The 115343-nt window shown below is 57.6% G+C and carries 101 protein-coding genes (1 of these 101 only partly in view); 55 read left to right on the top strand and 46 right to left on the bottom strand.

The window, feature by feature from the left end; genetic code table 11:
- The first annotated feature begins 635 nt into the window (after positions 1 to 635).
- The 4 genes from RBB47_RS03490 to RBB47_RS03475 are packed head-to-tail and all read left to right on the top strand — an operon-like array spanning position 636 to position 6917.
- Positions 636 to 1910 (top strand): NHLP bacteriocin system secretion protein, encoded by a 1275-nt coding sequence (locus tag RBB47_RS03490; RefSeq protein WP_305984353.1) that lies wholly within the window; start codon positions 636 to 638, stop codon positions 1908 to 1910.
- A gap of 4 nt (positions 1911 to 1914) precedes the next feature.
- A complete protein-coding gene (locus tag RBB47_RS03485; protein WP_371932731.1) occupies positions 1915 to 4071 on the top strand; it encodes an NHLP family bacteriocin export ABC transporter peptidase/permease/ATPase subunit in 2157 nt (718 codons plus the stop codon).
- A 6-nt stretch (positions 4072 to 4077) separates the two neighbouring features.
- A complete protein-coding gene (locus RBB47_RS03480) occupies positions 4078 to 6327 on the top strand; it encodes an ATP-binding cassette domain-containing protein (protein ID WP_305984351.1) in 2250 nt (749 codons plus the stop codon).
- 26 nt (positions 6328 to 6353) lie between these two features.
- A complete protein-coding gene (locus tag RBB47_RS03475; RefSeq protein WP_305984350.1) occupies positions 6354 to 6917 on the top strand; it encodes a cyclic nucleotide-binding domain-containing protein in 564 nt (187 codons plus the stop codon).
- Positions 6918 to 6977: 60 nt separating this feature from the next.
- Here the strand turns inward: RBB47_RS03475 and RBB47_RS03470 are convergent, their stop codons facing one another.
- From RBB47_RS03470 to RBB47_RS03430, 9 genes are all read right to left on the bottom strand, one after another.
- Positions 6978 to 8270 (bottom strand): ArgE/DapE family deacylase, encoded by a 1293-nt coding sequence (locus RBB47_RS03470; RefSeq protein WP_305984349.1) that lies wholly within the window; start codon positions 8268 to 8270, stop codon positions 6978 to 6980.
- Between the two features lie 52 nt (positions 8271 to 8322).
- On the bottom strand, positions 8323 to 9675 hold the full coding sequence (locus RBB47_RS03465) for an aspartate aminotransferase family protein (RefSeq protein WP_305984348.1): 1353 nt from the start codon (positions 9673 to 9675) through the stop codon (positions 8323 to 8325).
- Positions 9676 to 9780: 105 nt separating this feature from the next.
- A complete protein-coding gene (locus RBB47_RS03460; RefSeq protein WP_305984347.1) occupies positions 9781 to 10191 on the bottom strand; it encodes a universal stress protein in 411 nt (136 codons plus the stop codon).
- Positions 10192 to 10219: 28 nt separating this feature from the next.
- Entirely contained in the window at positions 10220 to 11512 is a 1293-nt protein-coding gene (locus RBB47_RS03455; protein WP_305984346.1) for a TRAP transporter large permease, read from the bottom strand.
- Complete coding sequence (locus RBB47_RS03450) at positions 11509 to 12057, bottom strand: TRAP transporter small permease (protein ID WP_305984345.1); 549 nt, start codon at positions 12055 to 12057, stop codon at positions 11509 to 11511. The genes RBB47_RS03455 and RBB47_RS03450 overlap by 4 nt, the downstream gene beginning before the upstream one ends.
- 86 nt (positions 12058 to 12143) lie before the next feature.
- Positions 12144 to 13148: a TRAP transporter substrate-binding protein DctP gene (dctP, locus tag RBB47_RS03445; RefSeq protein WP_305984344.1), complete on the bottom strand. Its 1005-nt coding sequence runs from the start codon at positions 13146 to 13148 to the stop codon at positions 12144 to 12146.
- A 116-nt stretch (positions 13149 to 13264) separates the two neighbouring features.
- Positions 13265 to 13753: a thioesterase family protein gene (locus RBB47_RS03440; protein WP_305984343.1), complete on the bottom strand. Its 489-nt coding sequence runs from the start codon at positions 13751 to 13753 to the stop codon at positions 13265 to 13267.
- A 4-nt stretch (positions 13754 to 13757) separates the two neighbouring features.
- On the bottom strand, positions 13758 to 14930 hold the full coding sequence (locus RBB47_RS03435; protein WP_305984342.1) for an iron-containing alcohol dehydrogenase: 1173 nt from the start codon (positions 14928 to 14930) through the stop codon (positions 13758 to 13760).
- Between the two features lie 6 nt (positions 14931 to 14936).
- A complete protein-coding gene (locus RBB47_RS03430; RefSeq protein ID WP_305984341.1) occupies positions 14937 to 15866 on the bottom strand; it encodes a 3-keto-5-aminohexanoate cleavage protein in 930 nt (309 codons plus the stop codon).
- A 67-nt stretch (positions 15867 to 15933) separates the two neighbouring features.
- Here RBB47_RS03430 and RBB47_RS03425 point away from each other — a divergent pair, with 67 nt between their 5' ends.
- Positions 15934 to 16968, top strand: coding sequence for a LysR family transcriptional regulator (locus tag RBB47_RS03425; protein WP_305984340.1), 1035 nt, complete (start codon positions 15934 to 15936; stop codon positions 16966 to 16968).
- Positions 16969 to 16989: 21 nt separating this feature from the next.
- Here the strand turns inward: RBB47_RS03425 and RBB47_RS03420 are convergent, their stop codons facing one another.
- Complete coding sequence (locus tag RBB47_RS03420) at positions 16990 to 17592, bottom strand: TetR/AcrR family transcriptional regulator (protein WP_305984339.1); 603 nt, start codon at positions 17590 to 17592, stop codon at positions 16990 to 16992.
- A 267-nt stretch (positions 17593 to 17859) separates the two neighbouring features.
- Here RBB47_RS03420 and RBB47_RS03415 point away from each other — a divergent pair, with 267 nt between their 5' ends.
- Positions 17860 to 18705 carry a DUF6544 family protein gene (locus tag RBB47_RS03415; RefSeq protein ID WP_305984338.1) on the top strand — a complete coding sequence of 282 codons (846 nt, stop codon included), beginning with the start codon at positions 17860 to 17862 and terminating at the stop codon, positions 18703 to 18705.
- A 150-nt stretch (positions 18706 to 18855) separates the two neighbouring features.
- Here RBB47_RS03415 and RBB47_RS03410 read toward each other — a convergent pair whose 3' ends face one another.
- The 5 genes from RBB47_RS03410 to RBB47_RS03390 all read right to left on the bottom strand — a co-directional run bounded on the left by RBB47_RS03410 (position 18856) and on the right by RBB47_RS03390 (position 23691).
- Positions 18856 to 19482 carry a LysE family translocator gene (locus RBB47_RS03410; RefSeq protein ID WP_305984337.1) on the bottom strand — a complete coding sequence of 209 codons (627 nt, stop codon included), beginning with the start codon at positions 19480 to 19482 and terminating at the stop codon, positions 18856 to 18858.
- Positions 19482 to 20246, bottom strand: a complete 765-nt coding sequence (locus RBB47_RS03405; RefSeq protein WP_305984336.1) for an alpha/beta fold hydrolase — start codon at positions 20244 to 20246, stop codon at positions 19482 to 19484. The genes RBB47_RS03410 and RBB47_RS03405 overlap by 1 nt, the downstream gene beginning before the upstream one ends.
- A gap of 176 nt (positions 20247 to 20422) precedes the next feature.
- Positions 20423 to 21388 (bottom strand): GlxA family transcriptional regulator, encoded by a 966-nt coding sequence (locus RBB47_RS03400; protein ID WP_305984335.1) that lies wholly within the window; start codon positions 21386 to 21388, stop codon positions 20423 to 20425.
- Positions 21389 to 21683: 295 nt separating this feature from the next.
- Positions 21684 to 22583, bottom strand: coding sequence for a hypothetical protein (locus RBB47_RS03395; protein ID WP_305984334.1), 900 nt, complete (start codon positions 22581 to 22583; stop codon positions 21684 to 21686).
- Between the two features lie 904 nt (positions 22584 to 23487).
- On the bottom strand, positions 23488 to 23691 hold the full coding sequence (locus RBB47_RS03390) for a hypothetical protein (RefSeq protein ID WP_305984333.1): 204 nt from the start codon (positions 23689 to 23691) through the stop codon (positions 23488 to 23490).
- 299 nt (positions 23692 to 23990) lie between these two features.
- Here RBB47_RS03390 and RBB47_RS03385 point away from each other — a divergent pair, with 299 nt between their 5' ends.
- From RBB47_RS03385 to RBB47_RS03370, 4 genes are all read left to right on the top strand, one after another.
- On the top strand, positions 23991 to 25538 hold the full coding sequence (locus RBB47_RS03385; protein ID WP_305984332.1) for a hypothetical protein: 1548 nt from the start codon (positions 23991 to 23993) through the stop codon (positions 25536 to 25538).
- A 21-nt stretch (positions 25539 to 25559) separates the two neighbouring features.
- Positions 25560 to 26741, top strand: a complete 1182-nt coding sequence (locus RBB47_RS03380; RefSeq protein ID WP_305984331.1) for a phosphatase PAP2 family protein — start codon at positions 25560 to 25562, stop codon at positions 26739 to 26741.
- Between the two features lie 20 nt (positions 26742 to 26761).
- Positions 26762 to 28912, top strand: coding sequence for a hypothetical protein (locus tag RBB47_RS03375; RefSeq protein ID WP_305984330.1), 2151 nt, complete (start codon positions 26762 to 26764; stop codon positions 28910 to 28912).
- A 362-nt stretch (positions 28913 to 29274) separates the two neighbouring features.
- Positions 29275 to 30030 (top strand): transporter substrate-binding domain-containing protein, encoded by a 756-nt coding sequence (locus tag RBB47_RS03370; RefSeq protein WP_305984329.1) that lies wholly within the window; start codon positions 29275 to 29277, stop codon positions 30028 to 30030.
- Here RBB47_RS03370 and RBB47_RS03365 read toward each other — a convergent pair.
- Complete coding sequence (locus RBB47_RS03365; RefSeq protein ID WP_371932730.1) at positions 30002 to 30886, bottom strand: sterol desaturase family protein; 885 nt, start codon at positions 30884 to 30886, stop codon at positions 30002 to 30004. The two genes, RBB47_RS03370 and RBB47_RS03365, sit on opposite strands and share 29 nt — an antisense overlap.
- Positions 30887 to 31022: 136 nt before the next feature.
- Here RBB47_RS03365 and RBB47_RS03360 point away from each other — a divergent pair, with 136 nt between their 5' ends.
- Positions 31023 to 31670, top strand: coding sequence for an alpha/beta family hydrolase (locus RBB47_RS03360; RefSeq protein WP_305984328.1), 648 nt, complete (start codon positions 31023 to 31025; stop codon positions 31668 to 31670).
- A 9-nt stretch (positions 31671 to 31679) separates the two neighbouring features.
- Here RBB47_RS03360 and RBB47_RS03355 read toward each other — a convergent pair whose 3' ends face one another.
- The 5 genes from RBB47_RS03355 to RBB47_RS03335 all read right to left on the bottom strand — a co-directional run bounded on the left by RBB47_RS03355 (position 31680) and on the right by RBB47_RS03335 (position 39795).
- Positions 31680 to 35078 (bottom strand): efflux RND transporter permease subunit, encoded by a 3399-nt coding sequence (locus RBB47_RS03355; protein WP_305984327.1) that lies wholly within the window; start codon positions 35076 to 35078, stop codon positions 31680 to 31682.
- A 14-nt stretch (positions 35079 to 35092) separates the two neighbouring features.
- A complete protein-coding gene (locus RBB47_RS03350; protein WP_305984326.1) occupies positions 35093 to 36508 on the bottom strand; it encodes an efflux RND transporter periplasmic adaptor subunit in 1416 nt (471 codons plus the stop codon).
- Positions 36509 to 36682: 174 nt separating this feature from the next.
- On the bottom strand, positions 36683 to 37657 hold the full coding sequence (locus RBB47_RS03345) for an Hsp33 family molecular chaperone (RefSeq protein WP_305984325.1): 975 nt from the start codon (positions 37655 to 37657) through the stop codon (positions 36683 to 36685).
- 12 nt (positions 37658 to 37669) lie between these two features.
- A complete protein-coding gene (gene argF / locus RBB47_RS03340; protein ID WP_305984324.1) occupies positions 37670 to 38599 on the bottom strand; it encodes an ornithine carbamoyltransferase in 930 nt (309 codons plus the stop codon).
- Positions 38596 to 39795, bottom strand: coding sequence for an aspartate aminotransferase family protein (locus RBB47_RS03335; RefSeq protein ID WP_305984323.1), 1200 nt, complete (start codon positions 39793 to 39795; stop codon positions 38596 to 38598). Before RBB47_RS03335 ends, argF begins: the two co-directional genes overlap by 4 nt.
- A 524-nt stretch (positions 39796 to 40319) precedes the next feature.
- Here RBB47_RS03335 and RBB47_RS03330 point away from each other — a divergent pair.
- A complete protein-coding gene (locus tag RBB47_RS03330) occupies positions 40320 to 40856 on the top strand; it encodes a GcrA family cell cycle regulator (protein ID WP_305984322.1) in 537 nt (178 codons plus the stop codon).
- Positions 40857 to 40946: 90 nt separating this feature from the next.
- On the opposite strand, the gene phoB is transcribed toward RBB47_RS03330, so the two are convergent.
- From phoB to RBB47_RS03290, 8 genes are all read right to left on the bottom strand, one after another.
- Positions 40947 to 41645, bottom strand: coding sequence for a phosphate regulon transcriptional regulator PhoB (phoB, locus tag RBB47_RS03325; RefSeq protein ID WP_305984321.1), 699 nt, complete (start codon positions 41643 to 41645; stop codon positions 40947 to 40949).
- A gap of 69 nt (positions 41646 to 41714) precedes the next feature.
- On the bottom strand, positions 41715 to 42413 hold the full coding sequence (gene phoU / locus RBB47_RS03320) for a phosphate signaling complex protein PhoU (protein ID WP_305984320.1): 699 nt from the start codon (positions 42411 to 42413) through the stop codon (positions 41715 to 41717).
- Between the two features lie 31 nt (positions 42414 to 42444).
- Positions 42445 to 43206, bottom strand: a complete 762-nt coding sequence (gene pstB, locus RBB47_RS03315; RefSeq protein WP_305984319.1) for a phosphate ABC transporter ATP-binding protein PstB — start codon at positions 43204 to 43206, stop codon at positions 42445 to 42447.
- Positions 43207 to 43253: 47 nt separating this feature from the next.
- Positions 43254 to 44603: a phosphate ABC transporter permease PstA gene (gene pstA / locus RBB47_RS03310; protein WP_305984318.1), complete on the bottom strand. Its 1350-nt coding sequence runs from the start codon at positions 44601 to 44603 to the stop codon at positions 43254 to 43256.
- A complete protein-coding gene (gene pstC, locus RBB47_RS03305; protein ID WP_305984317.1) occupies positions 44603 to 46075 on the bottom strand; it encodes a phosphate ABC transporter permease subunit PstC in 1473 nt (490 codons plus the stop codon). Before pstC ends, pstA begins: the two co-directional genes overlap by 1 nt.
- Before the next feature lie 84 nt (positions 46076 to 46159).
- Positions 46160 to 47197, bottom strand: a complete 1038-nt coding sequence (locus RBB47_RS03300; protein WP_305984316.1) for a substrate-binding domain-containing protein — start codon at positions 47195 to 47197, stop codon at positions 46160 to 46162.
- 417 nt (positions 47198 to 47614) lie between these two features.
- Entirely contained in the window at positions 47615 to 48967 is a 1353-nt protein-coding gene (locus RBB47_RS03295; RefSeq protein WP_305984315.1) for an ATP-binding protein, read from the bottom strand.
- Between the two features lie 194 nt (positions 48968 to 49161).
- Positions 49162 to 49632, bottom strand: coding sequence for an SRPBCC family protein (locus RBB47_RS03290; protein ID WP_305984314.1), 471 nt, complete (start codon positions 49630 to 49632; stop codon positions 49162 to 49164).
- 300 nt (positions 49633 to 49932) lie between these two features.
- Here RBB47_RS03290 and RBB47_RS03285 point away from each other — a divergent pair, with 300 nt between their 5' ends.
- Complete coding sequence (locus tag RBB47_RS03285) at positions 49933 to 50835, top strand: MBL fold metallo-hydrolase (RefSeq protein ID WP_305984313.1); 903 nt, start codon at positions 49933 to 49935, stop codon at positions 50833 to 50835.
- Between the two features lie 45 nt (positions 50836 to 50880).
- On the opposite strand, the gene RBB47_RS03280 is transcribed toward RBB47_RS03285, so the two are convergent.
- Entirely contained in the window at positions 50881 to 51894 is a 1014-nt protein-coding gene (locus RBB47_RS03280; RefSeq protein ID WP_305984312.1) for a DUF1499 domain-containing protein, read from the bottom strand.
- A gap of 1418 nt (positions 51895 to 53312) precedes the next feature.
- Here RBB47_RS03280 and RBB47_RS03275 point away from each other — a divergent pair.
- Positions 53313 to 54287: a magnesium transporter CorA family protein gene (locus tag RBB47_RS03275; RefSeq protein WP_305984311.1), complete on the top strand. Its 975-nt coding sequence runs from the start codon at positions 53313 to 53315 to the stop codon at positions 54285 to 54287.
- Between the two features lie 29 nt (positions 54288 to 54316).
- On the opposite strand, the gene pdxH is transcribed toward RBB47_RS03275, so the two are convergent.
- A complete protein-coding gene (pdxH, locus tag RBB47_RS03270) occupies positions 54317 to 54952 on the bottom strand; it encodes a pyridoxamine 5'-phosphate oxidase (RefSeq protein ID WP_305984310.1) in 636 nt (211 codons plus the stop codon).
- Positions 54953 to 55032: 80 nt separating this feature from the next.
- On the opposite strand from pdxH, the gene RBB47_RS03265 reads away from it, so the two are divergent.
- Together RBB47_RS03265 and RBB47_RS03260 are read left to right on the top strand one after the other, a co-directional pair.
- Positions 55033 to 55500 (top strand): RT0821/Lpp0805 family surface protein, encoded by a 468-nt coding sequence (locus tag RBB47_RS03265; protein ID WP_305984309.1) that lies wholly within the window; start codon positions 55033 to 55035, stop codon positions 55498 to 55500.
- 201 nt (positions 55501 to 55701) lie between these two features.
- Positions 55702 to 56709 (top strand): J domain-containing protein, encoded by a 1008-nt coding sequence (locus RBB47_RS03260; protein WP_305984308.1) that lies wholly within the window; start codon positions 55702 to 55704, stop codon positions 56707 to 56709.
- A gap of 176 nt (positions 56710 to 56885) precedes the next feature.
- Here RBB47_RS03260 and RBB47_RS03255 read toward each other — a convergent pair whose 3' ends face one another.
- Positions 56886 to 57377, bottom strand: coding sequence for an SRPBCC domain-containing protein (locus RBB47_RS03255; protein ID WP_305984307.1), 492 nt, complete (start codon positions 57375 to 57377; stop codon positions 56886 to 56888).
- 4 nt (positions 57378 to 57381) lie between these two features.
- Positions 57382 to 57741: a helix-turn-helix transcriptional regulator gene (locus RBB47_RS03250; protein WP_305984306.1), complete on the bottom strand. Its 360-nt coding sequence runs from the start codon at positions 57739 to 57741 to the stop codon at positions 57382 to 57384.
- 100 nt (positions 57742 to 57841) lie between these two features.
- Here RBB47_RS03250 and RBB47_RS03245 point away from each other — a divergent pair, with 100 nt between their 5' ends.
- The 4 genes from RBB47_RS03245 (at position 57842) to RBB47_RS03230 (ending at position 59968) form a co-directional block, all read left to right on the top strand.
- Positions 57842 to 58372: a MarR family winged helix-turn-helix transcriptional regulator gene (locus tag RBB47_RS03245; protein WP_305984305.1), complete on the top strand. Its 531-nt coding sequence runs from the start codon at positions 57842 to 57844 to the stop codon at positions 58370 to 58372.
- Positions 58369 to 58701 carry an antibiotic biosynthesis monooxygenase gene (locus tag RBB47_RS03240; protein WP_305984304.1) on the top strand — a complete coding sequence of 111 codons (333 nt, stop codon included), beginning with the start codon at positions 58369 to 58371 and terminating at the stop codon, positions 58699 to 58701. Before RBB47_RS03245 ends, RBB47_RS03240 begins: the two co-directional genes overlap by 4 nt.
- On the top strand, positions 58698 to 59384 hold the full coding sequence (locus RBB47_RS03235) for a GNAT family N-acetyltransferase (protein ID WP_305984303.1): 687 nt from the start codon (positions 58698 to 58700) through the stop codon (positions 59382 to 59384). The genes RBB47_RS03240 and RBB47_RS03235 overlap by 4 nt, the downstream gene beginning before the upstream one ends.
- Positions 59385 to 59572: 188 nt before the next feature.
- Positions 59573 to 59968: a hypothetical protein gene (locus RBB47_RS03230; protein ID WP_305984302.1), complete on the top strand. Its 396-nt coding sequence runs from the start codon at positions 59573 to 59575 to the stop codon at positions 59966 to 59968.
- A gap of 40 nt (positions 59969 to 60008) precedes the next feature.
- Here the strand turns inward: RBB47_RS03230 and RBB47_RS03225 are convergent, their stop codons facing one another.
- Positions 60009 to 61313: an FAD-binding oxidoreductase gene (locus RBB47_RS03225; protein WP_305984301.1), complete on the bottom strand. Its 1305-nt coding sequence runs from the start codon at positions 61311 to 61313 to the stop codon at positions 60009 to 60011.
- Positions 61314 to 61332: 19 nt separating this feature from the next.
- Complete coding sequence (locus RBB47_RS03220; RefSeq protein WP_305984596.1) at positions 61333 to 62664, bottom strand: FAD-binding oxidoreductase; 1332 nt, start codon at positions 62662 to 62664, stop codon at positions 61333 to 61335.
- A gap of 263 nt (positions 62665 to 62927) precedes the next feature.
- On the opposite strand from RBB47_RS03220, the gene RBB47_RS03215 reads away from it, so the two are divergent.
- Positions 62928 to 63158 carry a hypothetical protein gene (locus tag RBB47_RS03215; protein WP_305984300.1) on the top strand — a complete coding sequence of 77 codons (231 nt, stop codon included), beginning with the start codon at positions 62928 to 62930 and terminating at the stop codon, positions 63156 to 63158.
- Between the two features lie 7 nt (positions 63159 to 63165).
- Positions 63166 to 65556, top strand: coding sequence for a fatty acid cis/trans isomerase (locus RBB47_RS03210; RefSeq protein WP_305984595.1), 2391 nt, complete (start codon positions 63166 to 63168; stop codon positions 65554 to 65556).
- Here the strand turns inward: RBB47_RS03210 and RBB47_RS03205 are convergent.
- Positions 65553 to 66437: a LysR substrate-binding domain-containing protein gene (locus RBB47_RS03205; protein ID WP_305984299.1), complete on the bottom strand. Its 885-nt coding sequence runs from the start codon at positions 66435 to 66437 to the stop codon at positions 65553 to 65555. The two genes, RBB47_RS03210 and RBB47_RS03205, sit on opposite strands and share 4 nt — an antisense overlap.
- 183 nt (positions 66438 to 66620) lie before the next feature.
- On the opposite strand from RBB47_RS03205, the gene RBB47_RS03200 reads away from it, so the two are divergent.
- Genes RBB47_RS03200 through RBB47_RS03190 form a run of 3 tightly spaced genes read left to right on the top strand, consistent with a single transcriptional unit; the run spans position 66621 to position 70941 of the window.
- Entirely contained in the window at positions 66621 to 68237 is a 1617-nt protein-coding gene (locus RBB47_RS03200) for a GMC family oxidoreductase (protein ID WP_305984298.1), read from the top strand.
- Entirely contained in the window at positions 68234 to 69721 is a 1488-nt protein-coding gene (locus RBB47_RS03195) for an aldehyde dehydrogenase family protein (RefSeq protein ID WP_305984297.1), read from the top strand. The genes RBB47_RS03200 and RBB47_RS03195 overlap by 4 nt, the downstream gene beginning before the upstream one ends.
- A gap of 8 nt (positions 69722 to 69729) precedes the next feature.
- On the top strand, positions 69730 to 70941 hold the full coding sequence (locus RBB47_RS03190) for a mandelate racemase/muconate lactonizing enzyme family protein (RefSeq protein ID WP_305984296.1): 1212 nt from the start codon (positions 69730 to 69732) through the stop codon (positions 70939 to 70941).
- A 14-nt stretch (positions 70942 to 70955) separates the two neighbouring features.
- Here the strand turns inward: RBB47_RS03190 and RBB47_RS03185 are convergent, their stop codons facing one another.
- Positions 70956 to 72437, bottom strand: a complete 1482-nt coding sequence (locus RBB47_RS03185; RefSeq protein ID WP_305984295.1) for an aldo/keto reductase — start codon at positions 72435 to 72437, stop codon at positions 70956 to 70958.
- A gap of 11 nt (positions 72438 to 72448) precedes the next feature.
- Entirely contained in the window at positions 72449 to 73099 is a 651-nt protein-coding gene (locus tag RBB47_RS03180) for a GntR family transcriptional regulator (protein WP_305984294.1), read from the bottom strand.
- A 111-nt stretch (positions 73100 to 73210) separates the two neighbouring features.
- On the opposite strand from RBB47_RS03180, the gene RBB47_RS03175 reads away from it, so the two are divergent.
- From RBB47_RS03175 to RBB47_RS03145, 7 genes are read left to right on the top strand one after another with little or no spacing between them, the layout of a single operon-like run.
- Positions 73211 to 73621: a TIGR04076 family protein gene (locus RBB47_RS03175; RefSeq protein ID WP_305984293.1), complete on the top strand. Its 411-nt coding sequence runs from the start codon at positions 73211 to 73213 to the stop codon at positions 73619 to 73621.
- Positions 73618 to 74700 (top strand): aldo/keto reductase, encoded by a 1083-nt coding sequence (locus tag RBB47_RS03170; RefSeq protein ID WP_305984292.1) that lies wholly within the window; start codon positions 73618 to 73620, stop codon positions 74698 to 74700. Before RBB47_RS03175 ends, RBB47_RS03170 begins: the two co-directional genes overlap by 4 nt.
- Positions 74693 to 75466: an ABC transporter ATP-binding protein gene (locus tag RBB47_RS03165; protein WP_305984291.1), complete on the top strand. Its 774-nt coding sequence runs from the start codon at positions 74693 to 74695 to the stop codon at positions 75464 to 75466. Before RBB47_RS03170 ends, RBB47_RS03165 begins: the two co-directional genes overlap by 8 nt.
- On the top strand, positions 75459 to 76187 hold the full coding sequence (locus tag RBB47_RS03160; RefSeq protein ID WP_305984290.1) for an ABC transporter ATP-binding protein: 729 nt from the start codon (positions 75459 to 75461) through the stop codon (positions 76185 to 76187). Before RBB47_RS03165 ends, RBB47_RS03160 begins: the two co-directional genes overlap by 8 nt.
- The gene (locus RBB47_RS03155; RefSeq protein ID WP_305984289.1) at positions 76184 to 77098 is read left to right on the top strand and encodes a branched-chain amino acid ABC transporter permease; all 915 of its coding nucleotides are present in this window, start codon (positions 76184 to 76186) and stop codon (positions 77096 to 77098) included. Before RBB47_RS03160 ends, RBB47_RS03155 begins: the two co-directional genes overlap by 4 nt.
- A complete protein-coding gene (locus RBB47_RS03150; protein WP_305984288.1) occupies positions 77095 to 78075 on the top strand; it encodes a branched-chain amino acid ABC transporter permease in 981 nt (326 codons plus the stop codon). The genes RBB47_RS03155 and RBB47_RS03150 overlap by 4 nt, the downstream gene beginning before the upstream one ends.
- Complete coding sequence (locus RBB47_RS03145) at positions 78072 to 79328, top strand: ABC transporter substrate-binding protein (RefSeq protein ID WP_305984287.1); 1257 nt, start codon at positions 78072 to 78074, stop codon at positions 79326 to 79328. The genes RBB47_RS03150 and RBB47_RS03145 overlap by 4 nt, the downstream gene beginning before the upstream one ends.
- A 316-nt stretch (positions 79329 to 79644) precedes the next feature.
- On the opposite strand, the gene RBB47_RS03140 is transcribed toward RBB47_RS03145, so the two are convergent.
- Complete coding sequence (locus RBB47_RS03140) at positions 79645 to 81414, bottom strand: caspase family protein (RefSeq protein WP_305984286.1); 1770 nt, start codon at positions 81412 to 81414, stop codon at positions 79645 to 79647.
- 275 nt (positions 81415 to 81689) lie between these two features.
- On the opposite strand from RBB47_RS03140, the gene RBB47_RS03135 reads away from it, so the two are divergent.
- From RBB47_RS03135 to RBB47_RS03105, 7 genes are all read left to right on the top strand, one after another.
- Complete coding sequence (locus RBB47_RS03135) at positions 81690 to 82997, top strand: ABC transporter substrate-binding protein (protein ID WP_305984285.1); 1308 nt, start codon at positions 81690 to 81692, stop codon at positions 82995 to 82997.
- Positions 82998 to 83122: 125 nt separating this feature from the next.
- On the top strand, positions 83123 to 84010 hold the full coding sequence (locus RBB47_RS03130; RefSeq protein ID WP_305984284.1) for a carbohydrate ABC transporter permease: 888 nt from the start codon (positions 83123 to 83125) through the stop codon (positions 84008 to 84010).
- Positions 84011 to 84823 (top strand): carbohydrate ABC transporter permease, encoded by an 813-nt coding sequence (locus RBB47_RS03125; RefSeq protein ID WP_305984283.1) that lies wholly within the window; start codon positions 84011 to 84013, stop codon positions 84821 to 84823. It abuts the gene before it with no gap.
- Positions 84823 to 85866 (top strand): NAD(P)-dependent oxidoreductase, encoded by a 1044-nt coding sequence (locus RBB47_RS03120; RefSeq protein WP_305984282.1) that lies wholly within the window; start codon positions 84823 to 84825, stop codon positions 85864 to 85866. Before RBB47_RS03125 ends, RBB47_RS03120 begins: the two co-directional genes overlap by 1 nt.
- 13 nt (positions 85867 to 85879) lie before the next feature.
- A complete protein-coding gene (locus RBB47_RS03115; protein WP_305984280.1) occupies positions 85880 to 86884 on the top strand; it encodes an ABC transporter ATP-binding protein in 1005 nt (334 codons plus the stop codon).
- A gap of 457 nt (positions 86885 to 87341) precedes the next feature.
- Complete coding sequence (locus tag RBB47_RS03110; RefSeq protein WP_305984279.1) at positions 87342 to 88364, top strand: LacI family DNA-binding transcriptional regulator; 1023 nt, start codon at positions 87342 to 87344, stop codon at positions 88362 to 88364.
- Positions 88365 to 88405: 41 nt separating this feature from the next.
- Complete coding sequence (locus RBB47_RS03105; RefSeq protein WP_305984278.1) at positions 88406 to 89131, top strand: spermidine synthase; 726 nt, start codon at positions 88406 to 88408, stop codon at positions 89129 to 89131.
- 198 nt (positions 89132 to 89329) lie between these two features.
- On the opposite strand, the gene RBB47_RS03100 is transcribed toward RBB47_RS03105, so the two are convergent.
- On the bottom strand, positions 89330 to 91489 hold the full coding sequence (locus RBB47_RS03100; RefSeq protein ID WP_305984277.1) for a malate synthase G: 2160 nt from the start codon (positions 91487 to 91489) through the stop codon (positions 89330 to 89332).
- A 226-nt stretch (positions 91490 to 91715) separates the two neighbouring features.
- Here RBB47_RS03100 and RBB47_RS03095 point away from each other — a divergent pair, with 226 nt between their 5' ends.
- Together RBB47_RS03095 and RBB47_RS03090 are read left to right on the top strand one after the other, a co-directional pair.
- On the top strand, positions 91716 to 92636 hold the full coding sequence (locus RBB47_RS03095) for a DMT family transporter (protein ID WP_305984276.1): 921 nt from the start codon (positions 91716 to 91718) through the stop codon (positions 92634 to 92636).
- A gap of 65 nt (positions 92637 to 92701) precedes the next feature.
- Positions 92702 to 95491, top strand: coding sequence for a cation:proton antiporter (locus RBB47_RS03090; protein ID WP_305984275.1), 2790 nt, complete (start codon positions 92702 to 92704; stop codon positions 95489 to 95491).
- Between the two features lie 78 nt (positions 95492 to 95569).
- On the opposite strand, the gene RBB47_RS03085 is transcribed toward RBB47_RS03090, so the two are convergent.
- Positions 95570 to 95752 (bottom strand): hypothetical protein, encoded by a 183-nt coding sequence (locus RBB47_RS03085; protein WP_305984274.1) that lies wholly within the window; start codon positions 95750 to 95752, stop codon positions 95570 to 95572.
- Positions 95753 to 95808: 56 nt separating this feature from the next.
- Here RBB47_RS03085 and RBB47_RS03080 point away from each other — a divergent pair, with 56 nt between their 5' ends.
- Positions 95809 to 95949 (top strand): hypothetical protein, encoded by a 141-nt coding sequence (locus RBB47_RS03080; RefSeq protein WP_305984273.1) that lies wholly within the window; start codon positions 95809 to 95811, stop codon positions 95947 to 95949.
- On the opposite strand, the gene RBB47_RS03075 is transcribed toward RBB47_RS03080, so the two are convergent.
- The 5 genes from RBB47_RS03075 to RBB47_RS03055 all read right to left on the bottom strand — a co-directional run bounded on the left by RBB47_RS03075 (position 95950) and on the right by RBB47_RS03055 (position 102044).
- Positions 95950 to 96756: a mechanosensitive ion channel family protein gene (locus RBB47_RS03075; protein WP_305984272.1), complete on the bottom strand. Its 807-nt coding sequence runs from the start codon at positions 96754 to 96756 to the stop codon at positions 95950 to 95952.
- Between the two features lie 122 nt (positions 96757 to 96878).
- On the bottom strand, positions 96879 to 98396 hold the full coding sequence (locus tag RBB47_RS03070) for an ankyrin repeat domain-containing protein (protein ID WP_305984271.1): 1518 nt from the start codon (positions 98394 to 98396) through the stop codon (positions 96879 to 96881).
- A gap of 187 nt (positions 98397 to 98583) precedes the next feature.
- Positions 98584 to 99447, bottom strand: coding sequence for an NAD(P)-dependent oxidoreductase (locus tag RBB47_RS03065; RefSeq protein WP_305984270.1), 864 nt, complete (start codon positions 99445 to 99447; stop codon positions 98584 to 98586).
- Positions 99448 to 99493: 46 nt separating this feature from the next.
- Positions 99494 to 100237 (bottom strand): crotonase/enoyl-CoA hydratase family protein, encoded by a 744-nt coding sequence (locus tag RBB47_RS03060; protein WP_305984269.1) that lies wholly within the window; start codon positions 100235 to 100237, stop codon positions 99494 to 99496.
- Positions 100238 to 100262: 25 nt separating this feature from the next.
- Positions 100263 to 102044: an acyl-CoA dehydrogenase gene (locus tag RBB47_RS03055; protein WP_305984268.1), complete on the bottom strand. Its 1782-nt coding sequence runs from the start codon at positions 102042 to 102044 to the stop codon at positions 100263 to 100265.
- 215 nt (positions 102045 to 102259) lie between these two features.
- Here RBB47_RS03055 and RBB47_RS03050 point away from each other — a divergent pair, with 215 nt between their 5' ends.
- The 13 genes from RBB47_RS03050 to RBB47_RS02990 form a co-directional block, all read left to right on the top strand.
- Positions 102260 to 103255 (top strand): L-threonylcarbamoyladenylate synthase, encoded by a 996-nt coding sequence (locus RBB47_RS03050; RefSeq protein ID WP_305984267.1) that lies wholly within the window; start codon positions 102260 to 102262, stop codon positions 103253 to 103255.
- A gap of 558 nt (positions 103256 to 103813) precedes the next feature.
- Positions 103814 to 104743 (top strand): histone deacetylase family protein, encoded by a 930-nt coding sequence (locus RBB47_RS03045; protein WP_305984266.1) that lies wholly within the window; start codon positions 103814 to 103816, stop codon positions 104741 to 104743.
- A gap of 118 nt (positions 104744 to 104861) precedes the next feature.
- Complete coding sequence (locus RBB47_RS03040) at positions 104862 to 105110, top strand: exodeoxyribonuclease VII small subunit (RefSeq protein ID WP_305984265.1); 249 nt, start codon at positions 104862 to 104864, stop codon at positions 105108 to 105110.
- A gap of 265 nt (positions 105111 to 105375) precedes the next feature.
- Entirely contained in the window at positions 105376 to 106563 is a 1188-nt protein-coding gene (locus RBB47_RS03035) for a hypothetical protein (protein WP_305984264.1), read from the top strand.
- 397 nt (positions 106564 to 106960) lie between these two features.
- Positions 106961 to 108880: a 1-deoxy-D-xylulose-5-phosphate synthase gene (gene dxs / locus RBB47_RS03030; RefSeq protein ID WP_305984263.1), complete on the top strand. Its 1920-nt coding sequence runs from the start codon at positions 106961 to 106963 to the stop codon at positions 108878 to 108880.
- Between the two features lie 169 nt (positions 108881 to 109049).
- Positions 109050 to 110510, top strand: coding sequence for an MFS transporter (locus RBB47_RS03025; RefSeq protein ID WP_305984262.1), 1461 nt, complete (start codon positions 109050 to 109052; stop codon positions 110508 to 110510).
- An 87-nt stretch (positions 110511 to 110597) separates the two neighbouring features.
- Complete coding sequence (locus RBB47_RS03020; protein WP_305984261.1) at positions 110598 to 110975, top strand: hypothetical protein; 378 nt, start codon at positions 110598 to 110600, stop codon at positions 110973 to 110975.
- A 38-nt stretch (positions 110976 to 111013) separates the two neighbouring features.
- Complete coding sequence (locus tag RBB47_RS03015; protein WP_305984260.1) at positions 111014 to 111535, top strand: copper chaperone PCu(A)C; 522 nt, start codon at positions 111014 to 111016, stop codon at positions 111533 to 111535.
- A gap of 22 nt (positions 111536 to 111557) precedes the next feature.
- Complete coding sequence (locus RBB47_RS03010) at positions 111558 to 112184, top strand: SCO family protein (protein ID WP_305984259.1); 627 nt, start codon at positions 111558 to 111560, stop codon at positions 112182 to 112184.
- A gap of 25 nt (positions 112185 to 112209) precedes the next feature.
- Positions 112210 to 112347, top strand: coding sequence for a hypothetical protein (locus tag RBB47_RS03005; protein WP_305984258.1), 138 nt, complete (start codon positions 112210 to 112212; stop codon positions 112345 to 112347).
- A gap of 49 nt (positions 112348 to 112396) precedes the next feature.
- Positions 112397 to 113140 (top strand): TlyA family RNA methyltransferase, encoded by a 744-nt coding sequence (locus tag RBB47_RS03000; protein WP_305984257.1) that lies wholly within the window; start codon positions 112397 to 112399, stop codon positions 113138 to 113140.
- A gap of 51 nt (positions 113141 to 113191) precedes the next feature.
- Complete coding sequence (locus tag RBB47_RS02995) at positions 113192 to 114424, top strand: class I SAM-dependent RNA methyltransferase (RefSeq protein ID WP_305984256.1); 1233 nt, start codon at positions 113192 to 113194, stop codon at positions 114422 to 114424.
- 3 nt (positions 114425 to 114427) lie between these two features.
- Positions 114428 to 115343, top strand: partial view of a class I SAM-dependent methyltransferase gene (locus RBB47_RS02990; protein ID WP_305984255.1) — the 5' portion only. 197 nt of this gene lie beyond the right edge of the window; 916 of the gene's 1113 nt are visible here — the first part of the coding sequence; the start codon lies at positions 114428 to 114430; the stop codon falls past the right edge of the window.

Below are 115343 nucleotides of genomic sequence, written 5' to 3'. Positions count from 1 at the left end.
GACAGGCCTGGACGCCCTTACGGCTTAACGGTTTGTTCCGAGTCTGCCGCAAAATCCTCGGCTCCGGGAACGCAATCGAAGATTTCAGGATTATCGGCACGAACCCTATTCGGGTCGCCGGGGCACCATTTTCCAAATCCTGTCCACCTCCCGAAATGCCTTGCTGTCAAAAAACCTGCAACAGCCTGAATTTGAAACACAGATCCGCAAAACCGTTGACGTGAACCGAAGCGCACAATTTGCTGCCGAACCTTCAGGCCAAACCGTGAGCAGATATCATTTCTGTCTTTCGCTGAATGTGCAACCGCGACCGACAGCTTAACGAAACAGCAGAGGCGGAAAGACGCGTCGTCTTTGATCAAGAGTTCGGGTCAGTTCTTGAAGACACTAAATTGCAGGCGCACGCCCCTGCAACCTAGAAGCCGGGACCACCTGGCAGTACTTCTACAGTATCGACTTTGAACGGGAGGCGCTGCGGGGCGGCAAACTTTAAGGCTGGTCTTAACAAAGCAGCGCAGGCAGGGTTACCATGCGTAGCGTCCAAGTACATCGGATCTTTGATCGCCGGTGAATTTTTCCAGCCGGATTGTGCTTGGAAGCGGCATTGCCGGAACGTTTGAGCAATTGATACGGTCATGACCAAACAAATTTACAGACAGGCTGCCCTCGACAGACTTTCGTCGCCCGAACAGCTGGACCGCCCCTATTCACTCGTTTCCGCGGGTGCGTGGATATCGCTTCTGATCCTGATTGCGTGCATCCTGCTCGCCTTTGTCTGGGCCCTGTTTGCAGATGCCCCTGTCAAGGTCAGCGGTGGCGGTATTCTCCTTCAGCAACAGGGCTTGAATGAAGTCTCCTCGGAGGCAGCCGGACGCATAGACCGGCTGAACCTTGCCGTTGGAGACTATGTCGAAAAAGACCAGGTCATCGCCAGGTTCAATCGAACCAGGCTCAAGCTGGAGCTGGCGAACGCCGAAGCCGCCCTGGAGGATTCCCAACAACGGCTCGCCTCCCTCGTTGCCTTTTCCCAGGAACAGGAAGAGCTGAAATCCAACGTGAGGAACTCCAGAATCGCAGGGCTGGATCAAGTTGAAAAAATGATGATCCGCAGGAAGGAGTTGCTTGAAAGCCGCGTTGACAGCATCGCTGCGCTTGTTGAGAAACAGCTGACGACACCGGCGAGCCTTATCGCGGTCGAGCTTGAGCTGGCCAACGCCCGGGAACGGTTGCTGGGACTGGAAAACGAACGCCGTTCCATGCGGTCAAGTTTTCTGGAAGAAAAGGTTGAGCGGGATCTCGCCCTGCTTGATGAGAACCTCAAGATCGAGCAGCAAATCCGGTCCATTGAACGCATGAAGCGCCGTCTCAATCTTGAGCAGGCGATTACAAGCCCTCATAGCGGCCAGGTCCTCGAGGTTCGGGTCAATGAAGGCGACGTGATCGACGCCGGTGAAGCGATTGCAACTTTGGCAGTCGAGATGCCCGGCGATGAACTGGAAACCGAGGCTCTCATCTATGTGTCTTCCGTGGACGGCAAGAAGATCAAACCAGGCATGCTTGCCGAGGTTGTTCCCAGCCTGTTCAAGAAATCCAGATACGGGTTCATTCGCGGTCACGTCGTTTATGTTTCCGCGTTGCCGGCCAGCTTCGAAAGCATTCGCACCAATTTGCGCAACGAACGTCTGGCCCAGGAACTTTCTGGCGGGTCGAGTTCGTTTGAGGTCCGGGTTCGGCTTGAAAGAGATCCATCGACGGTCAGCGGGTTAAGCTGGTCGTCAAGCCAAGGACCTGATGACGAAATCCGCCCCGGCACGCTTTTGACCGCAGCTTTCGTTGTTGCCCGCGAACCGGTTGCCGATATCGCCATGCCCGGCCTCGCTGACCGGCTCCAAGCCCTGTGGAAGGACTGAGCGGGTGGGGTTTCCGGGCTGGGTGCGTAATCGGCGAAAGGTACCAACCGTACTGCAAATGGAAGCGGCAGAATGTGGCGCAGCTTCCCTTTCCATGGTCCTGGCACATCACGGCCGGTTTCTGCCGCTGGAGACCTTGCGCGAAGCATGCGGCGTCTCGCGAGACGGGTCCAAGGCCACCAATATCCTGAAAGCAGCACGACAAAACGGCATGACGGCGAAAGGCTTCAAGGCGGAGCCGGACATGCTTGCAAAGATCTCGCTGCCGGCAATCATCTTTGTCGACTTTTGCCATTTCCTGGTTCTGGAAGGCTTCAACAAAACGCACTTTTTTCTCAATGATCCAGCCAATGGCAGACGCAAGGTGGATCAGGAACGCTTCGACGCGATGTTCACCGGGGTCGTGCTTGTGTTCGAGCCCGGTCCCGACTTCGTCAAGACGGACGACCGTCCAAGTCTCGCAAAGGCACTGTTCGCACGCACGAAGGGGCTGCGAAGCAGTATCTTTTTCGTTTTTCTCGCGAGCCTTGCGCTCATCCTGCCCGGGCTCGCCATTCCCATTTTCTCAAGCGTTTTCGTCGACCAGATCCTTGTCCAGGGCCATGACAACTGGCTTTTGCCGCTGCTTGGGGGAATGGCGCTGACATTTCTGTTGCGCTTCGCTTTGTCGGAGCTGCAACGACTTCAGCTCATCAAAGCGCATGCGCAATTGGCAGTTCGGGAAACACGCAGGATGTTCATTCATCTGCTGAAGCTTCCGATTGCGTTTTTCGGAACGCGCTTTGCCGGCGACATTGCCACACGGCTTGACCTGAGCACGGGGCTTGCCGGGCTCCTTACCGGTGATATTGCTGCCAGTTTCCTCAGTCTGATCACAGGCGTGTTTTTTCTGGGGCTGATGTTGAGTTACAGCCCGCTCATCACCGCCTGCGTGGTTTTGCTCTCCCTGTTCAGCATTGTTGCTGTCGTCCTGGCGGGAAAACAAGCGGCCGAAGGCCACCGCAAACTGTCGGTTGAGGGCGGGAAACTCCATGGCGTGGCCTTGTCCGGACTGGCGGACATGGAGAGCTACAAGGCAGCAGGATCGGAAGATGCCTTCTTCCAAAGGTGGGCAGGCTCTCAGACAAAAATTCTCGATATCGAGCAGGACCTGGGAAAACGCCTTCTGCTGACCCAAAACCTTCCGGTGCTGCTCAATGCGCTGACAACGGCCGCCATTCTTGTGCTGGGTGGGCGAGCGGTCATGAACGGATCGATGACCATCGGCTCGCTGGTTGCATTTCAAAGCCTGGCAGTCAGCTTTTCCGCTCCCCTGCTCACGCTCACTGGCATGGTGACATCGTTTCAGGAAATTCGCTCCTACACGGACAGGATCGAAGACGTTGTGCGCCATCCGGTCGACCGACGTTTTGAGCCGGCGCTTGAGCGAGGCATTGCCCCCGAAGATACAGGAACTCTTGAGGTCGAAAACATAAGCTTCGGCTACCTGCCCCTGGCCGATCCGCTCATAGAGGGTTTCTCCCTTAGTGTAGCGCCTGGTGGCAGTGTCGCGCTCGTGGGCGCATCCGGATCGGGCAAGTCGACAATCGGCCGCCTGGTGGCTGGACTTCTGACGCCGACAGCCGGAGAGGTCCGGATCGGGGGAATGCCAATCCGGTCCTGGCCTCGAAACAAGTTGGCGAATTGCGTCTCCTATCTGGACCAGGAGATTGTCTTGTTTGAAGGCTCCGTCCGGGAAAACGTGTCCATGTGGGACGAAACGCTCTCAGAGGAGCAGATCATAGTAGCTGCCAAGGACGCTCAGATTCACGACGTCATTTCGTCGCGCGCCGGCGGGTATGACAGCCTCGTCGCACAGGATGGTGTGAACTTCTCGGGAGGACAAAGACAGCGGCTGGAAATTGCGCGCGCCCTGGCGACAAACCCGGACATTCTCGTTCTGGACGAGGCAACCAGCGCACTGGATGCAATCTGCGAGGTGGATATCATGCGTGCCATCAAGGCGCGCGGCATCACTCTCGTTGTGATTGCCCACAGACTGAGCACCATTCGCGACTGCGATGAGATACTGGTTCTCGATAACGGCAACGTGGCGGAACGTGGCACCCATGACGAGCTGATTGCATTGAACAATCGCTACGCAGAACTGATCGAGGCCTAGCAGACCATGTTGCAACAGCCCGATCAGGACAAACGAAGCGGTTCCGAAGCGGCGAGCCTGGAGGCGGCCCGGCCTGCGAAGCTCAGTCAATCGGACCGTCTTGAAAGAAGTTTTTCCCGCCTTGATCGAGTTGTCGAGCGTCTTGGAAAGGTCACTTTCAGACAGGATTTGCCTGAACAGGCGCAAGTCGTCGACCTGATATTCAGAGCCAATGGGCTCGAGGCGGTTCCGCGCACCCGATCCGCGTTCAGCGGCCTTAGCACGGTTACAATTCAAGATGCTGCGCATGTTTTCGGCGCTAGAACGCGGCAAATCGTTCTTCCCGCCAATTGGTGGGAGAAGGACCATGGAAACCTTGCGGGCCTGATGATTGAAGCTGCCGAAAGCGATGGAGCAGCTTCAGAAGAACAATCGGCTGTTGCCCTCATTCGGCGCCGGTCAGGCGGCTACGACCTTGTTGCTCCCGGTAATCCCGAACCGATCAAGGTAACCGAAAAGATCGCCCGGCAACTAAAGCCCATCGCCTTTGAAATTCATCCCAGCTTGCCGCAAAACATCAGCTCCCCCTTGTCGCTGGCCTGGTTCATTCTGCCTTCGATCCGTTCAGAACTGATCGGCGCGGCAATCTTCGGGGGTTTGATTGCAGCTCTGGGGACCCTGGTTCCGATTGCCACCGCAGTCGTTGTCGACACGCTAATCCCGGGTCTTGAGCGGAACATGCTCTCTCAACTCGGGGTGGCTTTGGCGGTCATTGCGGTGCTCAACTATCTGCTTTCGGTTACCAGACAGCGATTGGTCCTTCGGGCCAATGGCAAATCGAAGCAACTGTTTGCCTCTGCAATCTGGAACACGCTGCTTGCCCTTCCTGTCAGCTTCTTCAACACCCACTCCTCCGGAGACCTGCAAGCCCGGTATCATGGGCTTCTTTCTTTGCGCGAGATGTGCGTTTCGATCGTACTGAACAGTCTGGTTACGATTATTTTTTCGGGGTTTTACTTCGCGCTGATGTACTTCTATAGCCCGCAGCTCGCCTTCATCGCCCTCGGCTATGTCATAATTCTCGTTGCTGCAAGTATCTCTCTCGGCCTTTATCTGAGACGAGATCATCTGAAAATCGCAGAGCTCAGCGGCTGGCTTTCCGGCTACGTCTTTCAGGTGTTTACCGGCATCGCGAAGTTGCGGGCCTCCGCCAGCGAAGTCCGGTTCCTCGCCCGTTGGGCGGACAAGTTTGCCAGTTCCCAGGCAGCCATCTTGCGCACGCAACATCGCTCCGGACAGTTTGCCGGCTTCCTTGAGCTTTATGCCGGCTTCGGCCTGATTGCCCTGTTCTCCGCGAGCATTCTCGGGTCTTCTTCACAGAGCTCGGCGGGGACTTTCATAGCCTTTCTGGCAGCCTTCGGGAGCTTTCAATTCGCGTTCCAGGGACTGGCGACACTGGCGCTGGACCTCGTTGCCTTGCAGCCGGAATGGAAACGCGGTCAGGTTATCTTGCAAACGGAGCCGGAAGTGGGGCACCAGGCTGCAAAACCCAAAAAGCTGAAGGGTTCCATCGAACTCTCATCGGTCAGATTTGGTTATCTGGAAGGCCTGGAAGTCATCAAGGGTGTCTCCTTCAAGATTGAGGCAGGCGAGCACGTCGCCATCGTCGGCTCTTCCGGCTCCGGCAAGTCGACGGTCATGCGCTTGATGCTTGGGTTGGAAAAGCCCTTTTCCGGAACGATCACGTTCGACAATCAGGACATCTCAAAACTTGATCTGCCCCTGCTTCGACGGCAGATCGGCGTTGTGACGCAGAACGGAAAAGTCCACGCCGGAACAATTCTGGACAACATTCGCGGTGCAACGAATATCGATCACGAACGCTGTCTGGAAGCATGTTTGGCGGCCGGCTTGGAAAGTGATCTCAAGGCGTTTCCAATGGGCTTGCACACACCCCTTACCGAAGGTGGGTCAAGCCTTTCGGGAGGCCAAAGGCAAAGAGTTCTGATCGCAAGGGCCCTGGTTCTCAATCCGGCCATTTTGTTTCTCGACGAGGCGACCAGTGCGCTCGACAACAGAACGCAAGCGGTCGTGACCGAGAGTTTGGAGAAACTCAATATCACCCGAATAGTGATCGCCCATCGATTGAGCACCATCAGGAACGCCGACAGGATCTTTCTCATGGACGACGGGCGCATCAAGGCAAACGGTTCTTTTGAAGAACTCCTCGAAACCAGCCCCTTGTTCCATAAGATGGCGAAGCGGCAAACGGTTTGAACCGGATTTGGCAGAGGAGCCAGATAATGAAAAAAGTCCTCTATATCTTGGGCAGCCTGAATGAAGAAGACGTGGTCTGGTTTGCGTCCGAGGGGAAAGTTCACGCAATTGAGGTCGGCGACAAGTTGGTCGACGCGGGCGTGCCTCTGACACACTTCCATATTTTGCTGGAAGGCAAGTTCGGGGTTTTTCTGGGAGAAGGTCCCGCCGTTGCCAGTCTTGGTGCAGGTGATGTTGTCGGGGAGATGTCGCTGGTCGAAAAGAAGCCGCCGTCGACATCCGTGATTGCTGAACAGCCAGGACGATATCTGTCAATTTCTCTGCCTCTGATCCATGACCGCCTTCAAACGGACATTGCCTTTGCCGCCCGCCTATACCGGGCTTTGGCCCTCTTTCTCTCAGACCGGTTACGCGAAACGACCCATCGACTGGACGTCAGCTCAAGGAACGAGGCGTTGGAAAACAGCCTTGGTGGTCCAGCGGAATTGTCGGAAAGCGACGAGATCGACGAAGCGGTGCTTGATAACGTCCACCTCGCCGGCTCCAGAATGCGGCGCCTGGTTCAACTCATCGAAACTGGCGCCAGTTAAGGTCCGTGTGAACGACACGGGGCTCAGATCCCCTTTTCTTCGAAAAGAAAGTCTCCGGCGTCAAGATTGTTCAAGACCGCACCACTCGGCAACAAAGAGTGCCGTGGTTTGCGTAACACGGCGCAACGATTCCAGATCGACGCGTTCATTGAAGCCGTGGATTGCTTCGGCTGTGGGGCCATAGACAAGCGCGGGGATTTCGGCATAAAGCCCAAAGAAACGTGCATCGGTTGTCGCGGTAGACGGACGGCTTTCAAGTGAAGTGCCAAGCACGGTGCGATGGGCTGATGCAAGCGCGCCGATTGCCGCCTTCGCCTTGGGCGATCTGTCATCGGAGAGTGCATACCCCTCGGCCTGGAACCCGTGATAGACGACTTCCGGCGGGTTGGACCTTAAAAATGCCTGGGATCGGGCAACCTCACGAATGGTGGCTTCGATCTCGGCCTTGGCTGTCGCCAAATCCTGGCCCGGAAACAACCCCATGCGAATGTCCAACGTACACCAGGCAGGAACAGAACTCGTCCAGTCACCGCCAGCGATCTTGCCCACATTCAGGTTCAGGGCATGGGTGTGTGCAGCATATTCCGGATGCCTGCGATCAGCTTCGTTCCAGCGCTCTTCCATCGCGTGGAGCGCAGCAATAATCGGCATTGCAGCGTCGATCGCATTACCGCCCTTTTCCGCATAGGCAACGTGCATTGGGGCACCTCTCAGATGAACCTGAAACCACAACACACCCACCTGTGCACTGGTCAGCACCTCATCAAAAGGCTCCGGAATTAGTGCAGCATCGGCCTTGTAACCACGCTGAAGACACGCAAGCGCGCCGTTGCCGGTGCATTCTTCTTCGACAACCGATTGCACATAGACATTCGCAGCGGGCTGAAACTTCAATTCACGAAGCGCATCAAGCGCAAAGAGGTTCGCAGTCAGCCCCGCTTTCATGTCGCCAGCCCCGCGCCCGTGCATCCACTTACCGTCGATGACTGGCTTAAAGGGTGCGGTGTGCCACATATCCAGAGGGCCAACGGGGACAACATCGATGTGCCCGTTCAGGATCAGACTGTTTCCTTTCTGCGTGCGGCTGAGATGGCTTCCAACAACATTGACGGCATCCTCATAGTTTCCGTGAACTGGCGAAAACCCAGGCAGATGGGCAATGTCATTCACATCGATTAGCCAGCGATCGACATCATACCCTCGTGCTCGAAGCGCATCTTCCATTAACGCTTGCGCAGACTGTTCGTTGCCGCGTGTCGACGGCTCAGCAGTCAACGCCTTCAGAAACTCGAGCTGCCGCTCGAAGCCGGCATCGACGGCGTGTATGATTTTCGTTTTCAGTTCGCTATCCATGGCACCTCAAACAAACCGCGCGCACTGCTCTATGAACCGGTGCGGTTCATGTTCACTTCTCAAATGAGATTTCGCTGAAGACTTGATCCACAGTCAGGCCGACCAGATCCACGATCTTGTCTATTTCGTCCGCCGTGACATTGAAGGGCGGGGCGATCAAAAGGTGGTCGCCATTCACACCATCCGCGCATCCACCACTCGGATAGATCATGAGCCCCAGATCCATCGCCGTATCTTTCAGGCGTTCGTTTATTTTCAGCGAAGCATCGAAGGGGGCTTTTGTGTCGCGATCGGCAACCAATTCAAAGGCCTGCAAAAGCCCTCTGCCTCTGAAATGGCCAACATAAGGGTGAGCCTCAAGCCGGGTTTTGAGCCCGCTCGCAAGCCTATTTCCCATCTCGCCAACGTTTGAGAGTAGGTTCTGTTCCGCGATTTCTTGCTGGACCGCAAGCGCGGCGGCGGCAGCAACCGGGTGGCCCGAATAGGTCAGGCCATGCTGAAACGCGCGGCTGCCCCGGGCGAGCGCGCCATAGACACGATCTTCAATCATCACCGCGCCGATCGGTTGATAACCTCCAGCGAGACCCTTCGCCAAAGTGACCATATCCGGGACGATCCCTTCCTGCTCGAAGGCGTGCATCGTGCCCGTGCGCCCGAGACCCGACATCACCTCGTCCAGAATGAGCAGAACGTTGTGCTTGTCGCAGATTTCTCGAATGCGGCGAAAATAGCCTGCTTCCGCTGTTGCAGCTCCAAGGGTTGCTCCGACGACGGTCTCTGCAATGAAAGCAGCCACATTCTCGGTGCCAAGTTCGGCAATCTTTACCTCAAGGCTGTCCGCGGCACGACGGCCGTAGTCCTCGGGTGTTTCTCCGGATTCGGCGTGTCGATAGAAGTAGCAGGGATCGACATGATGAAATGGTACGAGCATCGGCTCATAAATCTTGCGGCGCGCGCGATGGCCGCTTGCCGACAAGGCACCGAAGGTATTGCCATGGTAGCTTTGGCGCCGCGCGATGATATGGCGGCGGTCCGGTGAACCGGTTTCTACATGATATTGCCGTGCCAGCTTGATGGCCGACTCAACCGCCTCCGACCCGCCACTCACAAGATAGGTGTGATTGATCGTGTCCGGTGCATTTTCGGCCATGACCCGTCCCAGTTCCTCGACAATCGGAGTGGTGAAGCTGCCGCTGTGCACGTAGCAGACAGATGCCATCTGGGCTTCCATCGCAGCAATGATCTTCGGGTGGGAATGGCCCAGACAAGCCACAGCCGCTCCACCTGATGCATCGACAATGTCCCGCCCGCTCGCATCACGAAGATGGATCCCGGAACTTGATACGATCTGCGGTACCTTCGCACCTATGATCCGATGCAGAATTTTTGAGTTAGGGCCCGACATAATTCTCCTCTATCTCAGACGTCCCGATGCCGGCTCGGTTACCTGTTGTGGGTTAGATCGAATGAACGGCTCTGTTTCATAACACTGGCAGAAGCTGGAAGTCGCTCAGACACGCAGGACATGGACAGAGCAGTGTGCATGACGCACGACCCGCGCGGCGGTCGAACCGAGGAAAAAATCTTTCACGCCAGGACGATGCGAGCCGATCACGATACAGTCCGCATCGTGGGTGTTCGCGTATTCGGTGATTGTGTAACCGGCAGATTGTCCCTCAAGCAGGACCGACGTGATGTCAGGCTCATCCTTGACCCGGTCTCCAAGCTTGTCTTTCGCCCTTTGCTGCGACTTTTCGACAACCTCTTCATCTAGGTAGACAAGGATCGAGCTGTTGGGCGGCTCATAAACATGAGCTGCCGTGATCGCCCCATCCTCAGAAACCAGGCTTCGGGCGACCGTGAGTGCAAGATCGCTAATCCCGTGCTCCAGCGAAAGCGCCACAATTACCTTCTTATACACTTTTCTTCTCCGTTTTCGGCACTTGCGCTTATCGTCCAAGCAGCAGGTCAGGCAGCCAAAGCGCGAGTTCGGGTACGAACGTGGTCAGTATCAGCGTCGGCAACCACGCAAAAACGATGAACACCAGTGTCGGCCAAAGCATCTTGGAGACCGGCGTGTCACAAATCTGGGCACCGAGATAGAGCAAGGGTGCCGTCGGTGGAGTGATGTTTGCCATGCCGAGATTGACGCCAATGATGGCAGCGAAATGGATCGGATCAACACCAACGCTTTGAGCAATCGGAAGCAGGATGGGTGTTGCCAGCAACAGTCCGGAAATGTCGTCCATGAGCATTCCGATCAAAATCATCACGACGTTGATCATCAAAAGAATGACGATTGGATTGTCCGAAACCGAATAAACCAGTTCCTTTGCAAGCTGCGGAGCGCCCTGAGCGATCAGGTTGTCGGAAACGATCAGCACCATGAAGATCATCACCATCACAACGCCGATGGTCACGCCGGAATTGCCGACGGTCTGGGCCAATGATTTCCACGTAAGTCCGCGATAAAAGTAGATTGCAATCGGGATTGCATAGACAACGGCGATCCCGGCCGCTTCGGTCGGGGTCATGATGCCGCCGTAGATGCCACCCAGGATGATCACCGGCATCATCAGGGCCGGCCCCGCCAGGCGCCCCTCGCCTATGAACGTGGGGATGAACGGTTTGGGGCGGTCCTTGAGTTGGATATTGTCGTATTTCCGCAGCATGAACTGATTGGTGATGATCAGCAGCGTGATCAAAATGATCGCCGGGATCACCGTGGACAGGAAGCACTTCAGAACGTGTTGCTGGGCAACCCAGCCATAAAGAATGTGCGACGCACTTGGCGGGATCAGCAGTCCTAAAGGGCTGGCGCAAACAATGAGCGCGGCGGACTGCCCGGCCGGGTATTTGTTCCGCACCAGGTGCGGCATCATGATCCCGCCGATACAGGTGAGTGTCGCGTTCGCGCTTCCGGAGATCGAACCGAACACACCACAGGCCAGAACACCCGCTGCACTCAACCCACCTTTGATATGGCCGATGAACATCTCGGCCAACGACACAAGTGGCGCGGCTATCCTGCCCTTCTCCATGATGCCGCCGGCGATCATGAACAGCGGAATGGCAAGCAACACGAGTGACCTGACCCCGGTCGCCCCTGTCGGCAGGTAACCCGAAATGGACTGGTCCCCGACCAAAGCGATGAAAATCAGAACAGATCCGAACGCAACAAAGACGCTCACGCCCAGAAGAAGCATCAAGCAGACAATAAGCAGACTTCCGGTGATAATCATTTTGCAGCCTCCGATCTAAGAGGAAGCCCCATACCCTTGCGGATATGGACGTAAAGATGGGCAGCGGAGAACATCGCCATGAAGCCAAAACCAATGGCGATGGCGATCCGCCAGGAAACGAATGGAATGCGCAGGACGGGTGTCGAGCGCAGGCGCGGAAAGGAGAAATCGTCGGCCAGAGACACGTAACACGCATAGACGATGAACAGCGTTACGACGAGTTCGATCAGGAGCACCGCAAAGCCGCGCCACCAGATCAGCTTGGGATCGCTGATGACGATGCCCAGGATATCCGCGTTGATGTGAAGCCTTCGCTCCGAGGCCAGCACGGCACCGGCAAAGAAGCCGACGATGCTGATGGCTAGAAGCCATTCTTCGTACGCAAACAGATCGCCGCCGAAGCCGTAACGGATTACCACCACCAAACCAAAGGTGAACGCCATCAGGAAGCCGGAGAAGATCACAATCGCCTTCATCGCAACGAGCATCCATCGCATCGGCTTTCCGATTATTGCCGGCAGCTCATCGGTTACATGTGTTGCCATTGCCCTTCCCTTCTTCGGTCCCGGTGCTGAGGCGAAAGCGAAAAATGGGGCCGACATGAAAGCCGGCCCAGTTCGCTCGGGGAGGTTCAGTTCTTCGCAGCAAGCAGGCGATCGATGACGTCCTGACCAACGTTGTCGGCCATCATCGGCCAGATGTTTTCCTGAACATGGGCAGCCATGGCCGCCTGTTCTTCGTCGCTGAGACTCAGGATCGTGTAACCGCTGTCGATCAGCTTTTGACCGAACGCAGCATCGTTTTCGCGGTTGTAGTTAAAGAAATCGTCTGACGCTTTGGACATCGCCGCCTGAAGCGCCTCGCGTTGCGCGTCGTTCAGTTTGTCGAGCGTGCGTTGAGACGCATAAAACGATGTGAGTTCGGAGATCGAGTTGTACTCGACAAAATGCGTGCCGACATCAGACTGGGCAAAGATCGAGTAGGTGGCTGTCTTGGTGCAGCAGATCGCGCCATCGACGATTCCCGACTGGATCGCCGGAAAGATGTCGCCCCAGGCCATTGTCGTTGCCTGAAATCCTAGAGTCTCAACCATGGCCTTGACCGAGGGTGACGACCAGACGCGAATGTTCATTCCCTTGTCGTCAAAATTGTTCCAGTTCGTGGGCTCCTGCGTTGCAACGATGCCGACGAACCCTTCCGGGTTTTGCGCCATCACGCTTACACCGTACTCATCGGTGATTTCCTGGAGGATCTTGTTGTACTCAGAATCCATGTTGCGCAGGATGTTGTTCATGTCGTCCCATCCACTGACGAGAAACGGCATGGACAGAAATTCGAGCCGCGGGTCCGTGTCGGCGTAGATGAACGCGGCGGCAAGATCGATATTGCCACGCGCAACATCCTCAAAAAGCGCTTCACCGGAACCAAGCTGGTTTGCGGGGAACACGTCGATTTTCAGGCCGACATCGGCAGCTGCCACGTCGGCGGCAACCTGCTCCATCATCTTGGTACCCTGGTGATCAATCGGAAAGACGCCTGCAAAGCGCAGCGTAACGTCGTCAGCCAGTGCTGCTGACGCCACAAGGATGCCCAGCAAGCCCGCCGTCAGGCCTGAACTCAGTTTCGTGATACTCATTGGAAGGTCTCCTTTGTTTAACGTTCTTAAGTCTGTTGTCTCTGGTCTGCCTTTGGTTGGTGTTCCCGCTTCCGATCGATCCGGGAAGCGAAAGCATCAGCGGGACGAAGACACCGCTAGGTGTCGTGGATGCGATCCCCCGCCCAGGTCCCGTCGGAACCCGATTTGGTCTCAAGTCTCTGAATTGTCTGGAGTGCCGCCGCCCATGGCTCTGGAATCGCGCGCGGCTTCCGGGAGGCGCGGTCAACCAAAACATGTGTGAGATACCCTTGTGCGGCCGCCTGGTCAGCCTTGCCAAAAAGAGCAAATCTGTAGGTGATCGAGGTACGGCCGATGCGCTCGGTGCGCATGCCTGCAACAATCTGTTGAGGATAGGCCAGTTCGGCAAAGAACGTGCAGCCGGTTTCAACAACGAGCGCAATGACATCGCTGTGTGCCGGATCGAGTAAACGGTTCTCGATCAGCCAAAGATTCAAAACTGTGTCGAACAGCTTGTAGTGAACGGTGTTGTTCAGGTGGCCGTAGACATCATTGTCACTCCATCTGGTCTGCACATTCATGAGAACCGGGAAATCGTTTCGATGAAGAGGGGTCTGGTGGGCCATGTGTTCACCAGGCCGCTTTGTAGATGGCCAGTGCGTCCGCTTCGGCGACAACGCGCGGATTGTTGACCAAAAGACGTGTCTGCTTCATCGCTTCCCTGGCGAGCAGCGCAAGATCGGTTTTGGCAATGCCAACATCCCGAAGCCGGCTTTGCAGACCAAGCCTCTGGCAAAGGTCTGCCAGCGATTCAATGAACGCGGCGCACCTGGCAGAGGTATCCTGAAGCTTGTCCAAATGAGGAAACGCCATCGGTGCGAGCCTTGAATACAGCTGCATCGATCCGTTGGCGGTCTCATCGGCGTTGAACCGCAAGACCTCTCCCAAAATCAGCGCATTCGACAGCCCGTGAGGCACATGGAAATGGCCGCCGATCGGGTAAGCGAGCGCATGAACAGCAGCGACGGGAGAATTCGCGAAGGCCACGCCGGCAACATAGGAGCCAAGAAGCATATTGCTCCGAGCCTCCATATTTCCCGGATCGAAAACGGCCGTCTCGATGTTTCCGCCGAGCAATTGAAGTGCCTTTTCGGCCAGCAAGGCTGAGAACGGGTTGTTGTTGGCGTTCCTTGAAGAGTAAGCCTCGATCGCGTGTACCATCGCATCGACGCCAGTGGCAGCTGTTGCCGCTGCAGGCAGGCTGAGCGTGAGTTCCGCATCAAGAATTGCGATATCCGGTAAAAGGAGCGGCGATGACACGCCGCGTTTTTCTGCACCCGACACCGTAATGATAGATACGGGGGTCGCCTCCGAACCGGTTCCTGCAGTCGTCGGGATCAGAACGAGCGGCAGCCGTGGCCCCTTGGCATTGTTCACGCCCCAGACGTCGTCTATGTCTTCATTCGAACCTGCAAGCAGCGCCACCATCTTCGCAACATCGAGCGACGACCCGCCACCAAGAGCGACGACCCCGGAACAACCGGCGGCAAGCGCCATCTCGGTCGCGCTCTGTACTGTGCCGATGCTCGGGTTGGATTCGACCTTGTCGAACATGCAGACCTTGATGGCGTGTGCTTCGAGCGAAGCGATCGCGCGAGATTCAAGTCCTGCTTTCCGGATGCCTGCGTCGGTGACGAACAAAGCACGGGGCCCAAGCAAATTTTCAGCCAGGGCACCAAGGTTCCCTGCAGCTCCGGGAGCTGAAACGACACGCTGCGTTGTGTTGAAGGTGAACGCGTTCATTCTCTGTCAGAACCCCGTTTTGTCCCCGCCCTTGAGCTCAAGGATTTCGCGCACTTCAAAGGGCCTCGCGACTGTCAGTCCGAGCTCTTCAACGATCCGGCGGATTTTCTGGACTTGCTGCGCATTGCTGTCGGCGAGCTTGCCGCGTTCGATCATCAAGCTGTCTTCAAGACCGACGCGCACGTTGCCGCCCAGGACGGCCCCCATCGTGCCGAGCGGCATCTGCTGGCGGCCCGCGGCCAACACGGAAAACCTGTACTGGTTCCCCAACAGCCGATCGGCAGTGGATTTCATATGCATCAGGGTGTCGGCGGATGCGTCTGACCCGCCCAGAATGCCCATGACGAATTGCAGGAAAACCGGCGGCTTTATCCGTCCCTGGCGAAGATAGAAAGCGACTGCGTTTATGTGCCCGGTGTCATAGCACTCGAATTCAAAACGCGTTCCCTGTTCATCACCCAGCTTTGCCAATATCGTGTCGATGTCGCTGAAAGTATTACGAAAAAACGTGCTCCGCGTATTCTCAAGGAACTGTTTTTCCCAATCATGCTTCCACTCCGAATACCGCTCAGCCATGGGGAACAGACCGAAATTCATCGACCCCATGTTCAAAGAGCACATCTCCGGGGAAAGCTCGAAAGGGGCAGCGACCCGCTCTTCGACGCTCATCTGTGAACTGCCGCCTGTTGTCACGTTCAAAACAGCGTCGCTTGATTGCTTGATCCGGGGCAGAAACTGACGAAAGAGCTCAATGTCTCCATTGGGGGCGCCCGTTTCCGGATCCCTGGCATGCAGATGCAGAATTGCCGCTCCTGCCTCAGATGCCGCAATGGCAGCCTCGGCAATTTCCGAGGGCGTGACAGGCAGATTAGGGCTCATGGTCGGCGTGTGTACCGACCCCGTTACCGCGCAGGTGATGATAACTTTCTGCTGCACTCGTTCCCCCCGATGTGCGTGAGACACCGAAAGGGTAGGAAATCAATCATCATAGACAAAATAGATAATGGTGATTACCATCATAGGCATGGATGATCATGACTTGGCTGCAAAGATTGACCGGATCACCCGCGAGCTCGACTGGAACTTGTTGCGCACCTTTATGATCGTGGTCCAGGAAGGCGGTGTAACCAAGGGCGCGGCCAGGCTTGGTCTTCGTCAACCTTCCGTCAGCCAGGCTCTCAAACGTTTGGAAGATCGCGTTGAAATTCGCCTGATAGACCGAAGCCCCTCAACCTTCCGCGTGACACCGGCTGGACAGCATCTCTACCAGGAATGTGTTGACATATACGGGACCATTTCGCGTGCAGTGGGTGTGGGTCAGACCGTCGAAGACGAGTTGACGGGCAACGTTACTATTGCTGCGTTCAGCACCATTCAGAGCGCATTTTTCAACGACGTCCTTCACACCTTCCACAAACGCCATCCAAAGGTCTGTTTTCAGATCGACGTCATGGCGAGTGGCGAAGCGCACCAAAGCGTTCTGGAGAAACGCGCAGGCTTGGGGATTTGCCAGATCTACGAAAAAGATCCGCGCCTGAACTACGAACTGTTCTACCGCCATTACTTCGGCTTCTTCTGCGGCTCGACACACCCCCTGTTCGGCAAATCCAATCTTTCTTTGAAGGACCTGCGCGGACATTCTTCCGTGACCTTCAAAACGGACCAGCTTTGGGATGCTTTGCGTCCGGTCGCGCTTATGCGGGCGCACCATAAACTCGACGAGAGCGTGACAGGCTACACCTCTCATCTGGATGAAGCGCTTCGAATGATTCTTGCCGGTTTGGGATTTGGTCCGCTGCCCGTCCACTTTGCCCGAAGATACGAAGAAAAAGGGATCCTCTGGCGTCTGCCCCCTTACGAGGACACGCTGGAAATTGACGTGCAGTTTGTTACGAACCCGAAAGCGCGCCTTAAGCGCGCCGAACAGTCTTTCATTGACTTCGTCAACCAGAAGCTCGTCGAAGTTCCGCAAAGTGAACGTACTTACACATCCTCAAGCCAACCTGCAGAACAGGTGGAGAGACAGGTTTTCGATTGACGGTTTGAACGGGCAGCACGGTCAATCGTCTTGAAGGAGTTTCTGCAGACGCGTGAGCGCGGCGTCTGAACGCTTTTTGCAGAATTGATTGGTGGGGACATCCACACTGCCGATCGCACGGCGGATCTGCAAGTCTCCGACCAGCAGGTCCAGGTAGAGGCCGACGGCTTCCTCGCTGCGCCGGAACACGATCAATCCTTCGCGTTTTGCGCGCTCCATGACGCGCTTCAGCAACGGGAGCACAGCCTCGCGGCCAGATTGCGCCAGTGTCGCCCCCAGCTCGCCCGAGCTATCGGCTGCGGCTGCCCTGTTCAGGGCGATCGCCCGCTCGCTGGTCAGAAGGCCAAGGAGTTTCGGCCCAAGGGTCGACAAGATTGATCTGGCATCGTGATCGGTCTGAAGTTCCGTTTCCAGATAGGTTTTTACCTCTTCCGCATTCCTCACCACGAGTGCGCGAAACAAACCCCGTTTGTCGCCATACCAGTTGTAGAGTGTTTCGTTCGAGGCACGGGCCTTCTTGGCGACGGCCAGCATCGAGGTTCCGCTGTAGCCCTTTTCCTGCAAAACCTCATAGGCCGCGTCTTCAATCTGTCTTTGTCGAATTGTCCGGTTTTCTTCTCGCATTCCCACCTCGATTTCTAAAACCGTAACAAGCATTACGGAAACGGGGCAAGCTGAAATTTCAACAAACGCGGAGAACTGGCCCTCGGTGCACTCATCGTGACGTGCCGCGCTTCAGGAACCTCCTCCGCACAAAACGCTGAGTGCCTTTGTTAGCACGCTTGAAGCTTCCCGCGTCGAAGCCGCGTGTTGACAAAAACCGTACACATCATTACGTAAATCAAATCCGTACAAAAATGTACGCCTTTAGAATTCGAGAAAGGGAAGTCAATGCACATCCTGAAGTGGACTGCTCTGGGCGTCGGATTGATTGGTGCAGGGATCGCCGGCCTTGTCGCAACCGGCTCGTTTTTGACGGAGCGCGATATCTCGCAGTTTCGCGAACACGTGTCAGAAATCGGGCTCACCGAAGTGCGTCAGCCTGTCAGCCGGGAAGACATTGAGTCTCTGCCCGCCCCGGTTCAGCGCTATTTCGACTTTGTGTTTCCGAACGGCGTGACGACGGCAAACATCGTGCGCGTTTCAGCCGAAGGCCAGTTCCGCCGTCCGCAAACGGAAGACTTCAATCTCACAACAGCCGAGCAAGTCATCGCAATCGGAGAACCGGCGCTCATGTTTTCAGCAACCACGCCGATTGTTCCCGGCATCTGGGCACGGGCCTATGATTTCTTTGCGGAAGGTGAGATGGAAATGAAAGCAAAAGTGATGTCGGTCCTCACCGTCGTCGACGAGGCAGAAACGCCTGAACTGAACGTTATTTCCCTTCGTCGCTGGTTGCTGGAAAGTGCTCTGTTCCCACAAGCCCTGCTGCCGGGGGGACCCGTGCGCTGGGAACCGATCAACGAGAACAGCGCAAGGGCAATCGTTGAAGCTGATGGACTGCGCGCAGCCATGATTGCCCATTTCGATGAAGACGGGCGAATGGTTTTCATGGCTGCCGAAGAGGACGGAGACCTGTCGACCTCGTATCACGGTTCGGGCGAACATGTGACGAGGTCTGATTACCGCGAGGTCGACGGCGTCATGGTTCCGCATCGCTTTGTAATCTCGCGCGCAAGCGGCGGCGAGATCTATCCTTTTTTCGACGCCGCCCTCACACAGATCGAATTCGAATAAGGCGTGTCCCGGCGGGCACAGACTGCTTGTCGTAAAAGTGCTTCCGCATCGCAAACGAGCTCACGGAGTTCGACCGGCAATTTCATCAAGCCTTGCCGAAATTTAACTGGCTAACTAAATAAATGTCTCCCCGGCGCGAAGCTTTGGTTTTTAGCCGACGCGGGACCCACGAAGCGTCAAGACACTGGCAGCAAACAGACAACTCGCGCCCGCGCGGCTGAAGAGCTTCAATACTCTTGGACTATGAAAATGCCGGCGCATGGCACAGGCTGTCACGAGCCAGAGGACACAGTTGACGAATGCAACGCCCATAAACGTCCCGATGAGGATTGTAAATTGCGGCAATACCGGACCTCCCGGATCCACGAATTGAGGAACGAAGGCGACGTAGAAGGGTGGCCCCTTCGGATTCAACAGGCTGATGAGTGTGCCTTGCCAAAAGAGCCTGCCGAGCGGTTTGTGCTTGTTGGCACCATCGGACTGAAAGGCTTCGACAGGGGATGTCCAAAGAGAATAGGCCAACCACATCAGGTAAAAGGCACCAACAACTTTAAGGACACCGAACCAGAAGGCCGAAGCTGCGAGAATGGCACCTGCCCCTGCCAGGGAAAGTGACATGGCAATCAACGCACCGAACAACACGCCGGGAATGGTTGCGAAACCAGAGCGGGCTCCGTCACGAATGGCATAGCTGACGGTAAAAATGATGTTCGGCCCCGGGATCAACACCACAATCACGCAGGCAACAACATATCCCAACCAGAGCTCAATGCTCATCATGACCTCCGATCGTGAGCGACGCTTTCCGATAAGACAACGCACTGCGCCACACAGGCAGCAAATCTCTGCGGGTTTTCGATCATCATCAGGTGCCCCGTGTCCGGTATGTTGATCCGGGAGGTGCAGAGCTGATTGGCCCAATCGGGCGTGTCCCATCCCGCAGCGGACCGCGCACCGGCGATCAAGTGAACCGGAAGATCGCTTTCCATGAGCGCGCGGATGCCTTCAAGGTATTCCGGGCCACGCGTTGCGGCAACAACGGCCGTTGCCTGGGCCTTGATCGTGGACGCGGGTTGGTTGGACAGCAGCTCGGGCGCAAGCCGGATGGCGAGTTCATCTGGCGCATCAATCGCGCCCTTGATCCATGTGACGGAGTCGGTCCGAAAGTCCTCAAGGACCTGTTCGACATCTTCTGCCTTCTGGCCTGCGATCCTGGACGACCAGAATGCGTCCTTCAATGTGAAGTTTCCCTCAACGCTGATCAGGCTTTTCACCAGATCCGGGCGTAACCCGGCCACGAAAACGGCCACAGCGCCACCGACCGAATGACCGACCAGATGCACCGGACCGTCTGCCTCCAGATGCGCAATCACATGCTGCGCCTGATCCTCAATTGTGAGCGACACAGTGGAATGGTCGGCGAACTGCCCGTAGCCCAGCAGATCCGGTGCGCTCACACTGAGACGTCCCGCAAAGGGCTGCAGGATCTCCGGTGCATTCAGGGCGCCGATAAGACCATGGACCAGACAAATTCTTTCCAACGATAAACACCTGTGTTGACGGAGTTCACATGCTGGGTGTGAACGAGACCTGCATTGGGCTCGACCCTACTCCCGAGTTGCCGAACCCTAGCCGATAATGAACCGGCCAATCTGACAGTTCACCGTCGTTTTCTGCCAATCTGCGGCCACGCGTTGATGCCTCTGGCAGTTTCACATCAGGCGGATTGAAACCGGTCTCGATACTCAGTGGGTGTAACACCTACTTGGCGCGTAAACGCTCGTCTCAACCGCTCCTCGTTTTTGAAACCACAGCGAACTGCTATCGCTTTGACACCGGCTTTCGTCGTCTCCAGCAACTCCCTGGCGGTGTCGACCCTGATGGTTTCAACGGTTTTTGCAGGCGTAAGCCCAACCGTCGAGACATAGGCTCTGTAAAAACTTCGAACGCTCATGTTCTGATATTGCGCGAGCTGCTCGACACGCAGATCGTCAGCGAGATTTTGCGCGATCCAGGCATGAAGTTCATCAAAGGTCCCCGACCGATCTGCGCACTGTCTTTCCAGAACAGCACTGAACTGCGATTGCCCACCGGGCCGCACCATATAGGTCACGAGATATTGCGCGCGTCTCAGGGCAACGTCGCGGCCCAGGTCTTCGGCCAACAAAGCCAACGCCATGTCGATCCCGGCTGTCACCCCTGCAGATGTCCAGACTCCGCCGTCGTTGATGTAGACGGGATCGACCTCGACACGCACTTTCGGGAAATCATTCTGCAAACGCTTGACGGCGTCCCAATGTGTCGCCGCTCTTCGATGATCCAGACATCCCGCGGCGGCCAGCAAGTAAGCGCCATTGCAGACCGAACCGACACGAGCCGCGTTTTGCGCCATTTTCCTGATATTGGCGACAAACGCGCTATCCGCAGCGGCGGCGTAAACGCCGGTCCCGCCGATTGTGATGAGCGTATGGATAGGAACGTCAGTCCAATCGGCCGAGGCATCCGTCTCCACGGAAATCATCACGTCCGTTGGAACCGTGCCACCCTCTGCGGACACAAGCGCAATGTCATAACGGGCCTCCCCCGACGCCGTTTGATGCAGGCCCGAAAAGACGTTTAAAGGCCCGGCAAGGTCCAGAAGCGTGATCCCTGGATAAACGACAAATACAATCTGGTCAGCCAAGGCCCCTCCTCTTTCCGGCACCTTGGCAAAAAATGCATGGTTACAGCAAATCGTGTCAATCCATGATGATGATCACACTCTCAAAGTAGTATTGAGGAAACGAAGTTGCGACTGGTCAGGCGAGTTTTTTCGATAGAGATAAACGCGCTGCAACTGGCAAAAAAATAAGTGGCGGAGCCAGGCTCCGCCACTGAATATTCCTAAAAAACAGTCTTTATTCAAAGGTATGGCGCTTCAGATCCAAACGGACCTTTCGGCAAAAATGTCTGGTGCGGTTTCCCGCGAAATCAGTTGGTCAAACGATGGGATACCCATCGATGACGTTCCGGTAAAACCCGGCGATATCTTTCGAGGCTTCGATGTCCGGGTGGAACTCGTCCGTCCAGCGACCTCGCACCACGTTGCGGATGTCGACCAGCGTGACATTCGGGAACTCGTCGTCAACTTCCTGTAGGACATCATAAAACCGGTCAATCAGATACGTCAGAATGCTCGTGATCAGGTCCTTGTCCGCCTCGAAGCGGAAATTGCGCTTCACAAAGGGCCGCCCGAACCACGGACCATCGCTGCGGGCAACAGGATAATCGTAGCCGTGGACCAGGAGCTGCGTGCGCGGTGCCCGTTTGGCAATGTGCTTGGCAAGGTCGACATAACCGCCCTTCAGCTTTTCAAGAACGGCCTCAAACCGATCCATGTGAAGGCAGTCTTCCGGCCTCTCGGCGCCCAGTGTGGCGTCCCTTTCCTTCAGGAGCCTTGTCAACGCAGCACCGCCCAGAAACTCGTTTCCACCGCCCGAGAAGACGAAATAGTCGTAGACACCGGTGTCGACATGAACCCTGAAGGGTTTTTTGTTGATCAGCTTGTCGAAGCAATGTCCCGGCCAGGCTGAACACGCTGTCTGGTAATACCCTTCCAGGATATCGAAAAACGTCCGGTTGTAGCCATGGAACCTTGAGACCTCGACGACAATGTTGATCCACGAATCGCCGCTTGCGCAGACCTGGATCGGTGAGCGGTGCACCCGAAGCGGATCGCACTCCTCACCCTTACCGGAGGCCGCCCATTCCACCGCGACTTGTTCCTCTGTGAGCGGCACGCGATTGTCGTCCAAGAGCTGGTAGGCCAGGCACCTGTTCGGGTCTTTTTCGTACCGCGTGTTGTTCAGGACCGTCGCTTCCAGGATATCGGCGTACATGACTACCTCCAAAGCTCTCGTCGTTACGTGGCTCGAGGAAGAGACCGGCCTTTTGGGGCCGCAACCGTTCACGATGGGACGGTCGATGGGGCTGTCTTCCTCATTTCGGCTTTTCCGGCAGCCACGCACCGGTTATCCGGTGTCTGATGAGCCGCCTGGCTTAAAGCCGAACTGACTTTCTTTCTTTTTTCGAGGCCGTCTTTTCCGGCTCTTTCTGTTGCAGTCTTATTGTTCGTGATGGGCACTCACATGCGCCTTGCTGTTGAGGAATAGTCTTACAATATTCGTCGTGACTGTGCGCGTGAGAAAAGCGTGAATTCAAATTCACACGAAGGAAAAAACCCGATTCAATCAAAGGTTGTTAGTAAAATTTCGACTTTTATTGATTCAAAGCATTAGAAATTTAGCAAGTAAAGACAGCACTTCTGGGTCCTGATTTTGCAAAGTGACTTTTCATACGTTTGCCAGTTGGATTTCTGCCTCGACATGCTTGGCCTTAACATCGGAGAAATACGTATGTGCTGCAGAAAGACACCTCACCTCATGGGGAGCTGCGGCACCCGCATCCCGGACATATTCCGAGGTCGAAAGGATGCGTGCTGTGACGAGGTTCGGTTGGACACAAACCATAGTCGCCAGGTTGGTGTTCTTGGACACCAAACATCTCTCGCGCCCGGTCGACCACACAGGTGCAGCCTTGGCAACATCCTGGCCAACGCTTCCGGTATGATCAAATTGGGTGAGATCTTTGCGATACAATCGTACCGGGATTTCCTATGAGGATCTAACCCGGTGTCCGAAAAAGCTTGAGTAAAAAAAGTTCAAACACGCATAGCAAACCCGGCTGTGCATGCAACAGGTGTTACATACGCTAAGAACTGTTTAGAAGCGCGATGCAAAATGGCTAGTTCGACCGAAACAGCGTTTTGTCGCCAAGAATGATCAGCCATTCTACGATTTTGCAGAGATCTTCGTCTTCAATCTCCCCGCCTTCTATCGCCTGACGAAGACGGTTGCTGATTTCGGGCCAATGATTATGCAGATCCACCAAACTTTTTATTTCCAAAGAAATCTCGCCGATTTTGATCACATTGGCCTCGTTTTGCATTCTTTTAGCTCCCACGTTTGCCATCTTGTTTTACAGTTGTTTTCCCTCTCTACTGCGTTAAAAAAGTGTGAATCGGCACTTCGCATCTGGATTCACCTCAGTAACTTGATCTATCAATTGAGAGCTTGTCGGGGGTAGCTGTGGCCAATACGTTAATATTTATCAGGATGTATGGGACATTTACTTGCTCAACTTCTGAGAACGGTGACGTATTACCGCTCACGGGCAAAACGGCTGCCATGTTTGCTCTGTTGGCGTCAGCGCCAAATGGGCGCCGGACCAGATCATGGTTGCAGGACATGCTGTGGCCGAGATCCGGCGCGCAGCATGGCCGGGCAAGTTTGCGACAGTCCCTTGCTAACATTAAACGCGCTTTGGGCGACAATTATGATCTCTTGATCGGAACAACCAATCAGGATGTCTGGATCAACCTCCCGGCAGTCCGGTTTGTCGGTTCACCGCAAGAAGGAATGTTGCTTGAGGGTCTCAATCCCTCTGGCGCAGACGGTTTCGAAGCGTGGCTCACGGAGCAGCGACAACAGATCGTTGCAGGTCTGGAGAGCGACATCAGTACGGGCTTGCACGCGAAAGCCCCTGTCTCAATCAAGCAGGAATCCTCTATATCGTCCGGCTTCAATGATCTGACGAAATTGCGGCCTGCGATCGCGATACTACCGTTCTCCCATTCGGCGAGTGACGGCATCGATCCATTCTTTGGTGACATGATTGCGGGCGATTTGTCTCGAATAATCGCCAGGGCACACGGTATTGACGTGATTTCCCATTTGTCGTGCCGGGCAACAGGATTCATCAATGCCGACCTCGACCGCCTACAAAAGAGCTACGGTGTCGACTATGTAGCGACAGGCTTTTTGAGAACCTCTCACGGTGACATTACATTGGACATCGAGTTCACCGACAGTGCCTCCGGTGTGATTGTCAATTCAAAACGGTTCACACGTTCCAGCAAAGACTGGCTCAAGGGCAGTGCTGAGGTCCTTCATGAAATTGCGAATTACATCGTCGACTCACTCTTCAAGGGAGCGATGCGCGACATTCGCACCAGGAATATTGAAGACGTCAACGCGCACACTCTGTTGATGTCGGCAATCGCCCTGATGCATCGGCAGGACCTGGCCAGCGTGCTGCGGTCGCATAAGCATCTCAAGAACATTATCGAGCGGCTAGGCCCTTCGTCCCTTCCTTACGCCTGGCTTGCGCAATGGTACATTCTGTTTCTTGCGCAGGGCTGGGGCACGAATATTGAGGACGAAAGACGCGCCGCTCGTGAGATGGTTTCCAGGGCACTTGACGCCGATCCGGATTGCAGCTTCTCGCAAGTGATGGACGGTGTCGTTTCCTATCAGCTTGAGAGGGATTACGGACGCGCTTCGGTCACTTTCAATGATGTTCTTGCCCAGAACGAAAACAATGCTGTCGCCTGGTTTTGGAAAGGTATCATGTATGCTTTTGAAGGCGAAGGCCGCGAAGCGATAGCCTATACGGATCGAGGCCGCCTTCTGACCCCGCTGGATCCCGGAGGGTATCTCTACAAAAACCTTTCGGGCACGGCACATTTGTCCGGAAAAAATTTTCAAGCCGCCTTGAAGCTGGCCGAAGAGTCTCTTGATCTCAACAGGCACCACGCATCGGCGATCAGAACAAAAATCGTTGCACTAGACGGCCTGCACCGTTTTGACGAGGCGAGAGCCGCTGCTTCGATCCTGCTCAAGATGTACCCAAAATTCACTATTGAAAGCTACCTATCCGCACACCCAGCCGCTGAACTAGAGATAGGTCGAGAATGGGCAGATGCCCTCGAAAATAGCGGCATTCCAAGACGCTGACATTAATTTCAGGAGAGTAAAATGGCATTTGAAGGCGGGGCTAGCGGCACATCAGGCACCAGTGGAACGTCCGGTACATCTGGTACAAGCGGAACATCCGGCACTTCTGGTACAAGCGGGACTTCTGGGACGTCCGGGGCTGGCGGACGTCAGTTTTCCGGATACATGGCACAGAGTATCGTCAACGCGCGCGACGGCATTGTCGGACCGCGCTCCAGCTGGGAAACGCAGTCCGTTACCCACTTAGGATTTGAAGACCCAAAGGATACGATGGCCTGGCCAGGTTGGGCGCGTTCGATGGTGATCCATGGTGAATTGATGAGCGGCTTGCGCATCTCAACGGATGGGGCGGTGGCCGTTCAGATCGCGCACCGCGATGAAGAGCGAACCAACCCATGTGCAGGCCCGGTGAAAAACCTGGCAACCATCAAGCGGCCAAGCGAGAACTTTTTCAAAGGACAGATGAATCTTGTTCTCTCCTACGCCGACCTGCGTGTCGACCGCCTCGCAGAGATAGTCAATCAGACCGGCTATCCAGATCACTATTTCGGTATCATCGTCTCACTCCATCCAGACCGCACAAAGCGTACACTGGAGTTGTTGGGCATTGTGCAACGCTTTGCCACAGCCGTTGTCCAAAACGTCAAAATGGCGCTGGCTTGTAAGCGACCGGACCTCTATTCGGCGTCTGTTCAGCCTGCAATCCCCATGCCCGGCCATGGCGCATTGCCGTCCGGCCACGCAACCGAAGCAGCCGCGATGGCGCTGATGCTGACCAAAATTTCCGGTAATCAGTCAAAGTCCGATACGGATGAAAACCACTACGAACGGATGATGATGCTTCAGGCCGAGCGTATTGCCGTCAATCGCACGGTTGCGGGCCTGCACTTTCCAGCAGACAGCATATCCGGAGCGGCGCTCGGACTTTGCCTTGCAGAATATTTCGAAGCGCGCGCGCAATCGACGGCCGGCAACCCCACGTCCATCAAACCCGTCACATTTGATGCCGCTGTGGCAGGCGAAGACGAAGCGGCAGAGCTCACCAGGGCGTCAACCACAGATTATTCGATCCGTGACTACTACAAGACCGGTTCGCGCAGATCTGGCGAACTCGTCGACATTGGCACCGATCTTGTGACTGTCAACCACGCCATTCCACAATTGGCGCATATCTGGAAATTAGCCAAAGACGAGTGGAAATAAATCGAGGCCGTGTTGTTACAATGTCTGGAACCTATCAATGGCAGCCGGCCGTAAGCTGGCCGATCACCGTCGATCCGTACACCAGGTGGCTGGTCGACACAGCACCAAATTGCCTGGATGTCGAACGCTTCACAGATTGCAGGGACAATCATTGGTTTCTCATCTTGCTCAAAATTCCGGATGAGAAATCAAACGGGAGCAAAGATTCGCAGAATCTTCGTCAAATCGACAAAAGCAATGTTATCTGGGAACCCGAGGGGTCCGCGTTTTCCTACCGACTCTCACGGAATAACTTCGACGATCTTTCCGGCAACCTGACAACTCCCACGCAGAAGGACGCCAAAGAAATCTATGCGCAGCTTGCTCCGCTGGACGACGCGATGGTTCCGAGTGACCTTGCAGAACCGTCAGTGGGAGACTTGAAATCGATCGGCGTCGATCCTGACAAAGCCGTAATTTTTGGCGTGATTGATGACGGAATAAACGTTGCCCATGAACGCTTCGTTGATGCTGAGGGCAATCCACGCGTCGACTTCGCGTGGCTGCAAGATGGACGATTGGACGCGGAGAGCTCCAACCCTTCAACCGTATTGTTCGGCAGAGAAATTTCCGCCGCACAGATTAAAGAAGCAAGAGCGCACTCAGATGCGGAGGAGAAAACCCTTCGTACGCTCGGGCTGGTCGACCCTGCGAGATCGGAAGCGACTACGCTCAGCAAAGCGTTTAGCCATGGCACCTTTGTTCTCGACACGCTGGCGGGCTACCCTGGCGATCATACAGTGAAACGGATTGCAGGAACCGGTATCGCGGAGCTGTCCAACGGAGATGTCGAAGTACACGCAAAGGATCGAAGGATCGTCGCGGTTCAGTTGAACAGAAGAGTAACTGTCGAAAGTTCAGGTGCACTTTACGCTCTGTTCGCTATTTTGGGCTTGCAGTACATTGTCGATCGGGCAAGGCGAGTCGCCAAAGAAATAAGAAAACCCAAGGGAAAAAGAATTCCGCTTGTGGTCAATTTCAGCTACGGGCTCGCGGGTGGTCCCCACAATGGTGATCACATCTTTGAGCGTTTTGTCGAGGAGATGATTTCGAAACTCGACAAAGACCCGGATCTCGGACCATTGCTCGTTCCCATGCCCGCCGGGAATAGATACCTGCTCAAGGGTCATGCGCATGTCGAGGCAGAGGAAGCAGGAGAGCATGAACTCAAGCTGAACTGGATCACGCAACCGCAGGACAAATCTCCAAATTATCTTGAGGTTTGGATTCCAAAGCCGGAAAAACCGAAAAAGAAGAGTGTGCAAGCGGAACAAAAGGTCACGCTTGCACTGAAACCGCCATTCGGTGACGACGGCGCCATTCTTGAAGAAACCTTTGACGTCGGCACCCTGACCGGACAGGAAGATCGCGAGCTGCGGGATTTGGACGATAACATCGTTGCCAGGGTGACATTCGATGTTTTGGACGCGTCAAATGCTGATCCCAACTCACGTTCAAGCGATAGGAAAAAATACTATCCGAAGCTGCGAATACTGATCGCACTTGCCCCAACCCGCCCGATCGCAGATGACACGGCAAGCATACCTCCGGGGGCGTGGGAAATTTCGGTTAAAGCTCAACTCGCATCGGGAGAACTCATAGAAGGCTGGATACAGCGTGATGATTCACCGCCGTTTTTCCGGCGCGAAGGTCGGCAGTCCTATCTCGAAGACCAGAGCTGGACCCTGGAACAACAACGCCGGGACGAACTGACTGAGTTCATCGAAGAGCATGATGCGAACGCAGGTATCGCCCGATACGGAACGCTCAACGGCCTGGCAACCTCTGAAAGCATGATCAGGGTTTCCGGTCATCGATTAAGTGACGGACTGCGTGCCATTTACTCAGGCGAACCTCATGAGGGGATGCTTGACTCAGACGCTTCCGCGATATGCGACAGATCACGAGTGGTCTCGGGACTTGTTGGCACCGGAGGTCGCGGCGGCAGCAGCCAGATCATGAACGGAACAAGCGTCTCTGCACCAATCGTTGGCCGCAGCATAGCGGACTTTCTTTCTGCAAATGACTTTTCGACTTCCAAGAAGGCAAAGGAAGCCTTTTTGAAGCAGTTTGGCTCACTTCAGTCGAGTGCAGACGTTCCGAATATTGCCAAACCAGATCCTGAGTCGTGATCAAAAGTTAGCAGAAGAGACGTAGTTACACCGGCCTAAAGAGAAGTCGACTGGCTTCACTTTGGGCCGGTCGACGCTTGCGACTACGGAAGTGGTTTAGAGTTTCCTGAGGAACGGATAGTCGGTGAACCCATTTCTATAACCTTCTAACGACCACCTATTTGATGACCTGTCCCGCGACATTCGGCTATATTGGCCGCGACGAAGCGTGACTCGCGCCACATTTCTCTGAGCGGGTCACCAGGAAAATTGTGCAAACAGGTTCAAATCTCCGTTTGATGAAGAATTCGCCAGCCGCATTATTAGTCTCGGTGTTCTGCCTGTTCCTTGCGCCTGCAATCACGTTGGCGCAGGAGACGGATGTGCGTGTGCCGAATTTCTGGGATCCAAAGGCGGTTCATGACCGGCCGAATTCCATCCCGGACAAGATCCAGTTTCTGGCAACCGACAACTACCCCCCTTTCGTATTCCGGGATCCGCAAGGGCGGCTGACAGGGTTCAATGTCGACCTTGCACGCGCGCTCTGCCAGGAATTGGGCAGTTCCTGTGCCCTCAGGATCAAGGATTTCAATGTCCTGTTGTCCGCTCTCGATGAAGAAGAAGGCGATGCGATCATCTCCGGCCTGTCACGCAACCTGCCCGTGACCCGCCGGCTGAACTTCACAGATGACTATCTGAAACTGCCTGCACGCTTCATTGTCCTTGCCGAAAATCAGGATACTTTCAACGAGCAGGCGTTGACGGGCAAGACCATCGCGGTGGTCTCAGGATCCCGATACGAGGCGTTTGCAAAACGGTTCTGGCCCGACGCGGAAATTGTCGGATTTGAGACCGTGTCCGGCGCGCGCGAGGCTGTTAAATCAGGCACGGCCAATGCGCATTTCGGTGACGGGCTCAGCCTTGCCTTCTGGCTGCCGAGCGAAGCTGCCGCGGGCTGCTGCCGGTTTTCCGGAGGGCCGTGGCTGGAACCGGGCTACTTCGACGAGGGCATGGCGATCGCGACACGGCCCGAGGATACCGAGCGCACCGCCGCGCTCAATTACGCACTCCGCCAGCTTCAGCAAAAGGGCATCTACCGGGAGCTTTATCTCAGGTATTTCCCGCTGAGTTTTTACTGATTGCTTTTTTGACACCCACGCCTTCGATCCGTTCATCCGGGTCCTTCTGCACCTCGCGCCTTACGTTCAAAAACGGAATGGCCAGGCTGAAGGGAAGCTGGTGGGCTTTGGGGGTCAGCGAGGGGCCAAGGCCTATCTCCATGCCGTCATGACCTTTTTCGGGCTCTTCGATATAGGTGCCGAACAGCCTGTCCCAGACGGAAAGATAGAACCCGTAGTTTGAATCCGTTTCCCTGTGGATCACGGAATGATGAATCCGGTGCATGTCGGGGGTGACAATGACGAAGCGGAGCAGCCGGTCCAAAGCCTTGGGAATTCGGACGTTGGCGTGTCCGAAGACCGCCGAGGCATTGAGCACGATTTCAAATATCAGGACGGCTTCGACGGGTCCGCCAAGCGCGACAATCACCAGCCCCTTCCAAACGAAGGACAGGAGGATCTCAATCGGATGAAACCGCAGCGCCGTTGTTGCATCCACTTCACTGTCAGCATGATGGACGCGGTGGATGCGCCAGAACCATGGCACCTTGTGGGAAGCAACGTGCTGGCCCCAGACGGCCAGATCGAGCACAAGGAACGTGATCAAACCCGCCAGCAAGCCGGACCAGCCCAGGATGCCGAACAGGCCCCAACCCTTTTCCTGTGCCAGCAACGCCAACCCGACGCCGCCGATCGGAAAGATGAGCCGGACGAGAATGGAATCGAGGAGGATCAGCCCCCAATTGGTCGGCCAGCGTTTCAGCCGACCGTTTTCCAAACGCCGCCGCGGCAGGCCGGCTTCCAGCAGGGCCATGATCAGAAAGATCCCGCCAAAGCAGGCCATGCGCAGCTGGTTTATGTCGAACTGTTCAAACATGCCTTTTCGAATCCAGCCGCTTGCAATGACGATTGCGGCTCTGTAGTGCAAGCGGTAACTGGATGATACCTATTTCATCTTTCGCGAATATATAGCCCGCATTTCTTCAATTTAAGCTGCGACAGATCACATCACCATGAGCGACTTTCTCTGGACACGCCCTGACACGGACCCGATCGCGACACTTCTGATGGCACATGGTGCCGGAGCCGCGATGGACTCAACCTTCATGGACAAGCTCGCCACGGCCCTTGCGGCGGAGGGTGTCGCTGTTGCGCGGTTCGAATTTGCCTATATGGCCGGACGGCGGACGGGCGGGTCCAAAAGACCACCACCGCGCGCCGACAAGCTGATCGGCGAATTCCAGACGGCGCTGCAGGTCCTGCTGAAGGAAACAGAAGGTCCCTTGCTATTGGGCGGAAAATCCATGGGAGGCCGGGTCGCTGCCATGCTGGGCGGCGGCGGATCCCTGCCCGGCCGGGTCAAGGGGATCTGCTGTTACGGCTATCCGTTTCATCCGACAGGCCGGCCGGAAGCAGACTGGCGGCTGGCGCCTCTGGAAGAGGCCAAGCGCCCTGTCCTGATCCTGCAGGGCGACCGGGATCCCTTCGGGTCCAAGGTGGAACTTGATGAGATGAACCTGCCAGATCACGTCACGCTGACCTACCTTGAAGACGGGAACCACGACTTCGGGCCGCGCGGCAAGTCTCCGGCGACGCTGGACGGCAACATTCGTTTGGCGGCTAAAGCAACCGCCAAATTCACCACATCGCTAGAGACTTGAACCCAAACTTCATTCAGCGGGTGTGATGCTGCGTCCGTCTCCGGAAGCCGCGTGCGCGTGCTGGCGCCGGCGCAGGAAGATAATGCCGCCGATATCATCACCGATCATGACAAGAGCCGGTACGAGCACGAGCACCAGCGCGGTGGCCGTTGCCAGTCCGAACACTATGGTGATTGCCATCGGCAACAGGAACTGGGCCTGAAGGCTGGTTTCGAACATCAATGGCAGCAGGCCGCCGATCGTGGTCATAGACGTCAACAAGACGGCCCGCAGACGATCGCAACTTGACCCGATGGCCGCCTGATCGATGGCTTCGCCGGCGGCCAAACGTTGCTCAAAGCGCGCGACCAGGATGATCGAGTTGTTGACGAGAATGCCCGCGAGCCCCAGAAGACCGATCATGCTCAAGATGGTCAGATTGAAGCCCATCAGATAGTGGCCGACGATCGCACCGACGATCCCGAAGGGGATGATCGACATCACAACGATCGGGCGGGAATAGCTGCCGAAGATCGCGGCCAGGATGATATAGATCCCGGCGACGGCCATCATCACGCCGGTCAAAAGATCCGAGAAGGCGTTCGACTGCTCTTCCGCTCGTCCCGCAAAGGAGTATTCCAGGCCATATTGCTGCGTTAGCTCCGGCAAGAACTCTTTGCTCAGCTCGGCGATGATCTCGTTGTTCGACGTTATCGTGCTGTCGACATCGGCAACAACAGAGACCTGAGTTCTGCCGTCGCGACGCAGAATGACCGAGAAGCCTTGCGAGTCGGTCAGGTCAACCACCTCCGTCAACGGCACGAACTCACCTGCCGGCGTTCTCAGCGACAATTGTCTGAGCGCGGCGCTTCCGTCGGCATCGAAGATCTGTTTGACCCTTACCGAGACTTCTTCGTCTCCTTCCGCGAAACGCCGGGCGATATTGCCCTCAAAGGCGTTGCGGATCTGCCGGGCGGCACTTTCCACTGTGAAGCCGAGCGCTCGTCCGCGCGGCGTCAGTTCGACCAGCAACTCTGGTTTCCCCCAAGGCAGATCGTCCGAAACGGCACTCGTGCCCGGAAACGCCGAGAGTTCCTGCTGAAGTTTCTGAGCTGCGGCCTTCAGGTCCTTGAGCGGCGCTCCGGTCAATCGGATATCCAGATCACGACCAGGAGGACCGCCCCGGCGCTCAGCTACCGCAATGCGTGAAGTTCCCGGGATCGCAGGAAGTGCAGCGCGCCACGCCCGGACAATTTCAGGCGTGCGGGTCGTGCGGTCTTCCGAGCGGGTCAGCTGAACGGTGATGTTGGCAACGTTGTCGCCGCGATTGTTGCCCGCCTGGCCGAGTGTGGCATAGGTGGCCTCAATCAGCGTTTCACCGTTGTCACGCGTCAGATTTGCTTCCGCGTCCTTCAAGGCCTGCTCGATCCGGGCGATCCCGGCAATTGCTTCTTCTTCCGGAATACCGGCATGGAAGAAGATCGACGCGGTCAGGTTCTCCGCTTCAGGTGAGGGGAAAAAGGTAAAGCCGACCCGGCCGCCCTGAACAAGACCGACGGCAAGGATCATCGCAGAAACAGCGACGGCTAGCGTCGCGTATCGCCAATGAACGGCAACGGACACGAAGGCGCGGAACGGATAGTCGCGTATCCAGCCGAAGCCGGTATCGAAGCCGCGGCGGAACCAGCTCGACCGGTCGGGGTCTTCCCGGCGCTGCTTTTTCCGCCGCAGCGCCATGAGAAGGGATTCGAAGGCGAGCGCGAGCAGGAAACAGACGCCAATAACCACCATTTCAAAAACGAAGACACCGGCTGTGTCCCTTAGGCTGCGAAGCGGGTCATCGATCACATCCAGATATGGCGGCACCGAAATGTCGGGTTGCGCAACAAGCGCGCTCAGGAAAAAGGCCGGCACACCGGCGACAATCACGACACGCCACCAACTCCAGCCCGGACGGCTGCCGAGGGCATGTGACAGATGACCCGGCAAGATCAAAAAGCACTCGATCAGGGACGCGATCACGACCGCGACAACCACAACAGGCAGAGTGCCCATGATCTGCCCAAGGACGTCGCTCACGAGCAGAATTGGCAGGAAAGCGGCAATCGTCGTGAGGCTCGCGGCAAAGATAGGCGCAAGCATGGTTGTCGCACCGTTGATCGCCGCGTCTTCAGGACTGTCGCCCATACTTCGGCGTGTGGCCGTGTGCTCACCCACGACAATGGCATCGTCAACGATCACGCCCAGCATCATAATGAGCGCGAACATGGAGATCATGTTGATGCTTTCACCCAGCAGCCACATGATGCCGAGCGTTGCCATCATGGCGACCGGGATGCCGGCAGCGACCCACAGCGCAATCCGCGCATTCAAGAAAAGAAACAGGATCCCGACGACAAGCACCAGACCCGTCAGGCCGTTCTCGACCAGAAGGGAGATCCGGCCCTTCACCGCATCGGCGCGGACATCATATTTCAGGATCTCCAGCGTTTGCGGCAGTTCCTGGGAAATTTCGGCAAGGTAGTCATCGACGATCTGCGCAGCCTTCAGGGTGTCGGTCTTTTCGGTCCGCAGGATCTGAAGTTCAATTGCGCGCGTGCCGTCCGAGAAACCCTGGTTCTCGCCTGAATCAAAATCCCTGACGACGGTGCCGATGTCCTCGACAAGCGTTTTCTCACCCGAGGCGAAGGACTTCACCTCGATGCGACCGACGGCCTCCGGTGACCTTTCTTCCGACAGGGCCCGGATCTGCCGTTCGACAGCGCCGTCGAGATTGCCTGCCGGAAGGTCGATCGTGTTGCCCGCGATCTGGCCGGCGACGTCGGCGATTGTCAGATCGAGGCGCCTGAGCTCACGTTCCGGGATTTCGACCAGATACTCCGGTGCGCGGTATCCATAGAGCTCGACCTTGTCGATCCCGCGGGCCAGCAGGTCGTCCCGGATCTGGCGGGCGAACACCTTGAGCGCCTGTTCGGAAAAAGGACCCCGCAAGGCGATTGTCGCAACACCGTCGGTAAAGGTCGACGCGGAAATGACGGGCGTTTCTGAATCGATCGGCAAAGTCGTGACACCGGCAACCGCCTGCTCCACATCGGACAGGGCCTGCTGCATGTTGGTGCCTTCGACGAAGTCCATGCGCACCGACGCGGAGCCTTCCCGACCGTAGGAGACGATCTCATCCAGTCCGTCGATAAAGCGCAGTTCCGGCTCGATCACTTCCAGGATATTCGAGGCAACGTCCTCGGCACTGGCCCCCGGCCATACGATCGTCACGGAGATGTTGTCGATCTTGACGGTCGGGAAAAACTGCGTGTTCAGCTTTGCGAGCCCGTAGGCGCCGAACAGCACCATGACGGCCATGATTAGATTTGCCGCGTTCGCATGGCGAACAATCAGTTCAAGGAAGCCGCGGGACCGGATCTCTCGCATTGCCAGGCCTCCCGCTACTGGGCCGACGTGTCACGGCTGGTCGCCGTGCTGGCTACATTTCCATCCGTCGCGGCGGCCGCACCGGTTACGTCGTTCACCAATAGGCCGGCGCCGGCTTCCGGTATGCGCGTTGTCAGCAGCGTTTCACCCGGTTCCAGATCACCTGTGACCAATATAAAACCGTTGTCGATTGCCTGCGCGATCACGTCTCGCGGCACCAGCCGGCTGTCTTTGACGACGTAGACCGTGCCTTCACCGTAGTACGCAGTCTCCGGAATGCGGAAACTTTCGCGATAGGTCTGGTCAGGCAGCGAAATCTCGACAAAGGCACCCGGACGCAGCGGAACAGATGCATCAGAGTTGTCAATCGTCGCGATCAGATCGACGCCACCGCGTGTGCTGGCAACGTCCGCACCGATACGACTGACAGTCGCCGGATAGGTCACCGCCTTGTTGCCGAGGTACCACGTCACTTCGACGGGACGATCCACCACGGTTCCGCTATCGGCGAGAAGTCGGCCGTACTGGTTGTCGGACAACGTGAAGCGAACTTCGAAGTCGTCGCTGCTGTAAAGCGCAACGACTGCATCGTTGACGCTCACGAGGCGTCCGGGTTCAGCCGCTTCGCTGCGCACGATTGCGTCAAATGGAGCTCTCAAGATGGTGTTTTCCAACTGACGCTCGGCGTTTTCCAATCGCCATTGAAGCCGCTTTACCGTGGCATTCTGCTGAACAACCTTTGCTTCCTCGAGCGCAAGCGAGTTTTGCCTTTGCTCCACGGTCTGCTGGCGCTGCGACACCAGAAGCCGCCTGTCATCGACGGTGCGCTCGGTAACCGCGCCGCGCCCGATAAGCTCCTCGGCCCGTTCCAGATCCCTTTGCGCGAACTCAAGTTGTTCCTGCGCGCGAACGACGTTTGCCTTTTCAAGTTCGACGCGGCCCTCGCTTTCGACCAGACCTGCCTGAGCCTCGGCAAGATTCGCCTGGGCTTCAGTGACGGCGCCCTCATAGTCGAACCGGTCGATCGCAACCAGGATTTCCCCGCCCGAAACATGCCCGCCCGCCTTCAGGTTGGGATGAACGTCCACAACCTCACCTCCGACAAGGGCCCGCAGCTCCACTTCGCGGCCAGCCGTTGTTTCGCCGAATACGTTGATATCCGGGGCGAAATCGCCCTGCGCCACCGTCACCGTCTCAACGGCGTAGCTCGTCTCCTGGATCGGACGCTTTGGGACGTCCGGCTTGGTCGCGACCAGGGTTTTCATCCCCATGAAAGCGGCGATCAGTATCGCGAACGCGATCAAGGCCTGTAGCAGCGCTTTCAGAACGAGCATGACCCGGCGCCAACCAGTTCCCGGATTGGGGTCGGCGGGCGGAAGAACTTCGGAAACCGGCTTGTTACCGGCGTCCTCTGGTAGGGACTGCAACATTTCTAAGCGCACCAGAGCTTCAAGTGTTGACACCAAAGAGTTTCTTGCAAGCAAATAGATTTACTTCGCACTGCAAAATTCAAGCCCCGAATAGGCCCCCAGGCGGCACTTGGCACGCTCAAAATTGTAACCGAGTGTGTCTGAATGCGCCAAATTGTTCCGAAGATGCGCGGATCAGCGATCGAATTCGTACTTCGTATTACAGAACTCGCACGTCACGACGATCTTGCCATCGATGGTCATCTCGTCGATTTCCTCGTCGCTGAAGCCGGACAGAACACCCTCGATTTTCTCTTGCGAGCACCGGCACTGGTCAAGAAGCGGTTGCGGGTCGAACAGCCGCACACCGCGTTCGTGAAACAGCCGGAAAAGCAGGGTTTCGACGCTGACCTCCGGATCGGTCAATTCCACATCGTTGACCGTTTCAACCAGCGCCTTGGCCTCAACCCAAGCGTCGTCTTCCTCTATCTCATGCAGCAGCGTGCCCTCAGGCGCGTCTCCCGGATCGAGGTCGGCCTGCACGAGGCGTTCGGGCGCCTCAGGCAGAAACTGAATGAGAATGCCGCCCGCAGTCCAGGTCTTTTGAAGAGCCTCACCGTCCGGGCGGGTATAGAGCTCACCGACCCCAAGCCGGACTTCCGTCGGGATCTGCTCCGAGCGATCGAAATACCGGCGCGCGACTTCTTCCAGGGAAATCCCGTCCAACTCGACGAGGCCCTGATATCGCTGCATATGCTGGCCCTGGTCGATGGTCATTGCCAGGTGCCCGTGACCGAGCAAGGCCTCTGGCGTCGCCTTGCCGGCGTCCGTCAGTGCTTGAACGCGCGCGGCATCGAACGTTGCGCAGGCGCGCACGTCGCCCGGTGACGAAAAGTCGACCACCAGCATGGAGACCGGTCCCTGGGTCTGCGTTTGGAGAATAAAGCGCCCGTCGAACTTGAGCGACGTGCCGAGAAGGCTCGTCAGCACGATAGCTTCCGCAAGCAGGCGGGAGACCGGCTCCGGATAGTCGTGCCGGTCCAGAATACTCTCCAGGGCCGGTCCAAGCGCGACCGCCCGTCCGCGCACATCCAGCGCCTCTACAGCAAAGGGCCGGACAGCGTCCAGCCCTGCGGGCGTAATGCCCAGCTCATCAAGATTCAGTGCCACGTCGGCTTTGCCTCAACCTTCGCCGAAACACCAGGCAAGAATGCCCTTCTGGGCATGGAGCCTGTTTTCGGCCTCATCAAACACAACAGAGTTGGGGCCGTCCATGACTTCGGATGTCACTTCTTCGCCGCGATGGGCTGGAAGACAGTGCATGAACAGCGCATCCCTGTTGGCTTCAGCCATCAGGCGCGCGTTCACCTGGTAGGCGCTCAGGAGATTGTGACGCGATTCCGTGTCGTCATCTCCCATCGATACCCAGCAGTCCGTCACCACACAGTCGGTCCCCTTGACCGCTTCATATGGGTCCGAGGTCAGCTGAATGGAACCACCCTTGGCACGGGCCGTGTCAATCAGCTCCTGGGGAGGCGCAAGTTCGGAGGGCGTTGCAATACGCAATTCAAAGTCCAGACGGGGAGCCGCATGGACCCAGGACGCCAGAACATTGTTGCTGTCCCCGGTCCAGGCAACGCTTTTTCCCTGGATCGATCCGCGATGTTCTTCAAATGTCATCAAATCTGCCATGATCTGGCAAGGATGCGAGATCTTGGTCAGGCCGTTGATCACCGGAACCGTTGCGTGCTCGGCAAGCTCATTCAGTTCGTTATGATCAAGGATCCGGATCATGATCGCGTCGACGAAACGGGACAGAACCTTTGCGGTGTCACCAATTGTCTCGCCACGTCCGAGCTGCATCTCGGCGCCCGTCAGCATCAGGGTCTCACCACCGAGTTCGCGCATTCCCACATCAAACGAAATGCGCGTGCGGGTGGAGGGCTGTTCGAAGATCATCGCCAGCACCTTGCCGGCAAGCGGCCCCTCACCACGGCGCATGCCGTTGCGCGATGCCTTGATGTTGCGCGCCGTATCCAAAATGGCGCGCAAGTCCTCGCCTTCGAAGTCGGTCAGGTCCAGAAAATTCCGGTAAGCTCCGTTCGCGGTCATTCGGCCGCTCCTTCCACAAGCTTTGCTTCAACTGCCTGTGCAGCCTGTTCCAGGCGCTCCACGGCAATTGCAATTTCGTCTTCGGTCATGGTCAGCGGCGGCATGATGCGCACCACGTTGTCTCCGGCCGGCACAGCCAGCAGCCCCACTTCGCGGGCCGCTGCAACGTAGTCGCCAGCAGGAACGACGCATTTCAGTCCAAGCATCAGGCCGGTGCCGCGCACCAGATCCAGCACCTTCGGGTGACTGTCGACCAGTCCCGCAAGCTTCTGCTTCAAGCTGAGGCCCTTTTTCTGAACGTCTTCCAGAAAACCGTCCGCCAGAATGACATCGAGCACGGCATTGCCCGCAGCCATGGCAAGCGGATTGCCGCCGAAGGTCGTGCCGTGCGTTCCCGGAGCAAGCGCTGCAGCCGTTTCTGCTGTTGCCAGGCAGGCCCCCATTGGAAAACCACCGCCGATGCCCTTGGCAACTGCCATCAGGTCGGGATCTACGCCCGCCCACTCATGGGCAAACAACTTGCCGGTACGTCCAACGCCTGTCTGAATTTCATCGAAAATCAACAGGATGCCGTTGTCGTCGCAGAGCTGCCTCAACGCACGCAGGAATTCGGGCTGCATCTCGCGGATGCCACCCTCGCCCTGGATCGGCTCGATGGCGATCGCAGCCGTCTGTGGTCCAATCACGGCCTTCAGCGCATCGAGATCGCCTGCTGGCACCTGATCAAAGCCTGGCGCCTTCGGTCCAAAGCCTTCAAGGTATTTCGCCTGACCGCCGGCTGCGATCGTCGCAAGCGTCCGTCCATGAAAAGCGCCCTCGAAGGTTACAATGTGAAACCTGTCCGGCTGCCCGTTGTCGTAATGATAACGGCGGGCGCACTTGATCGCCGCTTCCATGGCTTCCGCGCCGGAATTCACGAACAGAACCTTGTCTGCGAAACTTGCATCAACGAGACGTTGAGCAAGACGCTCGCCTTCCGGCATCTGGTGCAGGTTGGAAACGTGCCAGAGCTTCGCCGCCTGGTCCTGCATGGCCTTCACAAGGTGAGGATGACTGTGTCCGCACGAGTTCACCGCGATGCCGGAACCGCAATCGAGAAATCGTCGGCCGTCCTTGGTAACAAGCCAGACACCTTCCCCGTGATCGAATGTCAGGTTCGATCTTGCATAGTTTCCGAAAAGCGCAGTCGCGGACATAACCTCATCTTACTCCCTGGAGCATTCCGCATTCGGCTTAAGGCCGCACAATGCCCCTAATCGTTGATTTCGATCGCCTCAATGCCAACCCAGCGACGATTGACCATTCAGGGATCCGGAACAGCCTCCGCACCCGGTGAAACCTGCGTCTCAGACGGTCCGTCTTTCGGATGCGGATAAGCCAAAAACGCAACGTGCCGCCCCGATGAGGCGGCACGTTGCGGCTTCCTTATACACTGTGCGCACCATTGCCTGTCAATGGTTATGGTTTCACGTGGGCTCAAAGCTGAAATTCATAAAATCCGCGAAGACCTTACCATAACTGGGGAAAAGTCTGTTCATCCCCAACTGGTTTGAGTCGGGCGGTTGCCTCGCAAATTAACGTTATTGTAACCTCTCCCGTATCAGACACGACATCTCGTGTTTCAAACCACCAAGAGGCACTAGATATGCCACATTAGGCATGCATGAGCATGCTTAATACGGGGTTAATGGTCAAAAGGCCAAACAAAAGGGTGTGGGCAATGAGTTGGACGAACGAACGGGTTGAACTGCTCAAAAAACTCTGGAGCGATGGACTCAGTGCCAGTCAGATCGCAGGCGAACTCGGTGGCGTGACCCGCAACGCCGTGATCGGAAAAGTGCATCGACTCGGACTTTCGGGACGCGCCAAAACCTCCAGCTCAAGTGCCAAACCGCGCCGCCCAAGAGCAAACGCTCCGTCCCCCAGCGGCGCGCCCAAAAAGCCATCGCACAGCCCGCAGACGATCGGCGCGACGGCGCTGAAGGCGGACGTGAGCCCAATTCCGGCGGTGGAAGCCAAGCCTGAGATTGAACCTGTTCCGGACATGGTTATCCCGATCTCTCAGCGCGCGACAATCCTCACGTTGACCGAACGCACCTGCAAGTGGCCGATCGGTGATCCGGCGACCGACGATTTCTACTTTTGCGGTCGCGTGTCGGACGCTGGCGTTCCCTATTGTGCGTACCACTGCAAAATCGCCTATCAGCCGGTCGCAGACAGGCGCCGCGAGCGCAAGACGGTCGCTCAGGCGTCGTAATCAGGCGCACGAACAGAGAAAGTAACCAAGCCCGCCAAATCCGGCGGGCTTTTTTGTGAAATGCGCGTGACTGTCTGACGCGGAACCTGATCAGCTCGCCATCGAAAACTGATCGTTGAAGGCGTAGCCGGCGCCACGCACCGTGCGGATGGGATCCTTGGCCTTGCCCTTGTTCAGCGCCTTGCGCAGCCGCCCAACGTGGACGTCGACCGTGCGTTCGTCCACATAGACATCGTGGCCCCAGACGCCATCGAGCAACTGTTCGCGCGAAAACACGCGGCCGGGCGAGGTCATCAAAAATTCCAGCAAGCGGAACTCGGTCGGGCCGAGATGAATTTCCTTGGTGTTGCGGCGCACCCGGTGGGTTTCACGATCAAGCTCGATGTCACCGGACCGAAGCATCGTGGAAACGACTTCGGGGCTGGCCCGGCGCAATATGGCCCTGACGCGTGCCATCAGCTCCGGGACGGAAAAGGGCTTGACCACATAATCGTCCGCGCCGGTCGACAGTCCACGGATCCTCTCTGCCTCTTCACCGCGCGCCGTCAGCATGATGATCGGCAGGCGTTCGGTATCTTCGCGCGCGCGCAGGCGCCGGCAAAGTTCGATCCCGGAGAGCCCGGGCAGCATCCAGTCGAGCAGCAACAGGTCCGGCAGGCTTTCACGCAGGCGAATTTCGGCCTCGTCGCCCCGGACACAGGACTCCACCTGGTATCCTTCTGCTTCCAAATTGTATCTTAAAAGAAGGCTGAGCGGTTCTTCGTCTTCAACGATGAGCACCTTCGGCATTCGTTCTCGCTCCAAGTTGTCGGCCGGCACGGGAGCGCCGACCGTAAACATTCCGCGACTATTCAGCGGTTAAACGGCACCTGTCGTTTCATCTAGCTTTTCACGGTCTTCCGGCAGGCGTTCTCCCGTGACCATGTAGTAGACGTTTTCCGCGATGTTCGTGGCGTGATCGCCTATGCGCTCGATGTTCTTGGCGCAGAACAGCAGATGCACACACTGCGTGATAACCCGCGGATCTTCCATCATGTAGGTCAGCAGCTCACGGAAAAGCGACGTGTAGATGGCGTCGACTTCCGCATCGGCTTCCTGAACGCGACGCGCAGCTTCAGCGTCGCGGCGGGTATAGGCATCCAGAACCTGTTTCACCTGCGCCAATGCAAGCTCCGTCATGTGCTCGACGCCAATTGCCAGCTTTTTCGAGTTGAGGCCGCTGTCGATCGCAATGACGCGCTTGGCTACGTTCTTTGCAAGGTCACCGACCCGTTCCAGATCGTTCGCAATCCGGCTGGCAGCTGTGATTTCGCGCAGATCCTGTCCCATCGGCTGACGACGGGCAATCATTTCAACAAGCTTCATCTCCACTTCCTGATGAAGATTGTCGAGCCTTTCGTCATTGGCAATGGTGGATTTAGCCAGCTCGAGATCCTGTGAAACCAGCGCCGAGACAGCATCGGCGAACGCAACTTCGGCAAGACCGCCCATCTCGGCGATCTTCCCGGCCATCTCCGTCAGTTCCTCGTCATAGGCCGAGACTGTATGTTCAGACATCCTGTGTCCCCTTCAGAATTCGGAAATACGCTTAGCCGAAGCGGCCAGTGATGTAGTCCTGAGTACGCTTGTCTTTCGGATTTGTGAAGATGTCCTCTGTCGGACCTTCTTCGACCAGAATACCGAGGTGGAAGAACGCAGTACGCTGTGAGACACGGGCCGCCTGTTGCATGGAGTGCGTCACGATAACGATCGTGAAGTTCTCGCGCAACTCGTCGATCAGTTCCTCGACCTTTGCCGTTGCAATCGGGTCGAGCGCCGAGCACGGCTCGTCCATCAGGATCACTTCCGGGCTGACAGCGATTGCGCGTGCAATACACAGGCGCTGCTGCTGCCCGCCTGACATGCCGGTTCCCGGCTCGTCAAGGCGGTTCTTGACCTCTTCCCAGAGGCCCGCCTTTTGCAGGCTCGAGGACACGATGTCATCAAGCTCCGCCTTGTTACGGGCCAGCCCGTGAATGCGCGGACCGTAGGCGATGTTGTCATAGATCGATTTCGGGAACGGATTCGGTTTCTGGAACACCATTCCGACCTTGGCGCGAAGCTGCACCGGGTCCACCTTGGGATCATAGATGTCTTCGCCGTCGATCTTTATCGAGCCTTCGACGCGGCAGATATCGATGGTGTCGTTCATGCGGTTGATGGTCCGCAGGAACGTCGATTTGCCACAACCGGACGGTCCGATGAAGGACGTTACCGACCGAGGCTGAATCTCGATATCGACGTCCTTAATGGCGTGTGTATCGCCATAGTAGACCTGGACTTTGTTCGCGGAGATCTTGCTGTCGCTCATTGCGTTCGCCTGTTCAATACTCGGCATCTCGTTCATCGCATCAATCCTTACCAGCGGCGCTCAAACCTGCGGCGCAGGATGATCGCGAGAATGTTCATCGAAAGGAGGAAGATCAGCAGGACGACAATTCCGCCCCAGGCTTTCTCTGTAAAGGCGAGGTCGGACCGCGCCGCCCAGGTGTAGATCTGAGCAGGCATTGCCGAGTTCGGCTCGGTGAAACCCTCGATGAAGCCCTCGGGATAGCCACGCGCTACGAAACCGACCATACCAATCAGCAACAGCGGAGCTGTCTCACCCAACGCCTGCGCAAGTCCGATAATCGTGCCCGTCAAGATTCCGGGCATTGCCAATGGCAGAACGTGATGGAATGTCGCCTGCATCTTTGAGGCCCCGACACCAAGCGCAGCATCGCGAATGCTCGGTGGAACCGCCTTTAAGGATGCACGTGTCGAAATGATGATCGTCGGAAGGGTCATCAGCGTCAGGACCAGACCACCGACCAGCGGAGCCGATTGCGGCAGGTGCATGAACTGAATGAATACGGCCAGACCCAGGATACCGAAGACGATCGACGGAACGGCGGCCAGGTTCGAAATATTCACCTCAATGAGGTCGGTGAACCTGTTTTGCGGAGCGAATTCTTCCAGGTAGATCGATGCGGCCACACCGATTGGCAGAGACAGGAACAGCACCACCAGCATCATAAAGAACGATCCGACCACAGACGCCCCGATCCCGGCAGCCGCAGCGTTGTCCACACCGGCGTCGGCACCGGTGATGAAAGGCCAGTTGAAGACCGTCTTGATCACTTGCGCTTCGACCAGGTTGTCCACGAGATCCAGATCCGATTTCATCAAAAACCGGCTGTCTGTCATGCTTTCCCGGGTAATACGGCCGCTCATATAGCCATCGACCCTGGAGGACGCAGCCAGATCGAATTGAACGGGCTCACCCAGCCTGTCCTCGTTCTCCCGGAAAAACTCACGGATGGTGCCGCCCGGCTTGCCGACGATCCGTTCAATGGCTTCCGGTTCAACAGGCGTTTCGATCCCGCTATCCTGAAGCTGGCCGGTCAGGGCACCGATGAAGATCTCCTCGTAGGCCCGCGTCTTGAACAGCGTGCCTTCGGCTTCCTCGTACTGTGCCTGCGTCAGAGTGAACTCGACCTCAACGACGGTGCGCGAAAAAGCCGGAATTCCCTGCGAGATGATCGCGTAAGCGAGCACAACAAGAAAGAACAAACCGATCCCGATGGCGGTAATGCCATAGGCCTGGAAGCGCTTTTCGGCTGCGTTGCGCTTACGGGTGAGGTCATCAATCGCGTAGAGCGATTTGGGCTGCATTGGAGTTTTCGCAGCCGGTTGTGCCGTCTCGGGAGGAAGTGTTGCGTCGGTCATCAGTCATACTGCTCCCGGTATTTGCGCACGATATAAAGTGCAACAATATTGAGACCCAGGGTGATCACGAAGAGCGTCATGCCAAGGGCAAACGCGACCAGCGCGACAGGGGATGCAAAGTCCGCATCACCGGTGAGCTGGCTGACGATCTTGGCGGTCACCGTTGTCATAGCTTCGAACGGATTGAGGCTGAGGCGTGCGGCAGCACCGGCGCCAAGAACCACGATCATCGTTTCACCGATCGCCCTTGAGGCCGCCAGCAGGATCGCACCAACGATGCCCGGAAGCGCGGCTGGCAGGATTACCTGACGAACGGTTTCTGACTTGGTTGCGCCCAGACCGTAGGAGCCGTCACGCATGGCCTGCGGCACCGCGTTGATGATGTCGTCCGAGAGGGAGCTCACGAATGGGATCAGCATGATGCCCATGACGAGGCCGGCGGTCATGACAGCCGTTCCGGCCTGCATGATCCCGAGCCCCTCATCGCCGAAGACCGAGAGCAGAAGCGGACCCACCGTCAAAAGGGCGAAGAGGCCGTAAACGATGGTCGGGATACCGGCCAGTACTTCCAGCAACGGCTTTGCGACGGCGCGAACTTTCGGGCCTGCATATTCGGAAAGGTAAACCGCTGCGAAGAGACCGATCGGCACCGCAACCAATAGGGCAACGATGGAGATGTAGAACGTTCCCCAAAGAAGCGGGATGATGCCGAGCTGAGACGAGCTGCCGCGCCCGGAGAAACTCGGTGACCAGGTCAGGCCGAAAAAGAAGTCCGATGCGGGATAGAGCCGGAAGAACTCCCAGGTGTTGAACACCAGCGAGAGCACAATTCCGATCGTCGTCAGTATGGCGATGGAAGCCGCCGCGATCAGGATCGCCTTGATCCCCTGCTCGACCACGTTTCGCGCCCGAAACTCTGCGTTCGTTTCCCGCAGTGCCCAGAACGCTGCAAAGAGCGCGACCAATATGACGGCAACCGACATGATCAGATTGCCGGTTGAATTCAAGATGCGGTAGCGTTGCGCTGCCCGCAGTATCGGCTGCGAGATTTCGGAGGTCACGATCTGGCCGGCGTCCCTCAGACGCGTACTGATATCCGCGAAATCGGCGCGGGCGTTGCGCGCGAACTCCTCGTCCATCGCACCGGTCGCGACGGCATTGTCGAGACCGCGAGCCGCACGGCGCACCTCGGCAAGCACCAGGCCGCGGGACGAGCCCTCTTCGATCGCCGTTTCCGGGATCATGTCCGAAATGACGCTGTTAACGTAAAACGGCTGCGCGAGCAGCCAGACAATCAGGAGCAGGAAGGCCGGTACGACCACCTTCATTGCGACATTCGCCCCGTAATAGGACGGTAGGGAATGTAGAGCGGCTAGCTCTCCCCCGGCACTGGACATAGCCCGCGCCCGCCCCAGAACGTACCCCACCGCAGCGATGACGAGCACGATCAAGATGAGCCAGAACAAAGGCATTTGCTCCCCCGAATATGTAGAAAAGCCCCAAAAGAAAAGGGGGCGGCGGAACCTGCCGCCCCCTCAAATCAAGCAGAAGCTCGATTACTGCATGGTTTCTTCGTTAGCGACGGAAGCCTGCACAGCAGCCAGCTCCGGGTCGGAAACCAGGCCATAGTTGGCCAGCGGGCCGCTCGGGCCAGCAATTTCGTCAGCAATGAAGAACTGAGCGTATTCTTTCAGGCCCGGGATCACGCCGATATGTGCTTTCTTGACGTAGAAATACAGCGGGCGGGAAACCGGATACTCGCCGGAAGCGATCGTCTCGGTGGACGGAGCGATCTCGTTCATGGTGGCGACTTTGAGCTTGTCGGTGTTGTTCTCGTAGAACGCCAGACCGAAGACGCCGATGCCGTTCGGGTTGGTGTCGATGCGAGCAAGCGTTTCGGTGTAGTCACCGTCGATGTCAACGGACTTGCCGTCGCGACGGACTGCGATGCAGGCATCTTCAGCGTCGTCTTCGGACATGCCACCGTCGATCATGGCTTTCAGAGCGCCGGACTCTTCACAACCAACAGCCAGAACCTTCTCTTCGAAGACTTCGCGGGTGCCGTGCTTGGTGCCCGGGATGAAGGCAGCAATGTCAACATCCGGAAGGTCGGCGTTGAACTCAGCCCACTTGTTGTAGGGGTTGTCGACGATCTGACCGTCTTTCAGAACCTTTGCGCCAAGAGCGTTGAAGACGTCAACCGGCTCAAATGCGGTGAAAGCAGGACCGTCTTTCTGCGAGGCAAAAACGATGCCGTCATAGCCGATGCGGACTTCGATGATGTCTTTCACACCAGCGTCTGCACACGCTTTGATTTCTTTTTCGCGGATCTTACGGGAAGCGTTTGCAACGTCGATGGTGTTTTCGCCAACACCTTCACAGAAACGCTTCAGGCCAGCGGAAGAACCACCGGACTCAACAACCGGGGTCGGGAAGTCGGTGTTCTCACCGAAAGCTTCGGCGACGATGGAAGCATACGGCAGAACCGTAGAAGAACCAGCAACCTGGACCTGGTCGCGAGCCTGAGCTGCGCCAACGAATGCAGTAGAAGCAACAGCCAGGGCAGTTGCGCTAACGAGGGTCGTAAATTTCACTTGACCACTCCCTTTGAATGTCAAGGTTTGTAGAAGATCGTCGCACATGGACATGCACGGTCGATGCGGGGACCGTAGGCCCGATGGATGAGAGTTCTATGACAGTTATTTCTCAGTTTTGTGACAATTTAAAATATTGAAAAACCTAGCCTTTTTCCCGTTCTTGAATCTTTTGTGTCACTCAATGTGACTTTTCACGCCCCTGTCCGACTCGGTGCAGGCGTGAACGCCAAATTTCTGCGCGTCTCCGCAGCCCGATCGGGCTGAAAATATTGAGCATGCAAGAAAAGGTTGTAGGAGGGCTGCGAAAATCAGGATCCTTCTAGGCAATCGTCGCGTTATGGCCGGAATCTAGCCAAGTACGGGCGCGTAAATCTGCCAAATTCGGTATCGTGGCATAGCAGAAGAACTTTTTGATCAAGCGGAGAGTTTGTCGACAACGCCTTCTGATTCTTCCATTGCCGGAAGCTTCACTCTGAACAGGGCCCCCTCGCCCGGTTCGCTTTCCACTTCCAGTCGTGCACGGTGCCGGGTGAGGATATGCTTCACGATCGCAAGACCGAGACCGGTGCCCTTCATCGTGCGGCTGGTTTCCACATCGACGCGGTAGAATCGTTCCGTCAGCCTCGGCAAATGCTCGCGCGGGATGCCTTCGCCATAGTCGCGAACCGAGAGCACCCAACAGGGGGCGTCCTGATCGCTTACCTGTTCCATCAGGCCAACGTCGACCACCTTTCCGGAACTTCCGTACTTCAGTGCATTTTCAATCAGGTTCTCAGCCACCTGGATCAGTTCGTCCCGGTCACCCTTGAGCCTCACTGGTGCATCCGGCAAATTGATCCTGATCTCAACGCCCAGATCGCTTGCAAGCGGGGAAAGCGCGTCGGCGGTGTGGCGGATGATTTCTCCCATATCGACAATTGTTGCGGGACGAACGTGAGCTTTCAGTTCGATCCTGGAAAGCGACAGAATGTCATCGATCAGGCGCCGCATGCGCCCGGCCTGATCGAGCATGATCGACAGGAACCTGTCCTGCGCTTCCAAATCATTCTTGGCCGGCCCCTGAAGTGTTTCGATGAACCCGGTCAGGGAGGCGAGCGGCGTGCGCAATTCGTGACTCGCGTTGGCAACAAAGTCCGTGCGCATGCGTTCCAGGCGCTTGTTCTCGGTCAGGTCCTGGATAACGACGAGAATGAAGTCCGGCAGATCGCGGCCCCGCTCCTGACTGCCCGAACCCGGCATGTAAATCGGTGCTATATGCGCTTCGTACCAGGTCTCGGTCGGGACTTTTTCAATCCAGGTGATCCGCTCCGCTTCACCCGTTGTACAGACGCGGTCGAAAGCCTCGAGCAAGGACGGAGCCCGCAACGAAAACGACAGGGGATCGCCCGGCTTGACGCCGTCGTAAGTGGCCATGGCCTGCGAATTGACGTATCGCGTGATTCCGCGTCCATCCGCGACAAAGCATGGTGTCGGCAAAGCATCGACCGTGACCTTCATACCGGTCCCGGGCCACATCCTGCGCATTTCTCGCTGCGTATTCAGCTTGACGCGCCGGCTCGCAGATCTTCTGGGAACGAATGCGGCAACAGCCGCCATCAGTAAAACGCCGCCAACGGCAGGCCAAACCGGCAGGTCGTAAGCAACCACGGCGGCAATTGCGACCCCGAGCGCGGTCAGCAGGACCCAGCGTGCTTCTCCGATCCTCGTGAGCGGTGAGGCGGAAGGCTGAACCTCGGGGATTTCCTCTACAGGCGAAGGTGGAGACATGGATGTGTGTGCGAGGTTGAGGGCCTATGGGTTACGCCGCGAAATGCCGACACTATTTCGACGTCTTAGTAATTTGCAAGGTCGAAATCCGGGATTGGGGCATTCATTGATGCTCCAACTACCACGGCAAGCATGTCATTCTAGCGACAGAGCTTGTGTTTTCTTGAAAGCCCGCGATGCCTGTAAATACGGCGCTAACCCGCGTTCTTCGAGGCTTCGCGGAGGTTTGCGATGATCCGTGGCCAGCCATCGCCCGCGCGCATCTGCAGGAGATAATCCGACCCGTTCTCTCCGTGCCGCAAAAACTCGTTGTGAATGATCTCCATGCGCGTTTTTTCACCCGCCTCACGGAAGTTGACCATAAGACGGCTGGCGGTCAGCGGATCGGCAACTTCCTCCCCGTCCTGCGACACCTGCCAGGCGATGCGAATAAAGATCGGCGGTTCAATGGACAGGACAGTGCCCCAGATACGGCGGCCATTGCTGTCTGTTTCGTAGCAGCTTCCACCGGGGAACGGTTCGATCCCGGCCTCGACCTTGTCCTCGCCAGAACCGTGGAAAGGCGACGTCCACCACAAGTCGAGCCGGTCGACGAACAGCGAGAATGCGCGGTCCCTGGGCAAATCCAGCAAAACATCAAACCGGCATTCCTGATTGTCCGTCATTCCTTTTCCACCAAGCTCCAATTTTTCCGTGCCGATAGCGATCAGCTCACCTTGACCCATAAAACAAGTTCTTTATCTCGCAGACAAGTTTGCGCGTGCGTATACGAAGTTGATTGCCGTGTCGGAAGCGGCTGTCTTTCAGCCATCCAAGCGATTCCGGCCGGATATCCGCTGATCTAGCCGATTCGGACATCAAATACATGACGCCATGAGAGACGAAACCGATGTTGCCTTCTCTGCCGAACTGAAGGAGGTTCAGACATCGTCACTTAAACCTCTTGTGCTAGCTACAGGGCCGGTATGAAACACAATCGCGAATTTGCCCCGCACTATGGCACGCCGGTCGAACTCGCTCCCGGCTTGCGGCGCCTGACGGCCCAAAATCCCGGCCCGTTCACATTTCACGGGACCAATACCTACCTGATCGGTTCGCGACGGCTTTTGGTGCTCGACCCGGGTCCGGCGCTGCCAGACCATATTGAGGCAATCGCGAAAGCGGCAGATGGCGCCAAGATTGAAGCGATCCTTGTGAGCCACACGCATATGGATCACTCTCCAGGTGCCCGGGTGCTTCAGGACAAGACCGGCGCGTCGATCATCGGCTGCGGACCGCACAGGGCTGCGCGTGACCTTCTCGACAATGAGATCAACCCGCTCGACAGCAGTGCGGACAAGGATCACCTGCCGGCCAGACAAATGTTCGATGGTGATCTGTTTGACGCGGCGGACGCCACAGTCGAGGCGATCGAAACACCCGGCCACACTGCAAACCACCTTTGCTTCGCAATTACCGGAAGCGATCTGATACTGTCGGCAGACCATGTCATGGGCTGGTCGACGTCCATAGTCGCACCGCCGGACGGATCAATGCGAGATTACATGGCATCGATCGACAAGATGTTGCTACGCCCTGAGACCCGTTACTTCCCAGGCCACGGCGGCAGCATATCCGACGCCAAGACGTATGTGCAGGAGCTGAAACAACACCGGCTTGACCGGGAAAAGGCGATACTGCGTTCGATCTCAGGGGGCGAGCGCAGCATCATCGAGATCGTCCGTGAGCTCTACGCGGATGTCGACCCGTCGTTGCATCGGGCTGCAAGCCTGTCTGTCTTCGCGCATCTGGAGGATCTCGTTGACCGCAAGCTGGCATTGGCTATGCCCGACCTAGCCCTTGATGCGCGATACAGAAAGACCGGCTGAGCCGCACCATGTGAATGACCACAGTCGCTCTAACGAGTGGCTGTGCTAGCCTTCCAGATCGCTCGTTAAGTCGTCGCCGGGTGCCAGCTGTTCTTCATCTTCGAAATACGGCTTGAACCCTGGGAGGGGCACGACATCGCGTTGCTCCTCAAGCGGTTCTATCTGCAGGTCTTCTGCAGTTTCGCTCTCTTCCACCGAGAGCCGTGCGAGATCGCCGTAGGTCTCAAGCAAAACCCGGTCAATTTCGTCAAAGACGGACCGGATATTCTCCGCGTTGCCCGACAGATCCCGCAACGGGGTTCTGGAACGGGAGCGGACATCAAGAAGCGCACCAACCGGATCCGGGCGGATCCGCAGGGCGACATCGAACTTCAATCCAAGGATCTGCGTCGTGCCTTCCGCTTGCAGGCGTGTTGCCGCGTCCAGCAAATCAGGCGGCAACTCGTCCACGACGGGCCAGTTCAGATCTTCCAGTGCCTTGGCAGTGGCGACATGCAACTGACCCGGAGCGATCCTGTAGCGCCGGGGCACAATATCAGCAGACCCTGTTTCCGACCTCAAGACCGACAGGGCAGCCGACTGGGAGAGTTGCGATATCAACGGCCAGACCTCTTGCTCAAGCCGGGTGTGGCTCCAGTCCAAAAAGGGTTGTTCCTCGGCAACTGTCTGGCCTTTGACTTCAGGCGGGTCGGCGCGGTCCGTCGAGATGTCAGGCAGGCCGGGATTGGCCACCAGCATGCCGATCACGAGGACTGGAGCGGCGAGAGCGAAGAGACCGATCACGGCGCCGCCAAGCGCGGAAGGGACACCGGGTCCGCCATAGGACCAGATACGGTGAAACGCAAAAATCGCCATTGCCAACGCCACCAGCGCAACCGCACCGGCGACAGCCAGCGAAAGCACGAACACGTCTGCATCGATCAAACCGAACCGCTTTGCCAGAAAAGCTATGGCGGCAATTGCAAACGCTATCGAGCCGGTTGTCCGGCTCGCAGGTGCAGAAGCTGTTTTATAAACGGCATATCGCTTCATGTTTTCCCAATCCGCATCGCCGGCCAAGATACGCGTCCGCAACCGGCAAAACCAGAATTGTTTCTGTGTTTAACTCCAAATTGTCAAAAATGAACTTCACTTCCGCTGCTGGCTCATCCTAAATTCGTACAGGCAGGTGAGTGACTGTTTCCACTTAAGGATACGGAACTACGCGGGGTTGGGCATGGCTGGACTGGGTTCCCGTCATCCGGCAGATAAGATGCGCCGACTTGCGGGCTCTGGCCAAGGGCCTTCAGGACGGCAAAGGCGCGGCATGTTTTCGCCGGGCTTCGGCAACGTCTTTCTGTGTTATTTGCTTGTCTGTTCGCTTGTTCTTGCACCCGTGGCACTGATTTTTTCGGTCCGTTTTGCCGATTCCACAGAGCAGCGCCTGTTCGCTCATTACTTTTTTATCCGAACAACCATTGCAGTTTTTGTGATCGGCACCTGCGTCAGCTGTCTCTTGATCTTGATCGGCGCTGATCTTTCGTCTTCGCTCATCCTTGCCGGGCTGGCGCTCCTGACCGTAACCTCTGCGCTAACGCTAATTCGTTGTTTTCGCGGCATTTTCAGTGCTCTTCGCGGAAATTCTCCGAGGTTTTACCGAAGCTATCTGGCGTAACGGCAAACGCGCCAAGCGACCTTGCCAAAAGCCGGTCGACTTAAATAAGTTAATGATTACTTAACGTTATACTTCAAATTAAGTACCCCGGCGTTACATCCTGTTATAGAATTTGACTGGCTGAGACGGCTAAAGAAGCGCATGATTTTTTTGCCGGTTGCGGAAAATTTTCGGTTTTAGCGTCAGCTCGCCCTTTGAATGCCGCAATTGGACACGACATGCACGCGGCCCGCAAAAATCCGCGCACAAACCTCCAGCCAGCGGGAACTGGAATTAACAACGGACTTGGAAAAATGTCTGAGCAATCCTCCCAATCGGTGTCTAAGGATCCGGCTGGAGCAAAGTTGGTAAATCATTATAAGCCTGTGGGCATTGCCGCGCTGAATGCAGCGGCACTTTGCAAGAACCCAGGTGCTATGAAGAAAAAGACCAAGTAATCCGCTCAATATTGCGGATCGGCTTTTTCGAACCCACCAGCAGGCCGCGCTTGCTACCCTTCGGATTGCGTTTCAGCTCCGGATCTGGTTGCAGCGGCCTGCAGTGTTGGGCAAACTGCCGCCAACAAGGTCTTTTGAGAATCTGATTTCAATCGGGTCTCAGGTCACCGGACGCCTGCCCTTGCCTCGGGCAATCTCTTCCGTGTGTTTGAGAATTGTTGGCAGGATGCATACAGCGCATCCCGTGCACTCCATGCGTTCGCGCCAGATCGCCTGGCACCGTCGCACAAGTGCTGCTTGCTGAGGTCGATTACTCACTCTCGAAAGACCCTGGACACATTTTGCCGTAAAAAAGTGGCACGGCCTGTCCATGGGAGTTTGCCCGAATGATCATAGCCTATTGCCCGTCCGTGAAGGGTCTGGAACGTATCGAACTCGCTCCGGATGCGCCGCTCCCCGCCACGTCGGTCTGGATCGACCTTGTCTCCCCGACGAAGGATGAGCAGAAAGCGGCCGAGAAGCTGATGGGCGCTGAAATTCCCACACGGGAAGAAATCGCCTCGATCGAAACTTCCGAACGTCTTTATGTGGAACCCGGTGCGGTGGTCATGACCGCGCAAATGCCCATGGCAACCCGCACGCTTGATCCGATCCTGTCATCGGTCACCTTTGTTGTGAACGCCAAGCGGCTCGTGACAGTGCGCTATGGCGAACCCAAATCAATCTCGATACTGGCGAAAAAGGTGCAGGCGGATCCGACGATCGCACATCTGGGCCCTGCGGTCCTGTTCGCCTTGCTGGACATAATCGTGGACCGCTGCGCCGACGAAATGGAATCCGCGTCGGCCCGCTACGACGAGCTCGCGCTGCAGGTTTTCGGAGACGGGCTTAACATGCGCAAGACGGCCAGCTACCAGATTGCGATCAAGCAGCTCGGCCAGGTCGGACTTCACGTTGCGAAGATGCACGATGTCTGCACCAGCCTGTCACGAGTACTGCTGTTCATGAATACCCATGCCAAGCGGCTCGGCCTGACCGACATTCAGGCGACAGATGTAAAGACCTATGGCCGTGACATTCGTTCCATCAAGGAACACGCGGACGCGCTCGACAACAAACTCGCCTTTTTGCTGGATGCCACGGTTGGTCTCGTCACGCTTGAACAGAACCAGATTTCCAAGATCTTCACGGTTCTTGGTGTTGTTTTCCTGCCACCGACCCTGATCGCCTCAATCTACGGCATGAACTTTGCCAATATGCCCGAACTCAACTGGGAACAAGGTTTCCTGTTCGCGATCGGCCTCATGGTGGTTTCGGTGATCGCAACCTTCATGTTCTTCCGGTGGAAACGCCTTCTTTAAGGACAGGACACGCAAATCAAGCGAGCAGCTCAGGGATAGAGCCGCTCTTTGGTCCAAGGCGCGTCCGGCGTTGACCGGGTAAACAGGATGCGGTCGTGCAGGCGGAACGGACGGTCGTGCCAGAACTCGATCGAAGTCGGCACAAGCCGCATCCCGGACCAGTGATCCGGCCGGGGAATGTCGCCGATGCCGAATTTTGCGGTGTATTTGGCAACTTCCTTTTCAAGCGCAAAGCGGCTTTCCAGCGGCCTTGACTGTTTCGACGCCCAGGCGCCAATCCGGCTGCCACGCGGGCGCGACTGGTAATAGGTATCCGCCTCTTCATCCGACACCTGGTGGACCGCACCGCGCACGCGGACCTGACGGCGCAGCGTTTTCCAGTGGAAGCACATGGCCGCCTTGCCCGACGACAGCAATTCCTGCCCCTTGGCGCTTTCAAAGTTTGTGTAGAACACAAAGCCGCGCTCATCGACGTCCTTGAGCAGCACCATGCGCACATTGGGAAGACCGGTCTCGTCGACCGTCGCCAGCGACAGCGCGTTCGGATCGTTCGGTTCGGATGCCTTTGCGTCTTCAAGCCATTCAGAAAAAAGATCAAATGGCTTCTCGACCTCTGCAAAGTCACCTTTTGTTAACTCTTCAGGGGGATGCTTGAGGTCTGTCATTGTTTACCTGTCGAAGACTTCGACCGCCTGCAGCAAGGCAAGGATCTGCCAGCCTGGGGGCTGTCCATAAGATGTATCGTATGCGTTCATATACTCGCGGGCACAAGAAGATCCAACCATTTGTCATTGCAACACTGGCATTTGCAAGCGTCGTGGCCGGGTGCGCCCGGGTAAACGTGCCGATTGGCAGCAACAATGTCGATACGCCGACCGTTTTGACCGGTTCGGTTTCCTCTTCGGCCGATCAGGCCTATTCCGACATCAGTGCCGAAGACCGCAGCATCATTGCAGAAAATCTGGATACGCTCGACACTGCACTCAGCGCATCCGATGCCGAGGAAAGTGCTGTTCTGTCCTGGCAGAACCCGACAAGCGGCAATTCGGGCACGCTTACGGATCTGAATGCCGACAGCCTCGGCGAGACCGGCTGTGTTACTTTCAAGACCACCGCGAACACGATTGCAGGTATCAGGCTCTACTCCGGGACGGCCTGCCGCGACATAACGCAGAAATTCAGCGTGACTACGCTCAGCGTCGCCGACGCTTGAACAATCAGCAAGTTCCAACCATAAATCACAGCCTGCGTGTTGGAGGCTCAGGACTGGAATTTTGCTCTCTTCGTTCCGATATAGTAGACAAGTCCGGTCAAGTTTACTTCGGGAAAACGCGCGCTTCGGAGCAGGTCATGTGTCCGGAGCGTTTGTGCGTGAAGTGGCAGGCCGGAAAATCTTAGAAACCTGGTGATGTGAATGCGAGATCCCTATAGCGTCCTCGGCGTGGCGAAATCCGCCAGTGAGGGCGAGATAAAAAAGGCTTTTCGGAAGTTGGCCAAGAAATACCATCCGGATCAGAACAAGGACGATCCGGCGGCCCAGCAGCATTTTGCCGAAGTGAACCAGGCCTATGAAATCATCGGCGACAAGGATAAGCGCGCCCAGTTCGACCGCGGCGAGATCGACGCGGAAGGAAAGCAGCGCTTCCACTCCAAAGGCTTTGACGGTTATTCGGGCTTCGAAGATTTCGGCACGGCCGGTGGCACGCATGGCTTTCGGGCAGCTGGCGGCAATCAAGGCAGCTTCGACGATATCCTGAACGACATATTCGGTGGCTTCGGCGGCCGCGGAGGCCGCGGCAACCGTGCCGGGGCAAGTCCAGGTGCAGGTCCGGGGCCTGGAGCCGGTTTTGCCGGTGCAGGCGCGCGCACCAAGTCTCCCCCCAAGACCAAGGGCAAGAACGCCGAAATCGTCGCGCGCGTGTCGCTCGAGGACATTGTCAATTCCGGAAAGACGCAAGTTACGCTTCCAAACGGCAAGACCGTGAATGTCACCCTGCCTCAAGGCGTCGAGGAGGGCGAAAAGATCAGGCTGAAAGGCCAGGGCCACCTAAGTGAAAACGGCGGCCCCGCCGGCGATGCCATGGTCGAGATCAGGATCAGGCCACACAAACTGTTCGAAATGAAGGGCACAGACCTTGTTCTGGACCTTCCGATTACGCTCTACGAAGCCGTGCTTGGCGCCAAAGTCCGCACGCCGACCCTGTCTGGCGCGGTAAATCTGACGATCCCGCCCAATACGTCGAGCGGCAAGGCGATGCGTCTCAAGGGCAAAGGCCTACCGAACAAAAGCGGTGGTCATGGCGACCTCCTGGTCAAACCGCAAATCGTCATGCCACCTCAAAACGATGAGGAACTGGACACGCTGATGAAGGCCTGGAAGGAAATCACGCCTTACCGGGCGCGTGGACCGGAGTTCGATTGATCACTCGTTCAGAGCCAGTCACATTGAGCAAGAGTGCCGATAGTTAAACGGCGCTGCCCCGGCCTTGAGCCGGGGCTTTTTTTTCGTTTGAACACTTGTGGTGCGAGCAGGTCCCGGATCGGCTCCGGACCGGCGCTGAGACAAGAAACGGGTGATCCGACACCCGCCGCACAACGTCAGCGCTGCAGGTCGGCAAGCAGTTCCGCCAGCATCTCCATTCCCTTGCCCCAACCCTGATCGAGGCCGGCGATGGCGCCGGAGAAACACGCGATTTCCGCTTCACTTGCCTCGTGCGGCGTCCAGATGAGCCGAAGATCGGTCTGGTCTCCGTCGGCGGTGAAAGTCACCGTTGTCAAAAGTTTGCGCGGCCAGTCCGGCATCATGGGATTTGCAGCAATTTCCCATTCGGCATTGGACATTGAATGAAGCCAGACGAGCTTTTCGGGTTCGACCACGTCGATATACTCGACCCTTTCGAATTGCGAGCCGCCACCGAACCTCATCTCGTTGCGCCAGAGTCCTCCGGGGCGCACATCCAGTTCGTGAACAATCGTCTCGACACCGGGGCCGTACCAATGGGACAGAAGATCCGGCTCTGTCCAGGTCCTCCAGACCAACTCCCGTGGTGCGTTGAAACGTCTTTCAAGTATGAACTCTGGCAATGACACGCGCTTACTCCCCCTGATCCTTGTGTTTGAGTTCTTCAAGCAGGCTGTCAAGCTGGTCGAAACTGGACGACCAGAAGCTCCTGAATTCCTCCAGCCAGGCGACCGCTTCCTTCATTGGCGCCGCGTTGATCCGGGCCGGCCGGCGCTGCCTGTCGCTGCCTCTCGTGATCAAGCCTGCCCGTTCCAGCACCTTGAGATGTTTTGAGACTGCAGGCTGGCTCATCTGAAACGGCGCGGCAATCTCGTTGACCGACGCCTCACCCGCAGCCAGCCGCGTGAGGATTGCGCGCCGCGTCGGGTCGGCCAGCGCCGCAAAAACGGTATCCAGGCTGGCGCTACCCTTTATATAACCAACTTGTTCCATAACTTTATGGTTATATTATTCTCTCTGCTTGTCAAGCTACCAATATTAATATAACTTGTTATATAACTTGTTATATATCTTGTTATATAAAAGAGACACCATGGTCGAAGACATCGTGCGCTCCCTGGGCTACGGCACGCTCGGCAGCCGTCTGAAGCGCATCGGCGAAAAACTGCAAGCGCAGACTCAGGAAATCAGCGAAGAGCTTGCCGCTCCAGAACTGCCGACTTCACACAATCCCGTGCTGGCGGCGCTGGACCGCAACGGCCCGCTCAGCATCGGTCATCTTGCAGAGGCGATAGGGCAAAGCCAGCCGGGCGTCACACGCATGGTCAACAGCTTGAAGAGCGCCGGACTTGTAAAGGTACAGGGAAACGAGAAAGATCGGCGCATTAGCAGGATCACACTCACCCGTGGCGGAAAAGCGCTCGTGAAACGGCTGCAGGAAACTTTCTGGCCGGAGGTGATGCTGGCGGTCGAGGATGCCTGCACCGGACTTAGCGGAACTTTGCTGGAACAGCTTGACCAACTGGAAAGCGCCCTTGTCGACCGACCGCTGAAGCATCGCCGGTCCGAGCTGCCGCTTCCGGACTGGGAGGAGCTTTTGGAACAGAAAGGAAAAGCCACATGATCAAGCGTATCTGGCACGGCTGGACCGCACCTGAGAACGCCGACCGCTATTTCGAAGTTCTGACCGGGCAGGTCATTCCCGCAATTGAGGCCAAGGCGCTTCCTGGATATCTCGGGATTGAAGTGTTGCGGCAACAGCATGAAGGCGAAGTGGAGTTCATCACCATCGTGAGCTTCCGTTCGATTGACGATATCATTGCGTTTCAGGGGCCGGACTATGAACGCAGTCACGTTCCCGATGTTGCCCAAGCGGTTCTGAAACGCTTTGACCGGACCGCGCAGCATTATGAACTTTTGACTGCACGCGGAGCACAGGGGAACCAGTCATGACAGAGGCCCTCCAGCGTGTCGTCTGGTCCGCACTCACCTCTAGGCAGGAACGTTTCTCCAGGGGCGGTGCGTTCGCAAGACGCTTCGATCCGGCAATCTCCCCTTTCGCAGTTGCACGGGACGACTCGCCTGAAGCCATGAAGGCCCTTGCGGACCTGATTGAGCCTGAAAACGATCAGGTGTTTCTGGTCCAGGCCGACGAGATCGTGCTGCCGGAGACGCTCATTGCCGAAACATCCACGCTTGGTGTTCTCATGACGGAGCGCGCACCGTCTGCCAGGCAGACGAAATCCGTGCAGATCGCACCTCTGAGCCAATCAGATGTGCCGGAGATGGTCTCCCTTGCCAAGTTGACAAAACCCGGCCCCTTTACCCACAGGACTCATGAACTGGGGGCGTTCTGGGGCGTCAGGATAGATGGACGGCTTGCCGCCATGAGTGGGACAAGGTTGAACCTGGACGGGTTCACCGAGGTCAGCGGCATTTGCACCCATCCGGATTTTCAGGGACGCGGCCTTGCAACAGCACTCGCAATCCATGTCGCGGACAAAATTCGCGCGCGCGGAGACACCCCTTTCCTGCATGCCTATGCCGACAACGAGGGCGCGATTGCACTTTACCGGAAGCTTGGTTTCGAGGTCTGGCAGGAGGTGAATGTCGCTGTTGTTCGAAAAGCGGGTTGACGGAAAGCCGTACTGATAAACTCGGCGTCCTGGCCCTCCGCATACGTGATTTCGCAACCAGTTGATTCTATCCAAAGTTGCATCAACACAACACCAAATGAACAAACGATTGTCCGGGTTTGATGACCGTTGAAATCGTAAAACGTGTCCGATACGCAAAATACACCTAAAAATAAAACGGTGAGACAATGCGTATTTTCTTCGGTTTTCTGTTTCTGTCCTTGTTCTCCTCACTCGGCCTTGCCGACACCTATCGCGAGACAATTCCGGCAAACAAAGCTTCATCTGTCGGCGCACACGCGATTTACGGGCCTGACTGCACTGGCGGCGCCGTGCCCCGAATGAAAGTGACACAAGCCCCAAAGAACGGAACGGTTTCCTTCAGACAAGTCAGCGCGAAACTGACCGAGAAGGCTGGCCGCTGCGCCGGAAAATCCGTCAATGGAACGGTTGTGGTCTACAAGCCGAACAGGGGTTTCCGCGGCGAAGACATTTTCAAGGTCAGGTTCATAATGGACATGCACACTTCCGGCACTGCGAAAATCAGAAACGTGTCCAACAAGTACATCGTCCAGGTGAAATAACGAACCGGCCATCCGGTGCGCGCTCTGATCTCACTGTGACTTAGCGGTCTCTCAGGCCGTACAGCCAGTAAGCGCCCTGGAGATAGAGCTTGCGGAATGCCGGCAACGGAAATTTCCGGAATGGAATCCGGATCGGAGCGGGAATGTCTTCCGGCGTCAGCGCTCCGACAATCAAACCGGCGATCTTTTCACCGGATAGGGAAGCCATGGCGATGCCGCTGCCGTGCCAGCCCATTGCGGCATAAACGCCCTTCATTTCGGGAACCGCACCGACAAAAGGTGTGAGCGTTCGGGTGAGACAGACGTTGCCGTGCCAGCTGAAATCCGTTTCGACATGGGCCCAGGCCGGGAACATGGCTTCCAGGTCTTGCCGCGCGCGTGCCTGCATGGCCGACAAGGAAGACGCGTTCTCAAAAATGCCGCCACGCGTTCCGAACAGAAACCGCCTGTCGGGCAAGAGGCGGAAATAGTGCAGCAAAATCCGCGTGTCCGCGGCCATTGTGTCCGCAGTCCAGCCCTGTGCGGCCAGCTCGTCATCGCTGAGCGGGCGTGTCACCTGGATCGAGGACATGACCGGGAGCGTGCGGCCCTGGATCCATTTCGGCACGGTTTCGCGCATATAGCCGTTTCCTGCCAGGACAACCTTTTTCGCACGCACAAACCCGTGTTCCGTTTCAAGACGCCAACTCTCACCGTCCGGGGCGAATTCCGTTACCGGCGACTTGCCAAAAATCATTCCGCCTGCCTTGCGAACCTGGTCGCCAAGCGCGAGCACGTATTTCATCGGGTTGAGCGCAAACCCATACGGTATATGAAGGCCGCCGTGAAAGCCCGGGCCGCCGTACCCTTCTGCCTGCAGATTCTGCTTTTCAAGGATCCTGGCCTTGATGCCGAAGCTCTCTTTCAGAAATGCCGCGTCGTCCTTCAGCGCGACGAGATCCTTGGGCCGATGGGCCAGGTAGATTTCTCCCCTGGAATGACAGTCAGCATCAATGCCCCAGTCATTGATCCGGCGTGCGACGAGATTGATCCCGGCAACCTGGTAGGCGACAAATCTCCTGGCTTCTTCAAGGCCAAATCTCTTGATCAGCTGGCGCCCGTCCAACATCGTTCCGCCCAGGCAACAAAAACCGCCATTGCGGCCCGAAGCGCCGTAACCGACATGTTCGGCTTCAAGGACACACACCGAGACCCCTGCCTGTGCCAGTTTCAGCGCTGCGCTGAGACCGGCAAAACCGCCGCCGATAACAGCAACATCAAACAGGGCGTTCCCCATGAGTTGCCGGTCCAGCCGCGGCGCCTCAACGCTTGCTTCCCAATAGCTGCCGGCCGGCTCGCGTGACATTGTGCCTTGCTGCAGCATCTTAGATCCCCAGCCTGTCGCGCAGCGAAAACCAGGTCATCGCGAGAACAAGGAGCGGGAACCGCAGCCGGTCGCCGCCTGGAAAGGCGGGGATGTCTAGCTTGGCAAAGGCGTCGAACCGGCCAGCGGTGCCGGCAACTGCCTCCGCAAGGATCTGCCCTCCGAGCGTGGCCATGGCAACGCCGTGTCCGGAATACCCGGTCGCGGTCAGCATATTGGGCGCGGGTCTTGCGAAATACGGCATCCGCTTCGGTGTCACCGCCAGCGTTCCGCCCCAGCCGTAGTCGATAGCGGCGTCCTTGAGGTGCGGAAAAATCTCCAGCATGGGACCGCGTACGAAGGACTTGATATCCTCGGGGAAGCGGTAACCGTAATTCTCGCCACCGCCAAACAACAGTCTCCGGTCGGCCGAGAGGCGGAAATAGTTGATAACGAACTTGCTGTCGGCAACCGCGACATTGTTGCGGATGATCTTCTGCGCTTCGTCCTCGGAAAACGGCTCGGTCGCCACGACAAAATTGTTGATCGGCATGACGTGCGCCGCTGTTGTCCTGTCCAGCTCACCCAGATAACCGTTGCAGGCCAGTATCAGGTGTTCGGCATGAATTTCTCCGCGCTCGGTCGCAACGCTTATCTTGCCGTTCCCGTTGCCTCTGGCGCTGATCCCCGTCACTTTTGTGTCTTCGAATATCTTCGCGCCGGCTGCCTCGGCGGCACGACCGAGCCCAAGGGCAAAATTCAAGGGATGCAGGTGTCCTGCCCCCATATCGAGGGACCCGCCATAATACCTTGGGCTGCCGACCTGTTCGCCAATCTCATCGCCGTCGATGAAACGAATGTGGTCATAACCGTAGACAAGGCGAAGATGTTCGACGTAGTCGCGGCTCTCCTCCACAAAGGACTTTCGGTGATCAGCGTGGAGAATTCCAGGCGTGTAGTCACAGGCGATCTGGTGCCGCGAAATCAGGTCCTTGACCAGGGCCTTGGATTCCTCTGCAAGGTCCCAGAGCAGCCTGGCGTGCGCCTTGCCGTGCCGTTCTTCAAGCACGGTCTGGTCGACACGTTGCCCCGAGCCGACCTGACCGCCATTGCGGCCGGAGGCACCCCAGCCAATTCGGTTGGCCTCCAGCAACACGACCTCCATGCCCCTTTCGGCGAGATGAAGTGCGGCCGATAGCCCTGTGTAGCCGCCGCCAACGATACAAGTCTCGCAGGATCGTGCCTCTTCGAGCGCAGGATATGCTGTCTGCCAGTTCGCGGTGGCAGCGTAATAGGATGGAGCGTGCCGACCCGGCGTATCGTTCGCTGTCAGGAGATCATGCGCCATCAACATCGCGGATCCCCACTCCTTTTCCCGCATTTCCCGTGCCCTGAATGAAGCCGACACTTTCCCGTGTTAAAGCGCCGGTTTCAAGGCGAAATCAGCATCCGGCGAACATGTTTTTGCTTGATTTTGCAAGCTCTTGCGATTCACCCTGCGTCAATTGCCAGCCTTGACAGCCCGCGCAAGACCGATGAAACGTCATGGTGATACCGTCATACGCTTGGTTACGATGGTATGGCTTAATTCAATTGACCGACAAGGAAGGCAAAACTGTGTTGGGACCTGCGGAACACCCCTGGCTCGATCCACTGTGGCGGCGGATTGTGCTTGTTGCCTTTTGCGGCGGATGGACGGTCATGGAATACATGCTCGGCAATCACAACTGGGCAATCTTTGTGGGAGCTGTCACACTTTATGCAGCCTGGTCATATCTTTACGCCTACAAGGATCCCGACGACCCGACGCGAAAGACCAGGCCGCGGATGGACGAAGACGAAGGATAAAATCGTGATGCAGCGGGATGCGGTCACACAGGTGCGGTTCATCAAGCTTCTCGCAGTGTTCAGTATCCTGCTGTGCGTTTCGCTCCTTGCCGGTCTCCACAGTGCTTCGGCAGAGGGCACATCCCAATCAGCGTCTGCCTCAACTTTCCAGGATGTCCAGGATGTCCTGAACAAGCGGTGTGTGGTCTGCCACGGCTGCTATGACGCCCCCTGCCAGCTGAAGCTGTCCTCCCCGGACGGGTGGCAACGCGGTGCCACGAAAGCGCGGGTCTACGACTCCTCCCGCCTTGAAGACGCTCCGATGACCCGCCTCGGCATCGATGCGAAGACCGTTCCGGAGTGGCGTGAGAAGGGGTTCTTTTCCGTCACCGGCAGCGACAGCGCACCTTCCACAATCGAACAACTCCTCAAGGCAGGCCGCAATCATGACTTCAAGCTGGGTGCGGCGCTTCCGGACGATCTTGATATCAGACCGACAAGGAAGGATAGCTGCCCCTCGCCTGATCAATTGAGCGGCTATCTGTCCAATCACCCCTATGGCGGGATGCCGTTCGGCACCGCACCGCTGCCGGACGGAGACTACGAACGCCTCCTCACATGGGCGGCGAACGGATCACCCGGGGGCACGGCACGTGTCGAGCTGCCAGCAGATATTTCAGACGAAATCGGAAAGGTCGAGGCATTTTTCAATCAGGAAACGCTCAGGTCCAGGCTCGTCGCCCGGTATATCTATGAACACCTTTTCCTGGCGCATTTGCATATCAAAGACGATGATCCGCGAAGGTTTTTCCGCATCATCCGGTCTCGGACTGGGCCCGGCGAGGACCCGGACGAGATTCCGACCCGCCGCCCGTTCGACGATCCGGGCGGACCGTTCTTCTATCGTCTCGTTCCGCTCGACGGCACCATCTTGCACAAGGAACACATCGTCTACGAAATTGGCTCAGAACGGGTAAGCCGCTACAACGAGTTGTTCCTGGAAAACGACTGGTCCCTCGAGGCTCTGCCAGCCTATTCGAACGAAGCAGGCGGCAACCCGCTGTCGACATTTCAGGCCATCCCTCCGCGCAGCCGATATCAGTTCCTCCTGGATGACGCGCTCTTCTTCGTGCGGACGTTCATACGCGGCCCGGTCTGTTACGGGCAGGTCGCGGTCAATGTGATCCAGGACCGATTCTGGGTGTCGTTTCTGGATCCTGACTCAGATCTTTCGGTGACCGATCCGACCTATCTGCAAGACGCCATTCCGATCCTGGAACTGCCGGTCGCTGTGTCGGAAGACGACAAGTTCACCGAGCGCCTCAAGAGTTTTCTGCTCGTCAGCCCGATCAAGTACCAGGAGTTCAGGCAGGACAGATACGCACAAAGAGCGGAAATGGAAGGCGGTCTCGGTTACTCCGATATCTGGGACGGTGACGGCAGCAATATCGACGCTCGCCTGACGATCTACAGGAATTTCACGTCCGCTTCCGTGGTGACCGGCTCTGTCGGTGCCATACCGAAAACAGCCTGGGTGATCGATTTCCCGCTGTTTGAGCGGATCTACTACGATCTCGTGGCCGGCTTCGACGTCTTTGGCAATGTTGAACACCAGCTCACGACGCGCATTTACATGGACATTTTGCGCCGCGAAGGCGAAAGAATGTTCCTCTATTTCCTGCCGCCGGATATCCGCGAACAAACCCATGACGACTGGTACCGCGGGGCACTCGTCAGCCTGATCGATCTCTGGAAAGAAAGCCCGATCGACACCACGACACCTTCCGGAGTGGACTTCGGGACCGACCGGCCCAAGGCCGAGTTTCTAACCGGACTGCTCAAGATAGAACCGGAGCTCTGGCCTCTCAGCGACCCGATCAATCGCTGCGAAGGTCCAGACTGTGCCCAGCCGTCGACGGTCGCAGGTCAATTGCGCCCGCTCAGCGGCACACCGGCGCCCTTCGCGAAATACATGCCGGACATCGCCGTTCTGATTGTTGAAGACGGGGATGCGACTGAGGTCTTCACAATCGTGCTCGACGTTGCGCACAGCAATGTCGCCTTCCTGTTCAACGAAGAGCTTTTGCACCGTGAACCGGAAAACGACGATCTCACCATCGTGCCGGGCCAGTTCTCAAGCTACCCCAACCTCGTGTTCAGGGTGACCTCGGATGACGTTCCCGCCTTTGTTCAAGGCATCAGGGACATCAGAAGCCAGCAGGATTACCTCGGTGTCATCGAACGCTTCGGCATCCGTCGAACCGATCGGAGCTTTTGGGAAACGCTCGACCTTATCCAGGCAAAGCTCAATGAACAGAGCGCGATCCAGGCAGGTCTTCTCGATATCAACCGCTACCACGACCCCAAGCCTCTCGACCCAATCGAGCGGCTGTTCGAATACAGGATCAGGGTCGATTAGGGTACGAGTTCGCCGATGATCCAGTCGCAAAAGATCTGGGCATCCGGACCGAGCCCCTGACGCGGCCCGGAGGTGACAAGGTAGTAGCTGTGTCGGCTCTTGATTTTCCGGCCTGAAGACAAGGCCAACCGCCCGTTATCGAGATACGGCCGCGCAAGCGTTTCCAGGACAAGCGCATGCCCGTGACCGAGAGCTGCGAGTTCCAAAGCAGAGAGCGTCTGATCTACCTGCAGCCCATTGCGTCTTGGAACAGGGTGCCCGAACGTGCGAAAAAAACTCTCCCAGGTGTCGATCACGCCCATGATATCGAGGCGTGTCGCCTCGGCGAGTGCGACGAGATCATGTTCGCCCGGCGCGAGGGCGAACTGCGGATGACAGACCGGGACGATCGGATCATTCAGCAGAAACTCGACATTGCCGTCTGACCAGCTGCCATCGCCAAAACGGATGTCGATCTCGAAGAGATCAGGGTTGAGGGACTCGGCCCAGGACGCAGAGATCATCTGCAACTCGATCCCGGGAAATGCCTGCTGAAACGAAGCGAGCCTTGGGATCATCCAGAGCTGACTGAAACTGTTGAGACACCGAAAGCGAACCGGTTTCCGATCCCGCTCACCGAAAACCGAAACAGTTGCGATGGAAAGGTCCGAAAAGGCCTTCTCGACACTGGGCAGATAAGTCTGGCCCAACCGTGTCAGCGCCAGTTCGCGATGCACCCGGTCGAATAGCGGATACCCCAGTTTCTGCTCCAGCTGGCGCACCTGGTAGCTGACGGCGGCCGGTGTGATCAGGAGTTCTTCGGCAGCCCTTGTGAAATTGCCAAGCCTGGCGGCCGCTTCGAATGCGCGCAACCACGGCAATGGCGGCAGACTGTAGACCATGTTCGCTTCCCGGGCCGCACGTCAAATTTACAATTCCAGACGCGACACTGCATTAATTGATGTGCACTTACAGATCTATCCTGCAAAATTTTTCGATGTATCGCCAAATTTTTTTTCGTTTCAAAGATTTTGCGAACTCGCTGAGAATTCACCTCCGAAGAAACACGACTGGCATGACTGTGAATGGAACAGGTCGACTACATCATTGTGGGCGCAGGCTCCGCCGGATGCATTCTGGCCGAACGCCTGAGCGCGGATGCGCAGACGAACGTGTTGCTACTTGAAGCAGGCGGCGCGGATAGTTCCCCCTGGGTTCGCTTGCCGCTTGGATACGGCAAACTTGTCATCAATCCGAAACACACTTGGCAATTCTCGACAGCGCCCGACCAAGGCCTCAACGGCCGCAGCATCTCCTGGCCACGCGGCAAAATGCTTGGCGGGTCCGGCTCAATCAACGCGATGGTCTATTGCCGCGGGCTCCCGGGAGACTTTGATGACTGGGAGGCTTTTGGTGCAACCGGCTGGGGCTGGAAGGATGTCAAACCCGTCTATGAGCGTCTGGAAACAAAGGTGGGGCCAGACGGACAGAGAAGCGGCAGCGGACCCATCCATGTCCAGAACACAGCCGATCAGGTCCATCCGCTGAACCGGCACTTCTTTTCGGCACTCGACGAAACCGGATTGCCACGTTCCGACGATTTCAACGGCGAACAGCCGGAAGGCGGCGGCGTTTATCACATCAACGCGCAAAGCGGCGAACGATGCTCCTCCGCACGTGCCTTTCTCCACCCTGCCCTGTCGCGCCCGAACCTCGTCCTGCGCACAAACACTCAGGTCAGCAGAATTCTCTTCGAAGGACGCAGAGCAACAGGTGTCGAACTCACCACTGGCGAAACGCTCACTGCCCAGCAGGAGATCATTCTTTCAGCCGGAGCCATCGGGTCGCCCCAGCTTCTGCAGGTCTCAGGGATTGGCCCGGGCAGCGTGTTGCAGGAGTGCGGCATACCGGTAATTCTCGCAAACGACAATGTCGGCGCCAACCTTCAGGACCATTTGACCGCAAGCTTTACCTTCCGGGCAAAGGAAGCGACCCTCAATGCTGTTCTGCGCCCGCTGGCTGGACAGGCCTATGCGGCTCTACAATACGCGCTGACCCGAAAGGGCCCTCTTGCCCTTTCGGTCAACCAGTGCGGTGGTTTCCTGAGATCGCATCCGGGCCTCAACGCGCCTGACCAACAGCTCTACTTCAACCCGATCAGCTATCGCTACAAACCTTGCGGTGACACGCCGAAGCTCACGCTCGACGCTTTCAACGGTTTTATCATCTGTGCCCAGCCGACCCGCCCGACGAGCCGCGGACGCATTGATATCACGAGTGGGGACAGCACGGTCGCGCCGCTCATTCAGCCAAATTCGCTTGCGACGGATGAGGACCGCCGCGCCGTCATTTCCGGCGGCCGGCTCTGTCAGAAGATCATGGCGAGCAATGCCATGCGGTCGATCGTGGATACATCCGAATCCCCACATCTGGAAGCGCTGGATGATGACGGTTTGCTTGAGGACTTTCGCGACCGGGCAAGCACCGTCTTTCATCCGGTTTCAACCTGCCGGATGGGCGAAAACCGCGAGCAGACGGTTATCGACAGCCGTTTGAAGGTACACGGTGTCGACGGTCTCAGGATTGTCGACGCTTCAGCCTTTCCAAACATCACGTCTGGCAATACCAATGCACCAACCATGATGCTCGCCCTGAAGGGGGCGGATCTCATTCTTGAAGACCGGAAACGAGCCACACAATGACAGTCCAGGACATCGCACAAGACTATCTGAGCACAGGCAAGCTTGAGGCCCTGCCGGAAGGCCACTTCATCGACGGAAAGGTGACGCGGCCTTCCGACCGGAAAATGGAAAGCTTCGACCCCGGACGCGCCGAGGCCTTTGCCGAATTCTCGCTTGGCGAGGATGCGGATATGGATCTTGCCATCGCGTCGGCGGAAAAGGCGTCCAGGCACTGGCGTCATGTGACCCCCGGCGAACGCTGCCGGATCCTCAACAACGTCGCCCGCCTCTTCCGCGAAAATGCCGACCGGCTTTCGGTAATCGAGGTGGTCGACAGCGGCAAGACGCTCGCCGAAGCTCAGGGTGATGTTCAGTCTTCGGCGCGGCTGTTCGAATACTATGCCGGTGCTGCTGACAAGCTCGACGGCCGGTCCGTCAATCTCGGGCCGGACTATACAGCGTTCACCGTGCGCGAGCCGGTCGGTGTGACCGGCCACATCATTCCCTGGAACTACCCGATCTCGACCTTTGCACGCGGTGTCGCACCGGCACTTGCCGCCGGCTGCGCGGTGGTTGCGAAACCGGCTGAAACGACCCCGTTCACCGCACTGGTCATGGCGGAACTGCTCTGCGTAGCAGGCGTGCCGGAGGGCCTCGTCAACGTGGTCACCGGTCTGGGTGCGGATGTCGGCGCGCAGATGGCCAGGGATCCGCGTATCAAGCAACTGACGTTCACCGGCTCTGTTTCGACCGGTATCAACGTCGCGCAGATGGCAGCTCCCAATGTGACCCGGCTGACGCTGGAACTTGGCGGCAAATCACCCCTGATCGCTTTTGGCGACGCCGATCCCGAGAAGGTTGCCGACGGCGCCTATTGGGCGATCTTTTCGAACTCCGGTCAGATCTGCTCTGCCGGTTCCAGACTGATCCTGCACAAGGCCATCCGGGACGATGTGCTTGCCATCCTGGCGGAGCGTGCAAAGGCGATCAGACCGGCGCACGGACTGACCGCTCCTGACATGGGCGCAATCAATTCCGAGCTTCACCTGGGGCGCATCAAAGCCCATGTCGATGCGGCGAAATCCCGGGGGGCACATCTTCTCACCGGCGGCGACGTGACCGTGGACTCCCATACCGGCAAGGGCTGGTTTTTTCAGCCGACCGTCATCGCCGATCTCGCTGCCGACGATCCTGCCGTCCAGGACGAGATTTTCGGGCCGGTTCTTTCGGTCCAGAATTTCGAAACCGAAGAGGAAGCCGTGCAACTGGCGAACGGAACCGAATTCGGCCTGATTGCAAGCGTCTACACGCGCGACGTCGGTCGGGCGATGCGGGTTGCATCGGCGATGGATTGTGGCCAGGTCTCAATCAATGACTATTGGGCAGGCGGGCTGGAACTCCCATTTGGCGGCAACAAGAAATCCGGTTATGGACGCGAAAAAGGCTGGGAAGGACTGGACGCCTATACCAAGGTAAAGTCGATCACGATCAGCAACGCGAGTTGAGACCTCACATGAAACTCGACCAAATCGAGACCTTTGTCGTCGGAAACCCGCCGCCGCGCCATGGCGGTCGTTACTTTATCTTCGTCAAGCTGGTCACGGCCTGCGGCATCACAGGTTACGGCGAAATCTACAACGCCACCTTCGGCCCGCACCTGGTTGCCGAAATGGCGAAGGATGTGTTCCAGCGGCAATTCGAGGGCGAGGATCCGCACCACATCGAGCGGCTCTGGCACAAGACCTATGGCGCCGGCTATACGCAGCGGCCAGACGTTTCGGTGATGGGTGTCCTGTCCGGTCTGGAAATGGCCTGCTGGGACATTATCGGCAAGGCTGCGGGCAAACCGGCCTATGAGCTGCTCGGTGGCCGCGTGCACCAACGGCTGCGTTCCTATACGTATCTCTATCCTTCGGATGGCGACGTATATCCGGACCCGGCAAAACCCAATGTCTATAACGATCCGGACATGGCCGCCGAAGCAGCGGTAAAGGCGGTCAGCCAGGGTTTTACCGCGGTCAAATTCGACCCGGCCGGCGCCTACACAATCTATGACGGTCATCAGCCGAGCCTTGAGGACCTGGACCGGTCAGAAGGTTTTTGCCGGGCGATCCGTGAGGCCGTCGGCAGCAAGGCAGACCTGCTTTTCGGTACGCACGGCCAGTTCACCGTCTCAGGTGCAAAGCGCATGGCCCGGCGCCTTGAGGCTTACGACCCGCTCTGGTTCGAAGAACCGATCCCGCCGGAAAAGCCGGAAGATATGGCGGACGTTGCCCGCTACACCTCCATTCCGGTTGCGACCGGCGAGCGTCTTTGCACCAAGTATGAGTTCTCCCGCGTCCTGGAAACAGGGGCTGCAAGCATTCTGCAGATGAATCTCGGCCGGGTCGGCGGCCTGCTCGAAGCCAAGAAAATCGCTTCGATGGCGGAATGTCACTCCGCACAAGTCGCCCCTCATCTTTATTGCGGTCCACTGGTCGCGCTTGCCAATATCCAGCTCGCCACCTGCAGCCCGAATTTTCTGGTGCTGGAATCGATCCGAACCTTCGACGGATTCTATGCAGATCTTCTCAAAACACCGATCCGGTGGGAGGACGGCTATATCATCCCGTCAACCGAACCGGGGCTTGGCGCCGATCTGGACGAGGACGTCGCCCGTGCTCACCCTTATGAAGGCGACGAGCTGCATCTGGGTTTTCAGGAAACACCGGCGGCGCCGCTTTGACGGAATAATTCCGGCTACGCCATATCCGTCGGCGTATCGCTCAAGAGAGCTTCGGCCTCGATCTCAACCCGGTGGTCGCCGATCAGGCCGGCAACAACGACCAGTGTGTTTGCCGGCTTGATGTCTGAAAAGACGCGGCCGTGGGCGCGGGAAATATCGAAAACATCCGTTTCATCGGTAATGAAGATGCGTGTGCGCACCACGTCCGCAGCGCTGGCACCGAGCGCTGAGAGTGCGGCAAGTATCTTGTCGAGGATGTAGGTCGTCTGCGCCGCCGCGTCGTCCGGCGCAACAGCACGGGCTGCCCCGGCAACCGCCGTCGTGCCGGAGACAAGGATGCGGTTTCCGATCCGGTGGGCACGGCAGTAACCGGCGATCTCTTCCCAGTCCGAGCCGGTCAGAACACGGGTGGCATCGGATCGGTGCGATGCGGGCGTAGCGTCATGGGCCCGCGGCATTTCGGATAGATGATGGCTCAAATCCCCGGACGCGGTCAGGAATGGCGGGCGGCGGTATTCGTCACCGCAATCGCCCGGAACAGGCGCAGTTTGCGCGAAGGCTTCTTCCAGCTGTGTCCGGTCCTCCTCATCGAGCGCGAAGGAGAACAGCCTGGCATTGTCGGCAATGTGCTCGCTTTCACCAAGGCGGGCCCCAACGATCGTTCCCGCGACGGCCGGCTGGTCCAGCACCCAGCGTGTCGCCACGTTTGCAACCGAAACGCCGTGTTTTCGCGCTATGGCGCTTGCGGCTTGAAGAATGGCCTGATAGCCGCCCCAACCACCGGCTGCGTCGATGAAGCGCTTGTATTTCATCTTCGACCAGTCGCTGATTTCTGCCGGTTCCGGCTTGCCAAGCCAGCGATCAGACAGGAAGCCGCCGCACAAGGTTCCATAAGCAAGCAATTTGACGCCCTTGTCCGCGTACACTTGTGACAGCGGCCCTAGTGCCCGCCGGTCGATCATGGAAAAGGATACTTGGTTGGTGACCAACGGAATGCCGTCAGCAAGCGCGAGGCGCAAATGCGCGGCATCAAAATTGGTGACCCCCAGCGCCTTGATAAGCCCCTCCTCTTTGAGCCTTGCCATCTCGTGAAGAGCATCCAGCCAGGCCGGGTGTTCAAAACTCCACCAGTGAAATTGCAGCAGGTCGATGCAGTCCGTACCGAGGCGGTCAAGCCGCTCCTGAACGCCGGCGCGCACAACATCCGCTGTCATCGGGCCGGGTTCCGGGCACCATTTGGTGAAGATCTGCGGACCGCCTGCACCGGCGTGCCGGGACAGAAGGCGGCCGGCAATGATCTCCGCGCTGCCGTAGTGGTCAGCCATGTCGAATGTGGAGAACCCGGCGTTCAGGTAGGCCTGAAGATGATCCGCGCCCTGGTTGGGATCAAGCGTTGTTCCATCCTTCTCCATGTCGGCGACCTGCCACAGTCCCGTAAGGATCCGGCTGATTTCCAGACCGTCGGCAAGGGTCTGGCGCGGCGGAGCAACAGTCATGGACGGGTCCTTCAGATTTGGGGCAGGAGCAGCTTGAAACTGCGCTCAATATCCTGTGCGAGGGCTTTTTGAGCTGCTGCACGATTGTTGGTGCGAAGCGCCGCGATGATTTCCTCGTGATGGATGTGTTCCGGGATTTCCGAGGCGGCTTTCTCTTTGACGACAAGATTGAGAAACGCGCCATATTGCAGCCAGAGCGCTTCGACCAGCGGAAGGATCACCCTGGAGCCGGACCTGCGGTACAAAGTGAAGTGGAAATCGTAGTTCTGGGTCAGGTCGGGCAAGTCGCCCGCAGCGCGCGGCCTTGAGATAATTGCAGCCAAAGCGTCGATGGCGGCGGCATCCATGTGATCCATGGCTTCATCCAACAGGATCGCTTCCAATGCCAGGCGTGCGCTCTTCAGTTCACGCATACGGTCCGCATCGAATGGCGGCACTTCAAGGGTCCGGCTCGGCGTGTCGACAAGCGCTCCCTCGGCAACCAGGCGGCGGACCGCCTCGCGCACAGGTGTCATGGATGTGCCAAGCTGGCCCGCAAGGGTTCGAAGGCTCACGCTCTCTCCAGGTGCAAACGCACCGCGGGTAAAAGCCTCCCGCAGGGCGTCGTAGACGCTCTCCCTCAGTTTCGACTGATCGATCCTGGCGACTTTTGGCTCGTTCATCCCTCTGCCTTGCCCGTTATGGCTTCTTGTCTTGACAATCCGGAATTGAGACATGGTATAAAATATCACAGATCACAAGCAAGGCGCTAAAACAAAATTTTGGGGAGCGCGGTGACCGAAGATTCAAATGGCAGCGGACGGACACCCGACGCGCAATCAGAAGATGGGTTCTGGCTGTATGACCTGAAGGTCGAGACGGTGCTGGATGGCCGGACACCGGTTTGCAGGCACATCGAAGGCGAAAGCTTCAAGGTCGAGGGCGAAGCCCTGGTTTTTGAGGAAGGACAGCGTGTCTCCATGTACGCGCTGGCCGCCGTTTTGCCGCTGCTTCCGGCCAAGCAGCGTCCTACCGCCCCGGAGGACTGGATGAGCACGGACGCGGAGGTTGCCTGTCCTGATCCCCATTGCGGCGGACGGTTCAAAATCACCAGAACCGGGAAACGATGGTTCAGCCATGCGGAGACGACCGGTCTTCCGGACAAGAGAAGCACGCCCTACTGGCAAAAGGACGGCGCTGAATGAGCGAGCGAACCACCTCTCTTCGCCCAGGTTACCAAATCTCCCGTGTGATCAAGGGCGGCTGGCAGCTTGCGGGCGATCACGGCGCGGTCGATGCCGCGACCGCGATTGCCGATATGGAAGCGTTTCTGGATGCCGGGGTCACATCATTCGACTGTGCAGATATCTATACCGGCGTCGAGGAGATGATCGGCACCTTTGTCGACGACGTTCGCCGCCGCCGGGGAGCGGCAACCGCGAACCGTATCCAGGTGCACACCAAGCTTGTCCCGGATCTGGAACGTCTGGCAGATCTGAGCGCTGCGGAAGTCGAGGCGATCATCGACCGGTCGCTACAGCGTCTCAAGATCGACCGCCTGCATCTGGTTCAGTTTTTCTGGTGGGACACCTCCATCGGGTCACCGGTCGGGGCCATGGAGGTTCTCAAGCGCTGCCAGGAAAAGGGCAAGATCGCGCATCTGGGGGTGACAAACTGGGACGTTGCCGAAACCAATCCCTATCTTGAGGCTGGGATCGATCTGGTCTCAACGCAGGTTCAGTACTCAGTGCTTGACCGAAGACCAGCCGGAACACTGGTCTCCTGGTGCGCCGCGCACGACATTCACCTTTTATGCTACGGCACGCTCGCGGGAGGCTTTCTCACCGAAAACTGGCTCGGCAAACCCGACCCTGGCTTTGCCTTTAAAAATCGCTCGTTGGTCAAGTACCGGCTGATCATCGACGAATACGGGACTTGGGACACTTTCCAGGCGCTGCTTCAGGCGCTCAAGGAAATCGGCATGCGGCACGGCGTGTCCCTCAGCTCTGTCGCCACGCGCTGGGTCTTGCAGCAGCCGCAAGTCGCCGCCGCAATTGTCGGGGCCCGCTATGCCCGGCATCTGCCGAAAACCCTGGAAGTTTTCTCCTTCGAGCTGGATGCGCAAGATCTTGGCCGAATTGACCAGCTGTTGGCATCTGCGCCCGGACCTCAAGGACCGGTGTTCGCTCTTGAGCGCGATCGGACGGGCCGCCATGGCCGGATCATGAAGTATAATTTGAACGCACGTCCCGATGACTCGGTGCTTGGGGCGGCAAATGGCTGATGTGATCCTCAAACTCGCCGATGTCACGCGTTCATTTGGTGCCTTCACGGCCGTCGACGAGGTCTCGCTCGAAATCCGGACAGGCTCCATCACCGGCCTGATCGGACCGAATGGGGCCGGCAAGTCGACGCTCTTCAACGTCGTGGCAGGTGACTTGCCGCCAAGTGCCGGACGCGTCGCGTTTTTAGGTGATGATATCTCCACCCTTCCCCCGGAGCAGCGCTTTGCTGCGGGATTGGGCCGAACCTTTCAGATCCCGCGCCCTTTCAAGCGCATGAGCGTTCTGGAAAACGTCATGCTCGCGCCGCTCGGGCAAAGCGGTGAAGGCCTGTTCGCACCCGTTTTCGGGCGCGCGCGCATCCGTAACGAGGAGGCGGCCATCCGCAAACGCGCGTTAGAGGTGCTTGACTTCGTCACGCTTCGCGCACTTGCCGACCAGCCGGCTGGAAAAATCTCCGGCGGACAGATGAAGCTCCTGGAGCTGGCCCGGGTGCTGATGGGCGATCCGAAGTTGATCCTGCTGGACGAACCGGCAGCCGGGGTTAATCCGGCACTGACGGAGATCCTTATCGAGAAGATCGAGGAGCTCAATCGTGACGGCAAAACCTTCCTGATCATCGAACATGACATGGATTTCGTCATGCGGCACTGCGACCCGGTCATCGCCCTCGCAGAAGGCCGGGTGGTTTTCGAAGGGTCTGCCACCGATGCTCAGTCCAATCCGGTCCTCCTGGATGCCTATCTGGGAGCGCCAGTCGATGCCTGAAGCCTTGCTGAGCGTGGAGAACCTGACCGCCGGATATGTTCCGGACCTGCCGATCCTGAGCGGTGTGTCGCTCACAGCGGAAAAGGCCAGTCTGACTGCGATCATCGGGCCGAACGGCGCAGGAAAGTCGACCCTGATCAAGGTCGTTGTCGGCCTTCTGCCGGTCACGGACGGCCATATCAGAATTGGTGCGAAGGAGATTACCGGTCTTTCTCCCGACCGGATGACCGGCGCGGGGATCGCCTACGTCCCGCAGACCGACAATGTCTTCAGGACACTCACCATCCAACAAAACCTCGATCTGGCGTTGAAAACCCACGGCAATCCGCAGAAGCGTCTTGCCGACCTTTATGACCGGTTTCCTGTCCTGGCGGAAAAGCGGCGCGACAGGGCGGGAGCGCTCTCCGGCGGTCAGCGGCAATTCCTCGCCGTGGCGATGGCGCTGGCCGTTGAACCGGAGCTGATCCTGATGGACGAACCGTCCGCCGGCTTGTCGCCGAAGGCCGCCGAGGATGTGCTTGATCATGCAAAGCAATTAACGGCTCAAGGCGTGACCATTTTGCTGGTCGAACAAAACGTCAAGCAGGCCTTGAGACGCGCCGATCATTGTTATGTGCTTGCAGAAGGGCGGAATCAGATTGACGGGCCGGCCACGCAGCTTTTGGAAGACCCCACGCTTGGGCGGATCTATCTCGGCGGGGAAAGGCGGGTGCCGGCATGATCCAGCATCTCGTCGACGGCATTCTTGTTGGCTCGTTCCTGTCGTTGGGTGCGATCGGGCTAACGATGGCAATGCACATCCTGCGCTTTGCAAACTTCTCCCATGCAGAACTTTTGTCCATCGGCGCCTACAGCGCTTTGGTGTTCGACAAGCTGTTCGAAAGCCTGCTGCCGATCCTTGCAGAAAAGATCGGCCCGCTCTCCATGACTGGCGCTTTAGCGATCTCCATTGTGCTGTCCATGGCCATCACGGGACTATCCGCTGTCCTGATCGACCGGTTCATCTTCCAACGTGTTCGGCAAAAGGGAGAGGAACTGTCGATGGTGTTCGCGTCCTTTGGCATGGCGCTGATCATTCGCAATGTCATTGGCCTGGTTTTCGGCTTGTCCGCCGAGCTTTACTCGCAAGATATCGCCTTCGCGATGGTTGTCTCGCGCGACCCCCTGCTTCTGGTCAAACCTGATCAGGTGTTTGTGCTCATCGCAGCCCTGGTCCTGATGTTTATTCTGCATCTTGTCCTGTCACGAACCACGTTCGGCTTTTCATTGCGGGCCGTCGCCGAAAATCCCAGCCTTGCCCAGGTTCACGGTGTAAACCTCAAGCGGATGATCGCGGCTGTCTGGATCATAGGCGGCGGTCTTGGAGCGGTTGCCGGCATTTTTTATGGTCTCAGCTACCAGATCACGCCCGTCATGGGACGCGATCTGGTGCTACCCATATTCGCCGCCACGATCGTGGGCGGCATCGGCAGCGTATACGGCGCCGTTCTCGGCGGTTTCATCGTCGGCATAGCGGCAAATTTGGCGCTGGTGATCCTGCCCTCGGGCTACAGCCCCTCCGTTCCGTTTCTCATGATCCTGGCGGTGCTTTTGTTGCGGCCGCACGGTTTGTTCGGGGAGGCACGCACATGATCGGCGTCCTTTCCTATCTGGTGTTCTTCACCACGGTGGCTGCGATCCTTTCCATCGCGGTTCTTGGGCTGAACCTTCAATGGGGCAATACAGGGCTCTTCAATGGCGGTGTCGTCGCCTCTTTCGGCGCAGGTGCCTATGGCACACTGATCCTGGGCGGCCCGCCCCAAGAGGGTCAGTTGGGCGGTTTTGAGCTGTTCTACCCGTTGGCACTTTTCGGCGGCCTGCTCTTTGCCGGCGGCCTCGCCTGGATGGTCGGCAAGCTGACCTTGCGCCTGCGGCACGACTATCTGGCAATCGCCACCTTCGGGGTCGCGGTCGCGTTTGAAAACGTCATGCGCAATGCGACCAACGTCACCGGTGGTGCACAGGGCATTCGCGGGTTCGAGCGTCCGATGATGGAAACGCTCGGCAGCGGCCTCACTTACAATCTGGCGTTTCTGATCTCGGTGCTCGTCGTGCTGGCACTTGTCTATGTCTTTCTGGAAAGGCTGACCGTCTCGCCTTTCGGCCGTCTGTTGAGGGCCATCCGCGAGGATGAAACGGCCGCCCGTTCGCTCGGCAAGGCGCCGGCAAGGATACGCCTTCTGGCCTTCGTGACCGGTTCCGTCATCATCGGCCTTGCCGGTGCGCTCTACGGCACGTTCTATGCCTTTGTCAGCCCCCAGGACGTGCTTCCCATTCTGACTTTCCAGATCTGGGCGATGCTCATTGTCGGCGGCGCCGGCAACAACAAGGGCGCGATCGCCGGAGCATTTCTGATCTGGGGCGCCTGGACGTTTTCAGGTTGGGCGCTCTCACGTTTCGCGCCCATCGAGGTTCAGCTCTACACCGGTTCGATCCAGTTCGTGCTGATCGGCATGGTGATCGTCGGCATGCTGCTTTGGAGGCCACAGGGCCTTTTCCCCGAGCGGCTGGTCGTTTCACAGCCCGGAGGAGGTACCCGGGAAAAAACACAAGCAGAGGGACTAACATGAAAAAAACATTGGTTTTTGCGGCGGCGGCCGCGGGCATGACCGCCCTGAGCACCGGCGTCCAGGCACAAGACTGCACCACGAAGGTCGGTGCTGTCCTGCCGACATCCGTCGATTGGGGGCGCCCGATCGCCGAAGTCGCCCAATTTGCCGTCGACCAGGTGAACGATGCCGGTGGAGCGGCTGGATGTTCGATCGAGATGGTGCTGCGGGATACGCAGGTCGATCCGAAGGTCGGCGTGGATGCCGCCAAGGCACTTGTCGATCTGGAAGGTATCAAGGTGCTGCTCGGTGCGGTCTCCTCAGGCGTTTCGATGCCGATCCTGACATCTGTGACGGTACCAAGCGGCGTCATGCAGATGTCCTGCTGTTCGTCGTCGACGGCGTTCACGGTTTTGTCCGAGGAAGGCAAGACCGACGGCCTTTGGTTCCGGACCTTTGCAACAACGAGCGTGCAGTCGGCAATGGGTGCGAAAGTGGCCGCTGACAAAGGCTGGAAGTCAGTCGCGATCCTCTACAAGAACGACGACTGGGGACAGGACATGTCCCGGCTGATTGCAGCCGACTTTGCCGCTGCAGGCATCGAGGTGAAAGCCAATGTCGCTATCAATGACGCGCAGCCGTCCTATCGCGCGGAAGTCACAGAGGCCCTTGGCAGTCAGCCTGATGCGCTCTACCTGGCGCTCTATCCGACCGAAGGCAAATCCGCTGTGCGCGAATGGATTTCGCTCGGCGGAACGCAAAACATGATCCTTGCCAACTCGCTGAAGTCCGATGAATTCCGCGACGCGGTCGGCATGCAGTATCTCGGAAATGCGTTCGGCACAGACACCGCTTCACCACGCGTTGAAAGTGCAGACGCCTTCAAGGCCGCCTATACCGCGAAGTTCGGTTCTGAACCGAATGGCCCCGGTCTTGCGAACAGCTATGACGCCACGATGATCGCGCTCTTGGCCATGGAGGCGGCCGGCGCCGATGCAAGCGGTGCGGACATTGCCGCAGCCGTTTCAAAAGTCACCGACCCGAACGGGACACCCGTCACGGCAGATACCGCCGGCTTTACCACAGCCAAGGAAACGCTGTCAGGCGGCGGCACCGTGATGTACCAGGGTGCAACCGGCAACGTCCGCTTTGATGCAAACGGGGACGTGTCTGCACCGGCCGTCGTGTGGAAATTCACAGACGCCGGCACGGACGAAGTGGAATATCTGTCATTGACCGAAGTCGATGCCTATATCGCATCGTTGAAGAAGTAATCGCTTTCCAACGAAACGACCGCCCGGCATACGCCGGGCGGTCATGCTTCCGGCATAAGTTCAGCTAAACGGGCATAGCTTTGACCTCAGGGCAAAACGCCAACAGTCCAGCGGTCCAAATCTCATTTCCCTGAACTGGTTTTTCCCGATCCCGTCAAACCGTTGCCCGTCCTGTTCCTAAGCAGGTGATGCGCCAGGCCTCGGGCTTTAGCGGCGAAGGTTTTGCCATCGCAAAAAGCATTGATCGCAAGCAGCGGACAGCCGCCCGTTTTCAACAGTCGTCGCCGATCTCTGCGCGCCTGCAGACGGTTCCATCCTATTGCCAGAAACACACTCTGGGCTGACTGGCGTGCGCCCGGCAGACAACCGTCCGGCCACAGGAATGCGTGTAGTACTTCATGTCCGTGCCGGGGCGCCGCCGTTTCGCATAAGTGTGCGAATCGACATTCGGATCGCTCGGGCAGGCGCTGCTTGTTCGGGTCGTTGTGGTTTTTTCCGTCTTGGTTTTTGACGTCCCGGAGCTTCCCGATGTGCTGGCAGGTTGCCTGACGGCAACGCATTTTCCGTTTTTCAGTTCCTGGTTCCGGCCGCAGGTCAGAGGACAGACCCGCCCGGTCGACTTTTTGAGTTGATCCAGAATTTCCACTTTCGGATCAAGCGAGGCCAGCTCCAGGCCGGCCTCTGCGGCATAGGTCCTGAGCGCACCGCGGCTTCGCTTTCCCCAGGCCCCGTCGACCCTGCCGACTGAACAGCCAAGACGATTGAGTTCGGTCTGAAGGGCGCGCGCCAGCTCTTTTTCGTCCAGAACCTCTGCCGGTTGCTCGTCGGTGGCTGCAGCTCCCGCACTTTCCGGTGAAAGATTGGCAACCACGATTTCTTTCTGGGTTTCAGTGTCCTTCTGCGGCTCTTCATGCGCCTTGATTTGCGATGTTTCTGGCGCCTTGGGGATTACCGGTGTTTCCCTCTTCAACAGATCGATCTTCAACCGAGCCAGATCGGCATAATCTCCGTCCGGATATCGTGTCAGGTAGCTCTCAAACAATTCGGGTTGCGACGCATTCTGGATGGATTGCCAATAGGCGATCTCGGTTGCTGCCACCCGCCGGCGCTCCTCGGCCTCGCGGGCAGTTGCCCTGTCCTTGATCTCGTCGATGCGTACTTTCGCGATATCGGCGAACTGGCCGTCCGGATACCGTTTCAGGTAGTTTTCGAAATAGACCGCGTTTTCTCCCGTCTTGATCGATTCCCAGTAGGCCAGTTCGATTTGCGGGTTCTTCGCAGGCGGAACAGGTTGCTCCACGATCACCGGCTTCGGCGGTTCCTTGGCTTTGAGAATGATCTCGCCCGTGAGAGAGGAGTTTTCCCAGGGGACCTGGCGGCCATTGGTTGCTTCCAGAACATCACGGCGCACGGAGACCAGATCCCGGGTAATATCCTGCCCGGGTGTCCCGAGGTGCTTGAGCAGCGCTGTCGTGAAGGGGCTGTTTTCCCCTGCACCGTCAAGCGCAACGTTGCCCGGCTGCGTGGCAAACGAAATCAGCGTTCCGATGCCCGAGCTGGTCTTCGCAAGCCCGCGCCCGACAGAAGCCGATCTCGTGCCCATCGACCGGGCAAGGTTTTCGGCGAGCGGATTGTTCCGACACGCATCCAGGAAGACAAGGTTGGTCTTGCTGGCCTGCTCCATCGTTCGCAGGATCAGGTTGATTGGGACCGTTTCGAATTCCAGATCCAGCGGCGAATTGAGCTGGGCATCGGTCGGCAGCAGGTAGTTCACGCCGTTCACCTGAAGGCCGTGGCCGGCGTAGAAAAAGAGCGCAATGTCCGCGTCGTTGAGCTTCGATACGAACGCCTCGATCTTCGACCGCAGTCCGCGGAGATCAAGATCCAGTCCTTCCACCACGTCAAAGTCCAAGCTTTGGAGTTTAGCCACCATACCCCTGGCATCGTTGTAGGGGTTTTTGAGAGCCGCGACGTGCTGATATCCCGAATTCCCGATGACGAGTGCAACCCGGCGCTCCGCCTGGGCAACACCCATGCTGACTGAGATGGTAAAAAGGAAAATCAAAATGCGAAAAAAACCAGCCACTTCGCCCCCCAATGGCGTTCGTCACTCAGTCTATCACCAAACTATCCCCGGTTGTAGCACATCAATCAGGGAGGGGTGTTTGTTTCTACTGAGCGGGGGAACAACGAGCTTTTCAGTCCAGCGCATGACACCTGATCTACTGGCGAAACGGGCCGCACCCGGCGCATGCCAGAAAGCGAGCGGAAGCGACGAAAACTCGTCATGTATACGTTTACATGGCCTATGAAAACGTATACAGTGCCCGAAATTGAAGCTTCTTTGGGAGGAGAGCCACAATGAAAAACCTAGCCGCAATTACCGCATTCAGTGTTCTGGTCGCATTGCCGGGCACGGCGCTCGCACAAACAGAGGTCGTCGTCTGGGTTGCCGGAGAGCCGGGACAGACCACGATTTATGACGAGCTTGCCTATGCCTTCAACACTGCCAACCCCGATGCAAAGATTACGGTCGTCAAAAACTCTTCCGATCTGTTCAATCCTGCACTGGTCCCTGCCCTATCGGCCGGAGAAGGTCCTGATCTCTTCACATTTGGCACAGGGCCCGGACAACCGGCCGCACTTATCGCCGGTGGCCTGGTCGCCGATCTGACGGACGCCTATTTCGAGCATAACTGGGGAGACACGATCCCGGAGGGGATTGTCGTGCAAACCTCGAGCGACGGCAAACTGTGGGCATTCGGGAGCGAAGTTGAAACAACCGGAATGTTCTACAACAAGGCAATCTTTGCTGAGCACGGGATCGATGTGCCCACGACCTGGGCGGAAATGGAGGCAGCTGTCGCCAAACTCCAGGCAGCCGGATACGACACTCCGATTGGTCTTGGCGCAGCTGACAAGTGGCCTATTTCGCATTGGCAGTCGATGATGTTCGGCCGATACGCGGGACCGGACGGCATTGAAGATGTTCTGTTCGGCGACGGCGAATGGACGGATGCACCGTTCGTGGCAGCCTCGGCGAAGCTTCAGGAAATGGGCAAGGCCGGTTGGTTTGGTCCGACACCCGTGGCGATCGGTTATGGTGAACTGATGGACCGCTTCTGGGCAGGTGAGGTGCCGATGACATTCACCGGTCCTTGGGTCATTGGCGGCGGTATTGAAGCCGCGGGAGACAGGATTGGCGACTACAGTGTTTTTGCGGTCCCACCGTTCGAAGACAGTCAAAAGATCCACCCGACAAACTCCATCGGAAGCGGCTGGTACATACGCGAAGGCTCTGAGGGTGCTGACATAGCGGTGCGTTTCCTCAACAGCATGTTCCTGGACACGAAAGGCCGCGTCGCCTTGTTGAACGCGGGCACCGTTCCCGTCGGCCCCTTGGACGCAGCTCTGGCTGAAGCCGAAATGTCTCCTCTGGCCGTCGACATCTGGAAAACATCCGACGATCACGCCGCGAACGGCACGGTTCCGGCATTCCTGGATACAATCACACCAGGTAGTCTGACCACAGTCTCGTATGACGGGCTCCAGGCTCTGCTTTTGGATGTCATGACGCCGGAAGAGTTCACCTCGGAAATGCAGGGCGCGTGGTCTTCAGCCAAAGAGGCCGGTGAAATCATGCTGCCAGGTGGCATCGCCGACCGGTAAGCCAACCCGGTTACCGACCCCACGGCCCCTGGGCTTCATTCCATTCCAGGGGCAGCCGCTGGCGTGTAGCCGCTGTGTCGACAGCGGAGAAGACCTCCGAAAACCTGATCCTCGGGAGTGGCTCGATGTTTCTCGATCCGGATTCGAAATGGGCCCAAAGACTGAACCCGGTCCTGTTTCTTTTGCCCGCGCTGACGATCTACATCGTTTTTGCGATTTACCCGACCATTTCGGTCGTTGAGTACTCCTTCACCGATTGGGACGGTATCAGTCCGAACCGCAAATATATCGGCCTTGCCAATTATGAGCGGCTTTTCACAGACAAGATTTTCTGGGAAGCCTTCCGAAATACTTTCGTCTGGTCAGGCGTCATCATTGTCATCAACGTTGGGCTGGGACTTGTCATCGCCGCCATGCTGGCCCGCGTCTGGAAGGCCCGCCTGTTGATTCAGACCTGTATCGTTCTGCCGGTGGTGATCTCCCCCATGGCGGTCGCCACCATCTGGCGGTGGATGTATCAGCCGACCGGGGTCATCAACCAGTTGCTGGAATCCATCGGCCTCGGCGGACTTGCGACGCCGTGGCTCGGCAGTCCGGATGTGGTGTTGTACGCTCTGGCGCTCGCCCACAGCTGGTCCACGATCGGCCTCAGCGTCATCATTTTCCTGGCCGGACTTCAAGCGGTAGATGAAGACCTCTATGAAGCTGCCAAGGTCGACGGCGCAACACCGGTTCAGGCATTCCGTTATGTCACCTTGCCAGCGTTGCGGCCCGTAACCGCAGTCGTCTTCATCCTCACGCTTACCCAGTCCTTCAAGGTGTTCGACCTGGTCTGGGCAACCACAAAAGGCGGTCCGATCCGCTTCAGCGAAATCTTGTCGACCTACATGTACAAGCGTGGTGCGCTGGAAAATCAATACGGGTACGGCTCGGCAATCGGGGTCTCGCTCCTGGTCATCGTGAGCGCCGCGACGATCATCTACATGCAGATACAGAACAAGGAGGACCGATAAATGTACGGTCGATGGATCCTTCTTTTCGTTCTCGGTGTGATCGCAGTGTTGATGGCGTCACCCCTGATCCTGACGGTGTTCACGTCGCTAAAGCCAACGACAGAGCTGGTGAACCCGGCCTGGTATCCCCCGCTCAACGTAACGTTCGAGCATTATGTCCGCGTGTGGACCGAAGGCGGCTTTAGCCGGTACTTCTTCAACACGCTTCTGATCTCCGTGGTTGATGCCGCCGTCATGGTCGTGATCGCCTCTCTGGCCGCTTACGCCATGGTGTTTATTGACTTCAGAGGCAAACTCGCACTTCAGGTGCTTTTCCTGATCGGCCTCATGATACCGGTCACGGCGATCGTCTTGCCGCTGTTCCAGATTGTGCGCTCATTCGGACTGTTGAACACGCATTTCGGTGTCATTGTTGCCGATCTGGCCCTCGCGGTCTCGGTGTTTGTTTTCATGTTCACGTCCTATTTCGTCGGCGTGCCCAAAGCGCTTCATGAGGCAGCGCGCATCGACGGAGCCACCGAGTTCCAGATCTACCGGCGCGTAATCATGCCCATCGCCATGCCCGCCGTCGTGACGACAGCGCTGCTTGAGTTTCTTTGGAGCTGGAACGACCTGCTGCTGCGCCTTTTGTTGCTGACGCAGGATGAGATGCGCACCTTGTCGGTGGGTCTCCTCAATTTCCAGGGAACCATGACACGTGACGTGACCGGTCTTTCCAGCGGCACAGTCATCATGGCCATACCGGTCGTCATCCTGTTCCTGTTTTTCCAGCGTCACTTCGTGCGTGGCATGACAGCGGGCGCAGTAAAGTGATGCAAGCTACCGAAATGGCGAAACCCGTCCTTTTGATGGACCAGCACTTCAGGCAGGTCGAGGAACTCTTCCGGCCAAGCACGTTTACGTCGCTTGGATCTATTTGCAACGTGCTTGGAGGCGTCAACTGGCAGATGGCACGAGAGGATTTTCTGGACAGCCTCCCGGACGCCGAATTTGTGGTCGCTGCCCACCCCGAACTCGATCGCGCTGCTCTCGATACGGCTTCGAAACTCCGTGCGGTCATAGAGGTGTCGGGCACCTTTCAGCAGGGACTCGACTATGAAACCTGTTTTGAACGCGGCATCGAGGTTCTGTCCTGTGCCCCTGGGTTCCGGTACTCGGTTGCAGAAATGACCCTGGGCCTGATGCTGGCTGGTGCCCGTGGTATTGTTGACGAGCACGAGCGCTTTCGCCAGGGCGCCGAGCGCTGGCTCTGTGACAACACGGGCACTGATTTCTCGCTTTACGGTCAAACGATCGGATTTGTCGGCTTCGGCTCGATCGCACGGGAATGCACGCGATTGCTTGGCCCGTTCTCAGCACGCATCAAAGCTTTTGACCCTTGGCTACGCGCAACCGGCACAGAGCCAGGATCCGTCGAGTTTTGTGATCTGGAAGAAGTGATCACGTCTTCGCGCTGCATCGTCGTCGCCGCAACACCGACGGACGAGAACTACAAACTGGTGTCCCGGGACCTGATCGGAAAAATGCAGCGCGGAACGCTGGTGGTGGTTGTGAGCCGTGCGCATCTTGTGGACTTTGATGCCCTTGTCGAAGCTGCGGACGAAGGCCATGTCCGGGTCGCGAGCGATGTTTTCCCTCGCGAGCCGGTGGCAAGGCGGGACGCGATACGCCAGGCAGAAAACGTGATCTGGTCGCCTCACAGAGCTGCTGCTGTCGAAGGTGGACGTCATCCGATCGGTGACATGATCCTGCATGACGTTCAGGCGATGATCGCCGGGTCTCCCACGCGGCAACTACAGCCGGCATCCCTCGATACCGTCAGAAAAATCATTCGTGCACCGCTGGCTGCGGGCTAAGGAAGGAGTAGCTATGGCTGGTCTGGAACTCATGAACCTGTCGAAAGCCTACGGACAGGTCGAAGTGCTTCACGATATCAATCTCAGCATCGCCGATGGGGAATTTGTGGTTTTTGTCGGTCCCTCGGGATGCGGCAAGTCCACGCTCCTTCGCATGATTGCGGGTCTGGAGAAAATAACCGGCGGTGATCTGATGATTGGCGGCACACGCTCAAACGAGCTTTCGCCGAAGCAACGCAATATCGCAATGGTCTTCCAGTCTTACGCACTTTATCCGCAAATGACCGTTGCGCAGAACATGGGGTTCTCACTCAGCCTCGAGCGCCGACCGAAGGCGGAAATAGCGCAAAAGGTCAAGGAAGCTGCCGACTCTCTAAAACTCGGACCCTATCTTGACCGAAAGCCGGGGCAGCTTTCCGGTGGCCAGCGACAGCGCGTTGCAATTGGCCGCGCGATCGTTCGCAATCCGAAAGTCTTTCTTTTGGACGAACCCCTTTCGAACCTGGATGCTGCGCTGCGTTCCGAGACACGCGTTGAAATCAGCGAGCTGCATCAGAGGATGGAAACCACGATGATTTACGTGACCCATGATCAGGTTGAAGCCATGACCATGGCTGACCGGATCGTGGTCTTGAACGCCGGCTATATCGAACAGGTCGGTAGCCCGATGGAGCTATACAACAATCCGGCAACTGAATTCGTGGCCGGGTTCATCGGATCTCCCAAAATGAACTTCGTGAAGGGGAAATATGCCGATTTCATCGGAGCGGCGACACTGGGTGTTAGGCCGGAGCACTTTGCCGTCGGACAGAGCGACGAGGCGTGGCAGGGCACCGTGACACTTGTCGAGCGATTGGGTCACGACACCATCCTTTACGTTAAGGTGCCAGAGGCCGGCATGCTGACAGTGAGCCTCAACGGACAGCACGACCAAAATGTCGGCGATACAATCTTCTTGCGGCCATTGCAGGAATTCATCCATAAATTCAATAATGAAGGACGGCCGATTGCTGCCTGAAAGACGTACCCGCACCCCGGAGTGCGGATCCAAAATTGAAGTTGATCTGGTTTGGGTTTCTTGAACCGGTTGCAAGGAGTGAAAGCGCAGGAATTGTGGTTCATCTTCAAGCCCTCCATGCCGCTGCAGGTGACCATAGCGGCCAAGTCCGAAAGACGGCAAAATGGCTGCCTTCATGAGGCGATGGCCTGGACCGCTGTTAAGTGATACGGGGCCAATTGATAAGCTCTCTTCAGCTCACATCCGTCGCACGAAGCGCTGCCCGAAACGGTGCATCGGTCAAGTTCCGCAACGCCGTAGATGGGCAGAAGTGACCCGTCGAAGGCCCGATTGCCGCGCCCTCGGGACGTCAATTGAGCTGTGCGCTGTGGCCAGCCAGACCACTGCGCAGAGCACGCCTGGCCGGCCGACGCGACAATCGGGTCAAATGGCCCTGTATTTTTCAAAAGGGCTCTAGATGAACACCAAACGCCCGACATCGAGAGACGTCGCAAGGGAAGCTGGGGTCTCGGTCGCAACCGTTTCGCGAACGATTACGCGTCCGGAAGATGTCAATCCGGAAACACGCGAGCATGTACTGAACGTCATGAAGCGCATGGGCTACAGCGCAAATCGAGCGGCAGCCGATCTGCGGCGTGGAAGCAGTAAAACCCTTTTGGTGCTTGTATCAGACATCACCAATGCCTTCTTCGCCGAGTTCTTCAAGGGGATCGAAGAAGAAGCCCGCAGTCATGGCTACGTCCTGCTGATTGGCGACACGTCGGAAGTCGCGAGCACAGAACGTGCTTATTCGAACATGCTTTTGATGAACCAGGCCGGCGGTTTGATTCTGAACACTTACGACTTTCCGGTCGATCTGATGCCCAGCAATGCAAACAGTGGCTACAAGGGGCCTCCCCTGGTTTCCTGTGCCGGTCACAAGGGTGTTGACGTCCCGTCGGTCTGCACCGACGACGCCCTGGGTGGCCGACTGGCTGCTGAGCACCTTATTGAGCTTGGGCACAAGGACATCATCCAGATTTGCGGCCCGTTGCAGGTGCACGGATTTGAAAGAAGATTCTTCGGGTTTCGGCAGGCGCTGAAGCATGCTGGCATTGATGTCAAAGACGACCGCGTTCTGTCCGGACCCCTGTCGGTGCAATTTGGAATCGATACCGCCCAGATGCTCGTGGAGAGCAACGATCTGCCATCTGCCGTATTCGTTCACAACGATGAGACGGCCACGGGTTTTCTGCACGGGTTGGCCAACAATGGAATTCGGGTGCCCGAAGACATATCGGTGATTGGCTATGACGACATGCCTTACGCGGCTGTCTTCAATCCGGGTTTGACCACCATTCGCCTGCCGAGGCGGCAATGGGGGCAACTGGCGTGCCGCAAACTTGTCGCGGTTCTGGAAGGAGAACCCGGTGCACAAGACCCGGTGACCATCGCGCCAAGTCTCATTGCCCGAGCGAGCACTGCTTCGGCCAAAAGATAAACCCTCTTTCTATTTCGTCGCGGGGGCGCCAAGGTGCGGTGATGAGCGCGATGTTTGAAGAGCTGGATTATGCCCCAACGCCAATCGGCGCAATCTCTTTGCGGAGACGGCACATTCTGGCGCTCAAAACCGATGTCTTTGAAATCCTGCTCGGTGAAGAACACCTGATGTCGAGCCTTTTCACTGCATCCGAAGTCGCATTGGCCGAAATGGGGCTCGCTGCTTTGCCTGGAGACTCTCTTGATGTGCTGGTGGGCGGGCTTGGACTGGGTTACACCGCTCAGGCCGTTCTGGCGAACAACACCGTTGCCCGCCTGACGGTCATTGATCTTCTTGAGCCGGTCATCCGCTGGCACCGGGAAGGACTTGTTCCCATAAAAACCGAACTTGCTGACGATCCCCGATGCGAGCTTGTGCAAGGGGATTTCTTTGCGTTGGCGTCCTCTGAAACAGGCTTCGACGCGCGCAGGCCCGATCATCAGTTCGACGCGATCCTCATCGACATCGATCATACGCCTGAGCGATTGCTGCATGGAGGGTCGACAGGTTTCTACACGATCGGCAGCATGCGCCGCTTGCAGCGTTTTTTGAAACCCGGTGGCGTCGTGGGTCTATGGTCCGATGAGGCACCGGACACGACCATTACAGAAATGTTCGGCGAAGCATTTGATGAGGCCTGGGCCGCACCCGTTGTCTTCGCAAATCCCCTGCAGGACGGGCGCGAGGTCACGCAGACAGTCTACCTCGCCAAAAAAACCGGAAGCTGAAGGGCTCCGTAGCCGGCGTCAATAAAAATTCTGTCCAGTCGCGAATAGGCGAGAAATTGAATTTTGCCGTTAGCTCTACTCAACGACGTGTCGCTGAAGGCAAAAATTGCCAATGGACCGTTGTGGCCGGGACGGCGGGATCAGTGTGTGTGACTGATCCCGCATCCTTTTTCCCGATAGCGATGAACGCTGTGGAAGTCAGGCCACCTTTGCCTTGAATTCGATGCGGCGGCGGTGGAGCACCGGTTCGGTGTAGCCGTTTGGTTGGCTGGTGCCCTCGAAGACCAGTTCACAGGCGGCCTGGAAGGCGACAGAGTCGTCATAGTCCGCAGCCATGGGCCGGTAGGCCGGATCGCCCGCGTTCTGCTCATCAACCACAGCGGCCATGCGCTTCATGGTCTCCATGACCTGTTCCTTGCCGGCGACGCCGTGATGCAGCCAGTTGGCAATGTGCTGGGAGGAAATCCGCAAGGTCGCCCGGTCTTCCATCAGTCCGACATTGTTGATGTCCGGCACCTTGGAGCAGCCGATGCCCTGTTCAACCCAGCGCACGACATAGCCCAGTATGCCCTGGGCGTTGTTGTCGAGTTCTGCCTGGATATCTTCCGGTGCCCAGTTCGGGCGCTCCGCGACCGGTATCGACAGGATATCGTCCAGTTTCGCTGCTTCGCGCGACTTCAACTCCGACTGACGGTCAGAAACGGAAACCTTGTAATAATGCAGTGCGTGCAGCGTTGCCGCGGTCGGAGACGGAACCCAGGCGGTATTCGCGCCGGACATCGGATGGCCGATCTTCTGTTCCAGCATGGCCTCCATCAGATCCGGCATGGCCCACATGCCCTTGCCGATCTGCGCATGTCCCGGCAAACCGCAGGCAAGGCCCACATCGACATTGTTGTTTTCGTACGCGCCGATCCAGGTCGAGGCCTTCATGTCGCCCTTGCGGATCATCGGACCGGCGTCCATGGACGTGTGCATTTCGTCACCGGTCCGGTCGAGGAAGCCGGTGTTGATGAAGAACACGCGGTCCTTCGCCTGGCGGATGCACTCCTTCAGGTTCAAGGTCGTGCGCCGTTCTTCGTCCATGATGCCCATCTTGAGCGTATTGCGCTCCATACCGAGTCCATCCTCAACCCGGTCGAAGATTTCAGAGGCGAAGGCGACTTCCTCAGGACCATGCATCTTCGGCTTGACGATGTAGACAGAACCGGCACGGCTGTTGGTTCCCTGCCCGTTCGGGCCAATATCGTGGAGCGCAATCAGCGATGTGAGCATGGCGTCGAGCAGGCCCTCGGGGACTTCGTCGCCATTCTTGTCCAGCACCGCATCGATCGTCATCAGGTGGCCGACATTGCGAACGAGCAGCAGCGAACGGCCGTGCAGCGTCAGGGCGCCGCCGTCCGGCGCCGTGTAATGCCGGTCGCCATTGAGGCGGCGCGTGACGGCATTTCCGCCTTTTTGGAAGGTTTCCTCCAGATCGCCTTTCATGAGGCCGAGCCAGTTGGTGTAAACGACAACCTTGTCTTCGGCGTCGACAGCTGCGACGGAGTCCTCGCAATCCATGATCGTTGACATGGCCGACTCCAAAACGACGTCCGAGACGTTGGCCTTATCGTTCTTGCCAATCGGATGCTGGCTGTCGATGTTGATTTCCAGATGAAGCCCGTTCTTTACGAGCAGGATCTTGTAAGGCGCAGCGACGTCGCCTGAATAACCTGCAAACTGCGACGGATCCGACAAAGTCGTCGTACCTGCTTCAGTATCGATCTGCAGCGTTTGGTCCTGGACGCTGAAGCCGGTCGCGTCCGCCCAGCTTCCCGAGGCAAGCGGTGCGCTCTCGTTAAGAACCTTGCGCGCGTAGGCGATCACCTCGGCGCCTCTTACCGGATCAAACCCACCCGCTTGAGGCTTCGAGCCCATGGCATCCGTTCCATAGAGCGCATCATAGAGCGAGCCCCAACGCGCGTTCGCAGCATTCAGCGCATAACGCGCATTCATCACCGGCACCACAAGCTGCGGGCCTGCGACGGAGCCGATTTCCGGGTCGACGCGGTCTGTCCCGACGGAAAATGCCTCCCCTTCGGGAACCAGATAGCCGATCTCGCCCAGAAACGCCTTGTAAGTTGCCATGTCCGGGGTGCCCGGATTGGATTTGTGCCATTCATCAATCTTCGCCTGAAGAGCATCGCGCTTTGCAAGAAGGGCCTTGTTCTTCGGTGCCAGATCGTGGATCAGCGCAGACAGACTTGTCCAAAAGTGGTCCTTGTCGACCCCGGTCCCGGGCAGGGCTTTTTCATTCACGAACTCATAAAGCTCGTTGGCAACTTGCAATCCATGGGCATCTGTCCGGGCGCTCATACTTATCTCCACACGATGGGCTTGAGGTTGGCGTTTAACCGTGTGTTTTGGGGTGAAAGCGGACAGTCGTCAATTGCTCGCGACTGCCCATGACTTTTTCTTTTTTGGAAATAATCGAAGTTATTATCTCCATCTCAGGTCGTTAAAACTGAAAAATTGGCTTTCCGTCACCCTCGCAATCCGCTACCGCTGACCGCTCGAACCGGTTTTCCAGACAAGGTTTTTCATGATTGCAATTGCAAGACGATTTGGCGATCTGACCTACGGCAATGCCTTTGTCATGCTGACGCTGACGGCTCTCTTCTGGGGTGGCAACACCATCGCAGGGCGTCTTGCTGTCGGCGACGTTTCGCCAATGATGGTCGTCTTCCTGCGCTGGCTGATCGTTGCGGCCATTCTCGTGCCTCTGTGCTGGAAAAGGATCCGGTCGGAGTGGCCGATCATGCGCCCTTACCTGCCGCGGATCATCCTTATGGCTGCCTTCGGCTTCGTCGGCTTCAACTCGTTATTCTACATCGCGGCCACCCAGACTACGGCAGTCAACCTCGGCATTATCCAGGGATCCATGCCGATTATCGTTCTGATCGGCTCGGTTATCGCCTTCGGCACGAAGGTCCGGTTGCTACAGGTGGGCGGGATCCTGCTGACCCTTGTGGGCGTTACGATCATCGCCGCACAGGGAAGCCTCGACGTCCTGATGTCGCTCGCGGTCAACCCGGGTGACGGCATCATGTTGTTGTCCTGCGTGCTGTATTCCGGTTATGCGCTCGCGCTCAGAAACCGGCCGAAGGTTCCTGGACTGGTGTTTTTTGCAGTCCTTTCGGGCATTTCCGTCCTGGCCTCGATCCCGGGACTGATCTTCGAAATTTCGACGGGCACGGCGCAGTGGCCGACATTCGACGGTTGGCTCATCGTTCTCTATGTCGCCGTTTTCCCATCCTGCCTGTCGCAGATCTTTTTCATGCGCGGTGTCGACCTGATAGGTCCGGCGCGTGCCGGCATCTTCGTCAACCTCGTACCGCTTTTTGCAGCCGGGCTCGCGGTGAGCATCCTGGGCGAACCCTTCAAGTTTCACCACGGTATCGCTCTGCTGCTCGTGCTCGGAGGGATTTGGCTTTCGGAGCGCAAGGCGACACGCGATCGTTGAAACCAGGTTTGAAATAAAGTTTCGGTGAATTTGATATCGCCGCATTCACAAGGCACAGTGCGGTTATGGAAACACCATTAATTACAGGCGCCTTCGCGCTTTTATTGATTACGATATCGTTGTTACAGCCGCTTGCCAGACGGTTGGGCCTTGCACCCAGCGTCCTGCTCGCAGTCGTCGGAACGCTGATCGGCATTTCAGCGACCTATCTGTTTTACACCTCACACACCGACACCTTTGACGATTTCGCGCAAATCTTTGCCGATCCTCCGCTGAATTCGGAAATGATCCTCTACATGTTCCTGCCGCTTCTGTTGTTCCAGACAACGCTGACGCTCGACATTCGCCGAATTCTGGAGGATCTCGTACCCATTCTGGTTATGGCCGTTCTGGCGGTGTTCGTGGCGACGGGCTTTATCGGCTTTGCGCTCTATCCCCTGACGTCCTATTTCCTGTCGCCGGAAATCACCCTGATCGTCTGCCTTTTGCTTGGCGCCATTGTCGCCACGACCGATCCGGTCGCCGTGGTCGCAATTTTTCGAGACATTGGCGCACCGGCGCGGCTCGGCCGGATCGTAGAGGGGGAAAGCCTCCTGAACGATGCCGCGGCCATCGTGATCTTCGTAATTCTGCTGGGCGTTCTGACGCATTCAGAATCCATCACTCTCGGAGAGGCGGTCATCGCCTTCGGACGATCTTTCATAGGCGGCCTCGTCGTCGGCGCAGTTCTGGCGCGTATTGCCGTCAGCCTTCTTTCCCTGATGCGGGACCTGCCGCTGGCACAGGTGACTTTGAGCCTGGCCCTGCCCTACGGCACCTATGTCCTGAGCGACCAATTCGCCGATGTCTCGGCCGTCGTCGCCGTTGTTTGCGCAGGAACCATTTTCAATCTTTACGGCCTTTCGCGCATTCAGCCTGCCAACTGGCAGTTTCTCCACGCTGTGTGGGAGCAATTGTCCTACTGGGCCGCGTCCCTGATCTTTTTGTTGTCGGCCATCCTCATTCCAAAGCTGGTGGCCGGCTTTGCGCCGATTGATATCCTCTTGCTCGCCGTGGTGATCATCGCCGCGCTCGCCGCAAGAGCGGTTGTAATTTTCGGGTTGCTGCCCGCGATCAACCTGTTCGGTGCCGGCCAGACCGTCAACAACAAGTACAAGACCGTCATCTTGTGGGGCGGGATGCGCGGCGCCGTGACGCTGATCCTGGCCCTCAGCGTGTCGGAACACGCCGTTCTGAATGAAGAAGTCTCAAGCTTCGTCACCAAGCTGGCCACCGGATTTGTGCTGTTCACGCTGCTCGTCTACGGGACGAGCCTTAAACCGCTGATCCGGTTGCTCAAACTGGACCGCCTCAACGCACGCGATGAAGCGCTCAGAACGCAGTTTCTCTCGCTGGCCTTGCTCGATGTCAAATCCGAGCTCGACGTTGCAGCAAAGAGCTACCACATCGACGAACACGTGACAGCGAAGGTATTGCGCGGCTACGAAGATCGCGCAGCCGCAGCAGCTTCGGAAAACAACAAGCTGGAAGAACTCAGCGACTGGGACCGGGTCCGCATGGGCCTGATCGCCCTCGCCGACCGGGAACAGCAGCTGGTGCTGGAACACTTTCACGAAAAAACGATTTCCAACAGGGCCGTGTCGCGCTTCCTGACCCTGACCGGCCGGACCGGTGATCTGACCCGCTCGGATGGCCGGTCCGGCTACAACAAGGCGACCCGGCAACCATTGAAATTCGACTTCGGTTTCCGCTTTGCCCAGGCGCTGCAGCGCCGCTTGCGGATTGCCCGGCCCCTTGCCAACAAGTTGGCAGACCGTTTCGAATTCCTGCTGATCTACCGGATCCTCGCCGATGAACTGATCGACTTCAACAACAGTCGCATCCGGCCACTGCTTGGCGACCGCGTGGCAGACATTCTTCTCGATACGCTGTGCCTGCGGCAGGACGAAACGATCCAGGCGATCGACGCGCTGCGCCTGCAATATCCGGACTACGCGGACTCGCTCGAAGGCCAGTTCCTCATGAAGGCAGGCGTACGGCTTGAGGAAACCGCTTATGACGAAGCAAAGAACCAGATGCTGATCGGAACCGAGCTGCACCGGGAACTGCTGCGGGACGTGGAACGGACAAGGAAAGCCAGCCACACGCGACCGAAGTTGGATCTGGGTCTGAAGACCGGCGATCTGGTGGGCGCGCATCCGCTGTTCAAGGACTTGCCCAAAAAGCAGCAGAAGGCCATTCGGCGCATGATGCGGCCCCAGTTCGCGACACCGCGCGAGCGCCTGATCCGGCGCGGAGACAGGGGCGATGCGGCCTATTTCATCGCCTCGGGTGCGGTCGAGGTGCAGGCTCCGACACACAATGTCCGTCTCGGCCGCGGCGACGTGTTCGGCGAGATCGCGTTGATGACCGGAGGCCGGCGCAGCGCCGACGTGGTCGCACTCGGCTATTGCCAACTGCTGAGCCTCGGCGCGCATGACTTCAAGGCGTTGATGGAACAGCACCCGGAATTGCGCGATCACGTCGTCGAACTTGCCACCAAACGGCAACTGATGAACACCGACAAGGCAGAACACGAAATTGAAGATCCGGTGGTTCCGCAGTTCGAAGCCGAGCCCGCTCCGGATGAAAAGCAACCGGAAAAAACCGAACAGGAAGAGGCTGTTGCGGGCAAGGACGAAACCTCAAGTGAAACTTCAGATAGTTTGCCGCCTGAGCTAAAAGCGCTTCAGTCTGAAGCCACTGGAACCAAGAACACACCGGTCGACAAGGATGCGCCTAAAGAGCCGTCCACGGGTGATACGGACACAGACGACCGGACGGAAGAGATAAAAAAAGAGACCGTATCCGGCTAGACCACCAGAACGTCGTGTGGCGAGGCCTTCGCGTCATCCTGAAGAGCCGCGTGAGTGGCGTCTAAAAAACCATGGAGCTCATCTTGGGGAGGACGGCCAGGTCCGTCTCGAAACGTGGGCTGCAAAGGCAGGTGGCCCATCCTTCGAGACAGCGCTGCGCGCTTCCTCAGGATGAGAGATGAAGGTTTCAGTGACCTCACCAATTGTGTCGTTATTTTCCCACCAGCGTATGTCGGCCTGAAGGGTGGTACGCGGTTGCATACTCCTCCTCATCCTGAGGAGCGTGTCGAAGACGCGCGTCTCGAAGGATCGGCCACATGGAAAAGCGTTCGCAGCCATCGTTGAAGAAAGCGCCGTATGTCGCCGCAGGATGGGGCCGAAAAGAGGCTGCTGCAGGAAAAGCCTGCCGCAAGACCGCGTCCGATGACGCGGCCTTTTTCATTGCGCAGTTCGCCTGATTAACCGGCTTTCTGGATTTCAACCGAATGCGGATAGGGAATGGAAACGCCGCCTGCATCGAACGCTTCCTTGACCGCTTTCAGCATATGGAACTTCAGCTCCCAATAGTCTCCAGCCGCGCACCACAAGCGCACGCCGAGGTCAACGGAACTGTCGCCAAGATTGGTTACGCGCACCCAGGCCTCAGGATCCTTGTGCACGCGTTCATCGGCATTGGCGACGTCGAGGATGATCTGGATCGCCTTGTCGGCATCATCGCCGTAGTCGATACCGAAGGTCAGATCGAGGCGCCGTGTGTCGTGTGCCGAGAAATTGGTCACCACCGCACCCCAGGCCTGACCGTTGGGCATGATGATCTGGACGTTGTCCGGCGTAACGAGTTCGGTCACGAAGATGTTGAGATCCTTCACAGTGCCCGATGTACCGCCGATATCGACAAATTGCCCGATCTTGTAGGGCCTGAAGATGATCAGCATGACGCCGGCGGCAACGTCGCTCAAGGTTCCCTGCAGTGCCAGACCGATTGCCAGCGTACCGGCGCCGAGCACGGCAACCAGACTGGTCGCCTCGATGCCGAAGAGCTGCAGCACCGCGATCAACGTCACCAGCAGGATCAGCCAGCGAACGATCGACGCTGCGAACCCGCCGATCGTGTCGTCAATCTGCGGGTGACTGACGATCCTGCGCCGCACCAGTCCGGACAGCATGCCGGCGATGATCCAGCCGATTATCAGAACGACGACGGCTTTTGCCGCATTGATGAGTAGCGGCGCGTACGCGCTCACCTGATCCATTGCGCCTTCCATGAAACCCCTCCATTGAACCCGACTCAAATGGGATTGCTAAAATCCTGAATTAAAAGGCTGTCTGGGTCGTTTGCCCCCAATCTCCGTGATCGGGGCGGACCAGACCGTCCGCCCCATCCTTTCTAGCGATTACTGTCCCGCCAGTCTTCCAGAAACTGCACCATCTCTTCGTTGCCGCAACCGGAGATGAATTCCGGATAGAGAACGCTGCCGGCCTCAAGAAGAAGACGGGCACAGGAGACATGATCAGCCTCCTGCCTCTTCGGAGCAAATTCAGATCCGTGGATGACCGTGTCCAGCGCATCGCCGCCATAGTCGTTCTTGCGGGTCAGATCCGGACCGAGCGACAGAAAATAGGCCATCTCCGCGGCAAGTCCGTTCCAGCCCGCCACGTGAAGCGGAGGCAAGCCCATGAAGTCTGTGACATCCGGGTCGAGCCCCGCCGACACGAGCAGCTTCATCTGATCGAGCTTGCCCGGAATGAAGGCAAGCCGGGTCAAAAGTCCCTGGTCCTCCTCGCTCAGTTTCTCAATGTCGAGGCGCTCGGTTGGTGTTTTCCCTTCCGCGCAGGCCGCGAGCACGGCTTCATTGTGATCCAGCGGATGACCATGCCCCTTGCCTGCGAGAAATTCGGCAACCGGCTTGTTGCCATATATGCGTGCCATGGCGTAGGCCGTATGCCCATCCCATTCGGCGTCCGGGTCGGCGTTGTACTGCAAGAGCAAGTCTGCAACCTTCACCGAAGCGCCGCGCCGAGCAGCCTGATGCATGGAAGGGATCGTGTTCATCGGCTGACCGCTTGGATGATCCGGCACTGTCAGGTTGGGGTCGGCACCCGCTTCCAGAAGGAGCCTGACCATTTCCTCGCTGTCAAAATCAAGTGCTCGCGGCAAGGCATTTGTGCCGTCAGGCTCCGCGCCGTGCTTCAGAAGCAGTTCAAGCGCCCTGGTGTGGCCAAGCTCGGTACTGTGATAGAGGCTTTCGTCGTCATTCGGATTGGCTCCCTTTTCCAGCAACCACTTGCCAAGTTCGAAATTGTCCGAGTGACAAAGAGCGCCGTAGAGCGCCGAAATCTTGTGATCTGCACCCGGCTGTGGCGGATACCCGTCATCAATATCCGCTCCGTTCGAAACCAAGAGGTTCGCAATCGCCAGCATATCGGCTGTCTTTTCGGGCTGGCGATGAATGTCCCTGGAGTAAGCCAGATGCAGGATTGGCGATCGAACCCCGATGATGGCGGTCGCCAAAGCCGGATCTGCGTTGATCGCTGTGCGAACGCTTTCAAGATCGTAGAGAGCGATCTGAAGACCAAGATTGTCGTCTTTAAGATCCGCATCGCCCTGAAGCAGCTTTTCCGTCATCCAGTGCTGGCCGTGATAAAGCGCCATCTTCAGACGCTCTGCACGCTCCGCCCGGCTCATCGCGCTTGTTTCGACCGCGAATTTCAGCTTCGGCCAACTCTCCTGCCCGGCTTCACGGGCAATAACGTGCAAATAGTCGGCGTGCCTGAGGTCCTTTCCGGGATCGACGTGGGCGGCCAAACGGGCCTGAGCCTCGGTATCACCGGCGGCATGGGCTTTGCGCAGCCTTCGGGCTGCCTTCTTGAAATCATCAAGTTCGGGGGGAGTGCCTTTGGACATGGCTTTTCTCCTGTTCAATCTGCCCGGGCGATCCGCTTTTGTCGGGCGCAGGTGAAAAACCGGCATTCATCAATGTGAGACAGGGTGCTTTCGCTTTCCGCGGATCCGGCTGCCGCCCTCATCGGCCCCTGAAGGCTGCATGAACGGGCTTCAAAATGCAAGCCCGTTCGACTGTACGCGGTGTCGTCTACTTGTCCGCCGGGCCAAGGTCTGCCGGTGCCGGAATGTCGTCGGGAACGAAGAAATCCGGAGCAAGCGCAAGGTTCGGATCGACGCGGTATCTGTCGAAATCGGTGACGCCACGGCTTGCGAGAAAGGTATCATCGATCACGAACTGTCCGGTGAACTCCGTCGACGGCGACGTGAATATCTCGTAGGCAGCGTCTGCCAGGATGTCCGGTGTTCGGCTCTGCTGCATCATCTTGTCACCACCGATGATGTTCTTGATCGCAGCTGTTGCAATTGTGGTGCGCGGCCAGAGTGCGTTCACTCCAATGCCCTTGGATCTCAGTTCTCCCGCGAGCCCCAGAACCACAAGGCTCATGCCGTATTTGGCGATTGAATAGGGTGTGAAGGGCGCGAACCATTTCTCCTGCATGTCGAGCGGTGGTGACAGCATGAGGATGTGGGGATTGTCGGCGTTTTTCAGATGGTCGATGGCATGTTTGGAACACGCGAGAGTACCGCGCGTGTTGATCTGGTGCATCAGATCAAAACGCTTCATGTCAGTCTGCTGCACAGGCGTCAACTGAATGGCGCTGGCATTGTTGACCAGAATATCGAGACCGCCGAAATGGTCCGCCGTCTTGTCGATCGCGGCCTTGACCGCTGCATCGTCGCGCACGTCCAGAACAATCGGCAAAGCCTTGCCGCCCGCTGCTTCGATTTCCTCAGCGGCGGTGTAGATCGTGCCTTCGAGCTTGGGATGCGGTTCGGCGGTTTTGGCGGCAACGGTAATATTTGCGCCGTCTTTTGCAGCTCGCAGTGCGATCGCCTTGCCGATACCGCGCGACGCGCCGGTGATGAAAAGGGTTTTGCCCTTCAGGGACATTGTTTTCTCCTCCAGAATTTCACCGTCACGGCGGTGTTTGGGGCTATCACGCCTTCTTCTTTTCCAGGAAGGCCTGGAAGGCGGCGATTGTTTCAGGTGCCGTCAGGCGGGCTGCGAAGATGCTGATTTCCTCTTCGACACGCTCCGACAAAGCCTCGGTGTCCCCCTTGAGGAGCTTGCGCGACAACGCCATTGCCTCCGGAGGCTTTGCGGCAATCTCGTGCGCACAGGCCAGCGCGGCAGCGTCGACGTTTTCTTCAACGATCTCGTTGACCAGTCCCAAGCGCTCGGCCTTTTCAGCAGACAAAGGATTGCCGAGACACAAAAGCTCAAACGCCCTTGCGTGTCCCATCAATTGCGGACCAAGCAAGCTGGAGCCCGCTTCAGGGACCAGCCCGAGATCGACAAAGGGAGAGCGGATGAAGGCTTGTGGACTTGCAAAGACCATGTCGCAATGCATCAGCAGCGTTGTGCCAATGCCGATCGCAAGACCATCGATTGATGCCACCATGGGCTTTTGCGTGCGCACGAGCGCGCGCAGGAAGCGGACGACCGGTGTTTCGGAAATCGCGACCTTGCCGGCATATTGCAGAAAGTCGCCAATGTCGTTTCCGGCCGTGAAAACCTCTAGCTGCCCGCAAATGAGATGACAGCGGATTTGATCATCGTCGTTGCCGCTCTCGAGCGCCTCGGCAAGATCGGTGTACATTGCCCCTGTCAGGGCATTCTTTTTTTCCGGCCTGTCCAGACGCAGGATCTGGACACCGTTTTCCAGGCTCTTTTGGATCATTCTTTTTCTCCGGTATCCAGTCTGGTCAGGAAGCCAGCGCTTCAGCATCGAAAGCCTGAATGGCTTCGGACGACAATATGATGTCGGATTTCAAGCCCGTCGTTTCTCCAAGCACTGTCTCACAGAAACTGCGCGCCAGTAGGGTCCGCTCTGCGAGCCGCGGCGCCAGGTCGGAAACCGATTTGATCGCCCCTTTGGCAAGCAGAGCCGCACCGAGCGTGAGCCCGGCAACACGCAGATAAGGCGTTGCGCCTGAAAGCGCATCCGCCACTCTGTCCTCTGCTAATGCTGCGAGCATATAGTCTGTCGCGGCTTCCAGGTCCGCAATGCTTGCGTTCAGCCGGTCGGCGGTTGCGCCAAACTCGGGCCGGTTCGATGCTGCAACGTCACCGGCAATCGACTTCAGCTCAGACAGGAAGCCACGGATGTGCTCGCCGTTCGAAAGCGGCAGTTTGCGCGTTACAAGATCGATGGACTGAATTCCGTTCGTGCCTTCGTAAATCGGCGCTATGCGGGCATCGCGCAAATGCTGAGCTGCGCCGGTTTCCTCGATGTAGCCCATGCCGCCGTGGATCTGGACGCCAAGAGAGGCGACCTCTACGCCAAAGTCCGTTGACAGAGCCTTGGCAATCGGTGTGAGCAGTCCTGCGCGTTCGTTCCAGAATGTCTTTTCAGCCGCGTCCTCAACAATGTTGGCCATATCGATGGCATGAGCGCAGGCGTAGCAGATTGCCCGGGCAACCTGCGTCTTGGACTTCATCGTCAACAGCATGCGCTTGATATCAGGGTGGTGCGCGATCGGGCTCATGCCGTCACTGGTGTCGCCCGGGGCCTTGCCTTGCCTGCGCTCCAGCGCGTAAGCGAGTGCGGCCTGATAAGCGCGCTCGGCAACACCAAGACCCTGTATGCCGACGGCAAGACGCGCATTGTTCATCATTGTGAACATGCAGGCGAGGCCCCGGTTCTCCTCGCCGACCAGCCAGCCGGTCGCACCGCCCTCGTCGCCATACATCAGCGTGCATGTGGGAGAGCCATGAATTCCCATCTTGTGCTCGACGCCGGCGACCCGCACATCGTTGCGCTCGCCGAGTGTTCCGTCGTCATTGACCAGGAACTTGGGAACCAGGAACATGGAGATGCCTCTGGTTCCGGCGGGCGCGTCCGGCAAGCGGGCAAGCACCATGTGAATGATGTTGTCGGTCAGGTCGTGATCGCCATAGGTAATGAAAATCTTCTGGCCGAAGATTCGATAGGTACCGTCCTCATTGCGCTCGGCGCGGGCCCTGAGCGCATTCAGATCCGAGCCTGCCTGCGGTTCGGTCAGGTTCATGGTTCCCATCCACTCTCCCGACACCAGTTTTTCCAGATATGTTGACTTCAACGCTTCCGACGCGTGTTTTTCCATGGCCTCGACAGCACCGATCGTGAGTGTCGGTCCAATGGCAAAGGACATGGAGCCGGAATTCCACATTTCCATGGCCGCAGCGGACAGCATCTGCGGCAAGCCCTGACCACCGGAAGACGGTTCCGCCGAAAGACCGTTCCAGCCACCTTCGATCCAGGCATGGTATGCTTCCCGCCAGCCAGGAGGCGTGGTCACGTTGCCATCTTGAAGAGGCGTGCCGTGCTTGTCTGCGACCACGTTCAGCGGCGCAATTTCCTCCGACGCAAACCGGCCGGCTTCCGTCAGAATTGCGTCCACCAGGTCATCTCCGAGCTCCTCGTGGCGCTTCGTTTGCTGCAGGTCACCGAGGCCGCAAACATGCCTTAAGGTAAAAGAAATCTCGTCGACTGGAGCGCGATACATTCAGGTCCTCCCAAGAACCATGCGGCTTTCTGTGGCCGCCATTTTTCGGTTTTCTCTGCTCAACGCTTGACGACAACGGGGCTTGTCCGCAAAAGGCGCTGGAGGCAGCTATTGTCACGACAATATCTCAGTTGACGTTAACGTCAACCCGTACCGCTACGGCAGGTACTCGACTTATGAGGCATTGTTGGACAAAACCAGCAAAGACAGGACACATGCAAAGCTGGACCGTAAATCTGAATCAACCGGATTGGCAAAACGCGCCTGAGGCAGAGGCCGTGTGCCAGGCGATTGCGCGTGGTGAGCTTGTCGCCGTGCCAACGGAGACGGTGTACGGTCTGGCCGCCGACGCCACCAACGGCACGGCCTGCGCAAAAATCTTTGAAGCCAAAGGCCGTCCACAGTTCAATCCCCTTATCTCGCACGTCGCATCTTTTGAAGCGGCAACCGCGCATGGGGAATTTGAACAGCGTGCACTCAAACTGGCCGATGCCTTCTGGCCGGGACCTCTCACCCTGGTCTTGCCGAAAAAACCGGACTCTCCAATTTCGGACCTTGCCACGGCCGGACTTCAGACGGTTGCGCTCCGCGTGCCGGACGGCCCGGTCATGCGCTTTCTTTCGGAAGCGACGGGAAAGCCCCTGGCTGCGCCGAGCGCCAACCGGTCCGGCAAGATAAGTCCAACGCGTGCAGCGGACGTTGTTGCGGATCTGGGGTCTTCTTTGAGCTTCGTGATCGATGCCGGACCTTGCGAGGTCGGAATTGAGTCAACCATCGTCGGCCTGACCGACGGAACAGCGAGGTTGCTCAGACCAGGCGGCATCGCACGCGAAGAGATCGAACAGATCCTGGGGTCTGCTCTTTTGGGAGCAGACACACACATGCATCCAGAAGCCCCAACAGCGCCTGGCATGCTTACATCCCATTATGCTCCGAATTCCACAATGAAATTGAATGCTGCCGAGGTTGCCTCCGGAGAGGCATTGCTTTCCTTCGGCGCTGAACGGCTGCCCGGGGCCGATCAGGCCGTTGCCGAGTTCAATCTCAGCCCGGGTGGCGACTTCAGGGAAGCGGCTGCCAACCTGTTTCAGGGCATGCGTATCCTTGACGCCTGCGGTTCACGCGCCATCAAGGTACAGTTTATCCCCAACATCGGTCTTGGCGAGGCGATCAACGACCGTTTGCAACGTGCAGCGGCACCACGTGGTTGAAGTGATCACCTGCAAGTTGACGTTGAGCCTGATCCTGCCGACCGAACTCGGATGGCGATTTCGTGGGCAGCGCCAAAAAAAGGGCAAACATATCAGCATTTCACACGTGTGACTTCGCGTGCGAGATGAACGCCGACCGCCTTAAGTTAAGTCGAAAACACTCGCAAGTTTCCAATATAGCAGATGAACTAAAAACAAGTTGATGACTTGGGCTGAGCTTGCCACTTCGGACAAACAAGCAAGTGTACAATAGTCCGATTGCAAACTTATCAACACCTTGGGCATGGTGGATTACGGTAAAATGCTCGCATTCCCTTACGAGAATCACATAGGTTGAAAATCAGAATTGAGATGCAGCGGACCTCCCCTCGAGCATTGCGGTGCTCGCACCTTGGTCAGGCCGGCGGAAGCGCCGGCCTTCTTTTTGGCCAGGCAGCACCTGCAAGATCAAAGCGCACGCATTTTCCCCTAAGACCTATCATCAATTGACAGGGCGTTTGCGGACAGTTCTGATGACTGTCAGCAATTCAAAACACAAAACCTTCCGGAAACGCCTCTTTGTCAACGCTCATACTGCATCACCCGTCCTATCTCGACCACCTCACACCATTGGGTCATCCTGAACGGCCAGACCGGATCCGGGCGATCGACCGCATTCTGGAACACGAAAAATTCCAGTCGGTGGAACGGGACCTCGCCCCTGTGGGCGCTCTTGAGGACATCGCGCGTGCGCATCCAATGAGCTATGTGGACCAATTGCACCGACTTTCGCCCGAAGAGGGCGTTGCCCGTGTCGATGCGGATACGACCATGTCACCCGGGACCTGGGAAGCTGCGCTCAGAGGCGCCGGCGGTGCCTGCCGGGCCGTCGACGAGGTCCTTACCAAAAAGGTCAGCAACGCCTTTTCGGCCTCCCGTCCGCCCGGACACCATGCAGAAAAAGACCGGGCAATGGGCTTCTGTTTCTTCAACAACGTTGCTGTTGCAGCAAGATATGCTCAGGACAAACACGGTATCGGACGCGTTGCAATCGTCGACTTTGATGTTCATCACGGCAACGGAACGCAGGACATCTTCTGGGACGACCCGACCGTGATGTATTGCTCGACGCATCAGATGCCGCTTTATCCTGGCTCGGGCGCAGCTACGGAAACCGGTGAAGCAAATACCATCGTGAACGTTCCGCTTGCGCCGGGCGAAGACGGACTGGCCTTCAAGGAAGCCTTCGAGGTTGGCGTCTTGCCTCGCCTTGAGGACTTTGCGCCCGAGCTGGTGATCATTTCGGCCGGTTTTGACGCGCACGCCCGGGATCCGCTCGGCGGCCTCAATCTGGTCGAAGCCGATTTTGCCTGGGCGACGCGTGTGCTGATGGACGTGGCCGACAAGCACAGCAACGGCCATGTTGTCTCTGTTCTAGAGGGTGGCTACGATCTGGAGGGTCTTGCCCGCTCTGCGGCCGCTCATGTGATGACGCTCATGACCGGCTGAAACCCGGACACCGAAAAACGACGGGGATCGTTGCCCCAAACTTCGTTTATCGACTTGACCTCAACAGTCAGGCCCGCAAGTTTCACTTGCTATCTGGTTTCAGACAAGGACCGCACCAATGACCGACGCTGCAGGCGACATTTCCGGACTCTCCTTTGAGGACGCCCTCAAGCAGCTGGAAACAATCGTGCGCGAACTCGAGCAGGGCAACGTTCCCCTGGAGCGCAGCATCGAGATGTATGAGCGCGGCGATGCCCTGCGCAAGCATTGCGATACGCTGTTGAAGTCCGCAGAAGCCAAAGTGGAGAAGATCCAGCTCGGCCAGGATGGCAACGCCAGCGGCACGGCCGCACTGGATCCGCAATAACAAGCCCTACCCACGCTTTTCCTATCTTCATTGGAACGCTGTTTCGTCGCCTAATCCAACGTGACCGCTGCGCCTAAGTGCGTCGCGGAGGATTGCTGTACAAGGTCGTGACCCAGTAGGCGACTTGTTGTCGAAATGGGTTCAGTTGCCATTTCACAAACTAGTTGATAGTAATATTTACAAGTCTAAGAGATCTTTATGTAATATTTAGTAGATGCTTCCTATAATGCCAGCGCTTAGCAAATCAGAAGAAGTAGATCTACTTTTGCGCGTACTGGAATGCTCCACGCAATCAGAAGGCTGGACGCGTATTCTCGACTTCATTGACGCTAAACTCAACTGCAAGTCATTTCTGTCGGAATTCGAAAGAAACGGAACGCCGACCAAGGAATTTGCCGGAAGCCAATCGGAGAACAGGTTAAGCGATCTGTTGCAGCCGCCCCCCTTCGGCCGGGGACCGGATGCGCTCCAGTTTCTTATCAGTGAAGCTCCGCTGCTTTATCCCTATTGCAAAACCACGCTCGAAAAGGGCGAGTTCAACGGCAACAGGCCGGTTGCCGGATCAGATCCAGCAAACGCTGATCTGGCCGCTGGTGCTCCCAACAGTGAAGCTAGTCTCCCTGCGGATCATAGTCTTAGCGAAACACCCGGGCTGATTTCCCCGTTAAACCGGACCGAAGCCACCACGATCCTGTTTGGCTGTCTCTTCACCGAGCACACGCTCGACAGCATCGACGTCACGCTTGCGAACGACACGTTTCGAAGGATCTCAAAGGCTTTGGCGCCCGGGCTCGATGCCTACTACCAGATCGAAAAGGAGCGGTCCGCAAACCGGATACAGAGTATCCTCTTGTCCAGTATCGCCTGCCCGGCCGTACTTCTTTCAGCCGACAGGACGGTCCTGGGGCACACGACGTCAGGGATAGAGGACCTCCTGCGATCCGGCACAGCCGTCCTGCGGGGCGACAAGCTGGACTTCAAGAACAAGCAACTTGAAGAAAGTCTGCAAGATCTGCTGGAGGCAACCAGATTTGGCAAAGACGCAAGCGCGAACGAGCACGGCGCATCAATCAGCCCGCCATCTGCCACGCACTCTGTCTATATCGAGGACCAGGAGAGTTTCCTGAAGAGGATTACCGTCGACGCGATCCCACCTGCTGAAAGCAGCGCCATGTCTGCATCACTGCCCTGGATCGTTCTGCGGATTTCCAGACCCCTTGAACTTCCGGAAGACATCGAGACCGTGCTGCAACAGCGTTATGAACTTTCACATTCGGAAGCACATCTTGCCCGGCACCTGACCATGACCGGGTCGATGAATGACACCGTTGATCAGCTTGGGATCACCCGGAATACCGCCAAGACCCACTTGCGCCGGGTGTTTGAGAAAACCGGCGTTCATACACAACTACAACTCGCGAAGCTGGTTCACAGATTGTCCGGACTTTTTTGAGTGCACCTGCGCCGGCTAAATCGAAAACGGATCTAACGTGAGCAATTGCCTGTCTTTCGGGCAATTTCCTGACCAAGCGTCAAATAAAAGTGGGGCCGCAAAATTGCGACCCCAAGTTGATCACTGTGCACGTGGCCCCATCGACCACACCCAATCCATTAGGCCAGATCAGCACCGGATGCATCACCCAAAAGGGTGACTGAATTTCAAAAAGAGGTGTCAGCGGAAAAAATGCACACGATCTGCGTCGCACCTGGCAATTCATCAAATAGTGTCCGTCAGCGTTATGCGGTTGAAGCCAGTAACAATTTGGCGCATTCCGCGTGCTGCAATTGCGCCCTATAAAGGGTTAGTGTATGCCTGCCCGCCTGTTTTTATTCGTGGAGCCATCAAAAGCGTGTCTTCAAAGCCTGATACACCTCTTCTGGACAAGGTCACCTCGCCCGCAGACTTGCGTGCACTGGAGGAGGCAGATCTTCGGCAATTGTCGGACGAGCTGCGGTCGGAAACCATTGACGCCGTGTCCATCACCGGAGGCCACCTTGGTGCAGGGCTTGGGGTCGTCGAGCTGACCGTTGCGCTCCACTACGTGTTCAACACACCGGACGACAAGATCATCTGGGACGTCGGACACCAATGCTATCCGCACAAGATCCTGACCGAACGGCGTGACCGGATCCGCACCCTGCGCCAGGGCGATGGCCTGTCCGGCTTCACCAAACGGGCAGAGAGCATCTACGACCCCTTCGGCGCGGCTCACTCCTCCACGTCAATCTCCGCCGGTCTCGGAATGGCCGCTGCACGGGATCTAAAGGACGGCGACAACAATGTCATCGCCGTAATCGGCGACGGCGCCATGTCGGCGGGCATGGCGTATGAAGCCATGAACAATGCCGGACATCTCAGGTCGAGACTGGTCGTCATTCTCAATGACAACGACATGTCCATTGCCCCGCCCGTTGGCGCAATGTCCGCTTATCTCGCCAAGCTTGTGTCAGGCCCGACCTATCAGACCCTTCGAGACGCCGCCAAGAACATCGCCAAGAACCTGCCGAAGCCCGTCTTCGAAAAGGCAGCACGCGCAGAAGAGTATGCGCGCGGGTTCTGGACCGGCGGCACAATGTTCGAAGAGCTTGGCTTTTATTATGTCGGTCCGGTCGACGGGCACAATCTTGAGCATCTTTTGCCGGTTCTGAAGAACGTGCGCGACACGCATCACGGCCCGGTTCTGATTCACACAGTGACTCAGAAGGGCAAAGGCTACGGACCAGCGGAAGGCGCCAAGGACAAATATCACGGCGTTGCCAAGTTCGATGTCATCACCGGCAAGCAGTCCAAGCCGAAAGCAAACGCGCCGAGCTATACCAATGTGTTCGCGTCGTCTCTGATCAAGGAAGCTGAAGCCGACGAAAAGGTCGTCGCGATCACCGCCGCCATGCCGGACGGGACCGGTCTGAACCTCTTTGGCGAAGCGTTTCCGGAACGGACATACGATGTCGGCATCGCCGAGCAACACGCCGTTACCTTTGCCGCCGGGATGGCAACGGAAGGCTTCAAGCCCTTTGCCGCGATTTATTCCACCTTCCTTCAGCGTGCCTATGATCAGGTTGTTCACGATGTGGCCATCCAAGGTCTGCCGGTGCGCTTTCCCATCGACAGAGCCGGTCTTGTCGGCGCCGACGGGCCCACGCATGCCGGTGCGTTCGACACGGCTTTCCTGTCCTGCCTGCCCGGCTTCGTCGTAATGGCGGCAGCCGACGAGGTTGAATTGCGTCACATGGTGGCGACAGCGGTCGCTTATGACGAAGGCCCGATTTCGTTCCGCTATCCGCGCGGCGAAGGTGTCGGGCTCGACATGCCGGAGCGCGGCAGCGTTCTGGAAATCGGCAAGGGCGTGATCCGCCGCGAAGGCACCAAGGTCGCACTCCTCAGCTTCGGCGGCCGCATGAATGAATGCCTGAAAGCTGCCGATGAACTCGATGCAGCTGGTCTGTCGACAACCGTCGCAGACGCCCGCTTCGCCAAACCGCTGGACATGGACCTGATCCGCCGGCTTGCCCGCGAGCACGAAGTTCTGGTCACGATCGAGGAAGGTTCTTCGGGCGGCTTCGGCAGCCACGTGCTTACGCGCCTGGCGGATGAGGGCCTGTTGGACGGCGGCTTGAAGATCCGCAGCCTGGCCCTTCCGGACGTCTTCATCGATCAGGACAAGCCGGACGCCATGTATGCCTCGGCCGGCCTGAACTGCGACGGGATTCTCAAGACGGTCTTTACCGCGCTCGGAACGGAAATGCTGGTTGCACCGCAGCGCGCATAACCGCTTTCAGAAACAGTCAAATCGTCGCCTGTGACCGAGATTGCGACATGCCTCAAATCGTGATTGACACAGGCTGCCAGACCTGAAAATGCTGGTGTGCAGGATCAAACGCGTCGGTTCCAACCGGCGCTTTTGTTTTCGCACTCTGTGATGCATGCGGGAGGCAGCCATGGCACAGACACTCATTTCCGTGTCAGCCCTTTTGTTGTCCGTTGCCCTGCTCATTTTCGGGCACGGCCTTCAAACCACGCTCCTGCCGCTGGCCGCGAACCGATTCTATTTCACGGACTTTGAAATCGGCTTCATTTCCTCGGCTTACTTTGTCGGCCTGGTACTCGGATGCCTTGGCGCGCCGCTTCTCATCATGCGCGCCGGTCATATTCGTGCCTTTGCCGCATTGGTTTCGCTGATGTCAGGTGCCGCCATCCTGCACCCGATCATCATCGATCCCTACGCCTGGTTTGTCATCCGCGTCGTGTCCGGGTTCAGTCTGGCAGGCTTCTACATGATCGTCGAAAGCTGGCTGAACGAGAGCGCGACCAATGAAAACCGCGGCACCATCATGTCGGTCTACATCGTGATCGTGTTCGGCGCCCTGATCCTGGGGCAGGTTTCGATTGCCAGCATGAGCATCGCCTCCTTCGTCCCGTTTGCCGTGGCTTCAGTTGCGCTCAGCCTCGCCGTGATGCCGATTTCCTTGACGACGGCGACGCAACCGGCGCCGATCACACTGGTTCGTTTCCGGCCGGTACAGCTCTACAAAACCTCACCGGCCGCGTTCGTTGGCATCCTGCTGATCGGCGTTTCGCAAGGCGCGATTTTCACGCTGTCGCCTCTCTACGGATCGCAGATCGGACTGTCGACCAACCAGTCTGCTTACTACGCAGCTGCAATTATCGGCGGGGGCATGATTGCACAGTGGCCCGTCGGCCGCCTTTCAGACCGTATGGACCGGCGCCTCGTTCTCGTTGGAATGGGCACAGCAACCGCGGTGTCGTCGCTCCTGATTGTCGCGTTTTCACCGACCCTGCTTCCGGTTGCCATCCTGACCGCCGTGCTTGTCGGCATGTTCACGCAGCCGCTCTACGCGATTGCGGTTGCCCATGCCTTTGACCACGCAGCCCCGGAGGATTTTGTCGAAACGTCGTCCGGCATGCTGCTTTCATTCGGGATTGGCTCGATCATCGGCCCGATCGTTGCCTCGCTGATCATGGGTCAAATCGGACCGTCCGGCCTCTATGTCATGATCGCGGTGGTCAGTCTGATGATGGCCGCCTTTGTCCTGACACGTATCTTCACGCGCCAGGCGCTTACCGAAGACGAAAAGACAGACTTCGAATATGCGGCAACGGCACAAGTCGGTACCGTCATTTCGCCCGAGCCGCTTGACGTTGAATCGGAAGAATACGTCATTCCGCCGGAAGAGTTCCCGGCCTACGAGGACGACATCTATAATTTCGATACAGCTTCGGAAGAAGAGAGTGACGACGCAGGCGACAAAGATAAAACTCCCGAAAAGGCTTCAGACGCTGGTGAGAAAGCGCCGGAGACCGATACGGAAAGCGCGAGCGACGCCAACACCGACACACCGGACGGGACCGAGAAGAGCACGAAGCCCGGCTCTTCATGACAATCGCAAGCAACCTGCGCGGTTTCGCCACTCGACAGACGCACGGAACAGGCCTATAGCCGTCTGATGGCTTTGCGTGGATCACATTTGCAGATCTTGCGGCAGGAGCGCCATCCTCTGGTGGCGCTGGCAACGCTCGCCTTTTCGCTGCGCCTGTGTCTGGTCATTCTCGCAACGGCTTTCTCGGCTGACCGCGCTGCCGCTTCCGGCCTATCGGACATCTGCAGGTCTCCTGCTGGCCAGGAGCAAAGCGTTCCCTGGTCACACGACATGCTGGCCTGCCAATGCGGACCGGTGTGTTCGCATGGCTGCGCACAAGGATCTGCTCTGGCAGGTTCACTTTCGGCAGCACCAGAGTGCGCCGCCGGTTCCGGCGCGTGTCTTCATGACAGAGATCTTTCTGCCAGCGATGCCGCCAAGGACCGCGTAGCTCCCATTCGCGGCCCACCTTCCTCCGTTATCTGAACTCACAAAAACTTTCAGACATACCGAGGAAAATCCCAATGAAACTCTGGACTTCCATCGCCGCTGCGACGGCGCTTACGCTCGTTTCTCTTTCCGCAATCGCCGCAGACTACAAGGCCGGTGACCTGACACTGTCCAACACCTGGACCCGTGCGACGCCGCCGAAAGCCAAGGCAGGCGGCGGTTTCGTGGAAATCGTCAACAACGGCTCTGAAACCGACAGGCTTGTTGCCGCTCAATCCGATGTCGCTGCAAAAGTCGAGATCCATGAGATGTCCGTGACCGACGGCGTGATGAAAATGCGGGAACTTGAAGGCGGAATTGAAATTCCGGCCGGTGAGACCGTCACCTTGAAGCCGGGCGGCCTGCACATCATGTTCATGGGCCTGAACCAGTCGTTCGAGGAAGGTTCGACGGTACCGGTTGTCCTGACTTTCGAAAAAGCAGGAGACGTCGCCGTTGAACTCGACGTTGCCAAGATGGGCGCCAAGTCGATGGCTCACGACCAAGAGGGTCACAACCATGAAAACCACAACCACGAGAGTCACAGTCACAACTGATCTCGTTTGAAGAGGACAAACCATGTCTGGCTTGAAACTCTTCCGGTACATGGCCTGGGCGGCGGTTGCCGTCCTGGCGGCCGTGTCCGGCTTCCTGGTCTATCAGCAGACCGCAAGCAATCAGAATTCTGGAGACCTGCTTGAACCACTGGCAGCGATCGGAGGACCATTCGAACTTGTCGACGGCAATGGTGAAACCGTCACCGACGCGACCTTTGCCGGAAAACCGCTGGTTCTTTTCTTCGGCTTCACCTACTGCCCGGATGTCTGTCCGACCACCTTGTCGGAATTGCAGGGCTGGATGGAAGCGCTCGGAGACGACGCGGACAAGCTGAACTACGCCTTTGTCTCCGTGGACCCGGAACGGGATACACCTGATGTCATGCGCGATTATGTCTGGGCCTTCGACAAGCGGATCACACCCTTGACGGGCTCAAACGAGCAGGTGGATGCGATGATCAAGGCCTATCGCGTCTATGCCAAGAAGGTGCCCCTTGACGACGGCGACTATACGATGGACCATTCCGCAGCCGTTTATCTGATGAACGCGGACAACAAGTTTGTTGGCACGATCGCCTACCAGGAAGCGGAAGACAACGCCTTGAAGAAGTTGCGGCGACTGATCGACAACGCACCGGCTTCCTCATAAAGAATTGCGGAGTGGACATTCAAAAATGCGCATGCCGCTCTACATCGGACTGACTGCCGGCGCGACGGGTCTCGTCGCGCTGTCGGCCCTGCTTTGGCTTTATGCCGGAGAGCGGGTCTACGCCGACAGGCTGCTTTCAGCGATCGCAAACTGTTTCGGCTAAGTGTCCGGCTCTGCTTTTCATCTCTTCCACAAACGCCTGACTTAAGGGCATGACCTCCAAGCGCCTCGATCAGCATCTCGTCGACACCGGACATTTCGCAAGCCGGGCACGCGCACGTGACGCCATCTTGCGCGGCACTGTCACGGTACAGGGACGTGTTTGCCGCAAACCGGCTCAAAAAGTCGCCTCGGATTCCGACCTTCACGTTGCGGACCCGGCAGCAAACTACGTTTCGCGAGCGGCATTGAAACTCCTGGCAGGACTTGAGAGCTTCGGCGTCGATCCGAAAGACAAAATCTGCCTGGATGTCGGTGCATCGACGGGCGGTTTCACGCAAGTTCTCCTGGAGCGCGGTGCGCTGAAAGTGCATGCGATCGATGTCGGCCATGATCAACTGCACGCCTCCCTGCGCGGTCATCCCAACGTTTTCGCGCAGGACGGCCTAAACGCACGAGATCTTCAGCGAGACCACCTTCAAGATGACGCACATGACCTCGTTGTTTCCGACGTCAGCTTCATCTCCCTGAAACTCGCCCTGCCACCGGCACTCGACCTCGCAGCCCCCGGCGCTGAAGCGATCTTGCTGGTCAAACCGCAATTCGAAGCCGGTAGGGACAAGATCGGCAAAGGCGGCCTGGTCGATGCGTCTGTTGCAAAAGAAACCGCCCAGGACCTTCAGCACTGGCTTTCCTCCCAGCCCGGCTGGACGGCAGGCGACTTGATCCCCTCACCTGTCAAAGGTGGCGATGGCAATGCCGAATGGCTGCTCTATGGGAAGAAAGACCCGTTCTGAAGCCGCTGAAGGAGACTTGCTCAATGCGGCGCCAGAGGCTATCGCTCGGCCATGAGTGAGAGAGAGATTCAAATTACCGACCTCGGCCACCGCGGCGACGGCATCGCGCACACGCAAGAGGGCGCCATATATGTCAAAGGCGCGCTTCCAGGCGAAGTCGTCCACGCCGATATCGTGGACGGGCGTGCCCAAAACGTGACTTTCAAATCAATGTCGCCGGACCGGGTTTCACCGGTTTGCAAACACTTTGAGGTTTGCGGCGGCTGCTCGGTTCAGCATCTTTCCGCACAACCTTATCTCGCCTGGAAACGCGAGCTCGTAAGCAGAGCGCTTCGCGACCGGGGTATTGAGAAGACAGTCAATGAAGCTCTCCCGGCGACACAAGGCGGCCGCCGCCGTGCCGTTTTGACGGCCACACGCGCCGGACGGCACCCCTTGCTCGGCTATCACGAGAAGTCCAGCAACCGCTTGGTTGATATCATGGAGTGCCCCGTTCTCGACCCGGCAATTGCCAACGCGCTTCCCGGCTTGAAATCGCTGGCGGCAGAAGTCCTGCCGAAAAAAGGCGACCTGCGCATGACCGTGCTGAACACCACCACCGGTCTCGATGTGGCCCTCGACAAGGCGGACAAGACCTATGACCGGAAAATCCCGGTCCTGTCTCAGAAGACGGTGGAACTGGATCTCGCGCGGCTGTCGGTGAACGGCGAGGTTCTACTTGAGATACGACCACCAATGCTCGACATGGGCGGGATCGGACTGGTGGCAGCGCCGGGCGGGTTTACCCAGGCAACGCTCGCGGCAGAGGAGGCCCTCTCCCGGCTCGTGCTGGCGGGGGTCGGTGAAGCCAGAACGGTTGCGGATCTGTTTTCAGGCGTCGGAACCTTCGCGTTGCGGCTCGCCCGTCATGCGAATGTTCATGCGGTTGAAGGCGATGCGGCCGCCGTCGCTGCGTTCGACAAGGCGCTCAGAAAGCCCCAGGGCCTGAAAAAGGTCACGTTTGAACGCCGCGATCTCTTTCGACGCCCCCTCGTTCGCGAGGAACTGGAAGCCTTCGACGCCGTGGTCTTCGACCCGCCGCGCGCCGGAGCGCAGGCTCAGGTAGAAACGCTGGCTGGATCGACTGTCAGGACGATTGTCGCCGTCTCCTGCAATCCGGCAACACTGGCCCGGGACCTGCGCCTCCTGATCGATGGCGGCTACACGCTTCAAAGCGTCACACCGGTGGACCAGTTCCTCTATTCGCCCCATATTGAAGTGGTGGCGGTTTTAGTCAGGGAGTGAGCGATGGGAGCGGCAGACGAGAAGCTTCAACCTCCGGTGGGAAACAAGAGTACCCCTCCGCTCCTCAGCCTTGCCCGGCGTACCAGATACGCGCTTCACCAGGGCAGCCGCGTGGCGCTCTACACACTTCATTCTGAAGCCATGCGCCGCATGAACAAGCGGATCCAAAAGGATCTGCCCGACACGCCGAAGATCACACCAGACGGTCCGGTCCCCAGTCAGCGGCGCATGCTTGCCGACATTTTCAAACTGTTCGCGGACGATCTGCAAGCCGTCGAAGACGGTCTTTATCCAATGCCGTCGGACGGGACCATGACAGCCCGCGAACTGCTTGACACCAGCCGGGCCTTTTTCAAGGACGTGCCGGAAGTCGCCCGGCGCCGCGCAACCGGAGCCCATCAGGAAGTCAACGAAGAGCCGGCCGGCTTTGCCGAAGCGTTGCCGCGCTACTATCGCCAGAACTTTCACTTCCAGACCGATGGTTGGCTGTCTGAAGACAGCGCAAAACTCTACGACTTCCAGGTGGATGTTCTTTTCTCGGGAGCAACGGCTGCGATGCGCCGCAAGGTCCTTTTGCCGTTTGCCGAGATCCTGAAACAAAAGGACCAGCGCAAGGTCGCCTATCTCGACATTGCCTGCGGAACCGGTGGTCTGCTGCGCCCGGCGCTCAAAGCGTTCCCGCGCCTCAAAGGCGTTGGCCTCGATCTTTCCGAGCCTTACCTGAATGTTGCCCGCGAACGGGCAAAGACACGCCGCGCAAGCTATGTCACTGCAATGGCGGAAAATTTGCCATTCGCTGATGGCTCATTCGACGTCATCTCCTGCGTATTCCTTTTTCACGAGTTGCCACCGAAGGTCCGGCGCAAGGTGCTGGCGGAAGTGTCGCGGGTTCTGAAGCCGGGTGGCTCGTTCCTTTTCG

The organism is Roseibium sp. MMSF_3544, from assembly GCF_030732845.1.
Classification (GTDB): Bacteria; Pseudomonadota; Alphaproteobacteria; order Rhizobiales; family Stappiaceae; genus Roseibium.
Note: the sequence above shows the minus strand (reverse complement) of the source record. Positions and strands in the feature narration are given on the sequence as shown.

Bases quoted from the DNA above. Each gene is read 5' to 3' on its own strand.
- RBB47_RS03365 (WP_371932730.1), bottom strand. From the start codon at position 30,886: ATGTTTGAACAGTTCGACATAAACCAGCTGCGCATGGCCTGCTTTGGC.
- RBB47_RS03385 (WP_305984332.1), top strand. From the start codon at position 23,991: ATGCTGTGGCCGAGATCCGGCGCGCAGCATGGCCGGGCAAGTTTGCGA.
- RBB47_RS03150 (WP_305984288.1), top strand. From the start codon at position 77,095: ATGATCGGCGTCCTTTCCTATCTGGTGTTCTTCACCACGGTGGCTGCG.
- RBB47_RS03265 (WP_305984309.1), top strand. From the start codon at position 55,033: ATGCGTTCATATACTCGCGGGCACAAGAAGATCCAACCATTTGTCATT.
- RBB47_RS03290 (WP_305984314.1), bottom strand. From the start codon at position 49,632: ATGACGGACAATCAGGAATGCCGGTTTGATGTTTTGCTGGATTTGCCC.
- RBB47_RS03105 (WP_305984278.1), top strand. From the start codon at position 88,406: ATGAGCGCGATGTTTGAAGAGCTGGATTATGCCCCAACGCCAATCGGC.
- RBB47_RS03160 (WP_305984290.1), top strand. From the start codon at position 75,459: ATGCCTGAAGCCTTGCTGAGCGTGGAGAACCTGACCGCCGGATATGTT.
- RBB47_RS03180 (WP_305984294.1), bottom strand. From the start codon at position 73,099: ATGAACGAGCCAAAAGTCGCCAGGATCGATCAGTCGAAACTGAGGGAG.
- pstA (WP_305984318.1), bottom strand. From the start codon at position 44,603: ATGACCGACGCAACACTTCCTCCCGAGACGGCACAACCGGCTGCGAAA.
- dctP (WP_305984344.1), bottom strand. From the start codon at position 13,148: ATGAGTATCACGAAACTGAGTTCAGGCCTGACGGCGGGCTTGCTGGGC.
- RBB47_RS03235 (WP_305984303.1), top strand. From the start codon at position 58,698: ATGACAGAGGCCCTCCAGCGTGTCGTCTGGTCCGCACTCACCTCTAGG.
- RBB47_RS03065 (WP_305984270.1), bottom strand. From the start codon at position 99,447: ATGTCCCTGAAGGGCAAAACCCTTTTCATCACCGGCGCGTCGCGCGGT.
- RBB47_RS03195 (WP_305984297.1), top strand. From the start codon at position 68,234: ATGACAGTCCAGGACATCGCACAAGACTATCTGAGCACAGGCAAGCTT.
- RBB47_RS03115 (WP_305984280.1), top strand. From the start codon at position 85,880: ATGGCTGGTCTGGAACTCATGAACCTGTCGAAAGCCTACGGACAGGTC.
- RBB47_RS03435 (WP_305984342.1), bottom strand. From the start codon at position 14,930: ATGAACGCGTTCACCTTCAACACAACGCAGCGTGTCGTTTCAGCTCCC.
- RBB47_RS03410 (WP_305984337.1), bottom strand. From the start codon at position 19,482: ATGAGCATTGAGCTCTGGTTGGGATATGTTGTTGCCTGCGTGATTGTG.
- RBB47_RS03075 (WP_305984272.1), bottom strand. From the start codon at position 96,756: ATGGAAGGCGCAATGGATCAGGTGAGCGCGTACGCGCCGCTACTCATC.
- RBB47_RS03190 (WP_305984296.1), top strand. From the start codon at position 69,730: ATGAAACTCGACCAAATCGAGACCTTTGTCGTCGGAAACCCGCCGCCG.
- RBB47_RS03360 (WP_305984328.1), top strand. From the start codon at position 31,023: ATGAGCGACTTTCTCTGGACACGCCCTGACACGGACCCGATCGCGACA.
- RBB47_RS03440 (WP_305984343.1), bottom strand. From the start codon at position 13,753: ATGGCCCACCAGACCCCTCTTCATCGAAACGATTTCCCGGTTCTCATG.
- RBB47_RS03450 (WP_305984345.1), bottom strand. From the start codon at position 12,057: ATGGCAACACATGTAACCGATGAGCTGCCGGCAATAATCGGAAAGCCG.
- phoU (WP_305984320.1), bottom strand. From the start codon at position 42,413: ATGTCTGAACATACAGTCTCGGCCTATGACGAGGAACTGACGGAGATG.
- RBB47_RS03135 (WP_305984285.1), top strand. From the start codon at position 81,690: ATGAAAAACCTAGCCGCAATTACCGCATTCAGTGTTCTGGTCGCATTG.
- pstB (WP_305984319.1), bottom strand. From the start codon at position 43,206: ATGAGCGACAGCAAGATCTCCGCGAACAAAGTCCAGGTCTACTATGGC.
- RBB47_RS03490 (WP_305984353.1), top strand. From the start codon at position 636: ATGACCAAACAAATTTACAGACAGGCTGCCCTCGACAGACTTTCGTCG.
- RBB47_RS03260 (WP_305984308.1), top strand. From the start codon at position 55,702: ATGCGAGATCCCTATAGCGTCCTCGGCGTGGCGAAATCCGCCAGTGAG.
- RBB47_RS03205 (WP_305984299.1), bottom strand. From the start codon at position 66,437: ATGGTCTACAGTCTGCCGCCATTGCCGTGGTTGCGCGCATTCGAAGCG.
- RBB47_RS03005 (WP_305984258.1), top strand. From the start codon at position 112,210: ATGCGCATGCCGCTCTACATCGGACTGACTGCCGGCGCGACGGGTCTC.
- RBB47_RS03200 (WP_305984298.1), top strand. From the start codon at position 66,621: ATGGAACAGGTCGACTACATCATTGTGGGCGCAGGCTCCGCCGGATGC.
- RBB47_RS03395 (WP_305984334.1), bottom strand. From the start codon at position 22,583: ATGTACGCCGATATCCTGGAAGCGACGGTCCTGAACAACACGCGGTAC.
- RBB47_RS03050 (WP_305984267.1), top strand. From the start codon at position 102,260: ATGCAAAGCTGGACCGTAAATCTGAATCAACCGGATTGGCAAAACGCG.
- RBB47_RS03375 (WP_305984330.1), top strand. From the start codon at position 26,762: ATGTCTGGAACCTATCAATGGCAGCCGGCCGTAAGCTGGCCGATCACC.
- RBB47_RS03145 (WP_305984287.1), top strand. From the start codon at position 78,072: ATGAAAAAAACATTGGTTTTTGCGGCGGCGGCCGCGGGCATGACCGCC.
- RBB47_RS03110 (WP_305984279.1), top strand. From the start codon at position 87,342: ATGAACACCAAACGCCCGACATCGAGAGACGTCGCAAGGGAAGCTGGG.
- RBB47_RS03230 (WP_305984302.1), top strand. From the start codon at position 59,573: ATGCGTATTTTCTTCGGTTTTCTGTTTCTGTCCTTGTTCTCCTCACTC.
- RBB47_RS03155 (WP_305984289.1), top strand. From the start codon at position 76,184: ATGATCCAGCATCTCGTCGACGGCATTCTTGTTGGCTCGTTCCTGTCG.
- RBB47_RS03425 (WP_305984340.1), top strand. From the start codon at position 15,934: ATGGTGATTACCATCATAGGCATGGATGATCATGACTTGGCTGCAAAG.
- RBB47_RS03355 (WP_305984327.1), bottom strand. From the start codon at position 35,078: ATGCGAGAGATCCGGTCCCGCGGCTTCCTTGAACTGATTGTTCGCCAT.
- RBB47_RS03475 (WP_305984350.1), top strand. From the start codon at position 6,354: ATGAAAAAAGTCCTCTATATCTTGGGCAGCCTGAATGAAGAAGACGTG.
- RBB47_RS03250 (WP_305984306.1), bottom strand. From the start codon at position 57,741: ATGGAACAAGTTGGTTATATAAAGGGTAGCGCCAGCCTGGATACCGTT.
- RBB47_RS02995 (WP_305984256.1), top strand. From the start codon at position 113,192: ATGAGTGAGAGAGAGATTCAAATTACCGACCTCGGCCACCGCGGCGAC.
- argF (WP_305984324.1), bottom strand. From the start codon at position 38,599: ATGACCGCGAACGGAGCTTACCGGAATTTTCTGGACCTGACCGACTTC.
- RBB47_RS03210 (WP_305984595.1), top strand. From the start codon at position 63,166: ATGCAGCGGGATGCGGTCACACAGGTGCGGTTCATCAAGCTTCTCGCA.
- RBB47_RS03470 (WP_305984349.1), bottom strand. From the start codon at position 8,270: ATGGATAGCGAACTGAAAACGAAAATCATACACGCCGTCGATGCCGGC.
- pdxH (WP_305984310.1), bottom strand. From the start codon at position 54,952: ATGACAGACCTCAAGCATCCCCCTGAAGAGTTAACAAAAGGTGACTTT.
- RBB47_RS03335 (WP_305984323.1), bottom strand. From the start codon at position 39,795: ATGTCCGCGACTGCGCTTTTCGGAAACTATGCAAGATCGAACCTGACA.
- RBB47_RS03420 (WP_305984339.1), bottom strand. From the start codon at position 17,592: ATGCGAGAAGAAAACCGGACAATTCGACAAAGACAGATTGAAGACGCG.
- RBB47_RS03040 (WP_305984265.1), top strand. From the start codon at position 104,862: ATGACCGACGCTGCAGGCGACATTTCCGGACTCTCCTTTGAGGACGCC.
- RBB47_RS03015 (WP_305984260.1), top strand. From the start codon at position 111,014: ATGAAACTCTGGACTTCCATCGCCGCTGCGACGGCGCTTACGCTCGTT.
- RBB47_RS03000 (WP_305984257.1), top strand. From the start codon at position 112,397: ATGACCTCCAAGCGCCTCGATCAGCATCTCGTCGACACCGGACATTTC.
- RBB47_RS03025 (WP_305984262.1), top strand. From the start codon at position 109,050: ATGGCACAGACACTCATTTCCGTGTCAGCCCTTTTGTTGTCCGTTGCC.
- RBB47_RS03120 (WP_305984282.1), top strand. From the start codon at position 84,823: ATGCAAGCTACCGAAATGGCGAAACCCGTCCTTTTGATGGACCAGCAC.
- RBB47_RS03125 (WP_305984283.1), top strand. From the start codon at position 84,011: ATGTACGGTCGATGGATCCTTCTTTTCGTTCTCGGTGTGATCGCAGTG.
- RBB47_RS03220 (WP_305984596.1), bottom strand. From the start codon at position 62,664: ATGTTGATGGCGCATGATCTCCTGACAGCGAACGATACGCCGGGTCGG.
- RBB47_RS03070 (WP_305984271.1), bottom strand. From the start codon at position 98,396: ATGTCCAAAGGCACTCCCCCCGAACTTGATGATTTCAAGAAGGCAGCC.
- RBB47_RS03225 (WP_305984301.1), bottom strand. From the start codon at position 61,313: ATGTCACGCGAGCCGGCCGGCAGCTATTGGGAAGCAAGCGTTGAGGCG.
- RBB47_RS03090 (WP_305984275.1), top strand. From the start codon at position 92,702: ATGGAAACACCATTAATTACAGGCGCCTTCGCGCTTTTATTGATTACG.
- RBB47_RS03480 (WP_305984351.1), top strand. From the start codon at position 4,078: ATGTTGCAACAGCCCGATCAGGACAAACGAAGCGGTTCCGAAGCGGCG.
- RBB47_RS03060 (WP_305984269.1), bottom strand. From the start codon at position 100,237: ATGATCCAAAAGAGCCTGGAAAACGGTGTCCAGATCCTGCGTCTGGAC.
- RBB47_RS03240 (WP_305984304.1), top strand. From the start codon at position 58,369: ATGATCAAGCGTATCTGGCACGGCTGGACCGCACCTGAGAACGCCGAC.
- RBB47_RS03010 (WP_305984259.1), top strand. From the start codon at position 111,558: ATGTCTGGCTTGAAACTCTTCCGGTACATGGCCTGGGCGGCGGTTGCC.
- RBB47_RS03380 (WP_305984331.1), top strand. From the start codon at position 25,560: ATGGCATTTGAAGGCGGGGCTAGCGGCACATCAGGCACCAGTGGAACG.
- RBB47_RS03095 (WP_305984276.1), top strand. From the start codon at position 91,716: ATGATTGCAATTGCAAGACGATTTGGCGATCTGACCTACGGCAATGCC.
- RBB47_RS03350 (WP_305984326.1), bottom strand. From the start codon at position 36,508: ATGTTGCAGTCCCTACCAGAGGACGCCGGTAACAAGCCGGTTTCCGAA.
- RBB47_RS03055 (WP_305984268.1), bottom strand. From the start codon at position 102,044: ATGTATCGCGCTCCAGTCGACGAGATTTCTTTTACCTTAAGGCATGTT.
- RBB47_RS03390 (WP_305984333.1), bottom strand. From the start codon at position 23,691: ATGCAAAACGAGGCCAATGTGATCAAAATCGGCGAGATTTCTTTGGAA.
- RBB47_RS03165 (WP_305984291.1), top strand. From the start codon at position 74,693: ATGGCTGATGTGATCCTCAAACTCGCCGATGTCACGCGTTCATTTGGT.
- RBB47_RS03100 (WP_305984277.1), bottom strand. From the start codon at position 91,489: ATGAGCGCCCGGACAGATGCCCATGGATTGCAAGTTGCCAACGAGCTT.
- pstC (WP_305984317.1), bottom strand. From the start codon at position 46,075: ATGCCTTTGTTCTGGCTCATCTTGATCGTGCTCGTCATCGCTGCGGTG.
- RBB47_RS03285 (WP_305984313.1), top strand. From the start codon at position 49,933: ATGAAACACAATCGCGAATTTGCCCCGCACTATGGCACGCCGGTCGAA.
- RBB47_RS03085 (WP_305984274.1), bottom strand. From the start codon at position 95,752: ATGCAACCGCGTACCACCCTTCAGGCCGACATACGCTGGTGGGAAAAT.
- RBB47_RS03275 (WP_305984311.1), top strand. From the start codon at position 53,313: ATGATCATAGCCTATTGCCCGTCCGTGAAGGGTCTGGAACGTATCGAA.
- RBB47_RS03080 (WP_305984273.1), top strand. From the start codon at position 95,809: ATGGAAAAGCGTTCGCAGCCATCGTTGAAGAAAGCGCCGTATGTCGCC.
- RBB47_RS03455 (WP_305984346.1), bottom strand. From the start codon at position 11,512: ATGATTATCACCGGAAGTCTGCTTATTGTCTGCTTGATGCTTCTTCTG.
- RBB47_RS03245 (WP_305984305.1), top strand. From the start codon at position 57,842: ATGGTCGAAGACATCGTGCGCTCCCTGGGCTACGGCACGCTCGGCAGC.
- RBB47_RS03330 (WP_305984322.1), top strand. From the start codon at position 40,320: ATGAGTTGGACGAACGAACGGGTTGAACTGCTCAAAAAACTCTGGAGC.
- RBB47_RS03185 (WP_305984295.1), bottom strand. From the start codon at position 72,437: ATGACTGTTGCTCCGCCGCGCCAGACCCTTGCCGACGGTCTGGAAATC.
- RBB47_RS03170 (WP_305984292.1), top strand. From the start codon at position 73,618: ATGAGCGAGCGAACCACCTCTCTTCGCCCAGGTTACCAAATCTCCCGT.
- RBB47_RS03465 (WP_305984348.1), bottom strand. From the start codon at position 9,675: ATGTCGGGCCCTAACTCAAAAATTCTGCATCGGATCATAGGTGCGAAG.
- phoB (WP_305984321.1), bottom strand. From the start codon at position 41,645: ATGCCGAAGGTGCTCATCGTTGAAGACGAAGAACCGCTCAGCCTTCTT.
- RBB47_RS03415 (WP_305984338.1), top strand. From the start codon at position 17,860: ATGCACATCCTGAAGTGGACTGCTCTGGGCGTCGGATTGATTGGTGCA.
- RBB47_RS03295 (WP_305984315.1), bottom strand. From the start codon at position 48,967: ATGTCTCCACCTTCGCCTGTAGAGGAAATCCCCGAGGTTCAGCCTTCC.
- RBB47_RS03130 (WP_305984284.1), top strand. From the start codon at position 83,123: ATGTTTCTCGATCCGGATTCGAAATGGGCCCAAAGACTGAACCCGGTC.